Annotated in this window: 107 protein-coding genes, 1 tRNA gene and 6 pseudogenes (1 of these 114 running past the window's edge); 46 read left to right on the top strand and 68 right to left on the bottom strand. The window is 56.0% G+C overall.

Features of this window, described 5'->3' with window-relative positions; genetic code table 11:
- A protein-coding gene (locus tag CPH65_RS08920) for an SIMPL domain-containing protein (protein ID WP_096173158.1) crosses the window boundary here: on the top strand, window positions 1–483 show its 3' portion. 237 nt of this gene lie to the left of the window's left edge; the window shows 483 of its 720 coding nt (coding positions 238–720); its start codon lies off the left edge, out of view; its stop codon occupies window positions 481–483.
- Window positions 484–600: 117 nt separating this feature from the next.
- On the opposite strand, the gene CPH65_RS08915 is transcribed toward CPH65_RS08920, so the two are convergent.
- From CPH65_RS08915 to CPH65_RS24095, 5 genes are all read right to left on the bottom strand, one after another.
- On the bottom strand, window positions 601–2,685 hold the full coding sequence (locus CPH65_RS08915; RefSeq protein WP_172891420.1) for a hypothetical protein: 2,085 nt from the start codon (window positions 2,683–2,685) through the stop codon (window positions 601–603).
- Between the two features lie 170 nt (window positions 2,686–2,855).
- The gene (rpoD, locus tag CPH65_RS08905; RefSeq protein WP_096173155.1) at window positions 2,856–4,934 is read right to left on the bottom strand and encodes an RNA polymerase sigma factor RpoD; all 2,079 of its coding nucleotides are present in this window, start codon (window positions 4,932–4,934) and stop codon (window positions 2,856–2,858) included.
- Between the two features lie 484 nt (window positions 4,935–5,418).
- Window positions 5,419–7,425: a DNA primase gene (gene dnaG, locus CPH65_RS08900; RefSeq protein ID WP_096173154.1), complete on the bottom strand. Its 2,007-nt coding sequence runs from the start codon at window positions 7,423–7,425 to the stop codon at window positions 5,419–5,421.
- Window positions 7,426–7,625: 200 nt separating this feature from the next.
- Window positions 7,626–8,075 (bottom strand): GatB/YqeY domain-containing protein, encoded by a 450-nt coding sequence (locus CPH65_RS08895; protein ID WP_096173153.1) that lies wholly within the window; start codon window positions 8,073–8,075, stop codon window positions 7,626–7,628.
- Window positions 8,048–8,485, bottom strand: coding sequence for a hypothetical protein (locus CPH65_RS24095; RefSeq protein WP_096173152.1), 438 nt, complete (start codon window positions 8,483–8,485; stop codon window positions 8,048–8,050). The genes CPH65_RS08895 and CPH65_RS24095 overlap by 28 nt, the downstream gene beginning before the upstream one ends.
- A 93-nt stretch (window positions 8,486–8,578) precedes the next feature.
- On the opposite strand from CPH65_RS24095, the gene carA reads away from it, so the two are divergent.
- Window positions 8,579–9,799 (top strand): glutamine-hydrolyzing carbamoyl-phosphate synthase small subunit, encoded by a 1,221-nt coding sequence (carA, locus tag CPH65_RS08885; protein WP_096173151.1) that lies wholly within the window; start codon window positions 8,579–8,581, stop codon window positions 9,797–9,799.
- Window positions 9,800–10,031: 232 nt separating this feature from the next.
- On the opposite strand, the gene CPH65_RS08880 is transcribed toward carA, so the two are convergent.
- Window positions 10,032–10,304, bottom strand: a complete 273-nt coding sequence (locus CPH65_RS08880) for a Rho termination factor N-terminal domain-containing protein (RefSeq protein WP_096173150.1) — start codon at window positions 10,302–10,304, stop codon at window positions 10,032–10,034.
- Window positions 10,305–10,377: 73 nt separating this feature from the next.
- Complete coding sequence (locus CPH65_RS08875) at window positions 10,378–11,289, bottom strand: neutral zinc metallopeptidase (protein ID WP_096173149.1); 912 nt, start codon at window positions 11,287–11,289, stop codon at window positions 10,378–10,380.
- 578 nt (window positions 11,290–11,867) lie between these two features.
- Between CPH65_RS08875 and CPH65_RS08870 the strand changes: the two genes are divergently transcribed.
- The 3 genes from CPH65_RS08870 to greA all read left to right on the top strand — a co-directional run bounded on the left by CPH65_RS08870 (window position 11,868) and on the right by greA (window position 16,431).
- The gene (locus CPH65_RS08870) at window positions 11,868–12,146 is read left to right on the top strand and encodes a DNA-binding transcriptional regulator (protein WP_244574577.1); all 279 of its coding nucleotides are present in this window, start codon (window positions 11,868–11,870) and stop codon (window positions 12,144–12,146) included.
- A gap of 353 nt (window positions 12,147–12,499) precedes the next feature.
- Window positions 12,500–15,811, top strand: a complete 3,312-nt coding sequence (carB, locus tag CPH65_RS08865) for a carbamoyl-phosphate synthase large subunit (RefSeq protein ID WP_096173147.1) — start codon at window positions 12,500–12,502, stop codon at window positions 15,809–15,811.
- Window positions 15,812–15,957: 146 nt separating this feature from the next.
- Window positions 15,958–16,431, top strand: coding sequence for a transcription elongation factor GreA (greA, locus tag CPH65_RS08860; protein WP_096173146.1), 474 nt, complete (start codon window positions 15,958–15,960; stop codon window positions 16,429–16,431).
- Window positions 16,432–16,555: 124 nt separating this feature from the next.
- Here greA and CPH65_RS08855 read toward each other — a convergent pair whose 3' ends face one another.
- A complete protein-coding gene (locus CPH65_RS08855; protein WP_096173145.1) occupies window positions 16,556–17,032 on the bottom strand; it encodes an Lrp/AsnC family transcriptional regulator in 477 nt (158 codons plus the stop codon).
- A 202-nt stretch (window positions 17,033–17,234) separates the two neighbouring features.
- Between CPH65_RS08855 and CPH65_RS08850 the strand changes: the two genes are divergently transcribed.
- The 3 genes from CPH65_RS08850 (at window position 17,235) to CPH65_RS08840 (ending at window position 20,296) form a co-directional block, all read left to right on the top strand.
- Window positions 17,235–18,191, top strand: a complete 957-nt coding sequence (locus CPH65_RS08850; protein WP_244574576.1) for a mitochondrial fission ELM1 family protein — start codon at window positions 17,235–17,237, stop codon at window positions 18,189–18,191.
- 74 nt (window positions 18,192–18,265) lie between these two features.
- Window positions 18,266–19,210 carry a thioredoxin-disulfide reductase gene (gene trxB, locus CPH65_RS08845; protein ID WP_371359440.1) on the top strand — a complete coding sequence of 315 codons (945 nt, stop codon included), beginning with the start codon at window positions 18,266–18,268 and terminating at the stop codon, window positions 19,208–19,210.
- A gap of 195 nt (window positions 19,211–19,405) precedes the next feature.
- The gene (locus CPH65_RS08840; protein WP_096176324.1) at window positions 19,406–20,296 is read left to right on the top strand and encodes a LysR family transcriptional regulator; all 891 of its coding nucleotides are present in this window, start codon (window positions 19,406–19,408) and stop codon (window positions 20,294–20,296) included.
- 566 nt (window positions 20,297–20,862) lie between these two features.
- On the opposite strand, the gene msrP is transcribed toward CPH65_RS08840, so the two are convergent.
- Window positions 20,863–21,876, bottom strand: a complete 1,014-nt coding sequence (gene msrP, locus CPH65_RS08835; RefSeq protein ID WP_096173142.1) for a protein-methionine-sulfoxide reductase catalytic subunit MsrP — start codon at window positions 21,874–21,876, stop codon at window positions 20,863–20,865.
- A gap of 218 nt (window positions 21,877–22,094) precedes the next feature.
- Here msrP and CPH65_RS08830 point away from each other — a divergent pair, with 218 nt between their 5' ends.
- Entirely contained in the window at window positions 22,095–22,817 is a 723-nt protein-coding gene (locus CPH65_RS08830) for a CPBP family intramembrane glutamic endopeptidase (RefSeq protein WP_096173141.1), read from the top strand.
- A gap of 68 nt (window positions 22,818–22,885) precedes the next feature.
- On the opposite strand, the gene CPH65_RS08825 is transcribed toward CPH65_RS08830, so the two are convergent.
- Complete coding sequence (locus CPH65_RS08825; RefSeq protein ID WP_096173140.1) at window positions 22,886–24,943, bottom strand: elongation factor G; 2,058 nt, start codon at window positions 24,941–24,943, stop codon at window positions 22,886–22,888.
- A 433-nt stretch (window positions 24,944–25,376) separates the two neighbouring features.
- Complete coding sequence (locus tag CPH65_RS08820; protein WP_096176323.1) at window positions 25,377–26,579, bottom strand: pyridoxal phosphate-dependent aminotransferase; 1,203 nt, start codon at window positions 26,577–26,579, stop codon at window positions 25,377–25,379.
- A gap of 669 nt (window positions 26,580–27,248) precedes the next feature.
- Between CPH65_RS08820 and CPH65_RS08815 the strand changes: the two genes are divergently transcribed.
- Together CPH65_RS08815 and CPH65_RS08810 are read left to right on the top strand one after the other, a co-directional pair.
- Window positions 27,249–28,994 (top strand): tetrathionate reductase family octaheme c-type cytochrome, encoded by a 1,746-nt coding sequence (locus CPH65_RS08815; RefSeq protein ID WP_197703993.1) that lies wholly within the window; start codon window positions 27,249–27,251, stop codon window positions 28,992–28,994.
- Between the two features lie 11 nt (window positions 28,995–29,005).
- Window positions 29,006–29,764: a cytochrome b/b6 domain-containing protein gene (locus CPH65_RS08810; RefSeq protein WP_197703992.1), complete on the top strand. Its 759-nt coding sequence runs from the start codon at window positions 29,006–29,008 to the stop codon at window positions 29,762–29,764.
- A 119-nt stretch (window positions 29,765–29,883) separates the two neighbouring features.
- Here the strand turns inward: CPH65_RS08810 and CPH65_RS08805 are convergent, their stop codons facing one another.
- Window positions 29,884–30,084, bottom strand: coding sequence for a DUF2892 domain-containing protein (locus CPH65_RS08805; protein ID WP_096176320.1), 201 nt, complete (start codon window positions 30,082–30,084; stop codon window positions 29,884–29,886).
- Window positions 30,085–30,339: 255 nt separating this feature from the next.
- Here CPH65_RS08805 and CPH65_RS08800 point away from each other — a divergent pair, with 255 nt between their 5' ends.
- The 3 genes from CPH65_RS08800 (at window position 30,340) to CPH65_RS08790 (ending at window position 34,635) form a co-directional block, all read left to right on the top strand.
- The gene (locus CPH65_RS08800) at window positions 30,340–32,856 is read left to right on the top strand and encodes a marine proteobacterial sortase target protein (protein WP_096173139.1); all 2,517 of its coding nucleotides are present in this window, start codon (window positions 30,340–30,342) and stop codon (window positions 32,854–32,856) included.
- Between the two features lie 109 nt (window positions 32,857–32,965).
- The gene (locus CPH65_RS08795; protein WP_096173138.1) at window positions 32,966–33,589 is read left to right on the top strand and encodes a class GN sortase; all 624 of its coding nucleotides are present in this window, start codon (window positions 32,966–32,968) and stop codon (window positions 33,587–33,589) included.
- Between the two features lie 143 nt (window positions 33,590–33,732).
- Window positions 33,733–34,635 (top strand): DMT family transporter, encoded by a 903-nt coding sequence (locus CPH65_RS08790; protein WP_197703991.1) that lies wholly within the window; start codon window positions 33,733–33,735, stop codon window positions 34,633–34,635.
- A 96-nt stretch (window positions 34,636–34,731) separates the two neighbouring features.
- Here CPH65_RS08790 and CPH65_RS08785 read toward each other — a convergent pair whose 3' ends face one another.
- Window positions 34,732–36,003 (bottom strand): NAD(P)/FAD-dependent oxidoreductase, encoded by a 1,272-nt coding sequence (locus tag CPH65_RS08785; protein WP_096173137.1) that lies wholly within the window; start codon window positions 36,001–36,003, stop codon window positions 34,732–34,734.
- A gap of 271 nt (window positions 36,004–36,274) precedes the next feature.
- Between CPH65_RS08785 and uvrB the strand changes: the two genes are divergently transcribed.
- Together uvrB and CPH65_RS08775 are read left to right on the top strand one after the other, a co-directional pair.
- The gene (gene uvrB / locus CPH65_RS08780; RefSeq protein WP_096173136.1) at window positions 36,275–38,962 is read left to right on the top strand and encodes an excinuclease ABC subunit UvrB; all 2,688 of its coding nucleotides are present in this window, start codon (window positions 36,275–36,277) and stop codon (window positions 38,960–38,962) included.
- Window positions 38,963–39,263: 301 nt separating this feature from the next.
- Window positions 39,264–39,503: a hypothetical protein gene (locus CPH65_RS08775; RefSeq protein ID WP_197703990.1), complete on the top strand. Its 240-nt coding sequence runs from the start codon at window positions 39,264–39,266 to the stop codon at window positions 39,501–39,503.
- 66 nt (window positions 39,504–39,569) lie between these two features.
- Here the strand turns inward: CPH65_RS08775 and CPH65_RS24510 are convergent.
- A pseudogene (locus tag CPH65_RS24510) lies at window positions 39,570–40,151 on the bottom strand (anaerobic C4-dicarboxylate transporter family protein).
- Window positions 40,152–40,422: 271 nt separating this feature from the next.
- Here CPH65_RS24510 and CPH65_RS08765 point away from each other — a divergent pair.
- Window positions 40,423–41,466, top strand: a complete 1,044-nt coding sequence (locus CPH65_RS08765) for an endonuclease/exonuclease/phosphatase family protein (RefSeq protein WP_157747579.1) — start codon at window positions 40,423–40,425, stop codon at window positions 41,464–41,466.
- Between the two features lie 169 nt (window positions 41,467–41,635).
- A complete protein-coding gene (locus tag CPH65_RS08760) occupies window positions 41,636–42,001 on the top strand; it encodes a septal ring lytic transglycosylase RlpA family protein (RefSeq protein ID WP_371359439.1) in 366 nt (121 codons plus the stop codon).
- A gap of 12 nt (window positions 42,002–42,013) precedes the next feature.
- Here the strand turns inward: CPH65_RS08760 and CPH65_RS08755 are convergent, their stop codons facing one another.
- The 3 genes from CPH65_RS08755 to CPH65_RS08745 form a co-directional block, all read right to left on the bottom strand.
- Window positions 42,014–42,976 (bottom strand): DUF1402 family protein, encoded by a 963-nt coding sequence (locus tag CPH65_RS08755; protein WP_096176316.1) that lies wholly within the window; start codon window positions 42,974–42,976, stop codon window positions 42,014–42,016.
- A gap of 153 nt (window positions 42,977–43,129) precedes the next feature.
- A complete protein-coding gene (locus tag CPH65_RS08750; RefSeq protein WP_096173134.1) occupies window positions 43,130–43,381 on the bottom strand; it encodes a DUF2164 domain-containing protein in 252 nt (83 codons plus the stop codon).
- A gap of 42 nt (window positions 43,382–43,423) precedes the next feature.
- Window positions 43,424–44,059 (bottom strand): MBL fold metallo-hydrolase, encoded by a 636-nt coding sequence (locus CPH65_RS08745; protein ID WP_096176315.1) that lies wholly within the window; start codon window positions 44,057–44,059, stop codon window positions 43,424–43,426.
- A gap of 278 nt (window positions 44,060–44,337) precedes the next feature.
- Between CPH65_RS08745 and CPH65_RS08740 the strand changes: the two genes are divergently transcribed.
- The 8 genes from CPH65_RS08740 (at window position 44,338) to CPH65_RS08705 (ending at window position 51,497) form a co-directional block, all read left to right on the top strand.
- A complete protein-coding gene (locus tag CPH65_RS08740) occupies window positions 44,338–45,042 on the top strand; it encodes a hypothetical protein (protein WP_096173133.1) in 705 nt (234 codons plus the stop codon).
- Window positions 45,043–45,158: 116 nt separating this feature from the next.
- Window positions 45,159–46,040, top strand: a complete 882-nt coding sequence (locus CPH65_RS08735; RefSeq protein WP_244574575.1) for a 23S rRNA (adenine(2030)-N(6))-methyltransferase RlmJ — start codon at window positions 45,159–45,161, stop codon at window positions 46,038–46,040.
- Between the two features lie 221 nt (window positions 46,041–46,261).
- Window positions 46,262–46,672: a hypothetical protein gene (locus tag CPH65_RS08730; RefSeq protein ID WP_157747578.1), complete on the top strand. Its 411-nt coding sequence runs from the start codon at window positions 46,262–46,264 to the stop codon at window positions 46,670–46,672.
- A 251-nt stretch (window positions 46,673–46,923) separates the two neighbouring features.
- Entirely contained in the window at window positions 46,924–47,892 is a 969-nt protein-coding gene (locus CPH65_RS08725; protein ID WP_244574574.1) for a calcium/sodium antiporter, read from the top strand.
- 92 nt (window positions 47,893–47,984) lie between these two features.
- Complete coding sequence (gene uvrC, locus CPH65_RS08720; RefSeq protein WP_096173129.1) at window positions 47,985–49,919, top strand: excinuclease ABC subunit UvrC; 1,935 nt, start codon at window positions 47,985–47,987, stop codon at window positions 49,917–49,919.
- A 102-nt stretch (window positions 49,920–50,021) separates the two neighbouring features.
- A complete protein-coding gene (gene pgsA, locus CPH65_RS08715) occupies window positions 50,022–50,597 on the top strand; it encodes a CDP-diacylglycerol--glycerol-3-phosphate 3-phosphatidyltransferase (RefSeq protein ID WP_096176314.1) in 576 nt (191 codons plus the stop codon).
- A 143-nt stretch (window positions 50,598–50,740) separates the two neighbouring features.
- Entirely contained in the window at window positions 50,741–50,992 is a 252-nt protein-coding gene (gene moaD, locus CPH65_RS08710) for a molybdopterin converting factor subunit 1 (RefSeq protein ID WP_096173128.1), read from the top strand.
- Window positions 50,993–51,035: 43 nt separating this feature from the next.
- Entirely contained in the window at window positions 51,036–51,497 is a 462-nt protein-coding gene (locus CPH65_RS08705; RefSeq protein WP_096173127.1) for a molybdenum cofactor biosynthesis protein MoaE, read from the top strand.
- A gap of 63 nt (window positions 51,498–51,560) precedes the next feature.
- Here the strand turns inward: CPH65_RS08705 and CPH65_RS08700 are convergent, their stop codons facing one another.
- Window positions 51,561–52,451, bottom strand: a complete 891-nt coding sequence (locus CPH65_RS08700) for a branched-chain amino acid aminotransferase (protein ID WP_096173126.1) — start codon at window positions 52,449–52,451, stop codon at window positions 51,561–51,563.
- Window positions 52,452–52,823: 372 nt separating this feature from the next.
- Between CPH65_RS08700 and CPH65_RS08695 the strand changes: the two genes are divergently transcribed.
- Genes CPH65_RS08695 through CPH65_RS08685 form a run of 3 tightly spaced genes read left to right on the top strand, consistent with a single transcriptional unit; the run spans window position 52,824 to window position 55,589 of the window.
- The gene (locus tag CPH65_RS08695) at window positions 52,824–53,360 is read left to right on the top strand and encodes a MarR family winged helix-turn-helix transcriptional regulator (RefSeq protein WP_244574573.1); all 537 of its coding nucleotides are present in this window, start codon (window positions 52,824–52,826) and stop codon (window positions 53,358–53,360) included.
- A 27-nt stretch (window positions 53,361–53,387) separates the two neighbouring features.
- Window positions 53,388–54,089, top strand: coding sequence for a response regulator (locus CPH65_RS08690; RefSeq protein ID WP_096173125.1), 702 nt, complete (start codon window positions 53,388–53,390; stop codon window positions 54,087–54,089).
- 57 nt (window positions 54,090–54,146) lie between these two features.
- On the top strand, window positions 54,147–55,589 hold the full coding sequence (locus CPH65_RS08685; protein ID WP_244574572.1) for an ATP-binding protein: 1,443 nt from the start codon (window positions 54,147–54,149) through the stop codon (window positions 55,587–55,589).
- A gap of 12 nt (window positions 55,590–55,601) precedes the next feature.
- On the opposite strand, the gene CPH65_RS08680 is transcribed toward CPH65_RS08685, so the two are convergent.
- The 4 genes from CPH65_RS08680 to CPH65_RS08665 form a co-directional block, all read right to left on the bottom strand.
- Window positions 55,602–55,952 carry a tRNA-binding protein gene (locus CPH65_RS08680; RefSeq protein WP_096173124.1) on the bottom strand — a complete coding sequence of 117 codons (351 nt, stop codon included), beginning with the start codon at window positions 55,950–55,952 and terminating at the stop codon, window positions 55,602–55,604.
- 166 nt (window positions 55,953–56,118) lie between these two features.
- The gene (locus CPH65_RS08675) at window positions 56,119–56,826 is read right to left on the bottom strand and encodes a hypothetical protein (RefSeq protein WP_096173123.1); all 708 of its coding nucleotides are present in this window, start codon (window positions 56,824–56,826) and stop codon (window positions 56,119–56,121) included.
- Between the two features lie 144 nt (window positions 56,827–56,970).
- Window positions 56,971–57,792, bottom strand: a complete 822-nt coding sequence (gene proC / locus CPH65_RS08670; protein WP_096173122.1) for a pyrroline-5-carboxylate reductase — start codon at window positions 57,790–57,792, stop codon at window positions 56,971–56,973.
- A gap of 206 nt (window positions 57,793–57,998) precedes the next feature.
- A complete protein-coding gene (locus CPH65_RS08665; protein WP_096173121.1) occupies window positions 57,999–58,304 on the bottom strand; it encodes an accessory factor UbiK family protein in 306 nt (101 codons plus the stop codon).
- Window positions 58,305–58,498: 194 nt separating this feature from the next.
- Here CPH65_RS08665 and lgt point away from each other — a divergent pair, with 194 nt between their 5' ends.
- From lgt to CPH65_RS08630, 7 genes and pseudogenes are all read left to right on the top strand, one after another.
- The gene (gene lgt, locus CPH65_RS08660) at window positions 58,499–59,320 is read left to right on the top strand and encodes a prolipoprotein diacylglyceryl transferase (protein WP_096173120.1); all 822 of its coding nucleotides are present in this window, start codon (window positions 58,499–58,501) and stop codon (window positions 59,318–59,320) included.
- An 18-nt stretch (window positions 59,321–59,338) separates the two neighbouring features.
- Window positions 59,339–60,517, top strand: coding sequence for a class I SAM-dependent methyltransferase (locus CPH65_RS08655; protein ID WP_096173119.1), 1,179 nt, complete (start codon window positions 59,339–59,341; stop codon window positions 60,515–60,517).
- Window positions 60,518–60,678: 161 nt separating this feature from the next.
- Window positions 60,679–61,446, top strand: coding sequence for a peptidoglycan editing factor PgeF (gene pgeF, locus CPH65_RS08650; RefSeq protein ID WP_096173118.1), 768 nt, complete (start codon window positions 60,679–60,681; stop codon window positions 61,444–61,446).
- A gap of 68 nt (window positions 61,447–61,514) precedes the next feature.
- On the top strand, window positions 61,515–62,672 hold the full coding sequence (locus tag CPH65_RS08645; protein WP_096173117.1) for a Xaa-Pro peptidase family protein: 1,158 nt from the start codon (window positions 61,515–61,517) through the stop codon (window positions 62,670–62,672).
- Between the two features lie 199 nt (window positions 62,673–62,871).
- A complete protein-coding gene (locus tag CPH65_RS08640; RefSeq protein WP_096173116.1) occupies window positions 62,872–63,513 on the top strand; it encodes a hypothetical protein in 642 nt (213 codons plus the stop codon).
- A 244-nt stretch (window positions 63,514–63,757) separates the two neighbouring features.
- Window positions 63,758–64,690 (top strand): ribose-phosphate pyrophosphokinase, encoded by a 933-nt coding sequence (locus CPH65_RS08635; RefSeq protein WP_096176311.1) that lies wholly within the window; start codon window positions 63,758–63,760, stop codon window positions 64,688–64,690.
- Window positions 64,691–64,957: 267 nt separating this feature from the next.
- Window positions 64,958–66,383: pseudogene (locus CPH65_RS08630) on the top strand (transposase).
- Window positions 66,384–66,679: 296 nt separating this feature from the next.
- Here CPH65_RS08630 and CPH65_RS08625 read toward each other — a convergent pair.
- The 3 genes and pseudogenes from CPH65_RS08625 to CPH65_RS24260 form a co-directional block, all read right to left on the bottom strand.
- Window positions 66,680–67,510, bottom strand: a pseudogene (locus CPH65_RS08625) (cytochrome-c peroxidase); the annotation flags it as partial.
- Window positions 67,511–67,523: 13 nt separating this feature from the next.
- Window positions 67,524–68,590 (bottom strand): IS630 family transposase gene (locus tag CPH65_RS08620; RefSeq protein WP_096171592.1). Its coding sequence is split into 2 segments (ribosomal slippage): window positions 67,524–68,086 and window positions 68,086–68,590, totalling 1,068 coding nucleotides; the frame shifts between segments, so codons are not numbered across the junction.
- Window positions 68,591–68,650: 60 nt separating this feature from the next.
- A complete protein-coding gene (locus tag CPH65_RS24260) occupies window positions 68,651–68,896 on the bottom strand; it encodes a cytochrome c peroxidase (protein WP_197703986.1) in 246 nt (81 codons plus the stop codon).
- A gap of 473 nt (window positions 68,897–69,369) precedes the next feature.
- Here CPH65_RS24260 and CPH65_RS23820 point away from each other — a divergent pair, with 473 nt between their 5' ends.
- Window positions 69,370–69,537, top strand: a complete 168-nt coding sequence (locus tag CPH65_RS23820) for a hypothetical protein (RefSeq protein ID WP_157747577.1) — start codon at window positions 69,370–69,372, stop codon at window positions 69,535–69,537.
- A gap of 306 nt (window positions 69,538–69,843) precedes the next feature.
- Here CPH65_RS23820 and CPH65_RS08605 read toward each other — a convergent pair.
- The 5 genes and pseudogenes from CPH65_RS08605 to CPH65_RS24500 form a co-directional block, all read right to left on the bottom strand.
- A protein-coding gene (locus CPH65_RS08605) for an IS630 family transposase (protein WP_096171592.1) occupies window positions 69,844–70,910 on the bottom strand; the annotation gives its coding sequence in 2 pieces (ribosomal slippage) (window positions 69,844–70,406 and window positions 70,406–70,910; 1,068 coding nt in all).
- A gap of 506 nt (window positions 70,911–71,416) precedes the next feature.
- Window positions 71,417–71,899 (bottom strand): annotated as a pseudogene (locus tag CPH65_RS24995) (IS110 family transposase); the annotation flags it as partial.
- The gene (locus tag CPH65_RS24990; RefSeq protein WP_157747575.1) at window positions 71,833–72,237 is read right to left on the bottom strand and encodes a transposase; all 405 of its coding nucleotides are present in this window, start codon (window positions 72,235–72,237) and stop codon (window positions 71,833–71,835) included. The gene CPH65_RS24990 and the pseudogene CPH65_RS24995, both read right to left, overlap by 67 nt.
- 79 nt (window positions 72,238–72,316) lie before the next feature.
- A complete protein-coding gene (locus tag CPH65_RS08590) occupies window positions 72,317–73,528 on the bottom strand; it encodes an IS256 family transposase (protein WP_096173112.1) in 1,212 nt (403 codons plus the stop codon).
- Window positions 73,529–73,583: 55 nt separating this feature from the next.
- Window positions 73,584–73,748: pseudogene (locus CPH65_RS24500) on the bottom strand (IS110 family transposase); the annotation flags it as partial.
- Between the two features lie 325 nt (window positions 73,749–74,073).
- Between CPH65_RS24500 and CPH65_RS08580 the strand changes: the two are divergent.
- From CPH65_RS08580 to ychF, 3 genes are all read left to right on the top strand, one after another.
- Window positions 74,074–74,697 (top strand): 50S ribosomal protein L25/general stress protein Ctc, encoded by a 624-nt coding sequence (locus CPH65_RS08580; RefSeq protein WP_096173111.1) that lies wholly within the window; start codon window positions 74,074–74,076, stop codon window positions 74,695–74,697.
- A gap of 68 nt (window positions 74,698–74,765) precedes the next feature.
- Window positions 74,766–75,518, top strand: coding sequence for an aminoacyl-tRNA hydrolase (gene pth, locus CPH65_RS08575; RefSeq protein WP_096173110.1), 753 nt, complete (start codon window positions 74,766–74,768; stop codon window positions 75,516–75,518).
- A gap of 2 nt (window positions 75,519–75,520) precedes the next feature.
- Entirely contained in the window at window positions 75,521–76,621 is a 1,101-nt protein-coding gene (gene ychF, locus CPH65_RS08570; protein WP_096173109.1) for a redox-regulated ATPase YchF, read from the top strand.
- Between the two features lie 113 nt (window positions 76,622–76,734).
- Here ychF and CPH65_RS08565 read toward each other — a convergent pair whose 3' ends face one another.
- From CPH65_RS08565 to CPH65_RS08540, 6 genes are all read right to left on the bottom strand, one after another.
- Entirely contained in the window at window positions 76,735–77,277 is a 543-nt protein-coding gene (locus CPH65_RS08565) for an adenine phosphoribosyltransferase (protein WP_096173108.1), read from the bottom strand.
- A 12-nt stretch (window positions 77,278–77,289) separates the two neighbouring features.
- The gene (locus CPH65_RS08560; RefSeq protein WP_096173107.1) at window positions 77,290–78,159 is read right to left on the bottom strand and encodes an S-methyl-5'-thioadenosine phosphorylase; all 870 of its coding nucleotides are present in this window, start codon (window positions 78,157–78,159) and stop codon (window positions 77,290–77,292) included.
- 279 nt (window positions 78,160–78,438) lie between these two features.
- Window positions 78,439–79,317 carry a cytochrome c1 gene (locus tag CPH65_RS08555; protein WP_096173106.1) on the bottom strand — a complete coding sequence of 293 codons (879 nt, stop codon included), beginning with the start codon at window positions 79,315–79,317 and terminating at the stop codon, window positions 78,439–78,441.
- A gap of 21 nt (window positions 79,318–79,338) precedes the next feature.
- Window positions 79,339–80,592, bottom strand: coding sequence for a cytochrome b/b6 (locus CPH65_RS08550; RefSeq protein WP_096173105.1), 1,254 nt, complete (start codon window positions 80,590–80,592; stop codon window positions 79,339–79,341).
- Between the two features lie 30 nt (window positions 80,593–80,622).
- Window positions 80,623–81,147 (bottom strand): ubiquinol-cytochrome c reductase iron-sulfur subunit, encoded by a 525-nt coding sequence (petA, locus tag CPH65_RS08545; RefSeq protein ID WP_096173104.1) that lies wholly within the window; start codon window positions 81,145–81,147, stop codon window positions 80,623–80,625.
- 374 nt (window positions 81,148–81,521) lie between these two features.
- The gene (locus tag CPH65_RS08540; protein WP_096173103.1) at window positions 81,522–83,348 is read right to left on the bottom strand and encodes an ABC transporter ATP-binding protein; all 1,827 of its coding nucleotides are present in this window, start codon (window positions 83,346–83,348) and stop codon (window positions 81,522–81,524) included.
- A 330-nt stretch (window positions 83,349–83,678) separates the two neighbouring features.
- On the opposite strand from CPH65_RS08540, the gene CPH65_RS08535 reads away from it, so the two are divergent.
- Both CPH65_RS08535 and hemF read left to right on the top strand, forming a co-directional pair.
- Window positions 83,679–84,146 carry a tRNA (cytidine(34)-2'-O)-methyltransferase gene (locus CPH65_RS08535; protein ID WP_096173102.1) on the top strand — a complete coding sequence of 156 codons (468 nt, stop codon included), beginning with the start codon at window positions 83,679–83,681 and terminating at the stop codon, window positions 84,144–84,146.
- Entirely contained in the window at window positions 84,143–85,060 is a 918-nt protein-coding gene (gene hemF / locus CPH65_RS08530; RefSeq protein ID WP_096173101.1) for an oxygen-dependent coproporphyrinogen oxidase, read from the top strand. Before CPH65_RS08535 ends, hemF begins: the two co-directional genes overlap by 4 nt.
- Window positions 85,061–85,069: 9 nt before the next feature.
- Here hemF and CPH65_RS08525 read toward each other — a convergent pair whose 3' ends face one another.
- From CPH65_RS08525 to CPH65_RS08500, 6 genes are all read right to left on the bottom strand, one after another.
- On the bottom strand, window positions 85,070–86,317 hold the full coding sequence (locus tag CPH65_RS08525) for a CCA tRNA nucleotidyltransferase (RefSeq protein ID WP_096173100.1): 1,248 nt from the start codon (window positions 86,315–86,317) through the stop codon (window positions 85,070–85,072).
- The gene (locus CPH65_RS08520) at window positions 86,314–86,580 is read right to left on the bottom strand and encodes a DUF6111 family protein (protein WP_096173099.1); all 267 of its coding nucleotides are present in this window, start codon (window positions 86,578–86,580) and stop codon (window positions 86,314–86,316) included. Before CPH65_RS08520 ends, CPH65_RS08525 begins: the two co-directional genes overlap by 4 nt.
- Window positions 86,577–87,209 (bottom strand): CoA pyrophosphatase, encoded by a 633-nt coding sequence (locus tag CPH65_RS08515; protein WP_096173098.1) that lies wholly within the window; start codon window positions 87,207–87,209, stop codon window positions 86,577–86,579. The genes CPH65_RS08520 and CPH65_RS08515 overlap by 4 nt, the downstream gene beginning before the upstream one ends.
- A complete protein-coding gene (locus CPH65_RS08510; protein WP_096173097.1) occupies window positions 87,206–87,859 on the bottom strand; it encodes a DUF1285 domain-containing protein in 654 nt (217 codons plus the stop codon). The genes CPH65_RS08515 and CPH65_RS08510 overlap by 4 nt, the downstream gene beginning before the upstream one ends.
- A gap of 202 nt (window positions 87,860–88,061) precedes the next feature.
- Entirely contained in the window at window positions 88,062–88,562 is a 501-nt protein-coding gene (locus CPH65_RS08505) for a GNAT family N-acetyltransferase (protein ID WP_096176310.1), read from the bottom strand.
- A 330-nt stretch (window positions 88,563–88,892) separates the two neighbouring features.
- Entirely contained in the window at window positions 88,893–89,342 is a 450-nt protein-coding gene (locus tag CPH65_RS08500) for an NUDIX domain-containing protein (protein WP_256385221.1), read from the bottom strand.
- Between the two features lie 495 nt (window positions 89,343–89,837).
- Here CPH65_RS08500 and CPH65_RS08495 point away from each other — a divergent pair, with 495 nt between their 5' ends.
- Complete coding sequence (locus CPH65_RS08495; protein ID WP_096173095.1) at window positions 89,838–90,746, top strand: metallophosphoesterase; 909 nt, start codon at window positions 89,838–89,840, stop codon at window positions 90,744–90,746.
- Between the two features lie 33 nt (window positions 90,747–90,779).
- Here CPH65_RS08495 and CPH65_RS08490 read toward each other — a convergent pair whose 3' ends face one another.
- The 3 genes from CPH65_RS08490 to CPH65_RS08480 form a co-directional block, all read right to left on the bottom strand.
- Window positions 90,780–91,349: a hypothetical protein gene (locus tag CPH65_RS08490; RefSeq protein WP_197703985.1), complete on the bottom strand. Its 570-nt coding sequence runs from the start codon at window positions 91,347–91,349 to the stop codon at window positions 90,780–90,782.
- Between the two features lie 259 nt (window positions 91,350–91,608).
- Window positions 91,609–92,400, bottom strand: a complete 792-nt coding sequence (locus tag CPH65_RS08485) for an alpha/beta fold hydrolase (RefSeq protein ID WP_096173093.1) — start codon at window positions 92,398–92,400, stop codon at window positions 91,609–91,611.
- Between the two features lie 10 nt (window positions 92,401–92,410).
- Complete coding sequence (locus CPH65_RS08480; protein WP_096173092.1) at window positions 92,411–93,010, bottom strand: TetR/AcrR family transcriptional regulator; 600 nt, start codon at window positions 93,008–93,010, stop codon at window positions 92,411–92,413.
- A 466-nt stretch (window positions 93,011–93,476) separates the two neighbouring features.
- Here CPH65_RS08480 and CPH65_RS08475 point away from each other — a divergent pair.
- The 3 genes and pseudogenes from CPH65_RS08475 to CPH65_RS08470 all read left to right on the top strand — a co-directional run bounded on the left by CPH65_RS08475 (window position 93,477) and on the right by CPH65_RS08470 (window position 95,683).
- Window positions 93,477–93,553: transfer RNA gene (locus CPH65_RS08475), tRNA-Met, on the top strand.
- 357 nt (window positions 93,554–93,910) lie between these two features.
- A pseudogene (locus CPH65_RS24495) lies at window positions 93,911–94,088 on the top strand (IS6 family transposase); the annotation flags it as partial.
- A 422-nt stretch (window positions 94,089–94,510) separates the two neighbouring features.
- A complete protein-coding gene (locus tag CPH65_RS08470) occupies window positions 94,511–95,683 on the top strand; it encodes an autotransporter domain-containing protein (protein WP_096173091.1) in 1,173 nt (390 codons plus the stop codon).
- 230 nt (window positions 95,684–95,913) lie between these two features.
- On the opposite strand, the gene CPH65_RS08465 is transcribed toward CPH65_RS08470, so the two are convergent.
- The 23 genes from CPH65_RS08465 to CPH65_RS08360 all read right to left on the bottom strand — a co-directional run bounded on the left by CPH65_RS08465 (window position 95,914) and on the right by CPH65_RS08360 (window position 114,376).
- Window positions 95,914–96,699, bottom strand: coding sequence for a DNA adenine methylase (locus tag CPH65_RS08465; protein ID WP_096173090.1), 786 nt, complete (start codon window positions 96,697–96,699; stop codon window positions 95,914–95,916).
- Window positions 96,700–96,928: 229 nt separating this feature from the next.
- Entirely contained in the window at window positions 96,929–98,176 is a 1,248-nt protein-coding gene (locus CPH65_RS08460; protein ID WP_157747574.1) for a phage tail protein, read from the bottom strand.
- Between the two features lie 12 nt (window positions 98,177–98,188).
- Complete coding sequence (locus CPH65_RS08455) at window positions 98,189–98,614, bottom strand: hypothetical protein (RefSeq protein ID WP_096173088.1); 426 nt, start codon at window positions 98,612–98,614, stop codon at window positions 98,189–98,191.
- Window positions 98,615–98,618: 4 nt separating this feature from the next.
- The gene (locus CPH65_RS08450) at window positions 98,619–99,875 is read right to left on the bottom strand and encodes a phage tail protein (protein ID WP_096173087.1); all 1,257 of its coding nucleotides are present in this window, start codon (window positions 99,873–99,875) and stop codon (window positions 98,619–98,621) included.
- Entirely contained in the window at window positions 99,872–100,723 is an 852-nt protein-coding gene (locus CPH65_RS08445) for a phage tail protein (protein ID WP_096173086.1), read from the bottom strand. The genes CPH65_RS08450 and CPH65_RS08445 overlap by 4 nt, the downstream gene beginning before the upstream one ends.
- Entirely contained in the window at window positions 100,716–101,861 is a 1,146-nt protein-coding gene (locus CPH65_RS08440) for a baseplate J/gp47 family protein (protein WP_096173085.1), read from the bottom strand. Before CPH65_RS08440 ends, CPH65_RS08445 begins: the two co-directional genes overlap by 8 nt.
- Window positions 101,861–102,247, bottom strand: coding sequence for a GPW/gp25 family protein (locus CPH65_RS08435; protein WP_096173084.1), 387 nt, complete (start codon window positions 102,245–102,247; stop codon window positions 101,861–101,863). The genes CPH65_RS08440 and CPH65_RS08435 overlap by 1 nt, the downstream gene beginning before the upstream one ends.
- A 257-nt stretch (window positions 102,248–102,504) precedes the next feature.
- Window positions 102,505–103,038 (bottom strand): phage baseplate assembly protein V, encoded by a 534-nt coding sequence (locus CPH65_RS08430; protein ID WP_096173083.1) that lies wholly within the window; start codon window positions 103,036–103,038, stop codon window positions 102,505–102,507.
- 1 nt (window position 103,039) lies between these two features.
- A complete protein-coding gene (locus CPH65_RS08425) occupies window positions 103,040–104,035 on the bottom strand; it encodes a phage late control D family protein (RefSeq protein WP_096173082.1) in 996 nt (331 codons plus the stop codon).
- Window positions 104,036–104,040: 5 nt separating this feature from the next.
- A complete protein-coding gene (locus CPH65_RS08420; RefSeq protein WP_096173081.1) occupies window positions 104,041–104,514 on the bottom strand; it encodes an SGNH/GDSL hydrolase family protein in 474 nt (157 codons plus the stop codon).
- A gap of 4 nt (window positions 104,515–104,518) precedes the next feature.
- On the bottom strand, window positions 104,519–104,782 hold the full coding sequence (locus CPH65_RS08415) for a tail protein X (RefSeq protein WP_096173080.1): 264 nt from the start codon (window positions 104,780–104,782) through the stop codon (window positions 104,519–104,521).
- A 3-nt stretch (window positions 104,783–104,785) separates the two neighbouring features.
- Window positions 104,786–105,259, bottom strand: coding sequence for a phage tail protein (locus CPH65_RS08410; RefSeq protein ID WP_096173079.1), 474 nt, complete (start codon window positions 105,257–105,259; stop codon window positions 104,786–104,788).
- The gene (locus tag CPH65_RS08405) at window positions 105,259–107,670 is read right to left on the bottom strand and encodes a tape measure protein (RefSeq protein ID WP_096173078.1); all 2,412 of its coding nucleotides are present in this window, start codon (window positions 107,668–107,670) and stop codon (window positions 105,259–105,261) included. Before CPH65_RS08405 ends, CPH65_RS08410 begins: the two co-directional genes overlap by 1 nt.
- A gap of 185 nt (window positions 107,671–107,855) precedes the next feature.
- A complete protein-coding gene (locus CPH65_RS08400; protein ID WP_096173077.1) occupies window positions 107,856–108,215 on the bottom strand; it encodes a hypothetical protein in 360 nt (119 codons plus the stop codon).
- A gap of 81 nt (window positions 108,216–108,296) precedes the next feature.
- Window positions 108,297–108,812 carry a phage major tail tube protein gene (locus CPH65_RS08395; protein WP_096173076.1) on the bottom strand — a complete coding sequence of 172 codons (516 nt, stop codon included), beginning with the start codon at window positions 108,810–108,812 and terminating at the stop codon, window positions 108,297–108,299.
- A gap of 15 nt (window positions 108,813–108,827) precedes the next feature.
- Complete coding sequence (locus tag CPH65_RS08390) at window positions 108,828–110,144, bottom strand: phage tail protein (protein ID WP_172891486.1); 1,317 nt, start codon at window positions 110,142–110,144, stop codon at window positions 108,828–108,830.
- On the bottom strand, window positions 110,137–110,361 hold the full coding sequence (locus CPH65_RS23815) for a hypothetical protein (protein ID WP_157747573.1): 225 nt from the start codon (window positions 110,359–110,361) through the stop codon (window positions 110,137–110,139). Before CPH65_RS23815 ends, CPH65_RS08390 begins: the two co-directional genes overlap by 8 nt.
- Window positions 110,362–110,363: 2 nt before the next feature.
- Window positions 110,364–110,861, bottom strand: coding sequence for a Gp37 family protein (locus CPH65_RS08385; RefSeq protein ID WP_157747572.1), 498 nt, complete (start codon window positions 110,859–110,861; stop codon window positions 110,364–110,366).
- Window positions 110,854–111,336, bottom strand: coding sequence for a phage protein Gp36 family protein (locus CPH65_RS08380; protein ID WP_096173074.1), 483 nt, complete (start codon window positions 111,334–111,336; stop codon window positions 110,854–110,856). The genes CPH65_RS08385 and CPH65_RS08380 overlap by 8 nt, the downstream gene beginning before the upstream one ends.
- A 12-nt stretch (window positions 111,337–111,348) precedes the next feature.
- Entirely contained in the window at window positions 111,349–111,744 is a 396-nt protein-coding gene (locus CPH65_RS08375) for a hypothetical protein (protein WP_096173073.1), read from the bottom strand.
- A 73-nt stretch (window positions 111,745–111,817) separates the two neighbouring features.
- Window positions 111,818–112,756 (bottom strand): capsid protein, encoded by a 939-nt coding sequence (locus CPH65_RS08370; RefSeq protein ID WP_096173072.1) that lies wholly within the window; start codon window positions 112,754–112,756, stop codon window positions 111,818–111,820.
- Window positions 112,757–112,795: 39 nt separating this feature from the next.
- Entirely contained in the window at window positions 112,796–113,173 is a 378-nt protein-coding gene (locus tag CPH65_RS08365) for a DUF2190 family protein (RefSeq protein ID WP_096173071.1), read from the bottom strand.
- 36 nt (window positions 113,174–113,209) lie between these two features.
- Window positions 113,210–114,376 (bottom strand): hypothetical protein, encoded by a 1,167-nt coding sequence (locus CPH65_RS08360; protein WP_096173070.1) that lies wholly within the window; start codon window positions 114,374–114,376, stop codon window positions 113,210–113,212.
- Window positions 114,377–114,778 lie beyond the last annotated feature (402 nt).

The following is a 114,778-nucleotide window of genomic DNA, read 5'->3' as shown; positions in this document are numbered from 1 at the left end:
ATTGCCAAAAAGGACATCCAGACCAACAACTTCAACATCAATCCGCAGTTGGTTTACCCGCGCAACGATAACAATTCGGAACCCAAACCGCCCCGCATTGTCGGCTATCAGGTGAACAACCGCGTCACGGTTTCCATCAAGGCTCTGGACAGCGTCGGATCGGTGCTCACGGCCCTTGTCAACGCCGGGGCCAACAACATCTCGGGCCTGCGTTTTGATATCTCCAACAAGGATGGCATCGAGGATGAAGCCCGCAAGGCCGCCATCGCCGACGCCCGCGCCAAGGCCGAGCTGTATGCCGCCGAGCTTGGTGTCGGGATCAAAAGGCTCAAGAGCCTGAGCGAAGGCAGCGCCCCACAGGCTCCGCGCCCGATGATGATGCGCGCCATGGCCAATGAAGCGATGGTCTCCAAGGTTCCGGTCGCCGAAGGTAGCCTCGATTTTGACGTGACTGTCAGCACCACATGGGAACTCGACAACTGATCCCCCATCGCTTCACAAGCGACATGTGAAGCAGTTAAGCCCGATTATGAAGAGAAAAACAAAGCCCGGACAATCACATGTCCGGGCTTTGTGAGTCAGAATGGGAGAGCGGTTAAGTTAAGGATCAAGCGCTTCATCACCTGAGCCTTGTTGCTCATCCTCTCCTGTAGCAGTTGCATTTTCACTATCAACTTCACCGCTCACTTTTTTACTTGATCCATCTGTGTTTCGCTTCCAGCGCTTTTCATATTTCAGCCCAATATCGATATTGACGGAAATCTCTTTGAAACCATCCAGAACTCGAGAAAGTGGATCGATGTATTTTCTCAGTTTGGATAGGAGCTTCATGAGCTTCTCAGGCTGGCTAATAAATTCTTTGCCTTTCACCAAACCGGCCCGAACGGTGTTGCGTACCTTCTCGTAGGCGCGTGTTTGTAGCTGTTTAGCGAAGCGCGTCAACGCATTGTCGGTTGCCAAACGTGAAGCAGCGGACAAAAAATTTCTGGCGACCAGAGCAAAATCGCCGCGATTCTTTTGCTGAACGGCTTCTGGTGCCTGCTCATCAGAAAGAGCTTTCATTTGCGCCAAAGCCGCTTTTGCCTCGTCAGTGGCAACATCTTCGCTTTGCTCAATAGTAGCCTCGACTTTGTCAAGATTTCCTTTGACGTCCCGATATGCCTCAGGGGGCAGGTTACGTGTTAAATTCTCAGCATCCTGCCTTGTCAGCTGAGGATACAAACCTTGCAAATCTTGAACACCACTTGAAACATCAAGCAACCCAGCAAGCTGTCGATGCGACAATTCCATCTCTGCGTCGGGCCTTGAGAAAACAAACGCCAAATTTTCAATGGAACGTGCGCGTGCCCGCAGCAACTGCGGACGAAGATCACCTATTTTCTCTGGCAAAATCTGGATCAGACGATCAATTTTCTGTCTTATTTGTGGGTCTACATTGGCTCCCACTAACTGCTCCGAAAATGCCTCAGCCATTCCTCTTAATTCATCAAGACAATCCTGCGCCCCTTCAGGATCCGTCGAAACATCCGACGGAGGAGAAATATCGATCTTTCCGCCTCGAAGCTCGAACCGATAGGCAGCGGGCACTTGCGGCTCGATATTCTCGATTGCGGTCTCAATATCCGCTTCGAGCTCGGCTTCAAGCTCGGCTATTTCTTCAAGTCTGGAGGCTCTAGGTTGGTCAGCATGCAAAGGATGGACATAAACACCTCGTTTGAGCCTGACGATCTCTCCGCTGTAAGTCAGTTCGCTAAGGCGCCATCCTACAGTGCTTTGTTTTGGGGGAGGTGCAAACTCAAGAAGGTGAGAACGTATTTCTTCGAGGGTTGCAGGTTCGCCTTTTCCGCTCAAATAAGCAACGATTCGCTCTGACCATTCATTCTTGGCAGGCGCCCCCCGCGCAATCTCGCCAATCTCGCCAATCTCCCGCAAGATATGCTCGGCGCTGCGATCCTCAGTGATCGTCCAGAATTCATCGGGCTTCAGAGCGATTTCGATATCTGCCTTTTCGCGAAACGCGCTGCGCGGTTGAGTGGCGCGCCCCATGGGCACAAGGGCGCGATACCAATCAAGGATTAGCCGCCATTCGGGCTTTCGTCCTCCTTTAGGATATGCCGCGAACCGTTTGAGCGGTTGTTTCACCCAGTCAGGCATCCCTTCCGCATCCCCTTCCAGCCAGAGCGGCTGGTCGATCAATCGACCATCATCGCCATGCGCCTCCAGCCATTCACAGTCAGCCTCAACAGATCGCCACATAGCAGCGGAGTCGGAGGCGAAGAGGTCGGAGTTGGCAGAGGTAGCGGCGTAAGAGGCGGAGGCGGCGGCGGCGTAAGAGGCGGTGTCGGAGGCGGAGGAGGAGGAGGAGGAGGAGGAGGAGGAGGAGGAGGCGGCGGAGGCGGAGCGGGCGGCGGCGGAGGAGGAGGAGGAGGAGGCGGCGGAGGCGGAGCGGGCGGCGGCCTTCATATCGTGGGCTGGATAAGTGCCCGCAGCCCACGATATGAAATTGGCTCGAAAGACTTTCAGGGTCAAGCCCTGACTTCGTTCAAGAGACGCTCGTTCAGGGTCCCATAGCACCAGCGGAAAAACACGCAAGGCCACCCGGGAGGCGATGCTCTGCGCCCAATCGATCGGCTTATCCTGAAGCCATTCTTCAAGCTCTTCTTTGGATGTGATCTGAACCGCCATGACGCCCCGCCTCTCTTAAGTCCCTCCAAGATGCCCCGCGACACATCAGAGGCGCAACCTCAAATGGGCACCATCAACATGCCATTCCCCGTAAAGACGACATCCCCACGCGCCGCCCAATAAAAAACCCGGCGCGATGGCCGGGTTTTTGATAGGTCTTGTTGTCTCGCCTAGCTATCAAGGAAGCTGCGGAGCTTGCGGCTGCGGCTTGGGTGCTTGAGCTTGCGCAAGGCTTTGGCTTCGATCTGGCGGATACGTTCGCGGGTCACCGAGAACTGCTGACCAACCTCTTCCAAGGTGTGGTCGGTGTTCATGCCGATCCCGAAGCGCATACGAAGGACACGTTCCTCACGCGGCGTCAGCGACGCCAGAACGCGGGTCGTGGTCTCGCGCAAGTTGGCCTGAATGGCAGCATCGATGGGCAGGATCGCATTCTTGTCCTCGATGAAATCCCCAAGATGGCTGTCTTCCTCGTCCCCGATCGGTGTTTCGAGCGAGATCGGCTCCTTGGCGATCTTGAGCACCTTGCGCACCTTTTCCAGCGGCATTTGCAGCTTTTCAGACAGCTCTTCCGGGGTCGGCTCGCGGCCGATCTCATGCAGCATCTGACGGCTGGTGCGAACAATCTTGTTGATCGTCTCGATCATGTGCACCGGAATACGGATGGTGCGAGCCTGATCCGCAATCGAGCGGGTGATGGCCTGCCGGATCCACCATGTGGCATAGGTCGAGAATTTGTAACCACGGCGATATTCGAACTTGTCGACCGCCTTCATGAGGCCAATGTTGCCCTCCTGAATGAGATCGAGGAACTGCAAACCGCGGTTGGTGTATTTCTTGGCAATCGAGATCACGAGGCGAAGGTTGGCCTCGACCATTTCTTTCTTGGCCTGACGGGCTTCACGCTCGCCTTTCTGCACGGAGGAAACGATGCGGCGGAATTCGCCGATTTCAAGGCCGGTTTCCGTCGCCAGCATCTGGATGTCTTCGCGCAGCTCTTCAATCCGGTCTTCTTCGTGCTTGATGAAGTCCTTCCAGCCGCGCGAGGTCAGCGTCGCAACGCGGTTCGCCCAGCTCTGATCGAGCTCAGCGCCCTGATATTGCTTGAGGAATTCGGACCGGTTGACGCCATAGGCTTCGGCCAGACGCAACAGGCGACCTTCGCGTGCAACAAGCTGCTTGTTGATGTCATAAAGCTGGGAGACCAGCGCATCGATACGGTTCTGGTTCAGAGACAGGCTCTTCACCTCGACGATGATGTCTTCCTTGAGCTTGTGATGGCGGCGTTCCTGATTGGGCGACAGCGGCTTGTTGGCCATGCGGTTTTCGACCAGCTGATCCTGCACACGGCGCAGTTTTTTGTAGTCTTCCGCGATCTGGTCGAAAATGACGAGCACTTTCGGCTTCAGTTCAGCTTCCATCGCAGCAAGGGACATGTTGTTTTCGAGGTCGTCATCGTCCTCGTCGTCATCCTCGCCTTCAGTCTGCTCACCATCGGCAGCAGGGATGCCTTCATCGTCCGGCTTGGCCGGGGCAGCTGCAGCTTGAGCGACAGCAGGCCCCTCAGGAGCAGCAGCAGCGGCGCCATTGACTTCGGTGCTGGCAGTGGTTTCGCCTTCACCTTCGCCATCGGTCTCCTCGTCGCTGTCTTCTTCTTCCTCATTGCCCGGACCTGCATAGGTGGCCTCAAGGTCAATGATGTCGCGCAGGAGAATGTTGCCTTCCACCAGTTCGTCGCGCCAGATGATGATGGCCTGGAAAGTCAGAGGGCTTTCGCAAAGCCCGGCGATCATCGCCTCACGACCAGCTTCGATCCGCTTGGCGATAGCAATCTCGCCCTCGCGGGACAAAAGCTCGACCGAGCCCATCTCGCGCAGATACATGCGGACCGGATCATCTGTCCGGTCGGTGGGTTCCTTGGTGGTTGTCGTTTTGGCAACGGACGTGGATCCCTTGGCCTCGACAATCTCGGTGGAATTGTTTTGAGCCTCGGTGTCTTCCGCCTCTTCAGACTCGATGACATTGATCCCCATGTCGGACAACATGGACATCGTGTCCTCGATCTGTTCGGAGGAGACTTCTTCCGACGGCAAGACTTCATTCAGCTCATCATAGGTGACATATCCGCGCTTCTTGGCAGTCTTGATCATCTGCTTGACCGCAGATGCCGTCATGTCGAGAAGCGGCGCATCAGGATTTTCGCCTTCGCCGGTGGTCTTGTCGTCGTTCTGTGTTGCCTTACTTGCCATTCCTGTCTCCAAGGATGCCCCAGACGGATCATGGTCCGAGTGGTCATCCAATCTCGCGGACGCTTTTTTCATGTCTTTGCTCGCCTCGCCCGGACACAAAGACATGATCTTTCAGGATTTCTCCAATCCTTCTACCGAATGGAGCGTTAATTGCCCCTTAACCGAAACCCGCCACATGCTTCTGCTTTCCGTGCAAAAAAGCTTTCCACACACAACAAGGCCGGCCAGACCGCAAGGCCTCCAGCATCAGATCGTGTTGATTATTTAGCAGCAATCAATGGTTCCCTCGCCAGCTTGACATTTGGCGCTAGTGGCTGCCGATCAATGATATTTAGCGCAGCGATTCGATTCGGCAACCCCAACGGGCCGAAAAAGTTCGATTTATCCGAATTTTCGAATCATTTTCAGGGGGTTAAGAGCCGATTTCCGGCAATTTTGGACTGATTCGCATGCTTCGACAGGTCTTGAAGCAGGTGATTCGCCATCAGTCCGACCGGTTCTGCCCCAGTTCAGCCAGAACATCGATGAGGTTGGCCTGCACGCCAGCGGCTTTCATCTGATTGTAGAGCTCGCTCAGTTCATGTTCCTCGCGCAGGTTTTCCTCGCGGCGCCGATGCACTTCGTTGTTGAGAAACTGGATGCGGGCAAACATGTCCTCACTCACGGATCCCGACAATTGCGCCATTTCCCGATTGAGGTCCTGCTCGATTTCCCGGATTTCCAGAACATTGAGATAGGACTGGAACAATCGCTCCAGAAACAGACGAGACGGCCCGTAGGCGAGCTGATGCACCCGTTGGCGCCCCGCCAGCCGCCAGCCCCAAGGCTGCGAGATCTTGCCGGATGGATCACGCACTTCCATGCCGTGCATCTCGTCCAAAAGTCCCTTGAGATCCTGCGGACACTCGGCATAGATATCTGCATAAGTCCGCGCCTGCTTGTCAAAGATGAGATGCGACAGCACGTATTTGAAGGCTTCAAGGCTGCTTTTCTGAAAGGGAACAGCCAGAATCTGCTCGGCAAACTGCTCGAACAGATAGGGCATGTGAATGGACAGACCGATCAGACAGTTCTCATATTCTGTTGACTGCCCCTCCTCGGGCATCCGCGACACATTGCTTGAAGCCTGCAGCGCGGATGACGGCCCGGCCCCCTGCCCCGCCTTTGCGCCCCCGCCGGTAAAATAGCGATTGCGTGACTGGTCCCGCCGGTCGCGCTCCTGTTGCCAGAACAGGTTGGAGAGTGCCGACTTGAAGCTCATCTGATATTGCCGCTGGACCCGCTCATCCTTGATCAGTCGCAGCAGCTCCTCGATCCGCTGCTCAAGCGCGGCCTTGCGCTCGGGCGTATCAGCTGGCTGGGCTTCGCGTTCGCGCTCCCAGATCACATCGGACAGGGGCCGCGCCGACCTCAAAACCTCGCCAAAGGCCTCCGAGCCGCCCTGTTTGACCAGATCATCGGGATCCTGCCCGTTGGGCAGAAAGACGAACTGGAAGGAATAGCCGGCCTTCAGGCTGGGCAAGATGCGTTCGATGGCCCGATGTGCAGCCTGCCGTCCGGCCCGGTCGCCGTCAAAACAGATGTAGGGCTCATTCGAGAAACGCCACATGCGTGCAATCTGCTGCTCGGTAAAGGCTGTCCCGAGCGAGGCGACCACATGCCCGACGCCAACCTGATGCAGCGCAATGGCATCCATGTAGCCCTCGACCACGATCGCCGATCCGGCCTCGTAGGCCGCCTGCCGCGCCCGATGGGCGTTGAACAGCATCGTTCCCTTGAAAAACAGTTTCGTCTCGGGCGAGTTGAGATATTTCGGCTTGCCATCCGGATCGAGAATGCGGCCACCAAAGGCCACAACGCGGCCCTTCTCGTCCTCGATCGGAATCATCAACCGATTGCGAAAACGGTCATAGGTCGCCCGCCCGTCATCGGGCTTGATGATCAGGCCCGTGTCGAGCATGTCCTGCTCACTTACACCGCGCTCGAGAAGATAGCTCTTGAGATGATCCCGGCTGTTGACCGAATAGCCAACGCGGAAGGTCGAGAGCGTTTCGGGCCGCAAGCCTCGCTTCTGGGCATAGGCGCGCGCCTCGCGCCCATACTCCGAGTTGAACTGCAGCTGAAAATACCGCGCGGCCATTTCCATGACATCATAAAGGCTCGCCCGCTCCTTTTCCCGCCGTTGCATCTGCGGATCTGGCGCAGGTAAGGACACCCCGGCTTGGGCGGCCAACGCCTCAACCGCCTCGGGAAAGCTCAGCCCTTCCGTTTCCATCAGAAACCGAAAGATATCGCCATGTTTGCCCGATGAGAAGCAGTGATAGAACTGCTTTTGATCATTGACGAAAAAGCTCGGTGTCTTTTCCTTGTTGAAAGGCGAAAGCCCCGCATATTCGCGGCCCTGCCGACGCAGTTTCACCTTGCGTCCGACCACGTCGGACACGGCAATTCTCTCCCGGATCTGTTCCAAAAGACTTTGAGGATATTTCATCGACGCAACCGGGATCCACCCATTGACCTCACGCCTCCCGACAGACAGCAGTCTTGTTGATGGCGTTCAGGCACCATCTCGAGAGGACTGAACGGTCCAAGCTTCATGATCGTCATCATAGTATCAGATCTGGAAAAAGCACAATGGCCCCGATGTGGGGGCCACTGCTACTCAATTGGCATGCAGGATTGTCTTCGGGCTCAGCGCAGCAGGTCCTTGACGATGCAGCTTGCCTTGCCAAAATCCATCTGTCCGGGATATTGCGTCTTCAGGTGCGCCATGACCTTGCCCATGTCGCGCAAGCCGCCCGCATCGAGTTCCTCGACCGCTTTGGCACAGGTCGCATTGACTTCGGCCTCAGCCATTTGCTGAGGCAGGAATTCCATGATGATCGACCTTTCGTCCCGCTCCTGCTCGGCCATTTCAAGCCGGCCGGATTCTTCATAGGTGCGAATCGATTCATCGCGTTGTTTGACCATCTTGGCCAGAATCTGAAGCACTTCGTCGTCGGAAACCCTGTCGGCTCCCTGCGATCGTGCCTCTATATCGCGATCCTTGATGGCCGCATTCACCAGTCGCAAGGTCGCCATGCGGCGTTTATCCTGTTGCTTGATGGCTGCCGTCAGGCTTTCATTGATCTGCTCGCGCATAAAAGGCCTTTCATTGATTTCAATTCGGACTTGGACTCGCCTGCCCGGCGATGCAATGCCCAAGTACCGTGAATTGCCAGTTCCGTAGTAGATAGGATGTGGATCCGCATACCACAGATATCAGCGGTCTCAATCGTTTCTGAGGTCTCAATCTTCAAATCAAACACACAGCTCTTTATAGCGACTTGATGCGAGTGGCAAGTCAGCAATGACCCCGAGACCATCGCTGCAAATGGTCCTGACAAGAAAGGCTGGCCTTCAGTGGCGGCTCCCTTGTCGTTGGTCAATAACGTATCAAAATCGCACATCAGCTCCCATATGGGAACTATTTTTTGCTCCGCCCCCTTGCCAACATTGACCCCCGCCCGCTTTTGCCCTAGATGATCTGGTCTGAGAACAGACGCTTCCAACGATCATATCGCAAGACGTCAGTTGCCTTCAAAGCGGCAACTGGTGACGGAACGCGGCTACCGACGTACACTCTACTCAGGACGCATTTGGCTATGGCTCACTCCGCATCTAATCCGGCCTCCTCACCCGCCCCGTGGGAAGAGATCAAGCCGACCGCCCTTCTGGTGCTGGCTGACGGCACCGTCATCGAAGGTCAGGGCATTGGCACCACAGGGTCTGCGGTGGCTGAGGTCTGCTTCAACACAGCCATCACCGGTTATCAGGAAATCCTCACAGATCCGTCCTACGCCGGTCAGATTGTCACTTTCACCTTCCCCCATATCGGCAACATCGGCACCAATGACGAGGATGCCGAAACCATCGATATGGACAGCAACAGCGGTGTCCGCGGTGCTGTGGTCAAGACCGACATCACCGAGCCATCCAACTATCGCTCTTCGCGCCATTTCGACGCCTGGCTGAAAAGCCGCGGCATCATTGGCATTGCGGGCGTCGACACCCGTGCACTGACCGCCCACATCCGCGAAAAGGGCCTTGCCAACGCGGTGATTGCCCACGCGCCCGATGGCAACTTCGACATCGAGGCGCTGAAGCGCGAAGCTGCGGGCTGGAATGGCCTTGTCGGAGCCGATCTTGCCAAGGACGTCTCGACCCGCGAGACCTTTGAATGGACCCAAACCCCTTGGGTCTGGGACGAAGGCTTCGGCAATCAGACCGACCCGGCCTTTCATGTGGTGGCGATCGACTTCGGCATCAAGAGAAATATCCTGCGTCTGCTTGCCCGTCAGGGCTGCAAGCTCACGATCCTGCCCGCAACCGCGACAGGTGAAGACATTTTGGCGCTCAAGCCCGATGGGGTCTTCCTCTCCAACGGTCCGGGCGATCCGGCAGCCACAGGCGAATATGCCGTTGATGCCATCAAGGCGGTGATCGACGCAGGCGTTCCGATGTTCGGGATCTGCCTTGGCCATCAGATGCTGGCGCTGGCTCTTGGCGGCAAGACCGTGAAGATGCATCAGGGCCATCATGGCGCCAACCATCCGGTCCAGGACAAGACGACAGGCAAGGTGGAGATCACCTCCATGAACCATGGCTTTGCCGTGGATGGCGACAGCCTGCCCAAAGGGGTCAGCGAAACTCACGTCTCGCTGTTCGACGGATCCAACTGCGGCCTCAGCGTTGATGGCAAACCGATCTTCTCGGTGCAGTACCATCCCGAAGCTTCGCCCGGCCCGCAGGACAGCCACTATCTGTTCACGCGTTTTCTCAATCTTGTTCGCCAGAACAAGGGGATGGAAAAGCTGCCCGAATAGCTCAAAGACAGCTATCTCAGAACGTGAAAAAGCCATCTTCCCCGCCCAGACCCTGCCATGCTCTGCATGTCATTGATCGGGCGACGAGGAAGATGGCTTTTTCTTTGGCTGTTTTTGGAACTACGTTTTGGTGTGATTTTGTCGGCATTGTGTCGCAAGCAGACAGAACCTTTACCCAGAACCGTATCCCGCTATTCAGACCACTTGTGCCGTCATGGTCCGATAAGCTGGTCTAGTGATCGCGCAGTGCGTCGATCAGCTCATCCTTCTTCATATTGGACCGTCCGTCTATGTCGAGCTCCTTGGCGCGTTCATAAAGGTCGTCCCGGCTCCATTCCTCATAGGCAGGAGCCTTGCCCCCCTTCCGGGATGGATGCATGGTGCTGTTCGCCTGTGCATTGGCAATGCGCGCAGCCTTCTCTTTCGACGCCCCATCACGCCGCAAGGCCTTGTAGGTATCCTCATCCTTGATTGACGAACGATTGCTTTGCGCTGCGCTTGCCATGGGTGTTTCCTTTCCCTGTTTCGTTTAAAACGCAAGTAAAGGCCGATGGGTTCCCAAAAGTTTTCTCATCAGATCAGGGATTGGCCACCGAGAAGGTATCACAGGCGCTGATCTTGCCGTCCTCGAAGCCTTGGGTGAACCATTTCTTGCGCTGGGCCGACGTACCGTGATTGAAACTGTCCGGCACCACATAGCCCTGCATCCGCTTCTGCAACGCATCATCGCCGATCTGAGTGGCGGCGTTCAGCGCCTCACCAAGATCCCCATGTTCCAGAAGACCCTTCTGATTGGTGTAGTAGCCCCAGACGCCGGCATAGCAATCGGCCTGAAGCTCGACCCGAATGGACATCTGGTTGGCTTCCAGTTTGCTCATAGACCGACGCATTTCATTGAACTTGGGCAGGACCCCGGTGATGTTCTGGATATGGTGCCCGACCTCATGGGCGATCACATAGGCCTGAGCGAAATCGCCCGGCGCTTCAAAGCGTGTTTTGAGCTCATTATAGAAATCAAGGTCGATATAGACCTTTTCGTCACTCGGACAATAGAAGGGGCCGGTCGCTGCAGAGGCAGATCCGCAGGCAGACTGGACCCGCTCTGAGAACAACACCAGAGACGGCTCCGGATAGGTCTTGCCTGCCGATTGGAAAATCCGCCCCCAGACATCCTCCGTTTCGGCCAGCACGACCTTGACGAACGAGGCCATTTCCTCTTCGGCTGCGGATCTTTTCGGAGAACGTGCTTGGCTGGTCTGCGTCTGCTGCGACATGGACATATCGCCGCCCATCAGCATCGAAAGGATTGTGGTCGGGCTAACGCCCATCATCCATAGAACCCCGCCAATGACGACCAGCACGATCAGGCTCGGGGCCCCTTTACGGCGACCACCGAGCGGCAGCCGCATTCGGCGGTTCGAATAATTGCTTCGGGCCTCTCCCCGCCGATCTTCAATATTGCTGCTTTCTCTACGACCACGCCAACGCATATGTCCCCCGATTCTCCTGATGATGCTCTACACACCGGGCAGAATTCTGCCATCTCATCCCATTGTCAGCATGGAGCAGGTCGTGGTCTGAAGCAACTGAATTTGCACCCCACACCGGCACCAAGATGGCCTAGAGTGGCGGCGCGAAAAAGCACCGGACAAAAAAAGAGAAGGCCCGCGCCGTGCGAGCCTTCTGTCTTTAAGTGAGCATTTTTATTTGCTCCGGACTGAACGCCCGAAACCTATTGGATGTGCTATCCCGCCAGCTTGCGCCACAGACGCATGAAGCTTTGACGAACAATCGCATGTTTATGGACATCACACCGACGATTGACGCCCAAGGTTTCGCGGCTCAATACAAGATCAGCCAACATTGGGTTTCTCCAGTTGTTTTGGGATTTTCATTTCCCACCTAACATCACACTCAACGGCACAATAAATCTGATTGACCTCCACCCGTTCCTGGGCTTAATTGGGACCAAATCAACTGCACTTAGTGCGCTTACACACCCAATATGTGCACATTGTGCGTTTTTGTCAACGCCAAAGGCGCAATTTTTGCGCAAAAAGATTAAAACGTGTCTAAAGAACAAGATAAAGCAGACGCCGAAGCCATGCTTCCCGAGCAATTTCGGGCATGGCGTCGCAGCATGGGTCTGAAACAAAAAGACGCTGCCGACTTGCTCGGTTTGAAGAAACGCATGATCCAGTATTATGAAAAGGGCAAGCGTGAAGGTAAGTCCGTGACGATCCCGAAGTCGGTTCGTCTGGCCTGTTATGCTTTGTCAGTTGGTATCAGCGATTTTGACGGAGCCAACATCAGCAAGCTGGATTTGAGCAAAGTCGGCGACGACTGATCGCTCTCACTGCTCCTCAGTCCCGGTTTTTCATAAACCGGAGCAGGCATGCACCCAGGCTCATGCAAATAAACTATCGAAGTGAAATTGAAATTCAGATTTCAAATAAACCGGACACAACAGTCCAATTTCCTCAGCTCCAACCGGCATTGACCCGAAAACGCCCAAAGGCGAACGAAAATTTGCAGGTATGAGCCAAAAAATTTGCCTCTACCTATGGCAAAATGATCGATAGTTCGCTATAGCGATCCAAATCTCATCTGCACCCCCGACCAGCATCGGCCCTGGCCCTCGTAACAAGCCACAAAGGCGACAACCGAGGGGCCGGTGCCTTGACATGAGCGCGAGACAAGATGCCCAAGCGGAACGACATTCAATCCATCCTCATCATTGGCGCCGGCCCGATCATCATCGGTCAGGCCTGTGAATTCGACTATTCTGGCACGCAAGCGGTCAAAGCTCTTAAAGAGGAAGGGTATCGAGTCATCCTGGTCAACTCCAATCCGGCGACCATCATGACCGATCCGGAAATGGCCGATGCGACCTATATCGAGCCGATCACCCCGGAAATCGTTGCCAAGATCATCGAAAAAGAGCGCCCCGATGCGCTCCTGCCCACGATGGGCGGTCAGACAGCGCTCAACTGCGCCCTGTCCCTGCGCAAGATGGGCGTGCTGGAAAAATACAATGTCGAGATGATCGGTGCCACCGCCGAGGCCATCGACAAGGCCGAAGACCGCGAGCTGTTCCGTGAGGCCATGACCAAGATTGGCCTCGACACGCCCGTTTCGCGCCTCGCGCACAACATTCCCGAGGCCCTCGAGGCCCTCGAAGTGGTCGGCCTTCCGGCCATCATGCGACCCTCCTTCACCATGGGCGGCACCGGTGGCGGCGTAGCCTACAACCGGGAAGAATATCTCGAAATCATTGAACGCGGCCTTGATGCCTCACCAACCAAGGAAGTGCTTGTCGAAGAGAGCATCATCGGTTGGAAAGAATATGAGATGGAGGTCGTTCGCGACAAGAATGACAACTGCATCATCATCTGTTCCATCGAGAACCTCGACCCGATGGGGGTTCACACCGGCGATTCCATCACTGTCGCACCAGCCCTGACGCTGACCGACAAGGAATATCAGATCATGCGCGACGCCTCACTGGCGGTTCTACGCGAGATCGGGGTGGAAACCGGCGGCTCCAACGTTCAGTTCGCCGTCAATCCGGAAAACGGACGTCTCATTGTCATCGAGATGAACCCGCGCGTCTCCCGGTCCTCTGCCCTTGCGTCCAAGGCAACCGGATTCCCCATCGCCAAGGTCGCAGCCAAGCTGGCAGTCGGCTACACGCTGGACGAATTGGCAAATGACATCACCGGCGGCGCAACACCGGCCTCGTTCGAGCCGTCGATCGACTATGTTGTCACCAAGATCCCCCGCTTTGCCTTTGAGAAATTCCCCGGTGCCGAGCCTTCGCTCTCCACGGCCATGAAATCCGTCGGCGAAGTCATGGCCATTGGCCGCACCTTCCAGGAATCACTGCAAAAAGCCCTGCGCGGCCTTGAGACCGGCTTGACCGGCCTGAATGAAATCGAGATCGAGGGTCTTGGTCAGGGCGATGACAAGAACGCCATCCGCGCTGATCTTGCCAAAGCGACGCCGGATCGTCTGCTCAAGGTTGCTCAGGCCATGCGCCTTGGGGTCCCGCACGAGCAGATCCATGAAACCTGCAAGTTCGATCCATGGTTCCTTGAGCAGATCCAGAGCATCATCGACATGGAGCAGCGCGTGCGCGCTCATGGCCTGCCCACCGACGCGATCAATCTGCGCAAGCTCAAAAGCATGGGCTTTTCCGATGTGCGTCTGGCGGAGCTGGCCGGAACCACGGCCGCGAAGGTCCTGAAGCTGCGCCACGAGATGGATGTGCGCCCTGTCTATAAACGCATCGACACATGCGCTGCCGAATTCGCTTCGCCAACCGCCTACATGTATTCGACATACGAGCCACCCTTCAACGGGGTTTCCGTTTGCGAAGCCAACCCTTCGGATCGCAAGAAGGTCGCCATTCTGGGCGGTGGACCGAACCGTATCGGTCAGGGCATCGAGTTTGATTATTGCTGCTGTCACGCCTGCTTCGCCATGGACGAAGCAGGGTTCGAGACCATCATGATCAACTGCAACCCCGAAACCGTTTCCACCGACTATGACACCTCCGACCGGCTCTATTTCGAACCACTGACCGAAGAGGATGTCATCGAAGTCCTGCGCAAGGAGCAGGAGAACGGCACCCTCGAAGGCGTGATTGTGCAGTTTGGCGGCCAGACCCCGCTGAAGCTGGCACAGGCCCTGCAAGATGCGGACATTCAGATCCTTGGCACGTCCCCGGACGCCATCGATCTGGCCGAGGACCGCGACCGCTTCCAGAAGCTTCTGCACAAGCTCGACCTGATGCAGCCGCGCAACGGCATCGCCTACTCCATCGAACAGGCTCGCATCGTCGCAGACCAGATCGGCTTCCCCGTGGTCGTGCGCCCGTCCTACGTCTTGGGCGGCAGGGCGATGGAGATTGTCCGCACGCCGGACGCGTTCGAGAAATACATTCAGAAGACCCTGGCCGAACTCGTACCGCCGGACATCCGCCTCAAGTATCCAAACGACAAGACCGGTCAGATCAACGCCGTTCTGGCTCAGAATGCTCTGCTGTTCGACAGCTACCTGTCCGGGGCCATCGAAGTCGACGTGGATTGCCTGTGCGATGGCGAGGACGTGGTCGTCTGCGGCATCATGGAGCATATCGAGGAAGCTGGCATCCATTCAGGCGACTCCGCCTGCTCCCTGCCGCCATACTCCCTGTCCGAAGAGATTCAGGAAGAACTGGCTCGCCAGACCCGCGAAATGGCTCTTGCCCTTAACGTTGGCGGTCTGATGAACGTCCAGTTCGCGGTCAAGGATGGCGATATCTATGTCATCGAGGTCAACCCTCGGGCCTCGCGGACGGTACCTTTCGTTGCCAAGGCGATCGGCAAGCCCGTTGCCAAACTGGCATCCCGCGTGATGACTGGCGAAAAGCTGGCCGCGCTCGATCTGAAGCTCGAAAAGCTCGATCACATCGCAATCAAGGAAGCGGTCTTCCCGTTTGCCCGTTTCCCCGGTGTCGACACGCTTCTTGGTCCGGAAATGCGTTCAACCGGTGAAGTCATGGGGCTCGACACGGATTTCGCGATCGCCTTTGCCAAATCGCAGCTTGGCGGTGGCACCAAAGTGCCAAGCGAAGGAACGGCCTTCATTTCCGTCAAGAACGATGACAAGCCACGGATTCTTTCGGCAGTCCGGCGCCTGAAAAACGCAGGCTTCAGGATCATCGCAACAGGCGGCACCCAGCGCTATCTCTCAGAGAACGGTATCGAGTGCGAGAAGATCAACAAGATGCTCGAAGGTCGCCCACACATCGTTGACGCCCTCAAAAACGGCAAAGTGCATCTCGTCTTCAACACCACCGAAGGTGTAAAAGCACTTTCCGACAGTAGGGATTTGCGCAGAGCAGCACTTTTGCATAGAGTACCCTACTACACGACCGTTGCCGGTGCCTTGGCAGCGGCCCAGGGAATCGAAGCTTATAGAACAGGGAATATTGAAGTCCGGCCATTGCAGGACTATTTCTCCCACTAAGAGGGACGTGGCGCCCGATTAGCGCAACTTGAGCTCTAAATGCTGGAAAAATCGATGGCGTTCCGAAGGTGAGGAGCTTTCGGAGCGCTTAACTTTTGTATTCATTCGGGGCTTGGCCCCACCGATCAGGAGGCTTTCCGACGGCTATGGAAAAAATCCCAATGACGCCTGCAGGATATCAGGCTCTGGAAAAAGAATTGAAAACACGCAGCGGCGAAGAACGCCCGCGTATCATCGCGGCCATTTCCGAAGCACGCGCACACGGCGACCTTTCGGAAAACGCGGAATACCACGCAGCCAAGGAACAGCAGAGCCACAACGAAGGCCGCATCGCCGAGCTGGAAGACAAGCTCAGCCGCGCCGAAGTGATCGACGTTTCTAAAATGAGCGGCGACAAGGTGAAATTCGGCGCAACCGTCACACTGGTTGACGAAGACACCGAAGAGGAAAAGACCTACCAGATTGTTGGCGACATGGAAGCCGATCTGGCAAATGGCAAGATTTCCCTGTCCTCCCCGATCGCGCGTGCGTTGATCGGCAAAGAGGTAGAAGACTCGGTTGAAGTGACAGCTCCCGGTGGGTCAAAGTCCTACGAGATCCTCGCGGTCAAATATATCTGACCGGGCCTCGAAACCGGGATTCAAAAAAAGCGCGTTGGCAACCAACGCGCTTTTTCACTATATCGGCTTGAATGGATACGAGCGGTCACACCGCTCCGATCCATTTTTCGCAGCAAAAGGCAAGTCAATCCCCCAGATCAATGGGCACGGTCGGCTCGTTCTTGCTCTGGCGAATGGTCAGCGAGGTGCGCACGCTATCCACATTGGGCGCGGCGGTCAGCTCGTTGATGACGAAGGACTGAAAGGCCTGAAGATCCGGCGCGACACACTGCAGGACGAAATCGATATCGCCTGAAAGCATATAGCACTCGCGCACTTGCGACCAAGAGCGAACCCGCTCTTCAAAGGCGACGAGATCGGCCTCGGCCTGACTGTGCAAACCAACCATCGCAATGGCGGTCACGTCGAAACCAACCTGCTTTTCGTCCACAATCGCTCGATAGCCTTTTATGATGCCGGCTTCTTCGAGGGCACGAACCCGACGCAAGCATGGCGGCGCGGAAATACCCACACGGCGGGCCAGTTCTACGTTTGTGATGCGACCATCATCCTGCAGTTCTTTCAGGATTTTCCAGTCAATGGGATCTAATCTTGCTTTCAAGACAATAGCTCTCTACTTGGGGTGAGCTTATAAGGGGCAGAACGCCCGCCAACACTGAACAACACAATGTCCGCGCTCCGGCATAATAATCCCAAACGGTTACGAATGGAAACTTTTGACACATTTTTGTTCGCATTTCCGACACAGACTAACAATCCTGTGAATGATTCGAAAAATCCACACAAAAAGGGGCATTCTCGTTGTGACTGATAGGGACCGCACGATCTGGGTTTTGAGCGATGGCAAGGCTGGAGACGAGAATCAATGCCTGGGCGTTGCAGAAAGACTGGGTGGAACCATCGACGTGCGGCTTGTCGCACCCGGGCGTCCATGGGTCTGGGCAATGCCGTGGGGTCCGATCCCCCCACAAGACAGGCCGGACAAAGAGGGCTCGCCGCTCTCCCCTCCCTTTCCCGATGTGGCAATCGCGTCGGGCCGCCGCACAGTGGCCTACCTGCGCAAGCTCAAGGAAATCAGCCCGGAGACAACGACGGTCTTCCTGAAGGATCCGCGCACGAAATCGCTGAATGCCGATCTCATCTGGGTGCCGATCCACGACAAGCATCGCGGCTCCAATGTGCTTGCGACCCTGACAGCCCCCCATCGTCTGTCCCCTGCCCGCCTCAACGAAGCGCGCACGGGAGGCCCTTCTGAATTGCACCGCCTCGCCGCGCCGCGCGTCGCGCTCGTTCTGGGCGGCGACACGGCCAAATCGGCTTTCGGAACCAGAGCAGCCCATCGATTGGCCGATCATCTGGTCCGGCATTTGCCCGCCAACATGTCCATCATGGTCACCCCGTCCCGGCGCACCCCTGCCCATTTGATGAAGGCGGTGAAACAGGCCCTCTTGCCGCGCCCCCACTGGATCTGGGACGGCTCCGGCACCAACCCTTATGCCACGATGCTGGCCCTGGCCGACGCTATCATTGTGACAGCCGATTCTCACTCCATGCTGTCCGATGTGATGGCAACCAATGCCCCCATCTATATCTTCGAGCCAGATGGCTATCCGCCCAAGCTCAAAGGCACCATTGACCAACTTGTGACCCATCCGTACGTGCAGCGCCTTGAGGACACCCTTGAAACCGGCAGCAGAGCCCCCATAGATTCTACTGAACTGATTGCGGATGAAATCCGTGATCTGCTAAAAACAACCTAATCAATTCGGCTCCGCCCGATTCTCGATCTCCCAATTTCCGGATGATCGCACCCAATTCGAAGAAAGACACTTCAATGCACAGCAAAGTATTGATCATTGGCTCCGGGCCGGCGGGCTACACTGCTGCAATCTACGCCGCGCGCGCGATGCTAGAGCCGACCCTTGTTGCCGGTATGCAGGAGGGTGGCCAGCTCACCATCACCACCGAAATCGAAAACTATCCCGGATTCGCGGACGAAATTCAGGGACCGTGGCTGATGGAGCAGATGAAGGCGCAGGCCGCCAACGTCGGCACCAAACTGGTGTCAGACATCATCACCAACGTCGACCTGTCGTCTCACCCTTTCAAGGCGAAGGGTGACTCGGGAACCGAATACACCGCCGACAGCGTCATCATCTCAACCGGTGCACAGGCGCGCTGGCTGGGTCTTGAGAGCGAAGAGCAGTTCAAGGGGTTCGGCGTTTCGGCCTGCGCGACTTGCGATGGCTTTTTCTATCGCGGCAAGGAGGTTCTGGTCATCGGAGGCGGCAACACGGCCGTTGAAGAGGCGCTCTACCTCACCCATCATGCCGACAAGGTGACGGTCATCCATCGCCGCGACGAATTCCGCGCCGAGAAGATCCTGCAAAACCGTCTTGAGAAGAACCCGAAAATCCATGTTATCTGGGATACCGTGGTTGAAGACTTCGTTGGCAAACAAGGCTTCCCGCCGAGCGTCACAGGCGTGAAACTGCGCAATGTTAAGACCGGAGAGATCACGGATCTTGATGCGGATGGCATTTTCGTGGCCATCGGACACGCTCCTGCCGTAGAGCTGTTCAAGGATCAACTGAGGATGAATGACAACGGCTATCTCTGGACCGCACCCGATTCGACAGCGACCTCGATCCCCGGCGTCTATGCCGCTGGCGACGTGACCGATGACAAATATCGTCAGGCGGTGACAGCCGCAGGCATGGGCTGCATGGCCGCACTGGAAGCCGAACGATACCTCGCAGAACTCGAAGACTCTGAATAATAACGTATTTTACGTCGGAAAGAGTTGGATAAGTCGCTCAGAGCTTTGATTTGCATTGCAATGTTATTAGACTATAGGCTACGCCAGTTTATGCATGACTGGCGTAGCCTAAATGCATAGCAGGGTTTAGGAATCAAAGGACAGCAAACCTGAATGGCCCGGAGTCGATCTTGGGGCGATTCATTGGAGGGCGATATGGATTGGGACAAACTGCGCATCTTTCATGCGGCCGCTGATGCGGGCAGCTTCACACATGCCGGTGACAAGCTGCATATGAGCCAATCTGCCATTTCCCGACAGGTCAGCGCCCTTGAGGCCGATCTGGGCGTCACGCTCTTTCACCGCCACGCTCGAGGCCTGATCCTGACCGAACAGGGCGAGCTGCTCTATCGCACGGCGCATGACGTGTTGATGAAGCTCGAAACCGTTCGCACGCATCTGACCGACTCCAAGGAAAAACCCACCGGCGAATTGCGCCTGACCACCACGGTCGGGCTCGGGTCGGCCTGGGTCACCCAGCATATCCCTGACTTCCTCGAGCTCTATCCGGGCATTTCGCTCAATCTTCTGCTGGAGAACGAAGAGCTCGACCTTGGCATGCGCGAGGCTGACGTCGCGATCCGCCTGCACCAGCCCGTGCAACCCGATCTCATTCAGCGCAAGCTCTTCACCGTGCATTTCCACATGTATGCTTCGCCGGACTATCTCAAGAAGTTCAGCCAACCCAGATCCATGTCGGATCTGGAAGATCATCGCCTGATCAGCTTCGGGGAAAAACATCCGAACTATCTGCGCGACATGAACTGGCTCGAGACAGCAGGCATGCCTCCGGGACAGAAACGCACAATGGCGCTCAAGGTGAACAACATCCTCGGGATTCGCAGCTCGGTGATGCGTGGCGCAGGCATTGCAATTCTGCCTGACTATGTTGTCCACCCCCGCGACAACCTTGTTCAGCTGCTTCCAAGCGTCGAAATGCCCAGTTTCGAAACCTATTTCGTCTACGCTGCAGAACTTCGCAATTCAATGCGCATCAATGCTATTCGCGATTTTCTGCTCTCCAAAGCAGCCAGCTGGCATTATTAATCCGCTCTACGCCCTGTTTCACAGAGTTTATTCCGCTTCCGAAAGACGCGGGATCTCTCGGCGTGTGGCATTTTGTTGCCATGCTATATCTGCATAACTGTCATGCGGCTTCAGTCATTGAATATCGTCTAAATTATAGGCATATATAGCCTCAGCTGAAGGCAATTGTCGTTGCTACACTCCTCCCAGTAATGATGTTTGTAGCCAGCTGTTCCCCTCTGGAAGGTGATTGCTCCGTGGGTTTCCACGGAAAATACTTCAAAGCCGGACATTAGTCCGGCTTTTTTTTTGCCAAATGGTGAGAAGTCCAATCGCCCGATACAGGGCGACAGATGCCTAATTATTAGGCTTCGAAAAATCTGCCTATTAATCACCCATTCCTGAATCAAAAGATTATGCTGTTTGGCTTGCACCACATGCATGGATAGAGGCAGATGAGACCTCGGGGTGCAGCACGCCATCACCCGATCATGTGCGCCCACATACCAGGGTTGAGCGTGAAACCACATCGACACGCCAAAGCCACATAAAGAGACAAAGGTCAGCCCAGCGGCATCGAATGACAATCAACGGAACAGGATTTCGGTCTTGCCAAGCTCCTTGTAGAGATGAGCGACCTGCTCGCCGTACCCGTTGTAGAACTGGGTCGGAATTGTCTCGTCCGTGCCCAACACGCGCTCGGTCGCCTGGCTCCACCTTGGATGCCTGACTTCCGGGTTCACATTCGCCCAGAAGCCATATTCCTTCGGCGCCAACTGCTCCCAGAAACTCACGGGTCGCTTGTCGGTGAAAGTGAAACGCACGATCGACTTGATGGACTTGAAGCCATATTTCCATGGCAGGGCAAGACGCAAAGGCGCTCCGAACTGCTTGGCTGCAGGCTTGCCGTAGGCTCCCGTGACAAGGAATGCAAGGTCGTTGGTCGCCTCTTCCATGCTCACCCCTTCAAGATAGGGCCAAGGATACCATGTCTGCCGCTGACCGCTGGCCCACATGCTCTTGTGAAAGGTCTCCATCTGGATGTATTTGGCACCAGACAGGGGCTTGGCCTTCTTGACCAGATCAGCAAAGGCAAAACCGGTCCAGGGAATTGTCATCGACCAGGCTTCAACACAGCGGTGACGATAGAGCCGCTCTTCAAGCGCCATGGACCGGATGAGCTCATCAATATCGAGCTCCATCTCCTCTTCCACCATACCGTCGATGGTGATGGTCCACGGGCGGGTCTCCATCCGCTGGGCAGCCTTGGCGATGCGCTTGTGTGAGCCGAACTCATAAAAATTGTTGTAGGTCGAGCTGATCTCTTCCTTGGTGATCGGGCGTTTGATCGTATAGGCCTCATTGCGCTTTGCAGGATAGAGATCGAGGGTCAGATCCTTGAAATCCGATGTTCCAACGGACTGGCTGATATCGCTTGCAAAAGCCGCACCGGCATCCGCCCCCTGACCACTCAGCGTCAAGGCAGCCCCGCCAATCAGCAGAGAAGACCCGCGCATGAAATTTCTGCGATTAAGATAGACCTGTTCATCCGTTGCAGCGCTTTCGCGCAAGACCCAACTGGGCAGATTCCTGATCAGCATGCGATCCCTCTCCTCTCAAACTCCATGACATAAAGCGTAGCGGATGAGCCAACTCCCATTCAAGTCACCATCCCGTGTAGTGATTTTCGATGTTTTCCAGCGCCTTGATTTCAACCTCGACGCGCCTATCTCCTAGAAAGAAAGTCATCAACTTATACGATCATTCATACTTGTCGGACCCATCAGCCTCAAAGGCCCAGATTTTCAGAGCCACAGCCATGACACCTCCTAACAGCTTGCGGCAGCCTGCGGGCGAGACCGAATCCCAAAACCTGACGTCCCGCGCAAAAATTTGGCTCTGGGTGGAGTTTGCCGCGCTCTTTGTGATCGCTCCCCTCGTCATGGCAGCCTCTGTTTCATGGCATCTGGTGCCAACCGACCGCATCCCAGGCGCTTTCGTCCTGCTGTTCGCGATAGCAATCTTCCTGCTCTTCCGCACACCCGGCTTTCGCTGGCGTTCGTTGCTGGAGGGCCGCTGGATTCCAAGCTGGCCTCTGGCCATTGCCTTTGTGGCTCTGACCGGCGCCGTCAGCTATGCTCTGACCATGCTCGAAGCACCGCGAGCCCTTTTCTTGCTGCCCCAGAGCATGCCGCGCCTCTGGCTGATGATCACGATATTCTACCCGCTCTTCTCGGTCATTCCGCAAGGGCTAATCTACCGGGTGCTGTTCTTTGCCCGATACGCGCCCCTCTTCCCCAGCAACCGCATCGCGATTGCCACGAGCGCCATCACCTTCGGCCTTGCCCATCTGTTCTATCTCAACTGGGCCGCCGTCATCTTGACGATGCTGGGCGGGCTGGTCTTTTCATGGACCTATGCCGGAGCAGATGCTGATTGGCGCTCTTTCCGCTCCTCCGTCCTGCTCCATGCCATCGCAGGCTGGTTGCTCTTCACCATCGGCCTTGGCGGGGTCTATTTCTACCATGGCTCGATCGACTAAGAGCCATCTTCAATGCCAACAAAAACGGGGCCAGCGGCCCCGTCTTAATCTCGTTCCTGTCGTAAGGATCATTCCGCTGCGGCAGCGGCGGCTTCCATAACCATGTCGGCTTGTCGGCCGGTCAGCTCCTGCATATGATCGAACGTGGCCTCGTACGAGGCAACACCAGCAGAAATCGACCGCAGCTCAATGATCAGATCGACGATCTCCGATTGCGGCATGAGGCTCTCCACCACATCCCAGCCTTCCCAGCCGGGACGCGCATCATAGCCCATCAACTGTCCGCGACGCCCGGCAACGATGGTGTTGACCTTGGCGGTCACATCATTGGGCACAGCGATCTTCACATTCATGATCGGCTCCAGCAGAACCGGACTGCACTGCGGCAAGCCTTCCCGCATGGCAAGCGCGCCAGCGGCACGGAAGGCCTGATCCGAGCTGTCCACCGCATGGTAGGATCCGTCACTGAGATTGACCGTCACATCAACCACCTTGAACCCAAGCGGCCCCTTCACCAGAGCATCCTTGATGCCATTCTCCACCGAACCGAAATAGTTCTTGGGCACCACACCGCCGGTGATGGTCTCGGTGAACACAAAGCCCTCGCCGCGCCCAACTGGCTTGATGTCCAGCACCACATCGCCAAACTGGCCGTGCCCGCCAGATTGTTTCTTGTGCCGACCACGCACGGATGTGCCCTTGCGGATGGTTTCCTTGTAGGGAACCGTCGGGGCGTGATGCTCGATATTGATCGAATATTTGCCTTCAAGCCGTTCCAGTGCGACACGCAAATGCATCTCGCCCTGCCCCTTGAGGATGGTTTCGCCGCTATCCTGGTTCTGTTCGATGATCAGCGACGGATCTTCCTCAGCGAGCTTCTGCAAGGTGGCATGAAGCTTGACCTCATCCCGGTGCTCCTTGGGACTCACGGCCATGGCATAGACCGGGGCGGGTGGTTCGAACTGCTCCAAGGGCTCGATCCCGGCCTTGGCAGTTGTCAACGTCATGCCCGTGTGGGCATTATCGAGCTTGCCCAGCGCGATGACCTGTCCCTGAACGGCCTTATCATCCTTTATCGTCTTTTGCCCCTGCACATGGAACAGACCGGACACACGGCCGATCTCCTCTCCATCGGCGGTGAAAAAGACATCGCCATCCTTGACGCTGCCCTTGAGGACGCGAGAGATCGACAACTTGCCCCCGTGGGAGGTGTGAATGGTCTTCATGACCTGCACAACGGAAGCGCCGTCAACGTCCGGGCAACCGAGCCGCTCGACCGTGGCGGAAATGGCGAGCCCTTCGTGACGCAGGGCCTTCAGCAGCCGCAACACGCCATTTTCATGCTCGGCAGACCCGATCAGAACCGGCACCACAAGACTCTGGCGCATTTCCGCGACCAGATCATCAAACACCTGTTCCTTCGATGGCTCCATGTCTTCGAGCAGAATTTCCATCAGCTTCTCGTCGTGATCCGAGAGCGTCTCGAGCATGGAGTAGCGCGCCTCCCACTCGCGTTCCTGATCACCTTCGCTCATGTCGACGAGTTCACTGGGAGCGTGATCCTTGTAGCTAAACGCCCGCTCGAGAGCCAGATCGATGTATCCGATGGCCTGTTCGCCCCGCCAGATCGGGATCTGGCGCAGCAGCAGCGGCGGCGTGCTGGCCTGCTGCAAGGCTTCGACAACCTCGCGAACACGGCTGGCGCACTTGTCCATCTTGTTCAGGAAAAGAATGCGCGGAATGTTGCGCTCTTCAAGGGATTTGAGAATGACCTGCAAGGCAGGAATTTTCTTCTCGTCCGGCTCGCACACCACGATTGCAAGATCAGCGGCGGAGAGAGCCGGGTAGCTTTCAAACTGGAATTCGACTGACCCGGGACAGTCGATGAATGTATACTGGTCTCCCAGAAACTCCGTCTCGGCGATATTCGCCTCAACTGACATATGATGACTTCGCGCCTCATCCGAGGCATCCCCGATCGATCCTCCACCATCGACCGTTCCGAATTTGTTGATTGCGCCAGTTCGCGTCAGCAAGGCTTCAAGGAGAGTGGTTTTACCGCTTCCAAAGGGCCCAACGATCGCAACGCATCGCGGACCCTCTATTCTTCTGCCGGCTTTTCCCATGGCAGATCCTCCTTTCATACATTTTGATTTGATGCCCGGCACTTGATCTGATCAGTCCTCCTACAGCCTGATCAGCTCCTCCATCGAAATATCTGGCCCCTTCAAAAACTCCTCTTGTTCAAATATTCCACCAAACTGTCAACGTGTCGGACGGACATCCTAAAGCTTAGCTCAGATTGGACGCCCCCCCTTGATCAAACGCAAAATTATTTCGATTAGCAGGGTGAAACACCACTATTCGACGAATTGATTATATCGACACCCGTATTGAGCGCAGGCCCAATCCACCGTCTCATGCGCACCAAACTTCCCTCATTTGCGGCCCATGCAAAAAGCCCATGCATGAGTGCGCATGTGAAAAGCGCCGCCACAAAAAAGAGCAGCCCGTCCAAAGACGCGCTGCTCTCATATGCAGAATGATCTGTAAGCCCTGTTATTTCAGTGCAGCACAGAATTTCTTGATCCGCGCACACGCCTCGGTCAGCGCCTCGGTTGAGGTGGCATAGGAGACACGGAAATAGGGGTTGAGACCAAAGGCAGAGCCCTGAACCACAGCAACACCTTCGGTTTCGAGCAGTGCGGTGACGAAATCTTCGTCATTCTCGATCACCTTGCCCGAAGGCGCGGTTTTGCCAATGGTACCGGCACAGGACGGAAAGACATAAAAAGCCCCTTCCGGTGTCGGGCATTCTAGCCCTTCGCACTCGTTGAGCATGGCAACAACCATGTCGCGGCGTTCCTTGAACACGGCAGCGCGTTCGGGAATGAAATCCTGCGGGCCATTCAGAGCCTCGACCGATGCCCACTGCGATATGGAGGTCGGGTTCGAGGTGGACTGCGACTGGATCTTGCGCATCGCGGCGATGAGCTCCATCGGAGCGGCACAATAACCGATACGCCAGCCAGTCATGGCATAGGCCTTGGATACACCGTTCATCGTGAGGGTGCGATCCTTGAGGGACGGCTCAACCTGAACAGGGGTGACGAATTTGAAGTCGTCATAGACCAGATGCTCATACATGTCGTCAGTCAGGATCCAGACATGGGGATGCTTGACCAGCACATCGGTGAGCGCTTTGAGCTCATCATGCGTGTAGGCAGAGCCAGTCGGGTTGGACGGCGAGTTGAAGATGATCCATTTGGTCTTGTCCGTAATGGCCGCTTCGAGCTGCGCAGGCTGCAGCTTGAAATTGGTCTCAATGGTGGTCTCGACAGCAACCGGCGTACCGCCAGCCAGCAGCACGATGTCCGGATAGGACACCCAGTATGGCGCCGGAATGATCACTTCATCACCCGGGTTGATGGTGGCCATCATTGCGTTGTAAATGATCGGCTTGCCGCCCGGAGCCACATAGCATTGGCCCGGCTCGTAATCGAGGCCGTTCTCGCGTTTGAACTTCTCCGAGATAGCCTTCTTGAGCTCTGGGATGCCATCCACCGCAGTATATTTGGTTTCGCCCCGTGTGATCGCATCGATACCAGCCTGCTTGATGTTATCCGGTGTATCGAAGTCTGGTTCTCCGGCCCCCAGACCGATGACGTCACGACCAGCGGCCTTGAGTTCTCGCGCCTTGTTGGTGACTGCGATGGTCGCAGATGGTTTCACGCGCGAAAGCTGCTCGGCGATAAAGCTCATTGAGCCCTCCAAATATTCAGCTAGAAAAATGTCAAAACGGATACCCACGCCAACCACAAAGCCCGGCGCGACCGCCACGGCACCGTAGTGCAGCCCCCCTCATTATTCAAGCAGCGCTGCATAACAATTGGTCAGATTCCGCCGCAAGTGATGAAGAATCTTGCGCACAAATGTACCCAACCAACAGCCCTAAACCTACAATCGTTTCATTTCACCCGGGTTGGGCAGAACACGCGCACCCGGCCTATGCGATTATACCTAACCCATTTCGTAAAAAGTCAATTTCGTCGCCACGCACCGTCAGCCGCGACGTGCTGGGTATCCTTTCAGACCGAAAGTTCTGCATGCACTCCAATATGGGAAAGGAAAAACGCACCGAGCTTGCCGCCCAATTTGGAAGCATCCGTTCGCAGCCCGAAAAGTGAGGCCATATGAGCCCGAGGTCCTCTTTATGCTTTGGTCGTGTGACATTCGGTCCGACTGAATATATTTGATTTTCCAAAACAAGTATTTAAAATCCTTATTTAAATACGCTCGTCTGCAATGGCCAAACCTGCCGCGTCCTGTGCGGCATGGCCCAGAGCAGACAATGACAAAAGCAACTGACCACACCATCAGACAAACCGGGTCGGCGATCCGCACCCCAGCTGCAATCGTTCGGAGGACCACATGACGAACCTTGCAATGAAGAAAAGACCGCAATGGCCCGCGCCCCAAGGGCTATCAGGGCGCGTCAGCCTTTACCTCATGCTTCTCATTGGTCTGGCCCTTGGCACCACAAAAGCATTTGCTGCTTCAGAGGCGGATGCACCGCTGCCGCATTCGCCGATCAAGCCAGCCACTGTACAGCTTTCAGGCAAGGCACCCGGTGCAACCGCTGACCATTCCAAATTTGAAATCCTGCAACAGGATTTCAAATCCGGCCCGGAGGTCACCAAGGCATGCCTCAAATGCCACACCGAAGCCGCAGACCAGATCCACGACTCCATTCACTGGACGTGGGAATATCAAAACGAAAAGACAGGCCAGACTCTGGGCAAGCGCACGGTGATCAATGCCTTTTGCGGCAATGTTGCCTCGAATGAACCCCGCTGCACCTCATGTCATGCAGGCTATGGCTGGGATGACATGCGCAAGGCACCACCGAGCGCACCAGAGGCGGTGGATTGTCTGGTCTGTCACGCCGACACGGATCTCTATAGCAAATATCCTACCAAGGCCGGTCACCCGCTGTACAAAGCCATTACGGTGAATGGCAAGGTCATCGAGCCGCCGGACCTGACCAAGGCGGCCCAGTCGGTCCGAAACCCGCAACGACAGAATTGCGGCTCCTGCCATTATTATGGCGGTGGCGGCGATGGCGTGAAGCATGGCGATCTCGACAGCTCGCTCAATCATCCCGGCAAAGAGCTCGACGTCCACATGCGCGAAGATGGCCTCAACATGGCCTGCACCGCCTGTCACGCAGGCTCTGGCCACCGATGGCCCGGCTCGCGCTATCAGACCGAAGCCAAACCTTCGACCAAAACCCTGAGCGGCGGGGACACCAAGACAGCCAAGATTCGCAAACTCGATCAGTTGGCCGGTCTCATGACGCCAACCGCTTCCTGCGAGAGCTGTCATTCGAGCAAGCCGCACAAAGCCAACGATCTCATGGGCATCAAGCTCAACAACCACACCGACACGGTCGCCTGCCAGACCTGCCACATTCCCGAATTTGCCCGTGGCGGGGTTGCCACCAAGACCCTGTGGGATTGGTCAACAGCCGGCAAGCTCAAGGACGGCAAGCCCTACACGCTCATGGATGAGCACGGCCATCCCAGCTACATGTCAAAAAAGGGCGATTTCGAGTATCACGAAAATGTCCAGCCGCATTATGCATGGTTCAATGGCACAACGACCTGGACGCTTCTCGATGACACCATCGACCCGTCCGCCCCCGTGGAAATCAACGCTTTGAGCGGCACGGCAACGGATGGGCAATCCCGCATCTGGCCCTTCAAGCGCATGCATTCGCGCCAGCCCTATGACGCGGGCACAAACAAGTTTGTCTATAACCATGTCTTCGGACAGGACGACACGGCACTCTGGACCAATTTTGACTGGAGCAAATCGGTGCCTGCGGCCATGGATTACATCGGCAAGGATTTCTCAGGCGAACTCGGCTTTGTCGATACCTTCATGTACTGGCCGATCACCCACATGGTTGCCCCCAAATCACAAGCCGTCAAATGCACCGAATGTCATGCCAACCAAGGCCGTCTTGATGGGATCACCGGTGTCTACCTGCCCGGACGGGATTCCTTCCGGTGGCTTGATTTCATCGGATATGCAGTCTTTGGCCTCACGCTGCTTGGCGTCTTGATCCACACACTGCTGCGCATTCTCTTCCGCAACCGCGACAAAGAGGCATAAGGAGACGCCCCATGACTGACATCCCTTCTCCAACCTCTGGTGTGCCAATGCCCGATCCGGCCAGAAAATCCACTCCCGGCAAGCACTCTCCGAACAAGCGGCCCCCAAACAAACGTTCAGTGAAGATCTACACACGCTACGAACGTTTCTGGCACTGGTCGCAGGCGCTGCTGATCTTCATCCTCGCCCTGTCAGGCTTCAACCTGCACGGCACGCTCAGCTTTGTGCCCTTCCCGCTAGCAGTGATGATCCATACCTTCGCGGCCATCACGCTCATCGTGCTGTGGCTCTTCACCACTTTCTGGAATTTCACCACCGGTCAGTGGCGTCATTATCTGCCCCAGAACAAGGGCCTGTTCGCGGTGATCAAATTCTATGCGTGGGGCATCATCTCAGGCGCACCACACCCCTATGCCAAAACGCTCAAACGCAAGCAGAATGCACTTCAGTCGCTGGCCTATCTCACCTTCATGGTGATCATCGGCCCGGCGCTCTGGCTCACCGGCATCGCCTATCTTCTTTATAATCTGTGGGCGGAGTTTGACAGCAGCCGGCAGCTCTTCTCGGCCGTTGCCTTCCTGCACACAGCCGCCGCCTTTGCAATGATCACCTTCGTTGTAGTCCATGTCTATATGACCACCACTGGCAAGACAGTGTTTCACTATATCCGCACCATGATCACCGGCTATGAGCATATCGAGTTGACCAAGGCCGAAGAAGCCTATCTCGAAGAACAGGAACCCGAACTCCTACGACATCCCAAAGGGTGAGCCATCTCCCTTACAAAAGGAAAAGCCGCCCTGATCACTCGGGGCGGCTTTTGAATTTTTAAAAGGGAGAAAGAATGCTTCAGGGGCGAACGCCAGGTTGAATGAACCGGTCTACCAGATCAGAATGCAGATCCCGGCTTGACGCCAAACTTTTTCATGATCATGGCCGCCGGGCAGAACCCGGTGAAGGCCGACTGCAACAGGTTGGCACCGATAAACACGGTCAACCAGACAAACAGCGGATGCACGAACATCGTCAACACGACAGAGAGAAGAACCATAAAGCCCGCAAAGGCAAACACAGCACGATCAAGACACATGGTCGAAGACTCCATAATTAAGTACTTTCTAATATTCTTATATTAGTATTTAACAGTTGTAAAGGGCCTTCACCTCCGTTCATCCCGCTGCGACAATTTGTGACCTGCCTCACAGGCTCCAGTACCGGCAACTGATCCAGCCACAAAATGGTCACACGATGGCACCGGGGCCGCCCGAATTGCCCCAAAACCGCGCCTCAATCCCGTGACACTGTTTGATGACCATCAACACTCTTTTGCGGGAAGAAAAAAGAGATGCGACAGACCAAATCCAAAAGGAAAGCGGGAGAACGGGAGCGGCACTTCGTCGAACTCGGCCCCAAGAAATCCAATCACGAGCAATCCATTTCATCGGCATTCAAGATCTGGATCGGCGCTTATGCAGCAGCCGTATTGCTGGGCCTTCTCATCGTGCCTCATGTCGCCCATTCAGCTCCGATACCAAACGCAGAGCAGATCCGGGCGCAGGCGGGCCAAGCGCCATCGGCACCGCTGATCAGGCCCGATGACATGCAGTCTGGCGGGCTGCTCTTCAAGTCCAAGGAGGAAGGCCGCTATATCGAAGCCCCCAAGGTCGCCACCGACATCAAGCTCGATATCACCGGACCAGTGGCTCGAGCTGTCGTCACCCAGAAATTCGCCAACCCCAGCGACGCCTGGCTCGAGGGTGTGTACGTGTTCCCCTTGCCGGACAATGCCGCTGTCGACCGCATGAAAATGAAGATTGGCGAGCGCTTGATCGAAGGCATCATCAAGCCAAAGGAAGAAGCCCGCCAGATCTACGAAACCGCCAAACGCGAGGGCAAGAAGGCGAGCCTTCTCGAACAGCACCGCCCCAACCTCTTCACCAATGCGGTTGCCAACATTGGCCCCGGTGAATCCATCACCATCCAGATCGAATATCAGCAGACCATACCGCGCAAGAATGACGAGTTTTCGCTTCGGGTTCCTCTCGTCGTTGCCCCGCGCTACAATCCGACCAACCTGCCACTCAAACCGGTCATGGACCTTGAAGCCAATCAGTCAGAAAGCATGACAGGCTGGGGCAACACGGATCCTGTGCCGGATCGCAAGGCGATCACTGCCCCGGTTCTCGATCCCGAAAAACACCCCAAGACCAATCCGGTTACCCTCTCTGTCGATCTCAAGCCGGGGTTTCCAATCGAGAACGTCGTCAGCCACTATCATGACGTGACAATCACGCCCGGCGAGGATAACCGCGTCACACTGACACTCGGAAAAGACGCGGTTCCCGCCGACAAGGATTTCCAGCTCACATGGACCGGCAAGCCGGGCAAGACGCCCAATCTGGGCCTCTTTCACCAGACCCTGACGCCCGACACTTCCAAGACCCAATCAGAAACCGCCAACGACGAACCTGGCAATACCGTCACCGGTGAAGACTATCTGCTTGCCTACATCACGCCACCTTACAAACTGAGCCAAGAGCTCGCCGTTCCGCCACGCGAAGTGGTTTTTGTCATCGACCAGTCCGGCTCCATGGCAGGCCCTTCCATCAGACAAGCCAAGGCCAGCCTGATCGAAGCGCTCGGCCAGCTCAAGCCGCAAGACAAATTCCAGATCATTCGGTTCAACAACAAAATGGCCGAGCTTTTCGCGACCCCTCGTGAGGCCACCCCGGAAGCCATCGATCTGGCCCGCAGTTGGGTCAAAGCCATCAATGCGGACGGCGGAACCGAGATGCTGCCCGCCATGATGAGCGCGCTCAAGGATGGCAATCCCGATTCTGGCACCCTCAGGCAGGTGATTTTTCTCACCGACGGGGCCATCGGCAATGAACGCCAGCTTTTCGAAGCCGTCAAATCCCAAAAGGGACGCTCGCGCATCTTCACCGTTGGCATCGGCTCGGCACCCAACAGCTTTTTCATGTCCCGTGCCGCTGAAGTGGGCCGGGGCACCTTCACCCACATTGGTGACGTGACCGAAGTGAAGGACAAGATGGGCAAGCTCTTCACCCAGCTCACCAGCCCTGTTGCCACGGACCTGAAGATCGAGCTCGAAGGTGGCGAAGGCGTTGAAGCCTCGCCAAGCGCCCTGCCCGATCTTTATCGCGGTGAGCCGGTCATCATGGCCATCAAGGCTGCAAAGCTCGGCAAGACCCTCAAACTCACCGGCCGCTTCAACAACCAGCCGTGGTCCATGTCAGTCGACATCACCAAGGCCGCACCGTCCAAGGCCATCGACACACTCTGGGCCCGCGGCAAGATCCGCCAGCTGGAGAATGAGCGGTTGCTGTCCAATGACTATGCCTCGATCGACAAATCAATTGAAGCGCTCGGCCTCAAGCATCATCTGGTCACGCGCCTCACCAGCCTTGTCGCCGTCGACGTGACCCCGTCCCGTCCGGCAGAGGAAGAACTCGAGAGCAAGAAAGTGCCGCTCAACCTGCCCGATGGCTGGGAGTTCGACAAGGTCTTTGGAGAACAGGCTGAGGTCACCGCCGATACTGCCGCACCGATGCAGGATCCATCCGTTGCCCCCACGCCGGGGTCGGTCTCCCGCACACTGAAGCAGCGCTCGAATACGGCAGGGTTCCTCAAGGACACCAAGCAGCTTCTGGCAACGACAGCCGCCCCCGCCAAGCGGTCGGCACAGCTGGCCCTCGCACCAACCGGAACACAGCAGATCAGTCTTCCCAAGACGTCGACGGCATCGAACCTGATGATCCTTTTGGGAATTGCCATGCTGCTTATCGCAGGAAGCCTTCTGGCATGCCTGCAATGGCGACGGATCAAACCCAGCTCGAGTTGATAAGCATCACGAATATCAGCATCACGCGAAAGAGACCCCGTCTTTCGCGTGATGCACAAACACAAACCATCAGTGAAGAACGGCGCCCCGACGCGAAAGGCATCAAAGCTTGCGTAAACAGAAATCCAGCTCCTCCGGCCTAAACAGACCAATCTTCGCGACAAGCCTTCTTCTGGGCCTCATAGGGTGTGGCCTTGTGGCGTGGGGCCTCTGGATTCCGGCAAAGGCGGAGCTGGCGCAATATCTACTTGAGCGGGCCTGGCAGCAGGGTCGCGTCTCCGGCAAACCGGTCAAGGCATGGTCATGGGCTGACAGCTGGCCGGTCGCCCGCCTGACCATCCCATCGCTTGATTTCGAAGCCATCATCCTGAGCGAGGCCGGAGGCGAAAGCCTTGCATTCGGGCCCGTCCTGCTCAACCAATCCGCACCGATTGGCAGCAATGGCACCAGCATCATTTCGGCGCACAGGGATACCCACTTCAAGGCAATGGCGCAATTGAAACAGGGCGACTTCGTCACCGTTGAAACTCTTGATGGCAGCCGCGACACCTACCGGATCGAAAGCTTGCGCACCGCGCGCTGGGACCAGTCCGGCCTCAGCCCAAATGGCATGGAACCGCGCCTTGCCCTTACCTCCTGTTGGCCGTTCGACGCCATTACACCGGGTCCAATGCGGTTCATTGCCGAAGGATCTCTGGTCAAGAAAACCGCCCGGCTGACCGCATCGCAGTGACAGGTAACGGGCTGAACTCAGACATTCCGGAGCCCAGATCAAAAATAATTTGATTGCTCATAATGACAGATTGGCCTAAAACCGGGTCTCCGCGCCACACCTCCGCTGGCCGCTTTTCCACCCACTGAATGACAGGTGCTCAGATGTCCCGCTGGACCGCGAACCTATTGATGATACTGGCCGCCTCCATCTGGGGTGCAGCGTTCGTTGCCCAATCAACGGCCATGGACTCCATGGGCCCGCTCGGCTTCAACGGCGCTCGTTTTCTGCTCTCTGCCCTTGTCGTGGCTCCCTTTGCCTGGATGGAATTCAAGCGCAGCAAACAGCGTCTGACGCGCTCCGGCTACATCAAGGCTGTGCAGGTTGGCATTGTCTTTTTCATTGCCATCACCACCCAGCAATATGGCTTCTATACCACCTCGGTTACCAATGCAGGGTTCCTGACCGCACTCTATGTGGTGCTGACACCGATCATGGGTATCGTGATCTTCCGGACCATGCCAAGCCCCTTGATCTGGCCGATCGTTGCTCTGTCCATGACCGGAGCCTACTTGCTGACTGGCAGTCTTGAAGCCATGCGTGTCGGTGATTTGTTGATGGTTATCAGCGCCCTTTTCTGGGCCTTGCAGATCATCTTCATCGGTCGTCTTGTCACTGAGCAGGGCAATCCCGTGATGATCGCGACAGTCCAATTCTTGACGACAGGCATCATCGGTGCCGTTGCGGGTTTGTTTCTCGAACCGATGCAATTGTCCAACTTTAGCGGGGCCTGGATGGAGATTGCCTATACCGGCATCCTCTCCGGTGGCCTGTCCTTTACACTGCAGGCCATCGCTCAGCGCTACACGCCACCGTCCGATGCCGCGATCCTTCTGTCGAGCGAGAGCCTGTTTGCCGCTATATTCGGTGCGCTGCTGCTGGGTGAACGCCTGTTCCCCACGCAGATGCTCGGCTGCGCCCTGATCTTCTCCTGCATCCTGCTCGTTGAACTGCTGCCGCTTGTGCAAAGACGCTTTGGCCGCAAGCGTGCCAATCAAGCAGCCTGAACCGTCAAACGCCGCCACCCCCACAGGCACAACAAAAACCCTGCCCGGAATACCCGGACAGGGTCTTGATCATTCGGTCACGAAGGCAAGCCCTGATCAGGATTTGATCTTCGCAATGTCGAGGAACTTAAGCACCGCGCGTTCGTAATAGGGCTCGGTTTCTCCTTTGCGGATCTTGCGCAGGAAATACTTCTCAAACGCAATCTTGGCCAGATGCACCCATTTGCCCTGCCCCGAATAGTTGGTGTTGCGGGGCGGAATCTGAGGCATTGCCACAAAGGCCAGCCCGGAGTCGCCAAAGTCGGCCAGACAGATGGCGTTCCACGTCGCTTCGTGGGTCGGCTCTTTGCCTTTTTCGATCTCGGCCATGTTCTGCGCTGCAGCCGTGACCATGGATTCGATCATATAACCGGTCTTGGGAACGCCCACAGGCACAGGGGTCTTCTCGTAAGGCGGGATGGCAATGCACACGCCAATGCCAAAGATGTTGGGATATTTCGGATTGCGCTGATGCTTGTCAACAATCACGAAACCGCGCGGATTGACCAGCCCTTCGATGCCTTGCAAGGCAGGAATGCCCCGGAAAGCAGGCAGCATCATTGAATGCTTGAAAGGCAGCTCGTGCTTGGTCTTCGGCTCGCCATTCTCATCGCATTCGGTGACATGCATGACGCCTTCTTCGATCTTGTCCACCTTGGCGTTGGTGATCCATTTGACGGTGCGATCGCGGAACGCGGATTCCAGCATCCCCTTGGTATCGCCAACCCCGCCAAGCCCGAGATGACCCACATAGGGCTCTGAAGTCACAAAGGTCATCGGCACCTTGTCGCGGATCTTGCGCTTGCGAAGGTCGGTGTCAAAAATCATGGCCGTTTCATAGGCCGGGCCATAGCAGGATGCCCCCTGAACCGCACCAACCACGATCGGGCCGGGATCCTGACAGAAGGCCTCCCACTTCTCAAAACCCGCGGTCGCATGGTCCACATCGCAAACCGAGATCGTGTTGCCTTCCGGCCCCAGCCCTTCAATTTCGTCAAAGGCCAGCTCCGGTCCGGTCGCGATCACCAGATAATCATACGAGATGCTGCTGCCATCGCTAAGGCCAACCGAATTATTCGCCGGATCAAGGCTTTCAGCGGAGGCGCAGATGAACTCCACCTTGTTCTTGGGCAAAACAGTCGCCAGATCGAGTGTGATGTCTTTTTTGTCCCGCCAGCCGACAGCCACCCAGGGATTGGACGGGGTGAACTGGAAAAACGGCTTGTTCGAAACAACCGTCACCTTGTCGGTCTTTTTCATTTCCTGCCGGAATTCATAAGCAGCGGAAAGACCGCCAAGACCTCCACCCAGTACCACTACATGCGTCATTTCTTCCTCCTAAATCCGGCTCCTCCTATATGCTGGCTCTTAAAACAGGAGCCAGCCCCAGCCAGATAATTAATACATATTCTAATATTAGAATGTTTTAATACACTAAACTATTGATCATTGGGCGAATGAACGCGGGGCCTTTTCCGAGCGTCCAAACGCAAGAGTTTTCTTTTGCACCCCCTTCTTATTCCCTATTTGTTCCCTTATATTGAGGACTCACGCGAACAACCAATCCCCGGACGGGCATCAGGGCACAAGAGCGACAAGCATGGCGTCAGACAAGCGGAATAAACCGGACAAGCGCAATCAACCGGGACTGGGTGAAGCACCGCAGGCATCCTTTGATGCGGTCCCGATGCCGGACTCGATCGCCGATTGGGCCGAAGACATCACCAAAACCGCCGAAGCAACGGCCTCTGATACGGCAAAGCCGAAAAGCCCGACCACCAAAAGCAAAGCAGCGACAAAACCCAAGCGCAGCCCAAAGAAGGATGAGCCGAAAGCCAGCGCCCGGGATCGCGCCGCCGGTGGTCTCAATCCTGTTGCCGGCCTCGATATCTCGCTGGAGAAGGCCGAGGAACTGGAACGGGTCACCAAAGAGCGCAAGAAGGCCCAGAAGAAAAAGCGCAAGAGCGATGATCGCTCCGGCGTCACAGAAACGGTGCGCGCGCTGGAATCGCTCATTGAGCATGGCCGCCCGGAATTCATGGATGCCGAACCCTGGCGACCCCACCGCCCGGAACGCCCGGAAAAGTCCGAAGGTGGTTTCTCCTTTGAACTCAAGACCGACTTCTCACCTGCGGGCGACCAGCCGACCGCCATTGCCGATCTTGTTGAAGGCATCAACGACGGCGAAGCAACGCAGGTGCTCTTGGGGGTGACCGGCTCTGGCAAGACCTTCACCATGGCGCACATCATCGAGAAGACCCAGCGCCCTGCCCTGATCCTTGCGCCCAACAAGACCCTTGCCGCCCAGCTTTATGGCGAGTTCAAGAGTTTCTTTCCCAACAATGCGGTGGAATATTTCGTATCCTATTACGATTATTACCAGCCCGAAGCCTATGTGCCGCGCACGGACACCTTCATCGAGAAGGAAAGCACGATCAACGAACAGATCGACCGTATGCGCCACTCGGCAACCCGCTCCCTGCTTGAGCGCGACGACGTGATCATCATCGCCTCGGTCTCCTGCATTTACGGTATCGGCTCGGTCGAGACCTACACTGAGATGAGTTTCAAGATCGAGGTTGGCGACGAAATGGATCAGAGCCAGCTGATGGCCGATCTCGTCGCGCTGCAATACAAGCGCAACGATATGGCCTTCCAGCGCGGCACCTTCCGGGTCAGCGGCGACAGCGTCGAGATCTTCCCGGCCCACTATGAAGACCGCGCCTGGCGCATTTCCTTCTTTGGCGACGAGATTGAGGAAATCAAGGAATTCGACCCGCTCACCGGCCAGAAGATGGACGAGTTGGAGATGGTCAAGCTCTACGCCAACTCCCACTATGTCACCCCCCGCCCGACCCTCAATCAGGCCACCAAAAGCATCAAGAAAGAACTGGTCGAGCGCCTTGAAGAGCTGGAAGCCCATGGGCGCTTGCTCGAAGCACAGCGGCTCGAACAGCGCACCCGCTATGACCTCGAAATGCTCGAAGCGACCGGCGTCTGCCAGGGCATCGAGAACTATTCGCGCTATCTGACAGGGCGGCTGCCGGGCGAGCCGCCGCCGACCCTGTTCGAATATCTCCCCGACAATGCCCTGATTTTTGTCGACGAGAGTCACGTCACCATCGGTCAGCTCAACGCCATGTACCGGGGCGACTTTCGCCGAAAAGCCACGCTGGCGGAATATGGCTTCCGCCTGCCAAGCTGCATGGACAACCGCCCCTTGCGTTTTGAGGAGTGGGACGCCATGCGTCCGCAGACCGTCGCCGTGTCGGCAACCCCAAGCAACTGGGAAATGGAAGAGGCGGGCGGCGTGTTCGCCGAGCAGGTCATTCGCCCCACAGGCCTCACTGACCCGATCATCGAAATCCGCCCGGCCAAGACGCAGGTCGACGATCTACTCGGCGAAGTGAAGGAAAAGGCCAAGGCCGGCTTCCGCACGCTTGTCACCACCCTGACCAAGCGCATGGCAGAGGACCTTACCGAATATCTGCACGAGCAGGGCGTGCGGGTGCGCTACATGCACTCTGATGTCGATACCATCGAACGCATCGAGATCATCCGCGATCTGCGCCTTGGGGCCTTCGACGTGCTCGTTGGCATCAACCTCTTGCGCGAGGGTCTCGATATCCCCGAATGCGCGCTCGTGGCCATTCTCGACGCCGACAAGGAAGGCTTCCTGCGATCGGAAACATCGCTCATCCAGACCATCGGTCGCGCCGCCCGTAACGCCGAGGGCAAGGTCATCCTCTATGCCGACCGCATGACCGGCTCGATGGAACGCGCCATTGGTGAGACCAACCGCCGCCGCGAAAAGCAGCTCGCCTACAATGAAGAACACGGCATCACGCCAACGACGATCAAGAAGAACATCGGCGACATTCTCGGCTCGGTCTACGAAAGCGACCATGTCACCGTGGACAAGGGCCTCGCGGAAGATGTTCAGGCCGGGATCGGGCACAATCTCGAGGCCCATATCGAGGATATGGAAAACCGCATGAAGGAGGCCGCAGCCAACCTCGAATTCGAGGAAGCGGCAAGGCTCAGAGACGAGGTCAAGCGTCTACGCGAAACGGAACTGGCCATCGCCGACGACCCTCTCGCTCGCCAATCGAGCGTCGAGGACAAGGCGGGCAGTTATGGCGGGGCCAAGAAGTATGGCACATCGGCCAACCTGCCAAAGAACAGCCGCATCAAGCAGCCCGATCTCGACGACATGGGCCCCGGCACCGACCGGACCAGACCCAAGGGTGCCAGCACCGCCTCAAGACCAAAGCGCAGAAAGAGTTGATCGGCGGAACACAGAAAACTAGTTCGACAAGTATACCATTTATGGGAGAGTGGTTGGATAGTACGAAGGCCTAAAAGGCTATCGGTACAGTTAGGAACAGAGCAGAAACACTCCTAGCTGTATGCCCTTGGAGTCCTCATGCGAATCAGGCAAAGTAAAAGCCGGTACATCTGAACCATGTACCGGCTTAACTGTAACCGCAGTCAGCTAGGCTGCGTCGTGAATTCACCACGCTATTTTGATGGAATGCGTGGGAGACGTCAATGCTTCGCTGGCTCTTTTCAAAAGGAAAAGCCAGAGAATGGCAACTATACACCCTTTGACAGGGGTCAAACTGAATGAAGTTGAAATCGAACGCAAGGCTCTCAACTTCGAAGAAGCAGTAACAGCGCACTTGATGCGTATGACGGGCGAAAAATACAACATCATCGCCCAACACCTCGGCACCAACACCCATCGTTTGGGAGAGGTTTTCCGAGAAGAGGTACACCAGAGCGCTAAGCAAGTAGCCTCCCAACTGCTCACCACCGCTGCTGAATGAAACACTGCCCCGCCAGACCAATCTGGCGGGGCTTTTCAATTTGTAAGTTCAGCTCTCTCTGACACCCTACCCGATGACAATCTCGGCCAGCAGAAAGCCGACCACGGACCCGGTGATCACCGCCACAAGGCCAACCGCCATGAAGGAATGGTTGAAATACCATTTGCCGATCTTCGTGGTGCCCGATACATCGAAGTTGACCGTCGCAATGTCGGTCGGATAATTCGGAATGAAGAAATAGCCATAGACGGCTGGCATCAATCCGATCAGCAGCGCCGGTTCCAAGCCAAGCCCCAGACCAACCGGCAGCATCATGCGCGCCGTCACGGCCTGCGAGTTCACAACAACAGAAACGATGAACAGGGCCAAGGCAAAGGTCCATGGATATTACGTCACCATATCAACGATACCGGCCTGAAATTGCGGCATGGCATATTTGAAATAGGTGTCAGACATCCATGCAATCCCGAAAATTGCAATTGCGGCAACCATGCCCGACTTGAACACAACGCCATCAGGCACGGTGCGTGGTTGGGTCTTGGTTGCCAGCATGATGATACCGCCAAAGCACAGCATCATCATCTGGATCACAACAGACATGCTGATCGGCTTTTCGGCACCAGCCACGGTTCTCACCTCTGGCACCATTGCAATGAATACGCTGGATTCTGTCGCAATTCTGCAACAGCGCCATGTTGCGATCACACTCCCATCCATAGGACGGACACCAAGACCCCCTGCCCTCTTAAGTTTGCCACATCTGGTTTGCAATCTGTGATACACTCTACCAGGAGTGCATTCTTGCATAAGTTGAGATGATAAGGGGCAGGCCATGCAATATTACCATCTTCGTTATGATTTCAGAAACAAGCAAGACCGCGCGCGCGTCATTGAAAATCTCAAGCGCTTGAGAGAACAGATGACGAAATCTGTCCCCGCCAAGGACAGCGAGCGAACCCTGTTGTTGGCGACATGGAACCTCCGCGACTTCGACGCAAGCAAACGCTATGGCAATGGCCCTCGCCTCAAGGAGAGCCTCTATTACATCGCCGAGGTGATATCCCGCTTCGACTTTGTCGCCGTTCAGGAAGTCAACGAACTGGGCGAGTGGAAGCAAGTCATGCGCCTTCTGGGCGATCACTGGGATTATATCTGCACGGATGTGACTGACTATAAGTTGGGCGGCAATGGCGAGCGCCTACTCTATGCCTTTGACCGCCGCAAGGTTCAGTTCCGCAACATCGCAGGTGAAATCGTCCTACCCAACAACATGCTCGTCTCTTCGGTGACTACCGAGCTCGACGGCGCCAAGCTCTATTCGGGCAAACAATTCCGCCGCACGCCTTTCCTCGCCTCCTTCCAGTCCAACTGGTTCAAGTTCGACATCTGCACGGTGCACATCTATTACGGAGCCGGCAGCGGGGCAAAGCTTAAGCAGCGGATCGAGGAAATAGAGCGCATCGCCAAATATTTCGGACGCCGCGCCGACGCCGCCGAGAAAGACGGCAAAGCATTGATCCTGCTTGGGGATTTCAACATAGTCCACCCCGACCACAAAACCATGAAAGCACTGGAAGACCATGATTTCAAGATCCCCAGGGCACTTAATCGCCCGAGCAATCTTGATATGACCAAATATTACGACCAGATAGCCTTTCGCGCGCACCAGAAGGTTCTCGATTTCATCGACACACCGGATCCTGCCCAAGCAAACGCAAAAGCCGGCATTGTCGAGCTGTTCAGCGCCGTCTTCCGCGACGGGGACTTTGATCAGTACAAGGACAACGCCAGCAAGACCACCAGCGGCAAGAAGGTGCTGAATGGCACCTCCAACGATCACGAGACGCTGGAAAGCTACTATGAGGAATGGCGCACGTTCCAGTTTTCCGATCACAAACCCATGTGGGTGTGTATCGATTCTGACGATGCTGATGAGTATCTCGACTTGATCAGCTCTGAATGAAGACCTCACACCAACTGTTGCACAACAGCAACAGCGCAGAGGAATGGCACAATTTGGCACGATTACGCCATTCCGACCACATTCTGGCCGAACTGGATATCCATACGAACCCGGTTACCGATTACCAAGACCCAACCAAACCGGAGCGGCGGGAAGAAAGACGACCACAATGAAACGACTGACCACTGCCATGCTGATTTGCGCCAGCATGCTGTTCCTAACCGTTCTTAAAGACGTTGCCCATGCGGACGAGGATCGTCAATGCGGCAAGGCTTCCTGGTATCAGCTGACCACCAGAACCGCGTCGGGCGAATATGCCGACCCGGAGAAAATGACTGCGGCTCATCGCAAGCTCAAATTCGGGCACGTGATCGAGGTGGAGAATATGCGCAACGGCAAAAAAGTGATCGTTCGTGTCAATGATCGCGGCCCGTTCATCAAGGGCCGCATTCTTGACGTCAGCCGCATCGCGGCGCAAAAACTGGGCTTCATCCGGGCAGGAACCACGAAAGTCTGCTTTCGCATCCTCAAGTGAAGCCGCTGGGCATTAGTCCTTTTTCTTGGCGCTCTTGCCGCTGATCAAAGCTCTTAGGTCTTCAACCTTGTCATTGACCAGCCATCCATAATAATTTTCACGCGGCCAGATCCGCTTGCCTGACTGCTTTATTTTTCGGCGCAAGGCATGCGCCCGTTCCTGCGGACTTCCAACATTGTAGAGCGTCGCCGTGATGCCGGGATTTTTCGAGATATCCATCCCCGCGACATCGCGATACTCATCAATCGATTTGCGGATCAACGCTGCCATGAAGGCAAGCGAAATGTCCGGCTCCATGATGGCCTTGTACACCTCGGCGGCGTCATTTTCGTCGAGCTTGCGATAGCCGGATTTCTTGTGCACCAGATCGGAGAGCTTCAACGCGGTGAGCGGATTGATCTGTCCAAGTCCAAAGGTCTGGCCACTGTAAAAAGGCTGGAAGAAGACCTTGCTGAAGCGATCTTTCGGAAAAGCCTTTTCATCGACCGTCTTGCCCATGAATTCCTTTTTCCAGACGGCCTGTCGACAGCCCCAGAGATCATAGGATTCCTTGATATCCTTACAGTCTTCGAACTGTGGTCGCTCCAAAAACTCCTCGATGCTTTCCCCTTCATATTCGAAGCGGAAGCGGCTGCCGGTATACATCGCGGCCTTGGCATAATAGGTCTGAAGGTGGTCATAGACATCGATGTTGTAGGTGTGCTCCCCCACCAACGCCCCGACCATGTGGATCGGATCGATATCGTATTTCTTGGCAACCTTCTTGATTTTGGCCAAGAGCTTACGATCTGTCGCGAGCAATTCGCGCACCTTCTCGTATTTCTTCTCGAAGCTCGATTTGCTGGACCGGGTCCTAAGAAACGATGATCGGGGGATCTTGGGCTGTGTCTTGAAGCGGTTCCCCTCGGGAACGGTATAAACGCCTTTTGCTTCTGCCCGTTCCATCTCCAGAACGGGGGCTGCAACAAGCAACATCAATCCGAAAACAAGTCCAAACTTCACGACGTCCCCCCCACGGGCTTTCCAACTGGTCGAAATAAAGGAAACCAGAATAGTCATTATTAATCGCAATGGCGGAGCAAGTCTATTCTTGCTTTTTGCCAAACCGTTGCAGAAGTCCTGAATGCGTCACGCGCCGTCAAGCGGCATTTCCATGGCATAAAGCGCATCCGTGAACTCATCCATTTGTTTATCCAGCAAGGCACGCGCGTCCAGAAGGCCCTTGTTGTAGAACACCGGCCCCAGCGTCCTCGCCAGATGATCAAGCAGGAACTCTGCTTCAAAACGCCCAAGATCCTGATCGAGTTCCTTGCCGAAATACGCCTGAAGCATCTGCGATAGATGCGTCTTCTCATCGTGCGTGAACTCTATTCCAGCCATCTCATCCCCTATTCAATTTTTTGTGAAACAGACACGGCTGCCTCAGAGATCCTGAAGAAAGGGATTGTTCCGGCGCTCTTCGCCAATGGTGGAGTGATTCCCGTGCCCGCAAATGAAGGCGACATCATCCCCGAGCGGCAGGATCTTGTCCCGGATCGAGGCAAGCAGGGTCGCATGATCCCCACCTGGCAGATCGGTCCGTCCAACCGAGCCGTTAAACAGGACGTCCCCCATAATGGCAAACTGCGCATCGGCATTGTAGAAGACCACATGCCCCGGCGCATGACCCGGACAATGCAACACATCAAAGGTCATACCGGCAATGTCGACGGTGTCGCCCTCGACCAGCCAGCGGTCTGGCTCGACCGGCTTGGCAGCAGGCACCCCGAACTGGATCGCCTGATCGGCCACCCGCTCCATCAACATCCGATCCGCCTCGTGCGGGCCTTCGACCTCCACATCCAGCGCATCGCGCAATTCCGCCGCGCCGCCGACATGATCGATATGGCCATGGGTGATAAGGATCCGCTCAACATCGATTTTCTCATGGTCGAGCACTTTCAGAATCTGCTCGACATCTCCGCCCGGATCAACCACGACGCCCTTGCCGGTTTCCTCGTCCCAGATCAGCGTGCAATTCTGCTGAAAGGGTGTTACGGGGATGATTGCAACTTTCATTCTGATATCCTGCTCAAACTGGAATGGAACAACGCCGGTCACCAAGCAACTGTCGATCAGCGCACTCAGCTTTGCTTAACGCACTTCACTGCAAATGAAAACAATGGACAAGCCAGTTTCAGACGCGACAATCGGACTGTTGCCCTTATGCCGATTGTGGATCAATCTTCTAATTATCGACATCAGGCTCGTCCAAAATATCAAGTCGTGGAACTGTCCTTCCAACACCGAGTCAGCTATTCTCTTTTCACATATCGGAACATCCGGGAGTGTTGGCAATGCGCCGCCTATCAATTTCAAACTCTGACAAGGCAACTGCAATCGCTTCGAGCAACCACCTTGCGCGCAACACCGGCCTGACATTTGGCCTTTGGCTGCTTGCTGCTCTGGCTCTTTTCTTGAGTACACTCAGGGTGCAGGCGGTCGAAGTGCCGCAGCGCCTGATCGACAATCACCGCGCAACGATGGGCTGCTGGCTTGCCGACATCGATGATGATGAATTGAAAGACCGAGCTATCGTAATCTCACTGGGGGTTCAGACGCTCTACGGCTTCATCTGCTCCTCCAGCCTGTCCGGTGACAGCTTCCGGCTCTATCAGGTTGAGGATGGGCGCAACGAATGGGCCAACCTACTGTCCTTTCCCCAACTGGATACCAAACTTGGCTGGTACGCCACGAGCCTGCTGCAAAAGCCCACATGGGACGAGAAGAACAAGCTTCTGCGGTCAGAAGTTCCCAAGAAGGGCACCGCCAGCAGTTGCCGCCAGTTCAGCATCTTCGCTTGGGAGAAGGGCCGCTTTCACATTGCCCAGATCGGCCTCAGCGGTGATTGCGAGGAGAATATGGACGGCAAGGATCTGATCATCTACCCCATTGTCGAAGAGGTCGAGAAGGGTGAAGCGTCCGGACTTGTCGATGACGGGGATGAGACAGCAGAAGACGAGACGCCCAGCGAGAGCAAAAGCGACGACGCAAAGCAATAGGGACAATGCCAAAGCCCGGCTTCAAACGGCATCCTGATTGACAGATCGAACAGGCTCGGTCATACCGCGCCAAGCTTTCGCCTGCCCGTTTGACCCCATGCTGCCCGTTTCACCCCATGCTTCAAGGCTGTTTCGCTTCCATGAACTACCGCCATATCTATCACGCCGGAAATTTTGCCGACTGCCTCAAGCATATCGTCCTGACGCGCATCCTCATACATCTGGGCAAAAAGGATAAGCCCTTCTTCTGCCTCGACAGCCATGCGGGCACTGGTCTTTACGATATCTCGGGTGATCAAGCGCAAAAAACCGGAGAATGGCAGCAGGGCATAGCGCGCCTCATGGCTGAACGGGACAAGGGCCTCCCACCCGTCCTCAAAGAGATTTGCGACCCTTATTTCGATCTCATAGACCAGCTCAATCCAGATGGGCACATCACCACCTACCCCGGCTCGCCCAAACTGATCGCCATGATGAGCCGACCGCAGGACCGGGCTTTTTTCATCGAAAAACACCCCGATGACGCCGATGAGCTTGCCATCCATTGCGGCCGTGACCGGCGACTGCATGTCCGGCAGGATGATGGTTGGGTGGCCTTGCGGTCCGATCTGCCCCCCAAGGAACGCCGCGGTGTCGTGCTGATCGACCCGCCCTATGAGCAAGAGAACGAGTATGAACGGCTGATCGCGGAGTTCCTGAAGGGATACAAGCGCTGGTCAACAGGCATCTATTGTCTGTGGTATCCCATCAAGGCCCGGCGCACCGTCGACCGCGCGGCAGAGGCGTTGCAAGAGGCAGGCATCGCCAACAGCCTCAGAGCCGAGCTTGTCATTCAGAAGCTCGACACCGCCAAACGCCTCAATGGAACGGGACTGTTCATCATCAACCCGCCTTACACGCTGCATGACGAACTGGAACAATTATTGCCTTTCCTCGCCCGCACGTTGGGAGAGACCGCCCATCGGTCTTATCTCGAGTGGATTTGCCCGCCCGCCTGATCCATGCTTGCCAGGCCCGCCAGGCCCGAATGCATCCCCTTACCCTCGTTAGCAAATCCGTCCGGGATGATGCGGAAACGCACAGTCGGACAGACAGCAGTCACAATCGAACAGACACATTTAGCAACACACAGGTTTCTGCGCTTTGCCGCTTGACCCCGGCGCTGTGAAAGGTGAAGTTGCAAAGCATAACGTCTTTATATTCATTGGGGTGTGTCTGCATGAGATTACCACATTTTGTGGCTGTGAGCGCTGTACTGCTCTCCACCAGCCTGTTTTCAACCTTCGCCCAAGCCTCCGCTTTGCCCGATTGCGACAGCGCAGGCGTTCTGTCCCGTGTGAACCGGACGATCACGACCGCCGAATACAATGTGGTGAAATCCGGCGATCCGGTCAATCGCATCGAGCGTGTCCGCCAGTCCAAACTCAGCGAGCACGGACCGAGCCTTTACGCCAAGCGATATTGCCGCGCCACAGGCTACACCAAGCGCGGACACAGCAAGACCATTTACTATCTCATCGAAGCCAAAGCTGGCTTTGCTGGCTATGGCTTCAGCTATGCCGTCGAAGCCTGTGTTTCCGGCCGCGATCCGTGGAAGGTTCACGGCGCTTACTGCAGTTCCGTTCGCTAGCCAACCCAAAAAAACATTCGATCGCCCAGATGCCAAAGCGGCGCATGCATTTCCGATGCCGTGCGCCGTTCCCATTTGGGCATTCCCCGAGCACGCAGCATGCCAGTTTTGATAATATCCAACTTACTGACACCCCGAGGGTTTAAAAGACAATTCCGCCTGCCTATATCTCTTAGCAACGATCATCGAGTGCGTTCGACCCGCGCAATAACTCATAAAAAACCGTAACGGACCTCTGCCGATCTATGTTGATGTATTTGTACCTCAGTGGAGGTCTTGTCCTTCTGCTCGTGGCAGGAGACCTTCTCGTGCGCGGCTCCATCGCGCTCGCCACGCGTCTCGGGATTCCCCCTCTCATTATCGGTCTGACCATTGTTTCGTTCGGCACGTCCGCGCCGGAACTGATCATCTCGCTGGACGCTGCATTCAGCAATGCGCCGGGCATTTCGATCGGCAACATCGTCGGCTCCAACATCACCAATATTTTGCTGGTCCTGGGCCTTCCTGCGCTCATCCGGGTCACGCAATGCAACGAAAGCGGCGTACGATCCAGCACGGCCTTCATGCTTGCCGTCTCGGTCATCCTGGTGGCCTTGTCTTGGGATGGTTTGCTTGATTTCCGGGCTGGCATCATCTTTCTTGCGCTTCTTGGTTTCTTTCTCAGCTGGACGGTATGGACCTCGCGCCAGCAGAAGAATGAAGCCAATGACCTGCTCGACGAAGACATGCTGGAGGAAGCCCCCTCCAATCTCTGGCTCGCAGTCGCATTTACGGTTATCGGCATTATCGGCCTGCCCATTGGCGGCAATCTGGCCGTTGAAGGGGCGACACTCATCGCGCGCAACTGGGGTGTTTCAGACGCAGCCATCGGCCTGACGGTCGTCGCGCTGGGCACCTCCCTGCCCGAACTGGTCACCACCCTTGTTGCCGCCATTCGGAACCAGTCTGCGGTGGCGATCGGCAACGTGGTCGGCTCCAACATCTTCAATATACTTGCCATCATGGGTGTCACCGCGACCATCATTCCGATTGAGGTTCCCCAGCAGATCATTCACTTTGACTTCTGGATCATGCTGGCGGCGTCGGCTCTGATGCTCCCCATCGCGCTGTTGCGCATGCCAATCACGCGCATCCGCGGGGTTGGCATGTTGATCGCATATGGCTGCTACATCGCGTTTGTGTTCAAATACGGTACGCCCAAACCTCCGCATCTTTTCTAGAATCTGCCTTCGCCTTCAGGATCACATGAGTCTCAAGGCAAAGCCCGACAACAGGGCTTTGCGCGTCACGCTCCACCAGCTATTCTCGCGCCATGACAGAAGAATCAGATACCCCGTCAGACAATGACCAACCCTCCAAACCCCGGACGGGCTTTGATGTCATAGGCGATTTCGTGCGGCGGCTGCCGAATAGCCCCGGCGTCTATCGCATGTTCAATGCGAACGGTGACGTGCTCTATGTCGGCAAGGCGCGCAATCTGAAAAAGCGTGTCTCCAACTATGCCCGCCATGGCAATCAGACCAACCGCATCCTGCGGATGATCCAGCTGACGGCCAGCATGGAGTTCGTGACCACCAACACCGAGACCGAAGCCCTGTTGCTGGAAGCGAACCTCATCAAGAGGCTGCGCCCTCGCTTCAACGTGTTGCTGCGCGACGACAAGAGCTTTCCCTATATTCTCATCGGCGAGGACCATGAAGCGCCACAGATTGCCAAGCACCGGGGCGCACGCAAACGCAAAGGCAAATACTACGGCCCCTTCGCCTCGGCTGGCGCGGTGAACAACACCATCAACGCACTGCAAAAGGCTTTCCTTTTGCGCACGTGCACCGATTCCGTCTACGAAAGCCGCACCCGTCCCTGCCTTCTTCATCAAATCAAGCGCTGCGCGGCCCCCTGCACCGGCGAAATCTCGACCGAAGGCTACAGCCATCTCGTGCGCGAGGCGCATCAGTTTCTCACGGGCAAAAGCCAGACCGTGCGCAAAGAAATGTCCGAACACATGCAGAAGGCGTCCGAGGATCTCGATTTTGAAACCGCCGCCATCTACCGCGACCGGCTCGCCGCCCTTAGTCACATCCAGTCCCATCAGGGCATCAATCCGCAAAACACCGAAGAAGCGGATGTCTTTGCCTGCTATCAGGACGGTGGCCAGACCTGCATTCAGGTGTTCTTCTTTCGCACCGGCCAGAACTGGGGCAACCGCGCCTATTTTCCCAAGGCCGACAAGACCCAGACCGAAGAGGAGGTGCTCGGTGCCTTCCTCGCCCAGTTCTACGACAACAAGCCCTGCCCGCGCCTTGTGCTGCTCTCCCATAAGGTCGAGGAGCAGGACCTGGTCGCAGAAGCTCTCACCAGCAAGTCCGAACACAAGGTAACGGTCAGCCATCCAATGCGGGGCGAGAAAAAGGATCTCGTTGATCATGCCCACGCAAATGCCCGCGAGGCACTGGGGCGGCGATTGGCGGAAACCTCAAGCCAGACCCGTCTCCTCGAAGGCGTGGCCGAGGTCTTTGGGCTGCCATCAGCACCCGGTCGGGTCGAAGTCTATGACAACAGCCACATTCAGGGCACCAACGCCGTCGGCGGCATGATTGTCGCCGGTCCCGAAGGCTTCATGAAGAACCAGTACCGCAAATTCAACATCAAGTCAGAAGACATCACACCCGGCGATGATTATGGCATGATGCGCGAAGTACTCCAGCGTCGGTTCTCGCGCCTTTTGAAGGAAAACGGCCCGCGCCCCGAAACGGCACAATCAGGTGAAGACGAAGGTCATAAGGGGGACCCCGCCTGGCCGGATTTGTTGCTCATCGACGGCGGGCGCGGCCAGCTCAACGCCGTGCTGGAAATCCTCGCCGAACTTAGCGTCCACGATCTCCCGGTGGTTGGTGTGGCCAAGGGACCAGACCGCGACGCAGGCCGGGAAAACTTTTTCATGCCCGGACGCGATAATTTCATGTTACCCTTACGCGATCCCGTTCTTTATTTCATTCAGCGGCTCCGCGATGAAGCCCACCGGTTCGCCATTGGCACCCATCGCGCCCGGCGCTCCAAACAGATTGCCCAGACCGGCCTTGAGGATATCCCCGGCATCGGTCCGGCAAGAAAGCGCGCCCTGCTGCACCATTTTGGAACGGCCAAGGCTGTGCGCGGCGCTGCACTTGCCGACCTTCTAGCCGTCGAAGGCATATCCGAACACATGGCGCAAGCCATCCACGCTTATTTTCACGAAGATAACCACTGACACGCTTCAAAGTGTTATGCCGCATTGACGCCAACCAGCCAGTCATGCTTTGAAGAAGGCCGGGACCGAGAAACCGACCGCCCTCTGCAAGGAACCGAATTCATGAATGCTGCCAAAACATTCAGCCTGCCCAATCTGCTGACTTTTGCACGCATCCTTGCCGTACCCGGCGTGGTGTTCTTCATGCTCTGGCCCACGCTCGACTGGACGCGGTGGACGGCACTGGGCATCTTTGTGGTTGCGGCCATTACTGATTTTTTCGATGGCTATCTGGCTCGCCGCTGGGATCTTCAATCAGCCTTGGGGCGCATGCTTGATCCGATCGCGGACAAGTTGCTCGTCTCGGTCTGTATTCTCATGCTGGCGATGGATGGCACGCTCTACGGCTGGCACATCTGGTCTGGCGTGATCATCCTGTGTCGCGAGATCCTCGTCTCGGGCTTGCGCGAATTTCTTGCCGACCTTCAGGTCAGCGTACCGGTGACCCGGCTTGCCAAGTGGAAAACAACCGCCCAGTTGGTTGCCTTGGGCTTCCTGCTTGCCGGACCTGCCGGTGACAAGGTTCTACCTTACAACAGCGAGATCGGGCTGACGCTCCTGTGGCTTTCCGCCCTCCTCACGCTCTATACCGGATACGACTATTTCCGGGCCGGCATGCAATACTTGCTCGACGATTGATCCGGCGGCAATAGGGCCGCTCGTCCCCAAGATGAAAAGCCTGCCCTTGTGAGAGGGCCGATCAATCGCGCATACTACCGGTTCATGGGGCCTTCAGGTCCTTCTCGCAAGGATTTCACGAAAACAGCAATAAAGGGGCGAACATGAAACTCGTCTATTTCGCCTGGATCCGCGAACGGATCGGCAAAGAAGAAGAAACGATCACCCTGCCCGACTCCGTCACCAAGGTCCGTGACCTGCTCGTCTGGCAGCGCCAGCGCGGTGAGGAATATGAGGCCGCCTTTGAGGATCTGGAGACCGTCCGCGTGGCCCTTGATCAATTCCACGCCGAACCGGATGATGAGATTGGTCAGGCAGAGGAAATCGCCTTTTTCCCGCCCATGACCGGCGGCTGATCCTCACCGGCAACATCGAAACCAAGAATGAGAAGAGCCTAATATGACCGTTCGGCTGCAAACCGAGGATTTTGATATTGCCTCGGAGATTGATGCCCTGACCCTTGGCAACCATGCCATCGGCGCTGTCGTTACATTCACCGGTCTGGTCAGGGACATGCTCGGCGACGCCCGCATCACCGATATGACCCTTGAGCATTATCCCGCCATGGCACAGGCAGAACTCGAACGGATCGAACGGGAAGCAGCAACCCGCTGGCCTGCCCTTCAGGGCAGCTGCATCATTCACCGGCACGGAACGCTCCTGCCGGGGGATCGCATCGTTCTGGTGGTCACGGTATCATCCCACCGCCAAGTCGCGTTCGAGGCTGCCGAATTCATCATGGACTATCTCAAGACCCGCGCCCCCTTCTGGAAGAAGGAGAGCCTTGCCTCGGGTGATAGCGGCTGGGTGAGCGCAACCGATGCCGATGACGCCGCGCTCAACCGCTGGCAGGAAACCTGACCGCAAACGACAAACGGCGCCCATCAAGGCGCCGTTGCATGATCATGTAGATGCTCGCTTGCCTCATTCGGCGGCAATTGCCTGAGGGTTCACTTCACTTGTATAGTCATCCATCAACTGCGTGGTGATGGCACCGGGCGTGAAGCTGTTGCTGTCGATGCTCGCGACAGGGGTTACTTCGACAGCCGTGCCGGTCAGGAAGCATTCTTCGAAATCTCCCAGCTCTTCAGGACGGATTTTGCGCTCGATGACCTTGATACCGCGGCGCCGAGCAAGATCGACAACGGTCTGCCGCGTGATCCCGTCAAGGAAGCAATCCGGAATCGGTGTGTGCAGGACACCATCCTTGGAGAAGAAGATATTGGCACCGGTCGCCTCTGCGACATTGCCCTCATAGTCGAGCATCATCGCGTCATTGTAGCCTTCATTCTCCACCTTGTGCTTGGACAGAGTGCAGATCATGTAAAGACCGGCAGCCTTGGCATGGCAAGGAATGGTGCGCGGGTCCGGACGACGCCACTCGGCAGTCGCCAGACGCAAGCCCTTGAGGCGATCTTCCGGCTTGAAGTAGGACGGCCAATTCCACGCCGCAATGGCAACATTGATCCGGTTCGACTGGGCAGAGATGCCCATCATTTCGGAACCGCGCCAGATAACCGGGCGAAGATAGGCATCGATGAGGCCTTCCTTGGCGATGATATCCTTCTGCAGCTGTTTAATCTCGTCCTTGCTGTAGGGAACGGTCATGCCGAGCGTTTCTGCTGACCGGAACAGACGGTCGGTATGCTCTTGCAGCTTGAAGATTTCGCCGCCATAGGCACGAACCCCTTCAAACACCGTGGAGCCATAATGAAGGCCATGTGAGAGGACATGCAACTTGGCGTCTTTCCACTCTACATACTCACCATTGTACCAGATGAAGCCTTCGTGCTGGTCAAATGCGGGTCCCGCCATTGTTTCTCTCCTGTGTGTTCTTCATGATCCTGACCGCCTCCCCTTGCATCTCCCTTGCATCTACAGAGTGCTTTCGAGTACGGATGGATCACATCGTTTGTTCTTGCGAAAATTAGCAATCCGAATGCCTTGCGGCAATTTGGTTTGCATATATTTCGTATTTTCTGACCTAGTGGTAACAAACGACACAAAGTAAGTCAACATTACTGACTTACTTTGTGTGCGTCCGACCGAGAAAACCTAAGACGTGACAATTGCAATTGAACCGGCTATGTCAGTAAAAGCAGAAAAATCTTCCGCTTGATGCGGCAAAATGAAAAGTTTGATCGCTCAACACCGCGCAAGCAGGAATACCGGAGACGGCGAAAAAAAATGGAAAAACCCAAAGTGATTACCAGCCCGATGTCGGAGAAGGATGGCATTTCCTTTGAACTGATCGAGCTGCTCTTCTTTGCCTACCGGGATTTCGTCGCCGATCCGGACTCCATGCTGGCCGACATTGGCTATGGCCGCGCCCATCACCGGGTGTTGCATTTCGTCAATCGCACCCCCGGCATCCCTGTCACGGCGCTGCTTGAAATGCTCAAGATCACCAAGCAAAGCCTCTCAAGGGTTCTCAAACAACTGATAGAAGACGGCTATATCACGCAGCAACCCGGCGATACCGATCGCAGACAAAGGTTGCTCTATCCGTCTCAGAAAGGCCGCGAACTGGCCCTCAAACTGTCCAAGGTTCAGGCGCGGCGCATTGAGAGCGCCTTCCAGACACTGCCTGAGGATAGTCGCCAGCCAAGCAAGGCCTTTCTTTATGCCATGATTGAGCCACAAGACCGGCCCATGGTTCGCCAACTCAACGAGGGCCTTGAAGCGCTTGGCTCTCTGGAGCATCAGGAAAGCAAGCGGAAATAGCCGTCCGCAAGAAGAGTGAAGCCACCTATGTCCAGCGCAGACAAATCCTTGCCCGACAACGCACAGCATCTCCTCGTCATTGACGATGACAGCCGGATCCGCAATCTGCTGCAACGCTATCTCACGAACAACGGCTTTCGCGTGACGACGGCCCAGAACGCCACCGAAGCGCGCAACACGATGGATGGATTGTGCTTCGACCTGCTCATCCTCGATGTCATGATGCCCGGAGAAAGCGGAATGGAACTGGCAAAGGACTTACGGAAACGAGATCAGATTCCCATTCTCATGCTGACCGCTCGTGCCGAAAGCGAATCCCGTATTCAGGGGCTGGAAATCGGCGTGGATGACTATCTCTCAAAACCGTTCGAGCCCCGAGAGCTTTTGTTGCGCATCCGCAATATCCTCAGACGGCAGAGCGCCCAGAATGGCACCCCCATCGACGAGGTGACCTTCGGCCCCTTCCTCTTCAAGCTTGAACGACAGGAATTGATGTGCGGAGAGGATGTCATCCGGCTGACCGACAGAGAGAGGGAGCTGTTGTGTCTGTTTGCCTCCCAGCCCGGAGCGACGGTAACCCGCCTTGCCCTTGCCGGAGAGGACGGAACCGGCGAACGCACGGTGGATGTCCAGATCAACCGACTGCGACGCAAGATCGAACCCGATCCGTCCAATCCAATTTACTTGCAAACCATCCGCGGCATTGGCTACCGTCTCCTGACGGACTGACACCGTCGGGTCTTCACCAACAGCGTAAACAACCGGCCTTTCATAGCAAGAGAGACGATGGATCAGCCAAACAGGCAGGACCCCACAGATAAGGAAGCCGCACACGCCAGACGGCCCGAATGGCTTAAGGCCGTGCTGAGACCTCTGGCTCCGCTCAAAGTGCTTTACGATGGCTATCGTCGAGGAGCTCGGCAACTTGGGCGCCTCATGCCCAAGGGCCTTTACGCGCGTTCCCTCATCATCATCGTCGCCCCCATGGTGATCTTGCAATCCGTGATCGCCTTTGTCTTCATGGAGCGCCACTGGCAAACGGTGACCCACCGCCTGTCAACGGCTGTCACGCAAGACATCTCGGCTATCATTGCCGTGCTGGAAGTCTATCCGCAGGACGAGGATTACAGCAAGATTATCAATCTGGCTCAGGACAAGCTCAAACTGTCCATCGCCATCCTGCCGGACGGCCCTCTCCCACCTGCCGGACCGAAACCATTCTTCAGCCTGCTCGACCAGACCCTGTCACGACAGATCAATGAACTGATCGGCAAACCCTTCTGGATCGACACCGTGGGCCGCTCCAACATTGTCGAAATTCGCATCAAGCTCGACGACAAGGTGCTGCGCGTCTTTGCACGCCGATCCCAGACATATGCCTCCAACTCGCATATCTTTCTGGTCTGGATGGCTGGCACTTCACTTGTCCTGCTCGTGGTCGCCATTCTCTTTCTGCGCAATCAGATCCGTCCGATCCAGCGACTGGCGGACGCGGCAGAGCGCTTCGGCAAGGGGCAGGAAGCCCAGAATTTTCGCCCCTCCGGTGCGCGTGAAGTGCGCCGCGCCGCCCATGCCTTTCTTGAAATGAAGCGCCGCATCGAGCGGCAGATCGAACAGCGCACGACCATGCTGGCCGGCGTCAGCCATGACTTGAGAACCATCCTCACCCGCTTCAAGCTGCAACTGGCCATTCTGGGCGATGAGCCCGAGGTGGTGGACATGCAACGCGATGTCGACGAAATGCAGAATATGCTGGAAGACTATCTAGACTTCGCCCGTGGTACGACATCGGAAGTCGCAGAAGTCTTGGACATTCCTGCGTTTCTGAGCGAGCTTCAATATGATGTGGAACGCACCGGCCAAAACCTTAGCGTCACCCATCGGGGCGGCGACGCGGTGGAGGTAAAGCCGCAGACAATCAAACGCTGCCTTCACAACCTCATCAGCAATGCCATGCGGCACGCCGACACGGTCACACTCACCTCGGAGCGTTTGGGCAACTGGTGGGCGATCGATATCGAGGATAATGGTCCGGGCATCCCCGAAGAGGAACTGGAGGCAGTCTTCCGCCCCTTCTATCGCATGGACACTGCCCGCAATCAGAACAACCCCAGCACCGGGCTGGGACTGTCAATCGCCCGAGATATCGCTCGAGTTCACGGCGGGGAAATCAAGCTCGGACGCAGTGACATGGGTGGCCTCAAGGCGACCCTGAGGCTGCCAACCTGATCCCCTTGCGGCTCAGCAAAGACGCTTGCCGTTGGGAACCGGCTTGTCGAGGGACGCAAGCACGATGTCCCCGTTGTCATCCTCATAGCCAAGGGTCAACACCTCGGACATGAAGGGCCCGATCTGCCGTGGCGGGAAATTCACAACGGCCATCACCTGCCGTCCGACCAGATCATCCTGGCTGTAATGCACCGTGATCTGGGCCGAGCTTTTCTTGACCCCGATCTCTGTTCCGAAATCGATTTTCAGCTTGTAGGCAGGCTTGCGCGCCTGAGGGAAATCCTCCACCTCCAGCACCGTGCCTGCCCTGATATCCACTTTCATGAAATCATCAAACGCAATCTCTGCAGCTGCTTCTGCCATATAATCCCCGAACGCCTTGTGTTTTCGTGATGGGTCCGCCCAGCGAGGGCGGCAATGAAATGCAGATACAATTTGGGGCGTTTCACGCCTTTTTGCAAAGCGGGAAACGCCCCATTTGTCACAAACAGCAAGAGTGTTGCAGCTTTGCCCCTTGTCGGGGCAAAACTCAGGACGGCATGGGAGCCATGCCGCTGTCCTCGGTGTAGGTTGCCTCGGGTGCCCCGGATGTCTCAGAGGTGTCGCGGTCTCTGGACTTCCGTCTGGGCTTGCAGCGTTTGCGCAGCGCAGGGACAACCCGCGCCAATCGCTCGGCGCGGCGAAGCGCCTTTTCTCCCGACTTTAGGGTCTTGTCGAGACAGGCCATGGTCTTTGAAAGATCTTCGGTATCATCATCCAGCCAGACGCTGAAGGCACGCGCGTAGGCAACAAGAGCCCCCTTGCTGCGCACAAGGCCACCCAGCCCGGCAGGTGAGATGTGAGAGACATCCATGAACCAGTCGGCGGTCAGACGCGACAGAGCCATGAGATGCAGCGACAACATCGGATCACACCGTGCCGCTTTGGTCAGCGCCACGATCAGGTCCCGATGCGGCTGCATGGCTTCGAATCGGGCCATGATCACATCGAACAGACGCTCCCGCGCCGGTTCCTCACCGATTTCAATATCATAGGCATCGAGCATCGCATAATCGATGCGTTTGACGAGTTCGGTCACATAGGCATAGCGGTTGCTGAATTCAACAAACGCCATCTTGACCTCAACCCCGGCACCGGTCGCAATTTCGGCACAGGACAGATCCCGCCAACCGCTATCAAGAACGGTGCGCGAGAATTGGTCGAACAACTGATTTCTAAGCTCTGTGTTGGCATGCATGTCGATAACCCTCTTTTCCTGTCCTACGATTGAAATAAGACACCGGATCAGTCCAAACACATAACGACAACCAATCCCCTTACGTAGTCGTACAACAGGATTGCGACGAAAAAGTGGACACCTTTGGATAGCAGAGAAGCCCGATCAGGCAGACAACTCTATGGATCGATCCCGTGCAGCGCGTGCGGCTTCTTCCACGAGATCGGATAGCCCACCCTCTTCAGCCATCAGAACCGACAGCGCCGCCGCCGTGGTGCCCCCCGGAGAGGTCACATTCTGGCGAAGTGTCTCGGCCGAAAGCTCTGACTGGTGGAGCAGTTCACCAGCCCCAACGATGGTCTGGCGCGCCAGAATGGCAGCCGTCTCGGGATCAAGCCCAAGCGTTTCGCCTGCTTTGGCCATGGCTTCGACGAGATGGAAAACATAGGCCGGACCGGAGCCGGAAATCGCAGTGACGGAATCAATGAGATCTTCGCTTGGCACCCAGACGAACCGCCCCATCGAGGACAAGAGGGTTGCAACGACGTCGCGCATGTCCGAACTGATCTGCTCATCAGCATGGGCCGCTGTCATGCCGCGGCCAACCTGAGCGGGCGTGTTGGGCATGGCACGAACGATCAAGGTGCCCTGTCCCAGATGCTTGCGGAAATCGACGGCTTTCTTGCCCGCCGCCACCGACACGACAACAGTGTTGGCATCGACAACGGACGCCAGCGTCGGCAACACGGTGTCGATCATCTGAGGCTTGACCGCAACAACCATGACCTGAGGAGCAGCAACACCCTCAGGCGAGGCAACAAGAGAGAAACCCTTTTCTTTGGCAAAAGCTTGCAGCGCGTCGCTCTGGCCCGGATCAATCACCGTGACCTTGGCTGCATCGAGCCCCATGTCGAGCCAACCGGCCAGCATCGCGCTGCCCATCTTGCCTGCCCCGACCAGCACCAGTGAGAGATTTCCCAATTCCATGTTCCTGTTTCCCTGAAAAATGCGCTCCGGGATACGACCCGAACCTTGTTTGTCGATCTTGTATAGTGAGTGCCACAGTCTTTAGGAGAATTCAAACCACTGACGAAAAAAGAAACAAGGGGCGAAGAAACAAAAAAGCCCGCCACATTGAAGCGGCAGGCTTTTCATTTCTGAGGATTGGCAATCAAAAGAATTCCAGCGCCTGACTAGATCGCTGAAGTCGGCTCGTCTGTTGCGCCCTGTCCGTCTTCGCTGGCACTGGTAATACCGAGTTTTTCTTCCACCACGGCCAACCGGGCGGCCAGCGCCTCATTTTCGTCACGGGCTGCGACGGCCATTGCCTTCACGGCTTCGAACTCATCGCGCGTGACCAGATCCATGTCCCCCATCAAACGCTCGAGCTGGGCGCGAATGGCGGTCTCCGCCTCATCACGAACCCCTTGGGCAACGCCAGCGGCATCCGTCATCAGCTTTGCGAATTCATCGAAAAGTCGGTTGTTGGTCTGTGTCATTGCACTCGCTCCTCACTCGACATGCGTCAACTGGCCCGACTGGTCATTCCCGCATATCCGCCTAAGATCTTTTCCTCACACTGATATAATGTGCCTTGGGCATTACACAATTAAAAAATAGGCTGTCTCTTGACTTGTCCCATCGCACACAACTAACCCTCAGCAAGTCAAAGACATCATATTAGGGGCGCAGCGTGACCTTTCTGGCTATTCCATTCCCGACCATAGACCCGGTTCTCCTGTCCCTTGGGCCCATCCAGATACACTGGTATGCGATTGCCTACATCGTCGGCATCCTGCTTGCCTGGTCCTATACCCGGCGCATGGCGCGACAGGCTCACCTCTGGCCAAGCGAGCAAAGCCCGCTGACCGCAACGGATCTCGATGATTTTGTCATCTGGGCAACATTGGGCATCATTATCGGCGGTCGGCTGGGATATGTGCTGTTCTACAATCTCGACGCCTATCTGGCCAATCCGGCCCAGATCTTGGCGGTCTGGAATGGCGGCATGGCCTTCCACGGCGGTTTTCTGGGCGTCACGATCGCCATGATCCTGTTTGCCCGGGCGCGGTCGATCAACATCTTCTCGATGTTCGACCTCATCGCGCTCGCCGCCCCGTTCGGACTGTTTTTCGGCCGTGTTGCCAACTTCATCAATTCCGAACTCTGGGGGCGCACCACCGACCTGCCGTGGGGGGTGATCTTTCCCAATGCCGGTCCTGAGCCTCGCCACCCCAGCCAGCTTTATGAAGCCGCCCTTGAAGGGATTCTTCTCTTCCTCATCCTGCGCATTCTGAGCCATTCCACCAACGCGCTCAAACACCCCGGCACCGTGGCCGGTTGTTTTGCCATCCTTTACGGCATCTTTCGCAGCCTTGTTGAACTGGTGCGGCTTCCGGACAGCCAGATCGGCTACCTCAGCTTTGGCACCACCATGGGAATGTGGTTATCTGCCCCGATGATTCTGGCAGGAATGCTGCTCTTGGTTTATGCTCGCCTCAAGGCAAGACCATAACTCAGACCAAAGGCAGATATGAGCGATCCCACCGAGCCTCATCGATCCAATGCGCCTGATACGGCCAACCGCGCCCTCTTACCCGATCAGGAGACACCTCTGGAAACCCGTCTCAAACGCATGATTGCAACCGGCGGGCCGATCTCCGTTGCCGACTACATGACCCTGTGCCTGACCGACCCCGAACACGGTTATTACACCAACGCACAGCCCATAGGCCAAGAGGGCGACTTCATCACCGCACCCGAAATAAGCCAGATGTTCGGCGAGATCATCGGTATTTTCATGTTGTCAGTCTGGCAGCAGTCGGGCCGCCCCTCGCCGTTCCATCTGGTCGAGCTCGGCCCCGGTCGCGGCACCCTGATGCGCGACATGCTGCGGGCCATCACCACCGATGAAGCAGCCGCACGCGCCCTGCATATTCACCTTGTCGAGATCAGTCCGGATTTGAGACAGGAGCAGCAGACCTGCCTTGCCGACCTGCCGCTCCCGGCTGAATGGCATGGAAGCCTGAAAACCCTGCCCGATGCACCACTGTTCTTTGTGGCCAACGAATTCTTCGACTGCCTGCCCGTCCATCAGTGGATCGTAACCGGTGAAGCGGTTCATGAGCGTGTCGTAGGCCTCGACAAAGAGGGGGCCCTCGCCTTCGGCGTTGGTCCGATTCGCGCCTACCATGCACGCTCCGATCAGGCCGCCCCTGAAAAGGGTGCCATTCTGGAAAAGAGCCCGGCAAGCGAAGCCATCATGGCCGACATTGCAGGCCGTCTCGCGCTTCGTGGCGGTGCGGGTCTCTTCATCGACTATGGCTATGTCGACGCCGGGTTCGGCGACACGCTTCAGGCGCTCAAGGCCCATGGCCATGCCGACCCGCTGGCCTTGCCAGGCAAGCAGGACCTGACGGCGCATGTGAATTTTTCGGCCCTTGCCGACTGTGCCAGAGCCGAACTCGCAAAAGCCGAAGGATCGGCAAACCCACTCACCGTCCCGGATCCCGTCACACAAGGCACCTTTCTTCTGAACCTTGGCCTGCTGGAACGGGCGGGACAATTGGGCACAAGCAAAAGCCATAGGGAGCAGGAGGCCATTCAAAGCGCGGTTGAACGGCTGGCTGGCCCTGATCAAATGGGGAATCTGTTCAAAACCATGGCGATATTGCCTCAAGCGGTCACAATTCCGCCTTTCTCGGTTGGATAGCATTGACCATCTTCATTACCATACGGATCAATCGACCGGGGATGATTTCCGGTTGACTTGATCAAACGGACACTCAACACTTCTCTTGCTACGGCTGCGGCGCTCCGCGCCCACAGGACCACCCGACACCGCAACACACAGCAGGATTTCAGAAAGTCCCCATGCGCATCGAGCATCCAGCCCTTTCCGAACTGACCGGCATCCAGCACGGTTTCTTCACGCGCAACGGTGGCACCTCCAGTGAAAGCTATCAAAGCCTGAATTGTGGTTACGGATCGGATGATGATCATGAACAGGTCCGCAAGAACCGGGCCCGGGTGGCAGAGGCCATGACCGTGACGGAAGGAAATCTGGTCACCGCTCATCAGGTTCACTCCCCCGAAGCTCTCATCATCGATGCTCCCTTTGCAGGAACAACCGTTCCCAAGGTCGACGCACTGGTCACCGCGAAACGGGGCCTTGCCGTCGCCATTCTCACTGCCGATTGCGGCCCGCTTCTGTTTGCGGACCCCAATGCGGGTGTGGTCGCAGCCGCTCATGCGGGCTGGCGCGGCGCATTTGACGGCGTCATTGAATCGACCCTTGGTCGCATGGAAGAGCTGGGCGCGACAAAACGCGACATCACGGCAATTCTGGGGCCCACCATCTCCCGCCCGAACTATGAGGTGGATCTGGGGTTCAAGGACCGGTTCACCGCTCGGGAAGCCGCCTATGAACGCTTCTTCTCGGACGGCAAACGGGAGGGGCATGTCCAGTTCGACCTGCCCGCCTTCATTCTCTCAAAGCTGCAGGCAAGCGGCGTCGGCACGGCGATCAGCCTTGACCGCTGCACCTACGCGCTAGAGGATCAGTTTTTCAGCTATCGGCGCTCGACTCATCAAAGGGAGCCCGATTATGGACGACAGATATCGGCAATCACCGTGATCTGATACACTCGACGTCACGACCCGAAGAGACATCGTCAGTTCTAAAGGTTCGACAAGCAAGGAGCACATGAATGGCGCTACACTTTTCGCCGGATGAATATGAGGGCCGGAAGGCCTCTGTCCTGGCAAAGATGGCCGACCGTAAACTGGATGCACTGCTGCTCTTCTCTCAGGAGACCATGTACTGGTTGACCGGCTATGACACCACCGGCTTCAATCTCTTCCAGTGTCTGGTTCTGAGAAAGGGAGGCCAGACAGACTTGCTGACCCGTTCGGCAGACGTGCTTCAGGCCAAGCTGACATCCAACATCGACAACGTCCATATCTGGTCCGACCGGATCAAGAAGAAGGCCTCCCCGGCCATGCAGCTGCGCGGTCTGCTGGATGATCTGGACATGTTGGGCAGCAAGATCGGCATCGAGTATGACGCCCACGGGCTGACGGCCAAGGATGGCAGAACGCTGGATGAATCCCTGCGCTCCTTTGCCGATACCGAGGACGCATCCCGCATTATCCCGCCCTTGCGTGCCATCAAGTCGGGCGCCGAAATCGCCTTTGTCCGCAAAGCTGGCGAACTCACCGACTTGGCCTACAAGGAAACCTTGCCGCTCATTGCGGCCGGTGCGGACGAGAGCAAGATCCTCGCAACCCTGCAGGGCGTGATCCTTGAGAACGGGGGCGATTATCCCGCAAATGACTTTGTGGTCAGTTCGGGCGAGGAAGCCCTGCTCTGCCGCTACAACACCGGGCGACGACTGCTCGACGCGCAGGATCAGCTCACCCTCGAATGGTCCGGGGTCTATCGCCATTTCCATGCGCCAGCCTCCCGTACCATCATCATCGGACGCCCCCAGCCGCGCCATCGCGAGCTTTACAAGATAGCCATGCGAGCCCTGCAGGCCATGGAAAGCGCCATGACCCCTGGACACATGATCGGGGAGATCTTCGACACCCACGCACATGTTGTCGATGACATGGGTGCCAACAAACTTCGGCTCAACGCCTGCGGCTACAGCGTCGGCGCGTCCTTCGCTCCAAGCTGGATGGATTGGCCACTGATCTATCGCGGCAATGAGAATCTCGTCAGTCCGAACATGACCCTGTTCGCGCAGGTCAATCTGATGGACAGCAATGAAAACGTCGCCATGAGCCTCGGCCAGACTTATCTGACGACGGACGGCGCCCCCGAACCTCTGTCGGAGCTGCCGCTCGACCTTGCCACTCGCTAGGGTCATGCGGGCAGACATCGCACCAGAACCAATCAAAGGTGAAAACCCGTAAGCCCCCGGCGAGTAATTAGTAAAATATAACAAATGACAGGATCGCAGTCCCAAATCGAGGCCAGGGACTGCATCATGGTCAGCCGCCGTGATAGGTTTATCCGGCGGGGACACACTGCGAATCACAGATGCGGAGCAACAATCGAACATGCTAAGACTATGGAAGCGACCAATCGGCAAGGCAGGAACCAGCGCTCTTCTCATTCTTGCGCTGACTGGCTGCATAGGCACCGGTTCCCCCACACCACCGGGCAAGATCGGGACGGGGCCAGCCTCCATCGTGGAAAATCTGCCCCCTGCGGACGAGGCTCCGGACACCCCGGCCACGGCCCTCGCTGACTCCGAGGGAACAGACACGCTCCCGCCAGCCTCTTCCGTCCCCGCAACACAGACCCAGCTTGCGCCGCAGACATACAAGGCCCCTGCATCGGAAGCCGTACTGACTTTCGAACCGATGGTTGGCGCGCCCAAAACAGTCGCGCGTGAACTCTCAGCGGCCCTTGGCCTCAGGGTCGCCCAGCAGTCCCTACCCGTTGTTGCCCGCTCGGATTCCAAAGTGACCCATCGCATCAAGGGCTATTTCTCGGCCAGTGAATCCGGCGATGACTGCATCGTCTCCTATGTGTGGGACATCTTCAACGCCCAAGGCAAGCGCATCAATCGCATCACCGGCTCCAAGAAGACCCCGATGGTTGGCTCGGACCCGTGGGCGAGCGTCAAGGGGCCCGTGCTGGATGAGGTCGCCGTTGATACCGCAGCCAAGCTGAAAAGCTGGCATGCTAGCATCTAGAAACCCGAGCCTGACAGCTCCGGTCCAGCCATGACCCGTCGAGGCGCTAAAGTGCCTCGACCAATGCGCCATAGTGCATGAAAAGCCGAACGCGCTGAATATTGGCAAAATATTGACGCAACCCCGTCACTGAAACTTTACATTGCCCGGAATCCGTGGTTACAAGGCGCTGTCACAGGGTCGCATCGGAGCAGACCCCACCAATGGCTCCCCCAACTATGCGAAGCGACAGGGCACAAGGTTCATGAAACTTCTCGCCGCCAATTCCAATCCCACCCTCACCAAACGCATTGCGGAATATCTCGGTATCGAGCTCAGTGATGTTTCCGTAAGACGCTTTGCTGATCAGGAAATTTTCATCGAAGTCCACGAAAATGTCCGCGGTCAAGATGTCTTTGTGGTGCAGTCAACGTCCTATCCGGCAAATGACCATCTGATGGAGCTGTTGATCCTGATCGACGCCCTTCGCCGTGCATCTGCGCGCCGCATCACCGCCGTCATCCCCTATTTCGGCTACGCCCGTCAGGACCGCAAGCCCGGCCCCCGCACCCCGATCTCCGCCAAACTGGTAGCCAATCTCATCTCCCATGCCGGCGCTGACCGTGTTTTGACCCTTGATCTGCATGCCGCGCAGATTCAAGGGTTTTTTGATATTCCCACCGACAACCTCTATGCAGCACCGGTCCTCTCGCGGGACATTCTGGAGCGCAACGAAGTGGAAGACGTGATGGTGGTCTCGCCTGACGTCGGCGGCGTGGTTCGTGCCCGTGCCCTTGCCAAGCGCATTGGCGCACCGCTCGCCATTGTCGACAAACGCCGCGAACGCGCTGGCGAATCCGAAGTCATGAACATCATTGGTGACGTGTCGGGCCGAAACTGCATCCTCGTTGACGATATCATCGATTCTGGCGGAACCCTTTGCAACGCCGCCGAAGCGCTGATGAACAAGGGTGCCTCGTCGGTTACCGCCTACATCACCCATGGCGTCCTGTCTGGCGGCGCGGTGGCCCGCATCACCGCCTCCAAGCTGCGCGAACTGGTCATCACCGATTCCATCCAGCCCACCGAGGCCATCCTCAACGCCCACAACATCCGCGTTTTGAGCGTCGCCAACCTGCTCGGCGAAGCGATCTCACGCACCGCCAACGAACAGTCGGTTTCGTCTTTGTTTGACTAAGGCATTTGGCTTGGCCAAATGCCGACGGTAGCGCGGCAATCTCCGCACCATCAGCGGCAGGCGTCTTTGCAACGCAAAGCGCCGAGAGCTCGAAGAACACCATTGGAAACACAAAAGCCCGACCATCCGGCCGGGCTTTTTTATTGCCGTCTCGAAGCCTTTCCGAAAACGTAAGGCAGTTTCCCGCCCAATTTTGTTGAAAAACTAATGTTGCGATGCGGCAAGAATGCTGATTCAATCTTCCCATGGGATGGGGGATTGAAAGCGATGATGGGGCGTCGAGAGAATCAGCAAGCCGAGCTATTTTATGAGTTTTCACTTGAGAGGCACGTGCCTCAGGATCATCTTCTGCGGACTATTGATCGCTTCGTTGATCTGACATCTGTCCGTGACCATCTCCAACCATTCTATAGCCACACAGGCCGCCCCTCGGTCGATCCAGAACAGATGATCCGGATGCTGCTGGTCGGCTATATCAATGGTATCCGCTCCGAGCGGCGTCTTTGCGAAGAGGTTCATCTCAATTTGGCTTATCGATGGTTTTGTCGGCTGGATCTGACCGATCCCGTTCCAGACCATTCGACTTTCTCGAAGAACCGACATGGTCGTTTCCGTGAAAGCAATCTGCTACGGGTGGTATTCGAGGCAGTGGTTGCCCGTTGCATTGAAGAGGGTGTCGTTGGTGGTGAGCACTTTGCGAGGGATGCCAGTCTCATCGAGGCCGATGCCAACAAACAGAATTCTACTGCCAAGGAAGATTGGGATCCTGACAAGATCAATCCAGAGATTGCCTCTCGCGCGGTCAAGGACTATCTCTTTGCTCTGGATGATGAGGCTTTCGGCGCGGCGACAGATGTCGTTCCCAAATTCACTTCACACTCTGATCCATCAAGTCAATGGACAGCGGCCCGTCATGGACCAGCTTTCTTTGCCTATTCAAACAATTATCTTATCGATACGGATCACGCGATCATCGTTGATGTTCAGGCCAGCCGCTCAGTGCGAACTGGCGAGACCTATGCCACGCGGACCATGATTGAACGCACACATGAGAGGTTTGGTCTTTGGCCGGAGCGATTGATAGCTGATACTGCCGATGGGGCGGCAGAGATGCTGGCATGGGTGGTCTATGATTGGGGAATTGAACCGCATATTCCAGTGTTCCATTGCCTGGCAGGCAAGCGAAGCGCCGCCGAGAAGGGACAAATCGAAACGCGATGATGGAACATTCTCGCGGGAAGACTTTGTTTATGAGCGTGAGACGGATTCCTATATCTGTCCGGCAGGCAAGCAACTGCTCAGAAATCGCAGAAAGTTCCAGACCGTTCGTGCGGATCAAAGTGACCTTGATTTTGTCAAATATGGAGCAGCAAAAGCAGACTGCGAAGCCTGTGGCCTCAGGCAACAATGCTGTCCAAAGGGAGCTCCGCGCAGGCTTCTGCGTTCAAAATATGAAGGCGCTCGCCAGATGGCCCGCGACATAGCCAAAACCGAAGATTATGCCATCTCATGCAAGCTGTGAAAGAAGGTCGAGATGCTGTTCGCCCATCTCAAACGCATCTTGGGCCTCAGGCGGCTCAGGTTACGAGGTCCCAATGGAGCCAATGACGAATTCCTCCTAGCAGCAACCGCCCAGAACCTCAGAAAACTTGCAAAGCTCTTCCCAGGCGGACCAAAGCCGCAAACGGCGTGAGGCAATCTCATTCGTCTATTCTTGGAATACCTGAAACCCGACTAGAAAAGGTGAGTTTTTCAACGGGATTCGCCCATTTGAGACATTGAAAACTAAGGAACATTAGCAGACCTAGGGCGACTATTTTTTGGGCCAAAGTTGTCATTCACAGGCAAGTTAGCCGCAAAGCAGCCTCATCTTAAAGGAATGGTATGTTTCGCCTGAATGCCCAAAAGCCCCTTCCAGAGGTCCCTGGAAGGGGAAATGTGGTTTGGCTCCCCTTTGTTGGGGATCTCTCATTCTTGACGATATGCTGCCTATCGAGCGATCATGGGTTCCGGTTTCGGGGTTGTTTTGGTTTCAACCGGCAAGATCGGATAGGTAATCTTGGGCTGCTCGCCTGTCAGGGTCTTGAGGAAAGCTGTGATGGCCTTGATCTGTTCATCATTGAGTTCCTCACCCAATTGGCTAGTGCTCATGATAGCAACAGCCTGTTCCAAATCCCAGACCATGCCGGAATGGAAGTAGGGTGCTGTAAGCGCGATATTGCGCAGTGGACCGGCGCGGAAGACATACTCCTCATCGGCAGTTTTGGTAACGGCAAAACGGCCCTTGTCATTCTCTGGTAGAATGTCTGCTCCGGGCTTCTCTATCACACCAAACGGATAGTAGCCTTCACCACCAAGATTGACCCCAGCATGGCATGAGGCACATCCTGTATCGATGAAGAGGCGCAGACCTTCCTGTTCCAGATCATTCATCACTTTGGTGTTGCCTTCAAGGAACTGGTCAAAGCGGGAATGGGGAGTGATGAGGGTTGCTTCGAAGGCTTCGATGGCTTTTGCCATATTGTCGAAGCTAACCGGGTTTTCTTCCCCCGGGAACGCATCGGTAAAGCGTGTCACATATTCGGGCAGGCTTTTAAGAGTTTCTTCAACGCGTGCTGGCGTGCTGGCCATTTCAACCCCGGCTTGAACCGGTCCCTTGGCTTGGGCCTTGAGATCTTCAGCTCTGCCGTCCCAAAACTGAGCTAAGTTGAAGACCGCATTCAGGACCGTTGGTGCGTTGCGTGGACCCTTCTGCCAGCCGTGGCCGATGGAGGTTTCCAGATTGTCATCTCCACCCATGCCCAGATTGTGGCAGGTGTTATACCAACGGCATTTAATTCTGACCTTCTTGAGCCCATTTTCTCATACCTATTGAATGGATGATGGTTGGGTTGGCGGAGAGGCTCTTCCATGCTTGGCAACCAGCATCAAGAATGGCGGCATAGTCTTCGAAGACCCGATTGGACAGGAAGGTACCGCGCAGATACTGCCAAATATTCTCAACTGGGTTCAGTTCCGGTGATTTGGAAGGCAACAGGAGGATGGTGATATTCTTGGGCACGTTGAGTCTGCTTGTCGTATGCCATCCGGCACGATCCATCAGCACCACGGCATGAGCGCCGCGCGCCACTGTCCTTGAGACTTCTTCGAGGTGCATTTGCATGGCCTGTGTATTTGCAAAAGGCATCATCAATCCCGCGCCAACGCCACGCGCTGGACATATTGCACCGAACAGATAGGCATTTTTATATCGCTGATCGGCTGGCAGACGTGGTCTGGTTCCCTTTTTTGCCCATAGTCGGGCCAGTCCATTCTTCTGACCAAGCCTAGCCTCATCTTGCCACCAAATCTCGATGGGCTTGTTCTTTGGCAAATGGCCTACATGCGCTGCCAACGTTGCGGAGAAGTTTTTTTGAAAGCATCAATGACTTCAGGCTTTTGTTCTGGATGTTGAGGTCGACCAGATATGCGCACATACCCCATGCGGCGCAAAAGATCCCGTACTCCACGTTCCTTGTAGGAGACCCCAAACCGCTCTTGGATCACACGCACCAGATCCTGGCTACGCCAGACAGAGACGCCGTCCTTCTCAGGATCAGGACCGGTTTCAACGATAGCAACAAACTCTTCGAGCTGTTCTGGGCTCAAGCGCATGGGAGCGCCGGTTGCTTTGATGTCGACAAGACCATCGGTGCCTTGCTCATTGAAGCGAAGAACCCAATCTCGCAAAGTCTGGCGGTCCATACCGCCGACTTTGGCGGCATCAGCACGGTTCATGCCGTCATAGACAGCCGCAATGGCCAGTAGGCGGCGGCTCTGTTTGGCATTGCGGCATCCTTTGGCAAGACGGCGCAAACTATCGGCGTCAAAAGCATCGCTAAGAATCAAAGCGGCAGACATGGCAAAATCTCCTTTGCCATGTTGAATCACGCCAGTGCTAAAAATGGAATCCCTAAAGAGTCAGAACTTCACGCCCTTGGTATTACAGGAAATCAGCGCAGAGGAAGAAAGGCGCGGTTCGAAGAACAGCATTTTACCAAGTTCTATTTTCTCGCCGGTTACAGCATTGTCTTTGACTGCTGGAACAACAGACGGGATTGCTTTGAAATAATCACGGGCCTCTTCGAGAAGCTCGTTAGCGACGGCAATTTGCGGTGCAATAAGAAAAGCCGTACCTGCAAGCAGGGTAATTGAAAGTCGGGTCATTGGTCCTCCAGATAGGCGCTCAGGATTAGCCCCTTTAAACTTACATTTTGAAGTTGAGTTCTTGAGCGTGATGCAAGACAGCTGCAAACATCTATGTGAAATACGAACAGCTTGAATCAACTGCTTAGAACAATCCTAATCTACGGATTATGAAATTATGTCGCATTGCGGTGGTGCATCGCGCTGTGATAATTTCTATGTCATCAGGAGGAGGAGGGGTTTCTGTCTTTTTTGGGTGATGCATTGGTGCGCGCAGATTTCTGAAATTTATTGCGCGAACGATCGTGGTTTACCGAAATTCTGCTTTCTCGGTGCATTTCTGACGGACTGCCTGTGTATGCTGCTCTGTTTTTCAATATATTCGCTTATGTAAAAAGGTCCTGTGACATTTTGCCGAACCGTCCAGATCCACCTATAGCTCTGCCCAAACCAATCTGTCTTTTTTTACTGCTTAGCTGAGTTGCGAGCCTTCCATGATGAAACTAAAAATTAGTCAGACTTCTCCGTATGCCAGAGCCGCTAGAATTGCTGTTTCCTTGCTAAATCTGGAATCTCAAGATGAGATGCAAATCGTGAATAATCGTGGACATGATGAACAACTGCTCGCTTGGAAAGGCGCCAACGCTAATCTTGGAAAATGAACAGGTTCTTTTCGATCGCCGGGTCATCGTTGAATATCTTTACCCTCGCAAAGGTAAGGCGGTTTACCTTCTTCAAGAGTCCAAAAAAATTTCAAAGTCAAATCACACTGGCACTGGCTACAGGTCTTATGGATTGCACAATTGCGGCTGCGGTTGAAAAGCGGAATCACGAGCTGAGTAGCCAAAATCCAAAAATCGATCAATCGCCAGGAAGAGAAAATTGCGCGCACATTGGAGTATCTGGACAAAGCACTGAGTTCTTCTGAATTCACCCCACTTTCCACAGCTGACTAATACCAACGGCATTTAATTCTGACCTTCTTGAGCCCATTTTCTCATACCTATTGAATGGATGATGGTTGGGTTGGCGGAGAGGCTCTTCCATGCTTGGCAACCAGCATCAAGAATGGCGGCATAGTCTTCGAAGACCCGATTGGACAGGAAGGTACCGCGCAGATACTGCCAAATATTCTCAACTGGGTTCAGTTCCGGTGATTTGGAAGGCAACAGGAGGATGGTGATATTCTTGGGCACGTTGAGTCTGCTTGTCGTATGCCATCCGGCACGATCCATCAGCACCACGGCATGAGCGCCGCGCGCCACTGTCCTTGAGACTTCTTCGAGGTGCATTTGCATGGCCTGTGTATTTGCAAAAGGCATCATCAATCCCGCGCCAACGCCACGCGCTGGACATATTGCACCGAACAGATAGGCATTTTTATATCGCTGATCGGCTGGCAGACGTGGTCTGGTTCCCTTTTTTGCCCATAGTCGGGCCAGTCCATTCTTCTGACCAAGCCTAGCCTCATCTTGCCACCAAATCTCGATGGGCTTGTTCTTTGGCAAATGGCCTACATGCGCTGCCAACGTTGCGGAGAAGTTTTTTTGAAAGCATCAATGACTTCAGGCTTTTGTTCTGGATGTTGAGGTCGACCAGATATGCGCACATACCCCATGCGGCGCAAAAGATCCCGTACTCCACGTTCCTTGTAGGAGACCCCAAACCGCTCTTGGATCACACGCACCAGATCCTGGCTACGCCAGACAGAGACGCCGTCCTTCTCAGGATCAGGACCGGTTTCAACGATAGCAACAAACTCTTCGAGCTGTTCTGGGCTCAAGCGCATGGGAGCGCCGGTTGCTTTGATGTCGACAAGACCATCGGTGCCTTGCTCATTGAAGCGAAGAACCCAATCTCGCAAAGTCTGGCGGTCCATACCGCCGACTTTGGCGGCATCAGCACGGTTCATGCCGTCATAGACAGCCGCAATGGCCAGTAGGCGGCGGCTCTGTTTGGCATTGCGGCATCCTTTGGCAAGACGGCGCAAACTATCGGCGTCAAAAGCATCGCTAAGAATCAAAGCGGCAGACATGGCAAAATCTCCTTTGCCATGTTGAATCACGCCAGTGCTAAAAATGGAATCCCTAAAGAGTCAGAACTTCACGCCCTTGGTATAAATTTTCTTGGCAAGTGCGTTGGTATATCTTGATTTCATTGTCAATGAAAACTGGATAGGCTCATACCCCATTCTTGCGGAATGGCTTTTTTGAATTCTCTGAGTGCATTTCGTCTTATGAGTTAACTACCCACAAAGCTGATAGAGCACAGGCATACGATGCTCTATCAGCTTTGTCCTGTGTGGATGGCTCTCTATTTGCAAGTCCTATTTGGTGTTTTCCATTGTCAGAAGCAGTCTTGTGTCCGGCCTGTTGACGCGACACAGATGGCCGCTGGCCCTGATGGTTTCCACTAACCAAGTCCCATTCCGCACATCGAACAGCAAGCGTTCAGGACAAAGCACGGGGCGTCTTGGTTTTGGGGCTGACAAAGTTCCATCACTTCATTGGTCTTGCAAACTCATATTCTTGGGTTTTTAAGTCAAGCATTCCTCACTGTGTATGGTTCATTTCGGGTAAGGACAGCCCAGATCATTCGGGCCGTTTTGTTGGCCATAGCAATTGCGGCCAACCTGCTTGGCTTGCGTGACAGGATTTCCGCAAACCATGGATCAAACCTTTCAGGCTCCGACCTGATGGACCGAATACGAGACGTCGTGCCCAAGACCAACAAACGCCGTATGTATTGATCACCCATTTTCGAGATATGGCCCAGGCGTTCTTTTCCGCCACTTGATTTATTGAGCGGGGTCAGCCCTAACCAAGCGGCAAATTCTCTACCATTATTGAACTGTTCGCCATTGCCGATTGTTGCGACAATCGCTGAGGCAGTGATAGGACAGACCCCTGGTATTGTCCGTAGCAGTGCAACGCGTTCCTCACGTTTGGCAATCTGCGTCATATGCCGAGAAAGACGTAAGATCTTCGCATGTAGGAATAGCAATTGATCGCACAAATCGATAACAACCTCTGCAGCTCCTCTGGCAGGTTGGACGGTCCAACATTACCGCAGTCCCTGGCAAATTGTAGCGCATGATAGATACCTTGAGGTAAGACGATACCAAATTCTGCAAGCTGTGCCCGCAGCATATTGATGGTCTGAGTCCGTTGCCTAACGATGAGGTCGCGTGTTCGGTGAACAGCAAGTATCGCTTGTTGTTCCGGCGTCTTCACTTCAACAAATCGCATTGTTGGCCGTGTGACAGCCTCACAAATGGCCGCGGCATCGACAGCATCTGATTTACCACGCTTGACGTATGGCTTGACGTAAACAGGTGGGATCAGTTTGACGTGGTGGCCCAATTTACGAATTTCGCGCGCCCAGTGATGACTGGTTCCGCAGGCTTGGGACTATGCAGAATTTTGTGCCCTGGCGCTTTGATTACGCCATTTGGAAACGATCTTCGAACATTATTGCGAACTGGCTTTTCATTGAGTGCCATTCGCGCACGGAGCGTTTCCATTCCACAGAAGTAGCATTCAGGGCGAGATAAATCAATTTCGCAGCTGCCTCGTCACTGGGGAAATGCCCGCGGGAGCGAACGGCCCGGCGGATTTTCGAGTTCAGTGCTTCAATGGCGTTCGTGGTGTAGATCAGCCTGCGCACCTGGGGCGGATAGTCGAGGAACGGGATCACCTCGTTCCAGGCCCGGCGCCAACTCGGCGCGATTGCCGGGTATTTGGCGGCAAGGTCGCTGTTTTCGAACTCCGCCAGCGCAGTCGCGTCCACAGCGGTGTAGACAGCCTTAAGAACCGCTGCGACGGCCTTGCGATCCTTGTAGCTGGCAAAGCTCATGGAATGGCGCAGCAGATGCACGATACAGGTCTGGACCTGGGTCTGAGGAAAGGCTGCCTCGATGGCCTGGGGGAAGCCCTTCAGACCGTCCACGACGGCGATGAGAATGTCCTGAACGCCACGGTTGCGCAGATCGCTGAGAACTTTAGCCCAGAACTTGGCACCCTCATTGGCCTGGAACCAAAGCCCCAGAACGTCGCGGGTGCCGTCCGGGAGAACAGCCAGGGCCACAAAAACCGCCTTGTTCAGAACCACGCCGTCGGTGCGGATCTTGACCCGGATCGCGTCCATGAACACAATCGGATAACACGGTTCCAGCGGGCGGTTCTGCCAGGCGGTCACTTCCTCCATCACGGCATCGGTGATCGCCGAAATCAGGCTCGGGGACGCCTCTATACCATAGATATCCTCGATATGCCCCTGGATCTCGCGGGTCGTCATCCCGCGCGCGTACATGCTGATGATCTTGGTGTCGAACTCGGGAAAGCGGCGCTGATACTTGGCGATCAGCAGAGGATCAAAGCTGCCGTTGCGGTCACGGGGAATGTCGAGAATGACCTTCCCGCTGTCGGTGGTCACCGTCTTCTGGCTGCGGCCATTGCGACGATTTGGCGCCTGGTTCGCGCCTTCAGGCGGCGCATCGGCGCGTTCTTCGGTCAGATGCTCGTCCAGTTCGGCGCTCAGGGCTCGTTCGGCCAGCGCCTTGGTCAGTTCTTGCAGAATCCCGTCCTCTCCGAACAGATCGCCCGCTTTGCGGCCTTCCATCAGATGATCCAAAAGGGCTTTGTCGATGCTCATACGTGGGTCTCCTCATATTAGAGTTACCACGCCAGGGCACAAAATTCTCCATAGTCCCGCAGGCTTCAATTCCTGCCAAACATGGTGCAAGACCCGCAAAGAAAATGAGAGTTTGGGATCGACGTAAAGTTCGATTGAAGACAATCTCTCCGTTATCAGTGATACCGTGAACCTGAAAAACTTTCTTCGCCAAATCAAGGCCAATTGTTGCAACTTCCATTGGGGGCTCCTCTCACACAGTTTATGACAACTGCAGTATGACGCATTTAAACGCCGATAGTGCAGGAGCCATCCACACCATCCGCAAACCCACCCTCCTAGCCGCGCGCCAGATCACGCCAACGCAATAGCAGCACTCCGTCGCCCTCGTCCAAAGCTCAGCCCCCTTAATCATCGGCGAAAAAGCGCTCATTTCTGCGTCAAACCTGCTTGCCTTCCCCTGCCTGATGGCCTATAAGCCCTCGAAGCTGCCTCTACACCCTTGGAGGAGTTGCAGCAAATGGGCCGAACAATCGGCCTTTTTCTATTATTTAGGAGAATTCCAAATGGCTGACTTTGAATTCAAAGCAGAGCGCCGTGATCGGGTTGGTAAGGGGGCCGCTCGTGCATTGCGCCGCGAGGCCCGCGTTCCTGCCGTAATCTATGGCGACAAAAAAGAACCTGTCTCGATCTCTATTCCTTTTAAGGAAACACAGCTCCAGATCCAGAAGGGCGGCTTTCTGTCCCACGTCATCACCGTTGATGTCGAAGGCGAGAAAATGCGCGTGATCCCGCGTGATTATCAGCTCAATGTTGTGCGCGACTTCCCGATTCACGTCGACTTCCTGCGCGTTTCCCGCAGCACCATGATCACCGTCGGTATTACGGTTGATTTCATCAATGATGAAATCTGCCCGGGTCTGAAACGCGGTGGCGCCCTCAACATCGTTCGTCGCGAAGTTGAAGTGGAATGCCCGGCAACCGAGATCCCAGAATCCTTCGTCGTTGACCTCAAGGACGCTGACATCGGTGACTCGATCCACGTTTCTGCAGTGACCCTGCCCAAAGGCGTGGTTCCGACCATTACCGATCGTGACTTCACCATCGCCACCATCGCAGCACCTGCTGGCTTCAACGAGCCGGAAGAAGGTGAAGAGGGTGAAGAAGTCGAAGCTACCGAAGCTGAATAATCAGCTCTGAGGCCACGGATCCACTTAACGATGGATCGTAACAAGACAGGGGTTCGGGAGGACAATCCATGTATCTGCTCGTCGGACTTGGAAATCCCGGACCCAAATATGCCGCCAATCGCCACAATATCGGCTTCATGGCAATTGATGAGATCGCCCGTCAGCACAATTTCAGCCCATGGCGGCGCAAATTTCAGGGCGAGGTATGTGAAGGCCAGATCGGCCGCCACAAGGCCCTGCTGCTCAAGCCATCCACCTATATGAACGAATCCGGACGCGCCGTGGCCGAAGCCTGCCGCTTCTACAAGATTGCGCCAAAGGACGTCTTCGTCTATCACGACGAACTGGACCTAGCTCCGGGCAAAGTCAAAGCCAAGCTGGGTGGCGGCGTTGCCGGGCACAATGGCCTGCGCTCGACGAGCGCCCATATTGGCAACGAATTCTACCGGGTCCGTCTGGGCATCGGCCATCCAGGGCGCGAGCGTGTGACCCAGTGGGTACTCGGGGACTTTGCCAAGGTTGACCGCGAATGGCTAGAGCCTGAGATGGATGCCATTGCAAAGGCCGCCCCAAGCCTTCTGGAAGGCGACCTGGGACGGTTCATGAGCGACTATAGCCAGATCCTCTCGCCGCCCGCAAACGGCCACAAGAAGACAAAATCCGCCGACAAGCGCGACAGGCCCCCTGAGACGGGATCCGACGCAGCTGGCACCACGAAACAGACCAAGGCCCAACCCGGGCCGGCGGCGCAGGAGCCCGCTCCAAAGAACGCCATGGCCGAAGCGCTGTTGCGACTGGTCACATCGAAAAAGGACAAATAGCAATGGGTTTCAAATGCGGAATCGTCGGACTGCCCAACGTCGGCAAGTCGACCCTGTTCAACGCCCTGACCAAAACCGCGGCGGCACAGGCTGCAAACTATCCCTTCTGCACCATTGAGCCCAACACGGGCGATGTCGCCGTGCCCGATCCGCGCATGGAGGCCATCGCCAAGATTGCAGGCTCGAAGGAAATCATCCCCACGCGCCTGACTTTTGTCGACATCGCCGGCCTCGTCCGGGGTGCCTCCAAGGGCGAAGGTCTTGGCAACCAGTTCCTCGCCAACATTCGCGAAGTGGACGCCATCGTCCATGTCCTGCGCTGTTTCGAGGATGACGACATCACCCATGTCGAAGGCACGATTGATCCGGTAGCAGATGCCGCAACGGTCGAGACCGAGCTGATGATCTCCGACATGGAAAGCCTCGAGCGCCGGGTGGCTGCTCTGCGCAAAAGAGGCCAGACTGGTGACAAGGACGCCAAGGCACAGACCGAACTGATGGACAGTCTGCTGGCCCTGCTGCACGATGGCAAACCCGGCCGTATGCTCGAGATTACCGACGAAGAACACCGCAAGGCCGTCAAGGATCTCAACCTTCTGACAACCAAGCCGGTTCTCTATATCTGCAACGTCGATGAGGACAGCGCGGGCGAAGGCAACAAGTTCTCCGCTGAGGTCGAAAAAATGGCCATCGCGCAGGGCGCCGGAGCCGTGGTGATTTCAGCTGCCATCGAAGCGGAAATCTCCCAGCTCGACCTTGAAGAGCAGAAAGACTTCCTTGAGACCCTGAGCCTTGACGAACCCGGCCTTGATCGCATGATCCGCGCCGGTTACGAGCTGCTGCACCTGATTACCTATTTCACGGCTGGCCCCAAAGAAACCCGCGCCTGGACCGTGACCAAAGGCTCCCGCGCACCGCAGGCCGCAGGCGTCATCCACACCGATTTCGAACGCGGTTTCATCCGCGCCCAGACCATCGCCTACAACGACTATGTGACCCTTGGCGGTGAAACTGCTGCCAAGGAAGCAGGCAAGGCGCGCGACGAAGGCAAGGAATATATCGTTCAGGACGGCGACGTGATGCTCTTCAAGTTCAACACGTAAAGCAGAAACATCACCGTAAGGCACAAAAGAACCCGCCCATGATCAGAGGCGGGTTTTTCTTTGCTCAGGACGGACAGCTCATGAATCAGCCGGGCTTGCACTGAAAAGGCTCCCTAGAGCCCCTCAAACGCCATCAGGCAGTGCACTTTGACGCCCTTGTCGCGCAACAGATTTGCTCCGCCCAGATCCGGAAGGTCGATGACAAAGGCCGAAGCCACGATGTCGCCGCCAACCCGCTCCAAAAGCTCGATCGCGGCAACAGCAGTCCCGCCGGTTGCGATGAGATCGTCAATCAGCAGAACCTTCTCCCCCGGCGCGATGGCGTCCGCATGCAACTCGATGCGGTCCGTTCCATACTCGAGGGCATAATCCTGACCAACCACCTCGCCGGGCAACTTGCCCTGCTTGCGGATCGGCACGAACCCGACCCCGAGCAAGTCGGCGATGGCTCCCCCGAAAATGAAGCCGCGGGCCTCGATACCGGCAACTTTCGAGATCCCCATCTCTTGGAACGGCGCAGCGAGCTCCCGCACTGACTGCCGAAACCCCTCACCATGAGCAATCAGACTTGTAATATCGCGAAAGATGATCCCGGCCTTGGGATAGTCCGGAATGGACCGGATCAGGCTTTTAAGATCGAGAGTTTGACTGTCCATGACAGACCTCCTTTACAGAACGCGGCCAGCAACGGCATCTAGACGGGCGACCAGCTCCGGATCCCGCTTGTCCGGTGCGGTCATGATGGCAAAATCGAGCGCTCGGTCCGACCCGATCGGGCAGGTCACATGCTCAGAAGGCATGATCCGGGCAAGCGTGGAGACGAGACGCTGAGCCTTGTCCGTATTCCCCTTGAGCACCCGGATAACATCCTGAATATCGACACTGCCATGGTCCGGATGCCAGCAATCATAATCCGTCACCATGGCAACGGTGGAATAGCAAATCTCGGCCTCACGGGCCAGTTTCGCCTCGGGCATGTTGGTCATGCCAATGACATCGCAGCCCCAACTGCGATAAAGCTCACTCTCGGCAAGGGATGAAAACTGCGGCCCTTCCATGGCGAGATAGGTACCCCCCTTGTAGAAGGTGAGATCCTCGCGTGTCGCTGCATCCGCCACCATATCCATCAAGGCCGGGCTGACCGGATGCGAAAGCGAAACATGCGCCACGCAGCCGTGCGAGAAAAAGCTCTTGGGGCGGGCAAAGGTGCGATCAATAAACTGGTCCACCAACACAAAGCTGCCCGGCGCATAGTCTTCCCTAAGAGAGCCGCAAGCTGAAATGGAAACGAGATCCGTAACCCCGGCCCGTTTCATGACATCAATGTTGGCACGATAGTTGATATCGGACGGTGCATGGACATGACCGCGTCCATGGCGGGGCAGAAACACCACCTTGCGGCCATTGAGCTCACCAATACGCAGATCGTCGGACGGCTCGCCCCACGGGCTCTTGATCGAAACCCAGTCGCTGTCCTCAAAGCCCGGCAGATCGTAAAGCCCGGATCCGCCGATGATTCCCAAAACCGCCTTCGTCATGTCGTCGTCCTTACAGTCTCTAGACCTCACGTGCCCGCAGTCAGATATCTGCAGCGTGGTCACGCCCTGCCCCGGCCATTCCCTTGTTTCGCAGCGCCAGTGTGCCAAAGGCAAGGCCCGACGGGAAGCAAAATGCCCTTTGCGCACAGCTGAAACAAAAAGGGCACCGTTCAATCCAGCTCTTTCCTTCATCGCGCAATGATACCAACTTGAGGAAAGCGGTGGAGCAATAAAAAAGGGGCTCACGAAGAGCCCCTTTTTGTTGATTTTGACTAGCGATCAGTGATCGACATTCGACCACAGCTTGCGCTTGGTGAAGAACATCAGGCCAGCGAACACCACAAGGAAGATCAGCGCATTAATGCCGACATGCTTGCGCTCTTCCAGCTTGGGCTCTGCAGCCCACATCAGGAAGGCAGAGACATCCTTGGCATATTGCTCGGTGGTCATCTTGGTGCCATCGCTATACTCAACCAACTCATCAAAAAGCGGTGGGGCCATAGCCAGCTTGTTGCCGCTGATGAACGCCGGGTTGTAGTTGAGCGCTCCGATTTCTTCTTCAAGCTCGGCCGGGGTTTCTTCATACCCGGTCAGCAAGGCATAGATGTAATCGGGACCATATTCCTGATAGGTGGTGACCGTGTGCCACACCATGCGGATCATGTCGTTGAGCAGGGTAATCCCCGTATCAGGCCCTATATCGCCAGCGCGTGCTTTGGCAATCAGGCTGAGATCCGGCGGCAGCGCCCCGCCATTCGAAGCTTTTGCTGCTTCATCGTTGGGGAACGGACTCGGGATGCGGTCAAACGGTTTGCCGGGACGCATGAACATCTCGCCGTCGGAATCCGGACCGTCCTGAACTTCATATTCCGCAGCAAGCGCCTTGATCTCGTCTTCGGAGAAGCCCGGTCCACCCTCATCGCCAAGGTTACGGAAGGCGATATATTTGAGGGAATGGCAGCTGGAGCAGACTTCCTTGTAGACCTGAAAGCCGCGCTGAAGCTGTGCCTTGTCGAACTTGCCGAACGGGCCCGAGAAGGTCCAGTCCTGTTTAGTGTAATGGTGACCGCCCTCTGCAGCGAGGGCACCGGCGGATGAAACCGCCAGAGCACAGGCTGCCACGAGCGCGCGAACCGAATTTTTGGTCAACGTAATCATCGGTTTCCCTTTCCTCGCTCGTTAGGCTTTGGCGTCTGCAGGAGCAGACTTGCCATGCTTTGCCAATACGGCTTCGTTGATGGATGCGGGCAACGGCTTCGGCTTCTCGATCTTGCCCAGAAGTGGCAGGATGACAAGGAAGTAGGCGAAGTAATAGACCGTCAGGATCCGGCTTGCGAGGACATATCCGCCTTCTGCAGGCTTGGCACCAAGATAGCCAAGGCCAAGGCAGACGATCACGAAGATCCAGAAGAACTGTTTGCCCAGCGGACGATAGCTCATGGAGCGCACTTTGGAGGTGTCGAGCCATGGCAGCACGAAGAGCACTGCAATCGCACCGAACATCGCCAGAACACCACCGAGCTTGTCGGGAATGGCACGCAGGATCGCATAGAATGGCAGGAAGTACCATTCAGGCACGATGTGCGCCGGGGTTACGAGCGAATCTGCAGGGATATAGTTATCCGGATGCCCCATGAAGTTCGGCACCATGAACATCATCCATGCAAAAAAGATCAGGAACATCACGATCGCGAACAAGTCCTTGACCGTGTAGTACGGCGTGAACGGAACCATGTCCTGGCTATCTTTCGGCTCGATGCCGGTCGGGTTGTTGTTGCCCACGACGTGGAAGGCCCAGATGTGCAGACCAACAACGGCGGCGAGCATGAACGGCAGCAGATAGTGCAGCGAGAAGAAGCGGTTGAGCGTCGGGTTGTCTACCGAGAAGCCACCCCACAGCAACTGCACAATCGGGTCACCCACGACCGGGAAGGCCGAGAAAAGGTTGGTGATTACCGTTGCACCCCAGAATGACATCTGACCCCAGGGCAAAACATAGCCCATGAAGCCTGTTGCCATCATCAGAAGGAAGATAACAACGCCGAGGATCCAGACCACTTCGCGAGGTTCCTTGTAGGACCCGTAGTAAAGACCGCGGAAGATATGGATGTAGACGGCGATAAAGAACATCGAGGCGCCATTGGCATGCATATAGCGCATCAGCCAGCCCCAGTTCACGTCGCGCATGATGTGCTCGACGGACGCAAAGGCCATGGAGGTATGCGGCGTATAGTGCATGACCAGCACGATACCGGTGATGATCTGTATAACAAGACAGATCGCCAGTATGCCACCGAAGGTCCAAAAATAATTGAGGTTTTTCGGAACAGGATAAGTGCCGAACGAATTATACGACAGGCTGATAATTGGCAGCCGACGTTCCATCCATTTCACAAACCCGTTCTGCGGCTCGAAAGTCGAATGTCCGCTCATGACTGGTCTCCTTAAGACATTGGCCGGACGTTATCCGATTTTGATCTGAGTATCGGACAGGAATTCGTAAGGCGGCAACTCAAGATTGAGCGGCGCGGGACCTTGGCGAATCCGACCAGCGCTATCGTAGTGCGACCCGTGACACGGACAGAACCAACCGTCATAGTCACCCGACTCGCCCAGCGGCACACAACCCAAGTGGGTGCAGATACCGATCATGACCAACCACTGTTCCTTACCAGACTTGGTACGCTCTTCATCGGTTTGCGGATCCCTCAACGTGGAAATATCAACGGCCTTCGCTTCATCGATTTCCTGTTGAGTACGATACCGGATGAAAATCGGTTTACCGCGCCATTTAACGGTCATGCTCTGCCCTTCTTCCAGGGAAGAAATGTCTACCTCGGTAGACGCCAGAGCCAGTGCGCTGGCATCGGGATTCATCTGGTCAATAAATGGCCAAGTAAGCGCAGCTGCGCCCACGGCCCCAAACGCTCCAGTCGCGATGTAAAGAAAATCGCGGCGAGTGTGTTCTGCCTTATCGCTGGTAGCCAAGGCTAGGTCCTCTTCTAACCAGTGTCCAACTCAAGCTCGTCTGCCCCGATAATTGATCTTTTAGCGGATAGTCCAGTCCCCTGACAGCAGGCGAGCCAATTCACCTGCGGCATATATGTTGCAAAGCCGCAGCGCACTTCTTTTTGCATTGATCGGGGGGCTTGTCCAGTGTGAGAGAGACGTCAACGGCGCTTTGAAGCTAAATATGCATGACAAATTCGTCTTATTCCACTTGAATTTGGGACAAAATGCCTCAGATTTTTCCCGCACTGACCGAGTCAGGCGGGAAAAACACTGTCAAATATACTAAGGAATGCCGCGACAATTTGAACGATTATAAATTAGTTCAAGCGCGCCGCCGCGAAGGTCGGCTCTCAGTCAGGGATGAAACCGCCTGACTGTCGGCTCCACAAAGAGGCATAGAGACCACCCTGAGCCAGCAGTTCTTCGTGACTGCCCATCTCGACAATCCGACCCGCATCCATGACGATCAAACGATCCATCGATGCGATGGTTGACAGCCGATGCGCAATCGCCAGCACGGTCTTGCCTTCCATCAGCAGGTTGAGACTGCCTTGAATGGCCGCCTCGACCTCGGAATCCAGCGCTGACGTCGCCTCGTCGAGAACGAGGATCGGAGCGTTTTTCAAAAGCACCCGCGCAATGGCGATCCGCTGACGCTGACCACCGGAAAGCTTGACGCCGCGTTCGCCAACATGCGCATCGAGACCCACGTTGCCTTCGGTGTCGACCAGCCCCTCGATGAAGTCGAGAGCCTGCGCCTTGCGGGCCGCTTCGATTGCTTCCTCTTCGGTCGCGCCTTCCTTGCCGTAGACGATATTCTCGAAAACCGTCCGATGCAGAAGCGACGTGTCCTGCGTGACCACGCCGACTTGAGCCCTGAGGCTGTCCTGCTGAATATCGGCCACCCGCTGACCATCAATGCGGATTTCACCGGCATTGAGATCGTAGAATCGCAACAGAAGATTGATCATCGTCGACTTACCCGCACCGGACCGCCCGACAAGGCCGATCTTCTCGCCAGGCCTGATCGTCAGATCAAGACCATCGATGACGGGTTCTTCCTTGCCATAGTCAAAGCGCACCTTGTCGAACTCGATGCTCCCCTTGGTGACCTCAAGCGGCACAGCATTGGGCTTGTCCAGCACCACACGCGGTTGGGAAATCGTGGCAATCCCGTCCTGAACCGTGCCGATATTCTCGAACACACCACCGACTTCCCACAGAATCCACTCGGACATGCCTCTCAGGCGCATCACCAGACCGGTGGCAATTGCCACATCGCCGGGCGTCACCTGACCGTGGTACCAGTAAGAAATCGCCACAACGACTGTCGCGACCAGCAACACCTGGTTGATCGCCTTGAGCGCAATCTCAAGAACCGTAACAAGTCGCATCTGCCGATACACCGCCTGCATGAAGCCAACCATTGACGCCTTGGCATAGTCATCCTCGCGCGAAGCATGGGAGAATAGCTTGACCACGGAAATATTCGAATAGGCGTCGACCACCTTGCCCATCATGTCAGAGCGGGCATTGGCCTGTATTTTCGAAATCTTCCTCAGGCGCGGCACGAACACGAACATCACGCCGATATAAAGAACGATCCAGATGAACAGGGGCACAGCCATCTGCCATCGTGTCTGACCGATCATGTAGAGCGCCGAAACAAAGTAAACCAGCACAAATACCAGCACATCAGCGAGGCGTGTGATCACCTCTCGCACCGCAAGCGCGGTTTGCATCAGCTTTTGCGCGACGCGACCGGCGAACTCATCCTGATAGAAGGTCATCGACTGCCTGAGCAGATAGCGATGCACCCGCCACCGGATCGACATGGGATAGTTGCCCATGATGGTCTGATGGAAGATAAATTGCCACACGATCTCAAGCAACGGCATGATGATGAGCACAAGAATGCCCATCCACAAGAGCTCGCCCCCATGCTCGTCAAAGAAGACGGTCCTGTCCGTCGCCGAGAACCAGTTCACCAAATCTCCCACAAAGCCGTAAAGGGTCACTTCGATGACCGCAATCGTTCCGCTCAGAAGTGAAACAATGAGCATGTAGGGAGCAACAGGACGCGTGTAGTACCAGCAAAAGCCCCAGAAGCTCTTGGGCGGCTGGTCTAGATCGTATTTTGCGAAGGGATCAACGAGCTTTTCGAAAAAGGAAAACATCGCCTGGCTCCTTGAAGCATGGTCGAACGGAAAAACGGCATAGGGTTTGTGGGTGGTTTCGCAAAGCCAGCGAACGATAGACAGACGCTTCGCACACTTTGACGGAATGGATAGGGCGGCACCATATCACAAGCGGGCGCAAAAGGTGAACAAACTGCACAGAACTGTCCGGATCGAGCCACCTGTGACAAAAATCACACGAAACGGGGTGCCATCGTCGTTCTCTTGCCCCATACAACTGGCGGTAAATATCCAGACAACCGCCTTCTCATGAGGATTTGACGAAAAGGCCATTGCTTTGCTCGCGCGTTTACGACAAAGCTTGCGCCCATGTCGCACTTCAGTCTTGCTCTATACCAACCGGACATCCCCCAGAACACCGGCACCATCCTGCGCATGGCCGCCTGTATGGGCCTGCATGTCCACATCATCGAGCCTTGCGGCTTTGCCCTCAACGACCGGACCCTGCGCCGTGCCGGGATGGACTATCTCGAACGGGCAAGTTTTACCAAGCACCTGTCCTGGCGGCATTTTCTAGACCAAATCCGAGAAGATCGTCATCGTCTGCTTTTGGCGACCACCAAGGCAGAGCAGACCTTCTATGACATCCAGTATCAAGAGGGCGACATCCTGCTGTTCGGGCGGGAATCAGTCGGCGTCCCAGACGACGTTCACGACACCGCAGACGAGCGCATCACCATCCCCATGCAAGCGGGGGAACGCTCGCTCAATCTCGCCATCTCCACCGCCATGATCACAACCGAAGCCATGCGGCAACTGAGGGCCTTTCCCACATGACCGAGACCATCAACACGACCCTTCCCGAAGGCCTGCCGGACGATATCGAGGGTAAGAAGACCACTGCGACCCAATGGTTTGAATCCCTGCGCGACCAGATCTGCGCGTCCTTTGAATCCATTGAGGACGATATCCAAGGCCCCAACGCCGATCAGCCAGCCGGACGCTTCGAACGCACCCCGTGGGAGCGTACGGATCACACTGGCAACAAGGGCGGCGGCGGTGTCATGTCGATCATGAAGGGGCGGGTCTTTGAGAAGGTCGGGGTTCATGTCTCGAGCGTGCATGGGGAATTCGCCCCCCAGTTTCGCGACCAGATCCCCGGAGCCTCCGATGATCCGCGCTTCTGGGCATCGGGGATTTCGTTGATCGCCCATCTGCACAATCCCCACATTCCGGCGGTGCATATGAACACCCGCATGATCGTCACCACCCGGCAATGGTTCGGCGGCGGGGCCGACCTCACACCGGTGCTTGATGCTCGTCGCACCCAGACAGACCCGGACAGCATCGCCTTTCACGGAGCCATGAAAAAAGCCTGTGACGCCCATCAAGACGCAGACTATGAGGCCTATAAAGCATGGTGTGACCGCTACTTTTATTTGCCCCACCGCGACGAGCCGCGCGGCATTGGCGGCATCTTCTACGACCGCCACAACAGCGGCAACTGGGACGCGGACTTTGCCTTCACGAAAGACGTGGGCCTTGGCTTCCTGAATGTCTATCCGGACATCGTCCGGCGCAACATGGAAACCCCGTGGACCAAGGCGGAGCGGGAGGAACAGCTTATTCGCCGAGGTCGCTACGTGGAATTCAACCTGCTCTACGACAGAGGCACGATCTTTGGGCTCAAAACAGGAGGCAATGTCGCATCGATCCTGTCCTCGATGCCCCCCGAAGTAAAATGGCCTTAGGGAAGATCTTTAGGCGTTGATGATCTCATCTGAGAGCAAGTGAGACCGGGAAAGCGTGAACCCGCTTTCAATCCAGATCGCTTCCAGTTTTTGCAGTCTGGCACCAAGGTCCGGCCCGGGCTTCATGCCCCGGTCGATCAGATCACGCCCGCTCACAGGAAAGTCCGGAATGGCCCAGAGCGCCAGATCATGCAATTGCGTGGACAGCTCGGTCAGATCCGGATCAATGCGTCTTTGTACCAGCGCCAGCAAGATCAGGTTGACCGCAGTCTGCTTTCCGTACCGATAGGCAAGCGTGTGGATCACGTCTTCGGACGGGTCTGCAACAGCGCCGACCTCACGCACCAAACGCAGCATATTGTCGCGGAGCCGGTTTGACAGCCGTAGAGTCCGCGCCACCCGGTGGCATTCTTCTTCAGTCTCCGCAGACAGCACGGTCAACAGAAGATCAATATCCGGTTTGTGAGAGAGCTGCACGGCATAATCCATCAGACGCGAGAAACGCTGGAGCCGCGGCACGGCCCCGAGCACTTCACCCAACATGCCGCCCACATACATGGCTTTTAACGCAGCAAAGGCAAAAGGCCCCTCAACAAGCTTAACCACCTCGCTGCCGACCCGCTCGGCGGAGAGGGTTGAAAGGGTCCTCTGTGCGGCGATACAGGCGTGATAGTCCTCAGCGCGATACTGCTCACCATACTGGGCGTAGAAACGAAAGAACCTTAGAATACGCAGATAGTCCTCGGCAATGCGCCGATCCGCATCGCCAATGAAGCGAACAAAGCGGGCCTTGGCATCTGCGACACCGCAACCGGTGGGATCAAAAAGTTGTCCCTCCTGATCCACATACACAGCATTCATCGTGAAATCGCGACGCTGGGCATCAACAGCCCAATCCCGCCCAAAGGCCACCTCAGCATGGCGACCATCGGTTTCGATATCGGATCGCAAAGTGGTGACTTCGAATGGCGTCTCGTCAATGAGAAGCGTCACCGTGCCATGATCAAGGCCCGTGGGCAGCGCACGCACGCCGGCATCACGTGCCCAATTCATCACGAGGCTCGGTTCGGCCGTCGTGGCACAATCAAAATCCTTGACCGGGATCCCCATCAGGGAATTGCGCACAGCCCCGCCCACAATGCGGACGTCTTCACCATCCCGATTGAGCAGCGCGAACAGTGCCTGAACATCGGACCGCCTCAGCCAAGCAAACGCCGGATCTGTAGCAACGAGACAAGATCGCTCAGGCGCACTCATTCACTGCCCTTGACCTGCCCAGGAACCAGCACGCCGTTTTCATAATGCGTCGGGATATAGGTCCCGCCCACCGGATTGTTGTTGATTTGCGACAGCACGACAAACCCGCCAAGGGACAGAGCAATTCCCGCCATGATGAGCCAATAGCGCGGCGCATCAATGAAGGCCTGTTTGTTCATCTTGCGCGTCAGAAACAGGTATCCCCCGTAAAGCAGGAACGGCAACAGAAATAGGATGAGTTGAGTGACGAAGACTCTGATCATAAACGATAGACCGTTTCATAAAGATTGTGCAGAATTCCAGCGGTGACACCCCAGATATAATAATCATTGTAGGGCATTGCGATATAATGGCGTAATTTTCCTCGCCACTCCGCGCTTTCACGCCGATGATTGGCCGCATTCATCAGAAAACTGAGTGGAACTTCGAAAATCTCGTCCACTTCCTCCGGATTGGCCTGCAATTCGAAGCCCGGCTGAAGGGTCGAGAGTATGGGAAAGATACGATATCCGGTCGAGGATATATAGGGCCGCATTTCACCGAACACGCAGACATAGTCGGATCTGAGGCCAATCTCCTCCCATGCTTCACGCAGTGCTGCCGCCGTGCTCGATACATCCTCATCATCCAGCTTGCCGCCAGGAAAGGCGACCTGTCCGGCGTGGGAGGGAAGATGATGGGTGCGTTGTGTCAGGATCACACTGGCCTCGACATCCGGGCCACGGTCAACAATCGGAATCAGGACGGCGGCATCCCTGAGATCAACCACCTCACCCTCTCGCCATGCCAGATCCTTGATCGGCAGTTGCTGCGCTTCACCGGCAACCCCGCCCGCACTCTGCAAAGCAGCTTCGACGCGCTGCCGAAAAGCCTGAGCCGAAAATTCATTCATATCATGGCTCCAAACCGCTCCACATCTGCCATCGGGCAGATCGCAAAGAAGTCAGATCCGCTCGCAACGCCGAAATGACCCGCGTACTCGCCCTGCCCCTCGTCTGCCAGAGCAACCAGATCAAACATCAGCGCTCGGGTCAGCAGTGCCTCAAGACGCCCGCGCACCAGCACATAGGCCTTCAGCCCGCCAGACGAAGCCTCAACGGCAAACCGCAGCGGATGGTCAGCATCGACGGCCACCACGTCGCCGACATTGGTTCGAAAGGTGAGACCGCCCCTCGCGTCCGGATCACCATCAAACGCCATCTCGACCGCCTGAAACGGCGCGTCATCAACAGTGATGGCAATCTTCTCGACCGGTGTGACGAGATAGGTTTCTCCGTCCTCATCCTTGCGCAGCACCGATGCGAACAGGCGCACGAGTGCCTCGCGCCCTATAGGAGATCCCATATAGTGCCAGCTACCGTCAGCAGCGATCCGCATGTCCAGCGCACCGCAATGGTCCGGATTCCAACGCTCGACAGGGGGGCGGCTCTGGTTCTCTTGTGCCCTTGAGATCAGCGCGGACAGACTTGCCGGCATTCCTTCGAGCCCAGCCCCATCGCGGGAATGCGGATAGGCCTGCGGCGTGTCATTCTGATTGGTCATCACAACTCTACATCTTGAGAGCGGCTCTCTTGGAGCACCGCTCGGTACTGCAGAATTCAAACGCGGATACCGACAATGGAACGCAAGCAAACCGCTTCCGTTCCATATCGGCAGAATTCGAATCCACCGCGACTATAAGAGCGCAAGGGAGCGAAGCAAAGGGGGACAATGATCAAATGGGAACTGGCTCACCATGCCGGGCCTAGACACCTGGCTTGACGAAGCCTTTGCATTGGTCGACCTGATCGACCTTCAGCGGCAGAAGCAACAGCCGCAACGGATCGACCGGGCCCGGCATTTCAATCAAGCCATGCGGCACACGTTCAAACCCGAAACGGGCGTAATAGTCGAAATCCCCAACCAGCAGGATCGAACAATAATCGAGCTTGTGCGCTTCCTCGATGGCCTTTTCCATCAACAAATGCCCAGCGCCCTGATTCTTGAACTGCGGATGGACCGCCAGCGGCCCAAGCAGCAGCGCACGGCATTTGCCAATGGTAATCGGAGACAGGCGGACCGATCCCGCCAGATGCCCGGCACACACAGCCACATAACTAAGAGATCGTTCAGGATCGACAGATTCACGGACCCGGAAGGCTGTCCGGGCAAACCGCCCCGGGCCAAAGGCATCACGGTGCAATTGTTCGATGGCATCATTGTGGAGCGGCAATTCGCGCTCCAGATTGAAATCGGGCCGGCACATGGGAGCTTGTCCAGTTTTTCCACTTTGAGTGGTGACGCCTTCAAGATACATGTCGCAACTTTCAAGCAGGGGCCATTGTTTGAAAATGGCTGACTTATGAGAGGGATATTGCCGCATCAGATCGGGGGAGGCTGATGATACGGCTCCATCATCCTCATTCCCTAAAGTCGTCGCATGGTCTTGGTCCATCCAAGTGGTCTTTGAAACAGATTTTCAACCCACTAACACACCGCATTTTGCCTGTCTATATGAGATTAAATGATATAATCATAATTTTAACAGCATTTAATGCCGTAAATGGCAATTTAAAAAGAATAAACAGCAGAATAGTCACCAGAAGGGTGCGCTCTCCCGTCCCTGCCGCCACTCCTCCAGACGCGTCCGCGTGGCCCGCGTAATGTCCGGGGGCAGGGCTTCGAGACGAAAAAACCGACCCTCGATGATTTCTCCATCATCGGACGGGAAGGTGCTCGGCACGCCCTCATCATTGCCCCAGCGCCAGTCGCGCACCACATAGCAGGCGATATAGTCCGGCACCATGAGCTTGTCATTGAGAAACAGCCCCCAGAGTTCCGGATTGGAGGTGCACACAATCCCGGTTTCCTCTTCCATTTCCCGCTTTGCCGCCACAACAGGAAGCTCGCCACGCTCCACGCCACCGCCGGGCAGATACCACCCTGCCAAATAACTGTGCTTGACTAAAAAAACAGCATTTTCATCATCAAGGATAATAACCCGTGTTCCGACCGAAACACCCCGGAATCCGCACTGAAAAAGCATGGAGAAACTTATCAACCACCGCGGTATGTGAAAGGATATTTTAAAAAACGATAATTTGTTGAATATGTTCATGATTTAATCCATGCACAAAACGCATAGCTAATATGTTCGTATTTTTGCGTTTTGTCATTGGTTTCGTAACGCAAGAAGAGCACATTGGCGGCAATTGCTGATTTATTCAGCACCCTTTGGCTAAAATTTGAACACATGAAGAGGCCCATCATGAAGTTCCTCAAAAAAAGCAAAAAGGCTGCCCGCTACCAATGGCGCCCTGCAGTCGACATGTCAGATCGCCGCGTTGTCAACACCTTGATCAACCCGATCGGCTAACAATCCGTTCGCCGACACGATGCGCGGCCCGGATGGAATGAATATCAAAGCGGTGGCAGACCGGACCGGACTGCCGCCGCTTTTTATCGTCCTTAGTTCAAGTTTGTGCTCACAATACGCATTCCGCTCTGGACGTACGCGAAAAAAGCGACTATCCGCTGAACCATGTTTCGCTTGGCACACATCTCGGACCCACATCTGGGCCCCCTGCCCTCTCCTACGCTTGCCCAACTGGCGAGCAAACGGATCTTTGGCTACATCAACTGGCGCCGGAACCGCAAGGGCGTCCTGACCAACAGCACCCTCGATGCGCTCATTGACGACATGCGCAGGCAGGCCCCCGACCATCTGGCCGTAACAGGCGATCTGGTCAATCTGGCGCTGCCGGCCGAAATCACCAATGCGCGCAAGTGGCTCGAGACCCTTGGCCCGCCAGACTATGTCTCCGCCATTCCCGGCAACCATGATGCCTATGTGCCACGCGCCCGTATGAGCGCCGAAAAATCATGGACCAATTACATGCGTGGCGACCATCACGTCGAAGCGGACTACAGCCCGGCCTATCCCTATTTGCGTGTGCGCGGCAATGTCGCCCTGATCGGCGTCAATTCAGCAACGGCAACCTTGCCGCTGATGGCCACCGGCTATTTCCGCAAGGCGCAGGCTCGTCGGCTCTCCGCTTTGCTGGAAGATTGCGCAAGGCGCGAGTATTTCCGCGTCGTGATGATCCATCATCCGCCCTGCAAGAACGCCACCCAATGGTATAAGCGCCTTGTTGGCGGCTCCCTCTTCCGCAAGGTCATCAGCAAAGAGGGTGCCGAGTTGATCCTGCACGGGCACACGCATCTGGACACCAAAATGCAGATGCCCTCACCCGATGGACCTGTGCCGGTGATATGTGTGCCCAGCGCCTCTCAGGGCACCGGCACCAAGAAGCCACCCGCACGCTATAATCTTTTCGATATAGACGGAGAGCCCGGGTCCTGGCGCTGCAATTTGATTGAACGCGGCTTTGACCATTCCGGCACGCTAAAGGAAGTCAACCGTCAGTATCTCTCGATTCCCAACACCTGACGATTGCACCGCGCTGACAGCGAAGGTGCCTGATCAGAAATTGGTTGGCAAGAACCAGGCATAGAGCACGAGCCCGACAGCACCAGCGAGAATACCGAACAGGAACCACCAGAGCCAACTGGTTCCGCTGCGTGTCTTCTTCTGACGCTTGGTAGTCTCAACCACGGATGGATCAATGGCACTGTCGCTCATTTTCTTGAGCAGATAGTCCGACTCCAGAGCCTTCTCACGCTCAACGATGCGCTCGGCGATATAGTGGGTAACACGATCAGCGACATCATCAACATCGTGGCTTTCGATCAGCACCACACGCCCAAGGCGCGTGTCTTTGAGAAAGCGGTAGGTGCGCTTGTCCCGCGCCATTTCGACAAAGCTGGTGATATCAACCCAGAACCGTGGTTTGCGACCCGGAACGATCTGGAAGGTCAGCATCTCCATGTCCTCGGGCATTTCCTTGGACACATCTTCGAGCGCCTCATGCAGCAGTTCCAGACGCGCCCGCTCGGTGTCGCCCAGTTCCACAACGACATTGTTCTGTTCGGCATCCGCAATGCGAACATCCCGAATGGCGCGACCAAGGCTGCGACCCTGTTCTGTTTTCATCTGCTCATCCATTCTCGCCCACCATTTTGCTGACACCCTTTGTCTGTGACCGCTCACGCGACTTGAATGAGGGCTTCTGCCCTGAGTCCCGCGTTAAATGCAAGAGGGTCATCCCTTAGGCATTGCCAATCTCAAAGGGAAAAGACTCTTCCATTATAATCTGCACCCCTTCGTTAAGCAATTGGTAACCAGTCTATTCCCAACGAGTTCGAAAAACCGTAAGGGGATCAACACTTTCGGACAGTTCCAATCACCATCTTCATCGCGCAGACCGGATCGTCTGCCGAACGAGCGAAAGCACAGAACGTCCGGCCTCGAGGTGCGGCATATGCCCAACACCGGGGAAAACATGCACAGCCACCATCGGCGGTAAGCCGAACGCCTGCGAGACAGGCACCACGGCATCCTCCGCCCCCCAGATCACCCGGATCGGAATGGGAAGCGCCCCGATCCGGTCAAGTGGCAGAACCTTCTGCCCATCGCCATGCAGGATCGCGTCCGCCGTCGCCGCCAGCGCCTTTTGGGCGCCCGGACGCTGGCGCTGCGCAAGGTCATACTCTGCCATCTTGCGCGGCAGACGAAAATCAGGCCCAAAAAACCGCGACAGAGCCCCATGAAGGCTTTCGACATCAAAGGCCCCCGCAAACGCCCGCAGCAATGCCTGATCAATCTCGGGGCCAAACCCGCCCGGCGCGAGGAGCGTCATCGAGGCAACCATCTGCGGCCTCTTGAGCGCCAGCACCGCGGCAGCAGCCCCTCCCATGGAGTGCCCCACCAGATGCACCTTGGCCACTCCGAGCGCATCAAGATCCTGCCCGACAGCCTTTGCCGCCACTGCGGCATTGCAGGTCACCCCGTAGTTGACAGACCCGCCATGTCCGGGCAGATCAAAGGCCAGACTGCGATGGCTCGCAGACAAACCAACCTGAAAATTCGTCCACCCGGAGAGATCGCCTCCAAAGCCATGCAGGAACACCACGGTCCCGCTCGCTACTCCGCCAGCACCGCCACCTTCTGGTCCCATCGCCTTATAATTGAGCTTTGTTTCCATCACCCGAGCCTCAGACTGTCCCCTGTTTGACACCGCCCATGATCAGGGCCTGATAGTGCTTGACCAGTTCATCGATGGAGTAGTCCCCCTTGGGGTCGTACCACATGCACACGCCAGTCATCATCGCGATCAGGGCCTTTGCCGTTACCCGCATGTCAGCCTGTGACCAAGACCCGCGTTTGATTCCCTCATCAAGGATCGCTACAAGCCGCTTCTCATACTGATCGCGCAACAGGACGATCTGCCTGTAGTGCTCTCCGGTCAGACTGCGCAGCTCGAAATTGCCGATGAAGACCTGCTTCTTGCGAACCGCATAATAGGTGATATGGGAGCGGACAAAGGCCATCAAGGCCGCTTCAGGATCCGCCTTGTCATGCAAGGCATCATCCAGCGCTGCATTGTGCTCGAGCATGATATCAAGCGTCAGTTTGTAGAGGAGATCCTGCTTGGACGCGATGTGATTGTAGAGCGAGCCGGCCTGTATCCCAACGGCTCCCGCCAACTGCCTTAGGGACACCGCCTCATATCCGTTGAGATAGATGAGATCCGTCGCCGCTTCATAGATGGCCTTGAGCGTCTTCTCTCCACTGGAACCGGGAATGCGTGACATGACTTCTGACCTGGCTCCTGAAGAGGCGCGAAAGCGCCCCGCGTACGTTCCGGGCCGGTTAATCCCGCGGCCCCAGTCTCATTTATTGCTCGGCCCAGTCTCATTTGTCGCTCGACCTAGAGGAAATTATGCAAATTGTCAGCCCCGAAAGCCAGCCTAAACAGATAAGGCTCTCCATTTTCCCCGGCAACACGTCAACCAAGGCTGCAACCCTTGAGCAAAAACGCAAACTCCCAAAGCTGACTTGAAGCACCGCAATACGCGATAGAAGACGGGGAAACAGTGGCTGGGCCCGCGCAACTCTGCCACGTTTGCGCACTGCGCCGGGCAGCCGAGACGATTGGTGCCAAGCCGTTATTCACAATGGCTGATTTTCTGTCAGCTTGTGTCGATGCCAGCTTGACAGCCCAAGGCGCGATGCCTATAAGCCACTCACGCCTCGCCCCTTCGGGGCACATCTTGGTATGGCGGAGTAGCTCAGCCGGTTAGAGCAGCGGAATCATAATCCGCGTGTCGGGGGTTCAAGTCCCTCCTCCGCTACCAAAATTTCACAAGATTTCAGGTTTAGAGATGTGAAGTGCGCAGTATATCGAGTGCGTCTTTGGTTGTAGCGTTTCGCGCGTGTAGCGTTTCGCGCGGTTTTGTGTGGCGCGCCTTTTCGCTTTGCACAGGTCGACGTTTTTCTTTGCACAACCTCTACCGTAAGGTAGTCCGCATGAGTCAGTCTTTTTAGCCTAGTTCAACGCATGCCATTTAAGGGCATTTTTTCTCCCCTATAAAGACGCATTTAAAGAGTGAAAAGCAGCCATTCGAAATAGTCCGAACGATTGGCTGCACTGCGGACGAAGGGGACATTCGCTGCATCGCCGAAATTTAATGGTCACTGAGTGCATTTCTGGCAAAGCTGGCTGTTTCCAGTCATTCCATACAGCCCTTACAGCACAGCGGACTATTGCTGATTTTGAGGCTATGTTGTGTCTAAAGAAGGGCTTCGACTTCGCGAGGACAGTGGACCGTTCATGAACAGAATGATCTCATTGCTCCCCACTACCGGATTCAAAAAGTTAACGAAGTGTGAAAATAGCGTGTTCCGTTTCAGAAAAGAAGGCCACGATTTTCTTGTGAATGCCTCAACCTACTAAATCAATCACTATCGCCAACAAACCAATAAAGCTCAGAACGGACATTTTGTGTAAGTAATTTGACGTATAAATCTCTTGTAATTTCAACTACTTGTGAAAAAGAATGCACGATTGATTGGCTATTTGTTAGCGAAGCTCTAACGTCGATTGGAACGTCTAGTTTTGCAATAAAAAGCCAAAATCAATGAACCATCCAAAAAGACTTCTTTACGCTCCTTTGACTGCACTTGTCCTAGGACTCATCCTTTCCTGTGCTAGCGGTTCGGCTTGGGCTGTGATGGCTTATCAAGTCAGTTACAACTGCCCATCCGGCAGCTCAAAAACCACTGGTTGGATATATGGAGACGCCAGCAATCTCTTGAGCGAAATCTCCACCACTTGCGGCATCGCTGATAGCGATCTAGATGTAGCATATGGAGGGTCCACAGTTACGAGTGGAACAAGACTTTGGGACATTTTTGGCAACGAAGAATATCCCACCGTTCAGGTTAGCGGTGGCGATACGGGAGAGGACGAGAAGGGCTCAACCGAAACAATCATCGAAAACCAGGTGTCAGAAACCCTGAGCAAGCAAGCTCTTATCAATAACCGCTTCATGTCTCAGGCACGCAATCGGTTCACCAAGGATATAAACGGTGGAGTTCTGACTGGAACAAATAGTGTTGGGCCTCTCGCCTATCAAGGCTCTATCAATGGCACCCCTGCGGGGATTGCGGCCAAAGCTCTGGCAGTCCATGAAGATGAAGACAGTGACACACATGGACGTTTCGTCGTCTCCGGTGGGTTGACCTTTTCTCACGATGATAATGGCTCAAACAGCGTCATGGGATCGGGACGTCTAGCACGGGAACACCGCTTGGGTGAAGAAATGCTGCTTGGCTATTTCCTCGGTGTTGACCTGGGCAAAGCGGACGTTGAGGGCACCTTCTCCGGCGATCAAACAAGCATCGGTGGCAATATTGGCGCTTATGCCGTCAAACGCATCAATCAGGCCTTCTTTGCCGATATCTTCGTACAAGTTGGGTATCAGCATAACGATCTGGAACTCAGCGATGGCACCACGGATGTTGATGGCACCTATTGGGCAACAACCGCTTTGATGGGCAGCACTTTGTCCGGTGTTATCAATTATGATGGCTTCAATCTCATCCCCGAACTATCCGCCAGCCTGTCCCACGCATGGCTCTCCGGTGACAAATTCGATTCCACCGTCTCTGGCTCCACCAGCGATTTGGATCTGGATACAGACAATTTGACCGTTGCTCGTCTTCAGTTCACGCCACAAATTCAGATGCCTTTTGACGCTTTGTCATCGGATAGCCGAACGGCGACCATCTCCTTCGGGCCGACGGTCCTTTGTCAGCGCAAATGGGCGGGTGAGAATAGCTCGGATTGTGGTGGCGGCGGCAGCCTGAGCCTTGACACCATATCTCTGTCAAGTGGGTCCGCGATCCGTGCCAATGTCGATGTGGAGCGTCTGGGTGATACGACCACGCTCTACAGCTATCTGCGTTACAATCGCAACTTCTAATCGCAGATCGCTTTAAAAAAATATAAGGCAGCGCGATCCATCGCACTGCCTTTTCGATCTGCAATAGTCACATTTCACCGCCAATTGCGAAAGACAGCAAAGGGCCGCGATTTTCAGCCGCCCTTTGTTGCGGATGCGAACGTTCCTTCATTTTGAAGGTCGCGAAAGGGCTCTGAACCGACGTTCCTTGCGGTTGGCACGAACGTCAGCACAGAGCAGATGGGTTTTTCTCAATTCCCAATCACCAACTCCTTGGCCTTCTTCTGCCCTTTGTCGTTGGCTGTGTAGCTGAGCGAGACTTCCTCGATATCGAAGCCTTTGAAGATTTCGCGGATTTCAGGCACATCGTTGATGGAGAAGAGGAAGCGCCCTTTGATGGTTTCAAGCTGGTCGGCCAGCTTCTGGAAATCATCCGGACCGAAGACGCCCTTGCCGTAATAGTCCTCACACTGCCAGTAAGGCGGATCGAGATAGAAGAGTGTCTCTGGCCGGTCGTAGCGGCTGATGCAGTCGGCATAGGGCAGGCATTCGATGGTGACGCCGCTGAGGCGCTCATGAACATCTTCCAACAGAGGCACGATCTTGGTCAGGTCGAACCGCGCTCCGCGCAGTGCAACACCATAAGTCTGACCGTTCACCTTGCCCGCAAAGCTCGTGCGCTGGAGATAAAGGAACCGGGCGGCGCGTTCCAGATCGGTCAGCGTGTCCGGGTCTGTGGCCTTGAGCCGCTCGAACTCCGACCGGCTGGTGAGTTGGAATTTCAGGGTGTCAAGAAACTGCGGATAGTGGCGTTGTAGGATCCGGAACAGGGTGATGACATCCTTGGAGATGTCATTGATCACCTCGCACTTGGGGCGCTGGGAGCGGCGGAAGAAGATGCCACCCATACCAACAAAGGGCTCCACATAATTGGCGTGATCGATCCTGCTGATGCGGCCTGCAATATGCTTGGCCAATTGGCTTTTGCCGCCAATATAGGCGGCAACAGGTTTGACGGGTGTGACAGCCTCAAACATTTTTGTTCTCACTATGTTCTTTTGATCGAGAATCACCCATAGTGCGCCTCTATCGATAGAAGCGGCGGGAGTGATGATTGTGATTGCTGTCATCGATCGGGTCAGGACGCCAATCTCAGGCCCGGTATCTGGACTTGATGTCCAGGTCTCCCGCTCCTATAGCGCAAGAGAGCGATGCGGCGCGTCTGAACTGTTCCGCCCAGTTCCACACAAAGCGCCTCAATCATCATCACCGTCGCCAGAAGTCGATCTGGGCGTATAGCTCATTCTGCCCATGCCCCATGGCTCCACCAAAGCCGACCGATGTCACTTCGCCCTTCATGTCGATGCGATAGGTCTTGCCCGCCTTCAGTCTGGCCGAGAAGAAGCTGTGCGAAGTGCTGTGATAAGTCGGGTTGGAGTGGCCGCTGGAACCAACCGACACCAAAGAATTGTCCGAGACACAGAACACGCGTGAGGCCGTTTTGCCGGTATCATGAATGACAGCCCAGCCGTTGATGTAAACATCCTCCGAAGGAGTGAACTCACTATCGAACAAAGCAATCAGACCAACCGGATCATCTTCCACATTGAAGGGGCGTTTCTGCCACGATCCGGCATAGAGCGTGCCGCCATTGGCCCCGCTGGCTGCTTCGTGCCGAATGGTCGCCACCGGAGGACCGCCCAGTTGCGCTGGCGTCTTTCCATCGATTAGACCTCTGGCCAAATCGAACACACCGTGAATGCCCTTGATGTCGTCGATCAGATGATCATGGACCTTCGCCGCATAGATCTGGTCATGAAGATGATCGAGCAGCGCATAGCGATCATCGTGAGCGTGATTGGCGGCGGCATAGACCCCGTCATGATTGTGGTTGGCGAGCAACAGCCTCAAGGCTTGGTCCAAGGCCGTTAGGTCGTCGGGCAAGGCAAAGGAAAGCTGAGACAATGCATAAGCGAGCCGCTTGGGATCAATCAGTTTGGTCTCAACGCTGGCATCGACTGCCTCTTCTTCATCGGCCCACTGATACCGAGAGATAACCCAGTTCTGGGTCGCATAGCCATCAAGGGGATTGACCACCAACTGAATGCTGTCGGTGTTGGTCACCTGAAGCACAATCTGGATGGTCAGGGTCGAGGCCGTGCCGTCCGTCAGAATGGCCTTGTAGGTTGGCGGATATTTGGCGATGGCGAACATCGCCCCGTCCGCATCAAACAGCCCCGCCTCCCGGATCCACCAGCCGCCCACATCGGGCGGAATAATCGCTTCGACAATCAGCCAAGCCGGGTTCTGAGGATCAGGCGTGATAGAGGTGATATTGAGCCGGTGGGTTTCGTTCACCAGCGCGGTTTCCGAGCCGTCCGGCTCATAACTGGCCCCATTGGCATCCCCGACCGCCAGATGGGTCAGAGAGACCGAAGCCCCACCGGTGATGGCAGCGCTCAAGGCACTGGAGCCGATGTCAGTCAGGCGGGTATAGTAAGTTGCAGCAGTCATCATTCAGCTCCGCTAAAGTGCCATGGCTTCGCGCCACATCGTTTCCATGTCAGCTTCGCTGATACCTAGGGCGAGACGCATGGATGCGATCAGGGGATGGTCAGGTTCGAAAGAGGACGCATAGGTCCACTCGATTAGTGCTTCGTTGCGCTCGGTTTCATCAGGGATAGCTGCGATAGCCGGTTCAACTTGAGCGAGGTAGCCATGCCGATTGAGGACAAGGCGGATCTGTCTAGCTGACAGAGGACCGAGAGGCGGAAGAGATGTGATCGGCTTCGTGAAGCCTTCAGCCTCGTACCATGTACCTCCAATTTGCGCCTGTCCATCGGGATCATCCACGATGACCGTGGCTGCTTCCGCTTCCAGAGGGTCATCACCTGCAACGATGATATTAAGAATAGTTCCATCATCGGAGTTTACGATTGCTTTGATTGTCATGTGTTTATCCAAACTGATACAGAATGACTGCACCCTTACCAGCGTAGTGACTTTTGTTTGCACCTTTGCCGTAGTTTGTACCTTCGAGGTAGAAGTTGGTATTCACGATCCGCGACGTGCTCGACACCTTACCGTTGGTGCCGCTGCCTCCGCTTTCGTTTGAGTTACCCGAGAAGGCACCTGTACCACCCGTCAGGTTGACGCCAGCTACCTTTGTGGTACCGCCTGTCCCCGCCGTAGCCCAAGGACCTGTTGTACTGGACCCTGCCGCACCAATGGTCACGGAAAGTGTTCCATCGACTGCCAACCAGAAAGCCACCTTTCCACCGTCCCCACCTTTAATATCAAAGCCACCTCGCCGGTTGGTGCCCCCACCGCCTCCGAAGGCCATCACGAAGACGTGTTTAGTGCCTGCTGCCAATGTATGAGTCCCAGAGGAAGATAGAGTCTTCAGCCCTAGGTATTTACCGCCACCTATTTCGCTGGCGCGAAGCCCATTGAGCTTGTCAGAGTCAGCGGCTTTGCCTGAGGTGGTCAGATACTCCGAGTGGCTGTGTGATGTGTCTGACTTTCCAGATAGAAGATTGTCGACCTCATCCTCGGAGTAATACTGGCCGTCGTGATTGTGGTTGCTGTCCGCCTTGCCTTGCAAAGCCAGATCGACCGCATCTGACAAGGCTTGCAGCTCGTCTCGCGGGGCTGCATCAAGAAGGGCCAGAACATGAGCCAGTCGCTTTGGATCGACAACCTTGTGTTCGGTTGCCTCATCTGCGGCTTCAGCCTCAGTCGCCCAAGGATAGGCGGCTTCGATCAATGCCGGAGTGGCATAGCCTTCGCCCGCATCGACCGATAAGGTCAGGGCATTGGTGTCGCTGACTTGTAGAACAATCTGGATGGTCAAGTTCGATGCTGAACCATCGGCTGCCAGGGCCTTGTAGGTTGGCGGGAAATTGGCAATGGCAAACAGGTCGCCATTGTCATCAAAGACACCAACCTCGCGGATCCACCAGCCACCAACATCGGGCGGCAAAACCGCTTCCAGAACCAGCCAGTTCGCATTCGCAGGATGAGGAATAATCGAGGCCAGTGGTAGGCGGTGCTGTTCGTTGATAAGGGCGGCTTCGCTGCCGTCAGGCACATAGTCCGCGCCGTTGGCATCGCCAACCGCCAGCACCTCCAAAGCGACGGCGGTGTCGCCTGTGATTGCCTCATTGAGGGCAATTGCCCCGGCATTGGTCAGGCGCGTTGAATAGGTTGTCATGCATTCTCCTCGGGCAGGATGGTGACAATCGGATTGGCCGGACGGACCCCGAGAGCGAGATGATAGGGCGCTTGGCTTTCAAGGCCCGAAGCTACGGGAGGATAAAGACGGATCACTTCACCGACCGATGTCGAGCCACCAAAGGCCAGCGACATGGCGTCATGGATCGCGGTGATTTGCCTTGGCTTGATCCGGACCAATTCACCGGTCGAGGCGCAGCCCGCCATCACCATCTTCATGGTGCCGTTTAGTTCCGTCGCGATTGGCGGCAGAATTCTAAGTCGATTGAGATCCTGGGTGATGGCATGAGCGAACAGGTCCATGCGGGCACGGGTCCGCCAGACCAGATCGGTGTCCTGGCTCCAGCGTTTGGTCGCTTCAATGGTCTTCAGCGCAGATTGCTGCACTTCCGGTCCCAGAGGGTCGGTAGGAGGATCGTCACTGTCCCCCAGATTGAGGGTGATGGTGTGGGTGTCGTGATATCCAATCGGCTCCTTCTGCCACCAGTGCTCGATGGTGACCCCGATGCCAAGAAGGTTCTGCCCCAGCTTCACCCCGGCATCCGTGCCCTGCTGTTCATGAAGAGCCCACGCATCATCGATCAGCTTGCGGGCCAGATTGGCGGGCAAACCGTCCGGGCCGACAAACTCCGTTAGGGAGAAGTCATGGAGCGCACAGCTTAACGCCTTGTCCGGGATCTCATCCCCAGTGCGCATCAAGAGGCCGGTGAAGTCCAACTCCGAGGCCATGGCGTTAAAGGCCCCGACCAACGCACGGGTGCGGGCATCATTGATGCCCGGAGGGATGGCCTTGAGAGGAATGCCGCGTGTCACAGACCGATCACCCATCGACCACCTCCATCGTCAGATCGATATCGGTGACCACGCCAAACTGATGCGGCTCCAGTTGTCGGTCTTGAAGGCCGGAGACCACGAGGTCGATGTCCACGAGATTGGCGTTGTTGCGGGCAACCACTGTGAGGGCCGACAAGGCCAGATACGGCCCCAGCGCCCGCTGCCAGATGCCGGATGCATCCCCAAGGTCGCTTTCCAGCTCGCTCTTTGCCGTGGTGGCATTGCCGGTGATGAGAGCCGTGCCGCTGATGGTGAAGCTCACCGCCTCTGCCGGAAAGACAGAAACATCGTCCCCTTGCGGGCGTTTGCCTTCCGGATCGAGCCAGTCGGCAACACGGGCGCAATAATCCTCGGACGGCACTCCATCTTCCAGCAACACATAAATCCAGATATGCCCCGGTTCCGGGCGCACGACGGCCACCGCGATGATGGCCGAGCTATAGGCCAGAACCTGCTGGCGATAGCTTTCCTTCGGCCCCGCCTTGGAGATGCGATCATGGGCATAGGCGGCTCGCATGCGAATGCTGGCATCCCCCTCTTCATCGGCCCCGCCCTCGGTGTCGGTGACATTCACCACCGACACCCCTTCCTGAAACGACTGGAAGGCGTTGATCTGCCCAGTCATCAGGCCATTGGCGGCTTCGCCCGTCTCGGTCGCAGTTGCACCGACCCTGGCGGACAATGCCCCGGCTTCGATCAGAGCCTGCTCATCGGTCACGAAGCTGAATTTGCCACCGGTCACCAGCGTGCCCGCAGCCAAATAGAAATCTTCAACCAGCGCCGCGTCGAGGGTGATTTCCAGCTCGCAGGTAGCGGCGGCTGCCTTCAGGCGGTAGGTGGAATTGTTGGCCGCGACGACATCAAGATGCTTGCCCTCGGCGAACAGCAGCCAGCGCTGCTTTGAGGCATTTTGCCCTTCCTGCCCGAGCAGCGCGAAGCCATAGGACAGAAGGTCAATGAGGATCTGCTCATATTGAGCCGGATAGAGCTTGCGCTGAGGGCCGTCAGCGTCCGTCTCGAACCAGTTGACAAGCTTTTCTTTCCATTGGGAGGACGTGACCGTGAAACATTGCGGCGCACCACGGGCGATCAGCTCTTCAGCGCTATAGGCTTTGATGAGGCCGGAGGACATCACGCGGCCTCCTGCAACAGAACCTTGGTCCGCTGGATTTCCTTCAGGACGCCTTCAACCGGATGCCAACTGATGGTGATCGCATAATGCGCTAAATCCACCATCTCCGCTTCGATTCCGTCGAGAACAATACGCGGCTCCCAGAGCGTGATAGCATCCCAGACAGCACGTTTGATGGCGGGAATGGCAACGGCTGGTGGACGGTCTATATAGTCGAGGGCGTCGCAGAACTTCTCCGGCTCGGTCGGCACCGAGCGCTTTGGCGTCAACACAATGATGCGCACAGCCTGGTGCAGATCATCCAGCCCGACAGCAATCTCGCCCCAGGCGGCGTTCGCGCCCAGAGTGACCTTATGTTGCCAATGAAGATAATCGATTTGCACCATGCCGACAGATCCAAAATGAGGGATATCTGTCAGCAGGATAGGAAATGGTGGACTTAGAGGTTACGGAAGTGTTCCGGGGTCTGTATTTCTAAAATCGCATTGAACTGTATGAAGCGCGAGTTTCATTCGCTCTGTTTCCTCTTTGGATATCGCCAGTCGTTCTTCTGCTTTGACAATGACTGCCAGGTATCTGACATAGCTATTAGCGACAACAGTCACCCCTATTACAGTTGCTATGACAATAAAAAAATATCCCATCAATCCACCGCAAACACCTTTGAGGATCCTTCGACAATAGGCCATAGCCCTGCACTGGAACCGCTGCTGACCAGGACATGATCCCCGATACGGGCGACCGCCTTACCGCCATCTCCACCAAGATGGGTCTCGGCAGAAACAACGAGATCATTGCCTTCAACGCGAACGGATGCGGCATTCCGGATCGTGATATTCCCGCTCTTTCGATCTCGGATGATTTCAAGGCCGCTTTCATCGACAATATGCTCAACACCGGGATCATCGCTCGGAGCGCTGTCTTCCTTGTTCCAGCAAGAGCCAAGGACGCAGCCATCTTCGCCATCCCAGTCGATGAGGCAATTGACCTGTTCGCCGACATTGGGCATGGACCAGCTCTTGTTGGCTCCAGTGCCAGACTGATTGGCATTGAGCCAGAAGCTGTCGGTTTCGTCTTCATCGGAGAAGGTGACGCGGATCCGGCCCTCATTGATTTCCTTGACGGTGCCGCGCCGGTATGGCGAATTCTTCTCGTTGTTGCGGAAACGTTCGGTCATCTCAAATGCCTTTCAGGTCTAGTCTGGTGATATAGTTGCCGCGCTTGATGGAATGGACGGCCTTGTGAATGAGATAGTTGCCTGCATAGCGGCCAAAGGTCGGACCGAGGGCCACGACGAGGCCTGCGACCAGTGTGGGGTCTCCAACAAGTGAAAGGCTGGCGGTGCGCTTGTCCTCGTTTGCCTTGGCGAGCCGTCCTTTACAAAGTTTTTCAGCCTGTTCCTCATTTTCCACCCGCTCATCGATCTTCAGGACATCGCCGGATTTGGAGCTGGCATCCTCCGCTTCTGCCTTGATGATCTTTTTCGAGGTAGGGTCAAGATAGGAGACCTTTGCTTTCTTGTAAGTCTTTGAAGACTGGTCCTTGGCCCGCCAACGGGTGATTGGTGTCGGGTCACTCAGCTCGAACGTTTTGACGGGGCCTTGGCTTTCCAGATCCTTTCGCTTGAAAAAGACCAACTGGCGATGCTTGATCGCCACGAAATACCCGAAGTCCTCGGCGAGCCGTCTGATATAGGAGAGATCCCTCTCGCGCCGTTGGCGCTTGTAATCGAACTTCAGCTCCTCGATGTCGCCGGAGACCGTGTAGCCAAGATTGTTGGCGGTCTCGGTGATGATCTTCTTGAGATCGGTCTTTTCTGAGCCCTTGCTCTTCTGTGTGCGCTGATCTTTTTCCGGAAAGGCTGATGTCGCCCGGAAGCAGACGATGTCATTGCCACGGGAGCCGCTAGCGTCGGGAATATCGATCTGGTAGGCCCCGCAGGGCATCAGAAGACCGCCCTTGTAGCCGATGCTCGCGTCACACAGATCGCCCTCATCGGGTCGCCAGGCACCGCGCCACAGGCCGCTGTCATCCCGCAAGCGCACGGCAATCTCATCGGCCTTGCCGTGGAGATTGTCGGCCCAGGTGAAGTCAAGAAGGTAGGGCGCGAAATAAGACCCAACCTCAATGCCGTTGATGGTGAGCGAGACAGTCGGTTCGGCAAGCTGGCTCATGAGCTTTACAGCAATCCCTTGAGCGACTGAGCCACATCACGCGCCAAGCGTTTGTAGGATCTGGGGTGGACCTTGTCCTTGCCTGCCTTGAAAAAGATCACCAAATCCCCGTTCCGTTGGGCAATCTTGCGCACGATGGCAGATGCTCTTTTGTGACGCGGTTCGATCCAGATGACAGTCGCCGCGCCGCTTTTGTCCCGAATGGCTTTGAGGTTGGCCTCAAGCCGTTTGTTGTCTGGGTCGTTGGAGCCCGCCGAGACAATGAGCACATCGGCTGGTTCAGTGCGCTTGAGAACCGCGTTGGAGGATAGCCCAACCTTGGCGGAGGCTGGACAGGTTTTGAGATACCAGGACAGACCAACGCCGATGCTATCACCGACGAGAAAGCACGTTTTTGGTTTTGGTGCAGGGGAAAAATCACAACCACCGACGAACAGGAGCGCAGATAGAAGAAGAAAGAGAGGGGCGATTCTAGGCATGACATCAGTCCTTTTGGCGTCGCTTCCACGGCGGTAGCTGGCTGTCATCGAGCGTTGATTGTTCGATGACAGGGATGCGAAGTGAGAGACCTGGTGGGAGAAGGGCAGGAATGGGATCAAGAGTGGAAAGATAGAGATTCCGGTTCTCGTCGATGATCAGATTGTCCTTGCTGGCATCGCTGTAATAATCCCAGGCGAGTAAATCCCAGCGATCTCCAGCGACCGTTAAATGTTCGAGATAGTCTCCGGTTTTAACGACCTCAGTCATCGCTTAGCTTTTCCTGGTCAACGGGTTGATGATGGCTGAGGCCGCTGTTGCAACCGCAGAAACCGCAGAACGCAGAGACAAAGCAAAGGAGGGAACCTCCAGCAGCTCGATGCTGGCGGACAGACGAACAATGCGCCCGCCCGAAGTGGTTTTCTCGATGACCGGAGAGATGGAGGTGATCTGGTAATGGGTGCCGTCGTAGTCCCCATGTCCGGAGGTAAACGGCATCACCGAGCCGGAAGAGCGGGCAGCCTTGAGGCGGGCATATTCTGTTTGCGGATCGCAGAAGCTTTCATCAAAGAAGAATTCGAGCGTTCGCTTGTCCAGCTCCTCACCGGCATATTGCGGCACCGGCTTGCCTCGCACCACCTTGTGCTCATGGATGGTGTTGCCCCAAGTCTGACTATCGGATTTGGGGCCAGACATGGCATTGCTCTGTCCAAGCGTGAAGTCACCGAGATAGGCATACACCGTCATCAGAAATCGAGCCTTCCATCCTCGTCCATTTTGCGCTTGACCAAATCCACCAGCTCGTCTGCCTGCTCATTGAGTAGATCCATGATTTCTTCTCGGCTGATGGATGCGCCTTCACCCACCGTTACGGTCGGAGAAAACTGGATATGGAAGGTATGCCCGCTTTGCGCCGTAGACGCGCCGGAAGTGTTCCCGCTCGCATGCAGGGCCGAAACGCTGGGTGACGCGGCAACCGGAGCGGATGCCGCAATGGCTGGTGAGGCCGTGGCAACGGATGCGGCAAGAGCAGCCGTTGCTGTGCCCTGTCGGATCCGGTCTGACAGGGCCGCCATTTGCTGGAGTTGGTCATGATGGGCGATGAAGCCACTGCGGTTGGCATAGCTGAGCTCTGGCCCCTTCTCGCCCACCAGCAGTGGGCCACGGTTAAAGGCTCCACCGGAGGCTCGCTGCTGAACGGCCTCGGTCTTGCCGCCACCCAGCCAAGAGGGAAGTGTCGGCATCATGGAGGAGAGCTTGCTGCTGATACTGGAAACCATCTGGTCAACCAGAGACAACATGCCATCCCAAAGGCTCTTGAGGATCTTTACGCCCACGTGGAACAGGTTGATGTTCGAGAAGGTGTCTATGATGCGCTGGACGGCTTCAGGAAGGCCGGTTGAAAGGAGGCTTGCCCAGTCAACAGTGAAGGTTGATTTTATGGTTTCCCAGCCTGCTGACACTCGGACCTTTAGGTCGTCCCAGAAAGAGCCAACCCATTGAGTAATCTCAGACCAGTTGTTGATGATGAGACCAAGGGGAGACCAGTCGAATAGCGTTTTGACAGCCTGCCAGCCCATATCGGCGGTGTTTTTGAGCCGGTCCCAGAATGCTGAAAACCATGCGGAGATCTCGCCCCAATTGTTTGCAATCAGGGCAAGCGGATGCCAGGACATATTGGTTTTGAACCAGTCCCATGCCGCGCTGGCATAATCGACAATCCCGGTCCAGAGGCTGCTGAACCAGTCCACGATGCCGTCCCAATTGTCATAGATGAGATAGGCGGCTGACGCGACGGCCGCCACACCGGCAATGATCGCCATAACAGGCAAGGACAAGGCCGCAATGCCGGACCCGACCAGCATCAAGCCAGCAGCGAGTTGGGCAAAGCCGGTTATGATACCGGCAATGGTTCCGAGCAGAGGCAGAGCGATAAACACCCCAACGAGCCGGTTCCAACCACCAAGGGCATCGGCGGCGAATTTGAGCCATGAACCAACCTGCTTGATGATGTCGAAAAGCTGAAGGCCGAAGGTCCATGCTGCCTGCAGGGTCGCAATGATGTTGTCGCCGATCTCCTTGGCCCAGACCTTCAAGGAGCCATCCGCTTCCATCTTGTTGATGAGATCAAGCAGACCGCGCAGCTTTTCCTTGGCAAAGTCGAAGAGGCCGCTCTCGGCAATCATCAGACGGAATTTGAACCACATGTCCGAAAGGTTGGACAACATGCCTTCCCATGTCTGGGAGAGCTTCTCCATCGCACCGGAATATTTGGCATCGAAGATACCGGAGAGGGTCTTTTGAATGGCAGCCCGGTCAGAGGCCAGAGCCTTTGCGACCTTGGTCACGCCATTTTGGGTGTATTCGTAATAGAAGTATTTGCCCGCCTTACGGGCCTTGATGCCGAATTCCTTCAGCCGCTCATTCTCCCCGGTGACCGCATCGGCCATAGCCTCGACCGCCTGCATGATGGGCTTGCCCATGGCAGCGGAAGTATCGCCAAGGGTCTTGAGAAGGCCATTGGTTGGCTCAAGACCGTAATTGCGCAGCTGCACAAAGCTGCCCATGACATCCTGCAGCTCATAGGGAGTTCTAACGGCAAAGTCCGTCACCCATGCCATGGCTTCCTTAGCCTTGGCGGCGGAGCCGGTGGTGGTTTCCAGAATGGTCTGGTATTTCTCCATCTGGGCAGCCGGACCAATGACCGCATTGGCAGCCCCACCAGCAAGCGCGGTTGCGCCAAGGGCAAGCCCACCGGCCACCATGACCCCGCGTGCAATCTTGCCAGCCCCTGTCTTCATCATGTCCACGCCCTTGCTGACGCGGGAGAGTGCTGCCTTGAGACTGAAGATCCTGCGAATGGCGCGCGAGATAGTGCCGGTGAAGCGCAACATGGCAGCACTGGCCGCGCCGATGCCAGACGCCACTCCTGACGCCGTCGCCTTGAGCACCGACATCAACCGGCTGGATCGCTCTACCTGAGAAGCAAACTTTCCCTGGGCAGCAGTCTGCGCTTTCGTTTGAGCAGCCTGTTGCTTGGCCAGTTTGCCCTGTGCCTTGTTGGCCTTTTCCAGCTTCTTGTTGGCACGCAGCAGCTTTGCCATGCGTTTGGACGCACGGTCGGTAAAGTCTGCAACAATGCCAAGGCGCATGGTCATGGAAAAGTCCTATCTGTGCCCGGCAGTTTTCTCGACCGCCTTGCGCTCAGCTTCTGCCTTTGCCTCATCCATCGCCAATTGCTCGTCAAAGACGGTCAGAAACTCGTCCTCGCGCATGGCGTCGAGATCAGATGAGGACCAGCCGCGATTGACAAGATAGATGTGGCAGTCAAGGGAGGAGAGCCTTAGCCCTCCACCCCGTTTCCCTCATCATCCTCGTCTTCGTCATCAGATCCGAAGATCTCGGCGAGCAGCTCGTTGGCATCGGACATGGGGATATATTCCCGGAAGTCGGCTTCCGTCAGCTTCTCGCCATCAAACAGGCAGATGCGGCAGACATAGAGGATCTGGGCCTTGCCAAGCTTGTTTTTGGCGATGCGCAAGGCGCTGGCCCAGACGCCATGCTTGCGGAATTTGGGATAGCTGACCGTGACGCCGGTTTCGGGCAGTGTGAAGGTGGCATCGCCCTCATTGGAAGCGCGGTAGTTCTTCAGCTTGTCGATGACGCTGGATCGCTTGGTGGAGGCAGTTTCGGTGCCGGACATGGTAAGCTCCTCGGAATGGGTGCATGAAAAAAGCCCCGCGCATGCCGCACGAGGCTTTCGCTTACCATCAATGTGGGCCAATCAGCTCCAGAAAGCGCCGGAACTGTTCCCTGCCTTGTTGCCGAAGACATCAATCTCAAGCAAGGTCTTGTCGCTGTCATGAATGCGCTGGACGAGACGCGAGCAGGAAAAGTCGAGCGGGACCTCTTCATTCTCGCCAAGGCTGACTTCCTGATGCTCATAGCCCGTGAAGCGCATGGTCAGGATGGAAATCCGGGTGAAGGAGCGTTCCGCGTCATAGCCGTCTTCATTGCTGACATCGACATATTGATGGAATTGCAGTTTCTGCGACTTGGTCGGGTTGAAGAAATCCCCCATCAGCTCCGGCTCAAAGAAGCTCATGGTCAGCGAACCATTGAGGGCTTCCAGAACACGGGACGGCGGTTCATAGACCGCCACCTGGCCGAGGGTTTCGATGGTCACGGTTTTCCATTTGATGGCCGGAAGCTGGAAACCCTTGGCGATGCCAACAAGGCTGTTGTCTTCCAGATAGACCTCGGACTGAACCGATTGGCCGTAACGACGATAATCTGCCATTGTTGTTCTCCCTTATCAGGCTACAGCGGACGATGTGTCAGAGGTAGAAAGACCGAGCGGATCCCCGAGCATGTCGGTGTTGATCCAGTCATTGACCGTCAGCCATTCCATGACGCCGACGGGTGCCCATTCGAGCGTCCAGTAATAGTGGCCCTCGGCTACGGTGGCTGTGGTGGTCTTCTGGCGATCAAAGGCAAAGCGGAAGCCGGACAGAGCCGGATCCTTGCCCGTGGTCTTGCCAATCCCGTAGGCATTGATGCGGTCTTCGATCAGCTCAAGATTGGCTGGGCTGCCATTGCGGTCTTTCCATTGGTCCAGGAAATGCAGCACGGCCTCGTGCATGACATCCTCGATCAACTGCACATGCAGGAAGTTGCGCATATTGGTATCGGTCGGCCAGGCGAGCGACCGGTTGCCCGCTGTGTGCGGCCCCTTGCCGTGGCGCTCTTCGCACGTCACCACCCCATTGGCCCGCAGCTCCTGCACATCGGATGTGAAGTCGCCAGGAATATAGAGCACTTCCTGTGCCGGCTCTTCGCAGATGATGGACCGGTTGGAAGGGCTATGGTGATAGCCGACCTCAACGATATAGCGCAGCCAGATGGCCGCCAGCACCGGGCTATACCAGAGTGGCACCGCTTCGCCTGCCGTCAGGGACGTGCTGTCAAGATTGACGAACTTCATATAGGGCCAGCAGCCAACGGCACGCCGCGAGCTGATCTGCCAGTCAAACTCCCCTGTATCGCCACGGGCTTCAATCACCTGCTGAGAGGTGACACCGAGCGGTGCGTCAAGGAAGAAGCGGGCACGCACCTTGTTGGCGATGCTTTCCATCGCGGCTCGCACCCCGGTCTGGGTGGAGAAGCCTGGCGTAAGTAGCAATTTGGGGAACCAGCCGAAAGACTGATAACAGGCATAGGCATGTTGCAGCCCGGACGGGGCACCTGAGGCATCGAACGCGCCGATGATATCAAGGTTGGTGACCTGGCTCGGATCGGGATTGCTCTCTCCGTCCACATGAGTATCAGGGTCAAAGACATTGACCACGCAAATGGTGCCGATCCCTTGTGTGCCTTCCTGATCGAACATCTGATGCAGCGCCGTGGGGATCGTATAGCAATCGCGAACCGGACCGAAATAGCTTTCGATATCTGAACGACGCCGAATGAGGATCTTTTTGTTGATATAGGCTGCCCGAGCCTCGGGTGTGACATGAACTTCTTGAATAGGTGCCGTCCCGACAAGCAACGCCGTTGCGGCCTTCAGTTCGGTGACGGTGGTTCCGCCATCATCGACAGTGACGATCTCTGCGCCATACTTACGCTCACTCATGGTCAGCTCCTTCCTGTGCTGCACGCGTGACAAGCTTCATGGCCTTCCAGCCCTCGACAACCCGATGCCCTTCCAGAAGGCTGTAGGTGCACCCCGGATTGAGGATGTCATCAAGGAAAGTGACAAGCTCGCCATCGGCATTCTTGGTTTTAAGGCAGATCGACTGGACCGGCCCGGAATAGACATAGTCGTTAAAGACTGGCGCGATATCGGCCATGGTCAGACCTCCTGTCTTGCGCGATTGAGGGGATAACGAGGACTTGGGATATTGTGCTCGGCGGCAACAGCGGTGGTCTCGCAGGCGATGTCGATTTGCCAGTCCCAGCGCCCGGCCTGCTGACCGACCAATTGATCGGAGACCAGGTAAAAGGGCTTGCAGCCATCAAGCCGCACATTCTGCGCCGCCTTGCGGATCGTCTCGATAGCGCCATAGGCATGAAGCCGCTCGTCTTCGGCTCCACCACGCAACGCATAGATATAAAGCGCCAGCGTGAACTGCATCTCGCGCACCTGCCGGATCTGGTCAGACGGCTTGCTGTAGCGGGAACCGGAATAGTGGACGAGGCAAACCGCCTCCATCCGCGCCATATCGAAGTCTTCAGGCTTATCGGGGAATGGTGCGATGTAATAGGGCGACGGCAGAAAGGTCTTCAGCCGCTCAACAAGGCCAGCTTCCAGATTGCTCAGCTGGTCTGTTTTGATGATGAGATCAGTCAAAGCCATATCCTTTCAAAACATGGTCAGCCCGTCCCACCGGGAAGGCACTGAGGATCCCGGACCCATCCTCAGCGGATGCGTCATCAAGTCCGGGCAGATCGAGATCGGCGCGGCCCGCATGGATATCCTTGAGCCAGCTCACCACATCCCGATATCGGTCCCTCCATTCATCGGAGACACCGGACGTGTCATGGACCCGATCCCGCAGCCAATAGATGACAAGGGTCTCGGCTGCGCCCTTGAGGGCTTCGGGCATGTCCTCGGGTACCATGGCCTCAAGGGCCGGATAGCGGGATTTGACATATCCCGCGATCATGCTCTGGGCACGTTTGAGCTGCCAGCCAAGACGGGCCTCATCAATCTGCCGACCGGCAGCACCGTTCCAGCCACCTGTCCCGCAAAGAGCAAGCAAGTCCTTCTCGTCCTGCCGGGCAATCAGCTCATCGAGCGTTAGATAGGATCCCGTCTCAGCCATGACCTAACGCGCCTATTCGCTCTGAGGATCAACTTTGAGGGCAGCAGACTGCGCCTGGACGTCCGCCCAGATCGCCTTGACCTCATCGGCAGAGACATCAAAGCCGACCAGTTTTTCGATCACGCTCACCTTCGGCTCCCCGGCCTTGGTGAGATCCGTGTCAGATTTGAGCTGCGGGAGAACATTGATGATGACCCGTTTGCGCTCCTCATCAGAGAGGGATGGCTCGGAGCCAGTCGCTTCATCAGTATCCTCATGGGCCGGTTCACCGATCACCTTGAGCTTCAGGAGCTGGTTGGCTTCCTTCTCGGTGAGCGTGATGCTGTCATGCTCCGGATCGTCGGGTTTGTAGAGCGTGCCATTGTGGCGGACGGCAGAAAGAACGGGGTAAGTCTTCTTGTCAGTCATGGTTTGAGGCTTTCAAATGAGAGGGAAATGAGCGGTGGGTCAGTTATCCAGGCCGCTCACCGCGTCCTGGCGATCAGACGACTGCGTTTTGGATCAGGAAGCCTGCACGATTGGCAACGATGAACTCTTTGACGCTTTCACCGGAGCGAACCAGTTTGCCACCGCGCAAACCCATATTGGCAGGAAGGGTTCCGGCAATCTTCTTGCCGAGCTGGGCCGTGAAGCCGAAGGTCAAACCACCGGACGTGTCGGCGGTGCGATCAATGAACTGACCGGAAATGGTGTTGTCCCAGACGCGATGCAGTTCAGCATTCTCACCCGGTTTGTTGATGTTGACCCGGCTTTCGCCAACGAGGATCCGCTTGACTTCGAGCAGCTCAGTAATCTGGGCACGGGTGGCGCGGCCTTCATCACCGCTATTGCCATGAACGGCTTTCATAACCTTTGGATGCTTGCGGAAGGCACGCCAGGCACGAAAGCCAAAGGTGATCTGGTTGGGCTTGTGCCAACAGGTGGACATCAGATCCTCGACCAGAGAGATCGGATCGGACGCTTCATCCGTCAGCAGGTCCGTGCCGGACAGAGCCTCAACATGATCGGAATGATAATTGGCAGGATCGGTGATCAGTCTCGCAACACGCACTTCACGATCCAGCATGATAATGTTGGTTGCCCGCTCGGTTGCCCGGCTTTCCGGATTATACTTGTTACGCTTGGCTTCCGTGATGGTGGCATTGTCGAGAGGGATGTCGATCCCGAAGTCCTCGACCGAACCATCCTTCTCTTCGCCTTCCAGTTCAACCTGGTTCGGTGCAGAACGGCGACCGACCTTGGTGTCGGGAATGGTGAAGGCTTCCGCTTCGTTGTAGCTCTGCCATTTGAAATTGATGCCAGGCACGTCAACGCGCGGCAGAACATCATCGGCAATCAGTGCGTAATCGGGATTGCGGTAGGCAATAGCGACCGCAGTAAGTGTCGGGCTTTCGGTAAATTGGTCGGTAGCGGTCGACATAGCGAGACCTCTCCAAGTAGGGGTTAAGGATGAACGGCCTTAGCCGTGAAGGATGGCAGGCTGAATGAAGACATGCCCGATGGTGCCAACCTTGGCACCTTCCATGGCGCGTCCGATGATCGGAACCGAACTGCCTTCTGCCGGTTCCGCCTTGATGGCGCGGCCATTGGCATCAGAGGTGATCGGATCGCCATAGGCGACAACACCGCCAAATTCGACTTCGCGGATATTGTCGAGACAGACATCCACTCGGCTATTGGCGGCAGGGGCACCACGGATCGCGGTCGTGCCAAGCAGCACATCGCCGATGCCAGCCCTGGCAACATTGCCTTCTTCAGACCCGAAGGTGACCAGACGGCGCTTCTCAATAAGCCCCTCTGCCATGAAATTCTTGATCAGCCCTACATGCTGCTGCATTGTTCTCGTCTCCAGATTAGGGGGAATGGGTGCGGCTTAGTCTGTCAGGCCACGCTTCTGGCGGATGTGGGAAATGGCGTCGGACGTGGAGACCTCAATCCCCGCTTCACGCTGGGAGACCTGGAAGGCAACCGCCTCATTGGCGATGACCTCGGGATCAGGCTCCTTGCCGTCCGGTGCATCACCCAGATCCATCTCGCCAAACTGGATGATGGGAGGCTGGGTCTTGAGCACGTCTTTCAAGAGATCGACCAGATCGGCTTTCTTGGTCTCGTTGCCATCGGCAAATTCGATCTCGTCCGCATCAAGCTCAGAAGCGCCATCGAGCAGGGCCACCACCTTGGCCCGGTTGCCCGATGGCAGGCGGCCATCATCGACAAGGCCTTCGGCAAAGGCGACATGGGTCTCATGGCGCTGTTCGGCTTCCCGCTCGTCCAGCTCTGCCTGACGGGCGTTCAGCTCGGCCTCTCGCTCAGCAAAGGTAAGCTCAGCTTCGCTTGGTTGTGTAGTGGCGGTCTGGGCGGGTTTGGATTTGGCGGGCTTCAGGGCCATGGTGGGTTCCTCGTCTTCAGAAAATTCGGGGGAAGGAATGTCGGGAGGCAGGTCGCCAGCATCGTCGATCCAGCGGATCTGATAGTCGGGCAGCACATTGTCTGCGGTCTCCAGACCTTCGTTGGCGATCAGCCAGTCACGGAAACGGCGAAAGATGCTGGCAACATCCTTGAAGGCGGCATCGGCAAACTCGACGGCGATGACATCATCCGCCTCACCGGCAAATTCCACCGGCTTCAAACCGGGCACAGCAGGAGCCACAGCCCCAAGAAACCCGACATGTTTGGGATAGAGAGCATCGCCCGCAGGATTGGAGCTTGCACCTGGTTTATAAAAAGCCATGGAGACGCGCTTGTAGCGATGCTGCGCAACCGCATCGGCGAACTGTGGCTCCAGATCACCGATCTCGGCAAAGAGGCGATCCGCCTCATCATCATAGGAAAAGGCCTTCACCCAGCCATAGGCGGGATCGTCAGTCTTGGGATGGCCAACAACAACAGGCACAGGATATGCGTCAGGATCATAACGCTGAGCCAGACCAGCCAGGTCTTCAGCAGACGCACTGAACGCCATGCCGCCCATCGCCGTAAACGTGCCCGGACGGAACACCTCAATGCGCTTCGTTTTGTCTTTGTCATCAACCTTGGCCACGCCGCATCTCCTTGGGATCAAGTTGATGGCAACATGGCAGGTAAAATGATGGCGCTCGCCGGAACTGTTCCGGGCGGCATATGAAGTCAATTTTTGGGGGGAAGCTATCGCCCTTCTATCACCAACGGCAGATGAGAGGCAACCCAACCGCAACAATAGGCCCTCAATGGCTTTCTAACGCGCCTTTAACGCGGCTCGCGGAAATTTTGGGTATGGTGGGGGCTGGGAGGGGGTACAAAACGCGACAGAGACAAATTGTCGGAAAGCTTGATGATCGACGCCTGTGGGCGGATTGCGGACATTTCCCGCAGATGCAAAATCCTGATGGTAGCCAGCAGAAGCGGACATTCTCGGGAACTTTAAGCTCGCTTTGATAGCTGCGTCATGGTCGGGCGGGAGGCA

Origin of the sequence: Cohaesibacter sp. ES.047 (assembly GCF_900215505.1) — a bacterium.
Taxonomy (GTDB): Bacteria; Pseudomonadota; Alphaproteobacteria; order Rhizobiales; family Cohaesibacteraceae; genus Cohaesibacter.
The sequence above is the reverse complement of the archived record's forward strand: the minus strand, read 5'-3'. Positions and strand labels throughout refer to the sequence as shown.

What these genes read in the sequence shown, in the direction of transcription:
- CPH65_RS08495 (WP_096173095.1), top strand. Translation starts at nt 89,838, where the DNA reads ATGTTTCGCTTGGCACACATCTCGGACCCACATCTGGGCCCCCTGCCC.
- CPH65_RS08415 (WP_096173080.1), bottom strand. Translation starts at nt 104,782, where the DNA reads ATGACTGAGGTCGTTAAAACCGGAGACTATCTCGAACATTTAACGGTC.
- CPH65_RS08665 (WP_096173121.1), bottom strand. Translation starts at nt 58,304, where the DNA reads ATGACACAGACCAACAACCGACTTTTCGATGAATTCGCAAAGCTGATG.
- pth (WP_096173110.1), top strand. Translation starts at nt 74,766, where the DNA reads ATGTATCTGCTCGTCGGACTTGGAAATCCCGGACCCAAATATGCCGCC.
- CPH65_RS08535 (WP_096173102.1), top strand. Translation starts at nt 83,679, where the DNA reads ATGTCGCACTTCAGTCTTGCTCTATACCAACCGGACATCCCCCAGAAC.
- CPH65_RS08500 (WP_256385221.1), bottom strand. Translation starts at nt 89,342, where the DNA reads ATGCTTTTTCAGTGCGGATTCCGGGGTGTTTCGGTCGGAACACGGGTT.
- CPH65_RS08375 (WP_096173073.1), bottom strand. Translation starts at nt 111,744, where the DNA reads ATGACTGACAAGAAGACTTACCCCGTTCTTTCTGCCGTCCGCCACAAT.
- CPH65_RS08820 (WP_096176323.1), bottom strand. Translation starts at nt 26,579, where the DNA reads ATGAGCTTTATCGCCGAGCAGCTTTCGCGCGTGAAACCATCTGCGACC.
- CPH65_RS08760 (WP_371359439.1), top strand. Translation starts at nt 41,636, where the DNA reads ATGAAACGACTGACCACTGCCATGCTGATTTGCGCCAGCATGCTGTTC.
- CPH65_RS08765 (WP_157747579.1), top strand. Translation starts at nt 40,423, where the DNA reads ATGACGAAATCTGTCCCCGCCAAGGACAGCGAGCGAACCCTGTTGTTG.
- CPH65_RS08880 (WP_096173150.1), bottom strand. Translation starts at nt 10,304, where the DNA reads ATGGCAAGCGCAGCGCAAAGCAATCGTTCGTCAATCAAGGATGAGGAT.
- CPH65_RS08430 (WP_096173083.1), bottom strand. Translation starts at nt 103,038, where the DNA reads ATGACCGAACGTTTCCGCAACAACGAGAAGAATTCGCCATACCGGCGC.
- pgeF (WP_096173118.1), top strand. Translation starts at nt 60,679, where the DNA reads ATGCGCATCGAGCATCCAGCCCTTTCCGAACTGACCGGCATCCAGCAC.
- CPH65_RS08420 (WP_096173081.1), bottom strand. Translation starts at nt 104,514, where the DNA reads ATGCCTAGAATCGCCCCTCTCTTTCTTCTTCTATCTGCGCTCCTGTTC.
- CPH65_RS08445 (WP_096173086.1), bottom strand. Translation starts at nt 100,723, where the DNA reads ATGGGTGATCGGTCTGTGACACGCGGCATTCCTCTCAAGGCCATCCCT.
- CPH65_RS08410 (WP_096173079.1), bottom strand. Translation starts at nt 105,259, where the DNA reads ATGACGGTGTATGCCTATCTCGGTGACTTCACGCTTGGACAGAGCAAT.
- rpoD (WP_096173155.1), bottom strand. Translation starts at nt 4,934, where the DNA reads ATGGCAAGTAAGGCAACACAGAACGACGACAAGACCACCGGCGAAGGC.
- CPH65_RS08740 (WP_096173133.1), top strand. Translation starts at nt 44,338, where the DNA reads ATGCGCCGCCTATCAATTTCAAACTCTGACAAGGCAACTGCAATCGCT.
- CPH65_RS08565 (WP_096173108.1), bottom strand. Translation starts at nt 77,277, where the DNA reads ATGGACAGTCAAACTCTCGATCTTAAAAGCCTGATCCGGTCCATTCCG.
- hemF (WP_096173101.1), top strand. Translation starts at nt 84,143, where the DNA reads ATGACCGAGACCATCAACACGACCCTTCCCGAAGGCCTGCCGGACGAT.
- CPH65_RS08785 (WP_096173137.1), bottom strand. Translation starts at nt 36,003, where the DNA reads ATGACGCATGTAGTGGTACTGGGTGGAGGTCTTGGCGGTCTTTCCGCT.
- CPH65_RS08405 (WP_096173078.1), bottom strand. Translation starts at nt 107,670, where the DNA reads ATGACCATGCGCCTTGGCATTGTTGCAGACTTTACCGACCGTGCGTCC.
- dnaG (WP_096173154.1), bottom strand. Translation starts at nt 7,425, where the DNA reads ATGAAATATCCTCAAAGTCTTTTGGAACAGATCCGGGAGAGAATTGCC.
- CPH65_RS08515 (WP_096173098.1), bottom strand. Translation starts at nt 87,209, where the DNA reads ATGAATGAATTTTCGGCTCAGGCTTTTCGGCAGCGCGTCGAAGCTGCT.
- CPH65_RS08380 (WP_096173074.1), bottom strand. Translation starts at nt 111,336, where the DNA reads ATGGCTGAGACGGGATCCTATCTAACGCTCGATGAGCTGATTGCCCGG.
- CPH65_RS08560 (WP_096173107.1), bottom strand. Translation starts at nt 78,159, where the DNA reads ATGACGAAGGCGGTTTTGGGAATCATCGGCGGATCCGGGCTTTACGAT.
- CPH65_RS08830 (WP_096173141.1), top strand. Translation starts at nt 22,095, where the DNA reads ATGACACCTCCTAACAGCTTGCGGCAGCCTGCGGGCGAGACCGAATCC.
- CPH65_RS08550 (WP_096173105.1), bottom strand. Translation starts at nt 80,592, where the DNA reads ATGAGCGGACATTCGACTTTCGAGCCGCAGAACGGGTTTGTGAAATGG.
- CPH65_RS08840 (WP_096176324.1), top strand. Translation starts at nt 19,406, where the DNA reads ATGGATTGGGACAAACTGCGCATCTTTCATGCGGCCGCTGATGCGGGC.
- CPH65_RS08635 (WP_096176311.1), top strand. Translation starts at nt 63,758, where the DNA reads ATGAAACTTCTCGCCGCCAATTCCAATCCCACCCTCACCAAACGCATT.
- moaD (WP_096173128.1), top strand. Translation starts at nt 50,741, where the DNA reads ATGAAACTCGTCTATTTCGCCTGGATCCGCGAACGGATCGGCAAAGAA.
- msrP (WP_096173142.1), bottom strand. Translation starts at nt 21,876, where the DNA reads ATGCTGATCAGGAATCTGCCCAGTTGGGTCTTGCGCGAAAGCGCTGCA.
- carB (WP_096173147.1), top strand. Translation starts at nt 12,500, where the DNA reads ATGCCCAAGCGGAACGACATTCAATCCATCCTCATCATTGGCGCCGGC.
- CPH65_RS08800 (WP_096173139.1), top strand. Translation starts at nt 30,340, where the DNA reads ATGCGACAGACCAAATCCAAAAGGAAAGCGGGAGAACGGGAGCGGCAC.
- CPH65_RS08750 (WP_096173134.1), bottom strand. Translation starts at nt 43,381, where the DNA reads ATGGCTGGAATAGAGTTCACGCACGATGAGAAGACGCATCTATCGCAG.
- CPH65_RS08510 (WP_096173097.1), bottom strand. Translation starts at nt 87,859, where the DNA reads ATGACCAATCAGAATGACACGCCGCAGGCCTATCCGCATTCCCGCGAT.
- CPH65_RS08745 (WP_096176315.1), bottom strand. Translation starts at nt 44,059, where the DNA reads ATGAAAGTTGCAATCATCCCCGTAACACCCTTTCAGCAGAATTGCACG.
- CPH65_RS08825 (WP_096173140.1), bottom strand. Translation starts at nt 24,943, where the DNA reads ATGGGAAAAGCCGGCAGAAGAATAGAGGGTCCGCGATGCGTTGCGATC.
- CPH65_RS08435 (WP_096173084.1), bottom strand. Translation starts at nt 102,247, where the DNA reads ATGGTGCAAATCGATTATCTTCATTGGCAACATAAGGTCACTCTGGGC.
- CPH65_RS08555 (WP_096173106.1), bottom strand. Translation starts at nt 79,317, where the DNA reads ATGATTACGTTGACCAAAAATTCGGTTCGCGCGCTCGTGGCAGCCTGT.
- CPH65_RS08735 (WP_244574575.1), top strand. Translation starts at nt 45,159, where the DNA reads ATGCTTCAAGGCTGTTTCGCTTCCATGAACTACCGCCATATCTATCAC.
- CPH65_RS08640 (WP_096173116.1), top strand. Translation starts at nt 62,872, where the DNA reads ATGCTAAGACTATGGAAGCGACCAATCGGCAAGGCAGGAACCAGCGCT.
- CPH65_RS08365 (WP_096173071.1), bottom strand. Translation starts at nt 113,173, where the DNA reads ATGCAGCAGCATGTAGGGCTGATCAAGAATTTCATGGCAGAGGGGCTT.
- CPH65_RS08685 (WP_244574572.1), top strand. Translation starts at nt 54,147, where the DNA reads ATGGATCAGCCAAACAGGCAGGACCCCACAGATAAGGAAGCCGCACAC.
- CPH65_RS08730 (WP_157747578.1), top strand. Translation starts at nt 46,262, where the DNA reads ATGAGATTACCACATTTTGTGGCTGTGAGCGCTGTACTGCTCTCCACC.
- CPH65_RS08485 (WP_096173093.1), bottom strand. Translation starts at nt 92,400, where the DNA reads ATGGAAACAAAGCTCAATTATAAGGCGATGGGACCAGAAGGTGGCGGT.
- CPH65_RS08455 (WP_096173088.1), bottom strand. Translation starts at nt 98,614, where the DNA reads ATGACAATCAAAGCAATCGTAAACTCCGATGATGGAACTATTCTTAAT.
- CPH65_RS23815 (WP_157747573.1), bottom strand. Translation starts at nt 110,361, where the DNA reads ATGGCCGATATCGCGCCAGTCTTTAACGACTATGTCTATTCCGGGCCG.
- CPH65_RS08810 (WP_197703992.1), top strand. Translation starts at nt 29,006, where the DNA reads ATGACTGACATCCCTTCTCCAACCTCTGGTGTGCCAATGCCCGATCCG.
- CPH65_RS08440 (WP_096173085.1), bottom strand. Translation starts at nt 101,861, where the DNA reads ATGTCCTCCGGCCTCATCAAAGCCTATAGCGCTGAAGAGCTGATCGCC.
- CPH65_RS08895 (WP_096173153.1), bottom strand. Translation starts at nt 8,075, where the DNA reads ATGCGCGAGCAGATCAATGAAAGCCTGACGGCAGCCATCAAGCAACAG.
- CPH65_RS08915 (WP_172891420.1), bottom strand. Translation starts at nt 2,685, where the DNA reads ATGGCGGTTCAGATCACATCCAAAGAAGAGCTTGAAGAATGGCTTCAG.
- CPH65_RS08370 (WP_096173072.1), bottom strand. Translation starts at nt 112,756, where the DNA reads ATGTCGACCGCTACCGACCAATTTACCGAAAGCCCGACACTTACTGCG.
- CPH65_RS08790 (WP_197703991.1), top strand. Translation starts at nt 33,733, where the DNA reads ATGTCCCGCTGGACCGCGAACCTATTGATGATACTGGCCGCCTCCATC.
- CPH65_RS08425 (WP_096173082.1), bottom strand. Translation starts at nt 104,035, where the DNA reads ATGAGCCAGCTTGCCGAACCGACTGTCTCGCTCACCATCAACGGCATT.
- CPH65_RS08725 (WP_244574574.1), top strand. Translation starts at nt 46,924, where the DNA reads ATGTATTTGTACCTCAGTGGAGGTCTTGTCCTTCTGCTCGTGGCAGGA.
- CPH65_RS08815 (WP_197703993.1), top strand. Translation starts at nt 27,249, where the DNA reads ATGACGAACCTTGCAATGAAGAAAAGACCGCAATGGCCCGCGCCCCAA.
- ychF (WP_096173109.1), top strand. Translation starts at nt 75,521, where the DNA reads ATGGGTTTCAAATGCGGAATCGTCGGACTGCCCAACGTCGGCAAGTCG.
- CPH65_RS08520 (WP_096173099.1), bottom strand. Translation starts at nt 86,580, where the DNA reads ATGATCAGAGTCTTCGTCACTCAACTCATCCTATTTCTGTTGCCGTTC.
- CPH65_RS08590 (WP_096173112.1), bottom strand. Translation starts at nt 73,528, where the DNA reads ATGAGCATCGACAAAGCCCTTTTGGATCATCTGATGGAAGGCCGCAAA.
- pgsA (WP_096176314.1), top strand. Translation starts at nt 50,022, where the DNA reads ATGAATGCTGCCAAAACATTCAGCCTGCCCAATCTGCTGACTTTTGCA.
- CPH65_RS23820 (WP_157747577.1), top strand. Translation starts at nt 69,370, where the DNA reads ATGATGAAACTAAAAATTAGTCAGACTTCTCCGTATGCCAGAGCCGCT.
- CPH65_RS08460 (WP_157747574.1), bottom strand. Translation starts at nt 98,176, where the DNA reads ATGACTGCTGCAACTTACTATACCCGCCTGACTGACATCGGCTCCAGT.
- proC (WP_096173122.1), bottom strand. Translation starts at nt 57,792, where the DNA reads ATGGAATTGGGAAATCTCTCACTGGTGCTGGTCGGGGCAGGCAAGATG.
- greA (WP_096173146.1), top strand. Translation starts at nt 15,958, where the DNA reads ATGGAAAAAATCCCAATGACGCCTGCAGGATATCAGGCTCTGGAAAAA.
- CPH65_RS08525 (WP_096173100.1), bottom strand. Translation starts at nt 86,317, where the DNA reads ATGAGTGCGCCTGAGCGATCTTGTCTCGTTGCTACAGATCCGGCGTTT.
- CPH65_RS08655 (WP_096173119.1), top strand. Translation starts at nt 59,339, where the DNA reads ATGAGCGATCCCACCGAGCCTCATCGATCCAATGCGCCTGATACGGCC.
- CPH65_RS08580 (WP_096173111.1), top strand. Translation starts at nt 74,074, where the DNA reads ATGGCTGACTTTGAATTCAAAGCAGAGCGCCGTGATCGGGTTGGTAAG.
- CPH65_RS08875 (WP_096173149.1), bottom strand. Translation starts at nt 11,289, where the DNA reads ATGCGTTGGCGTGGTCGTAGAGAAAGCAGCAATATTGAAGATCGGCGG.
- trxB (WP_371359440.1), top strand. Translation starts at nt 18,266, where the DNA reads ATGCACAGCAAAGTATTGATCATTGGCTCCGGGCCGGCGGGCTACACT.
- CPH65_RS08480 (WP_096173092.1), bottom strand. Translation starts at nt 93,010, where the DNA reads ATGTCACGCATTCCCGGTTCCAGTGGAGAGAAGACGCTCAAGGCCATC.
- CPH65_RS24260 (WP_197703986.1), bottom strand. Translation starts at nt 68,896, where the DNA reads ATGACCCGACTTTCAATTACCCTGCTTGCAGGTACGGCTTTTCTTATT.
- CPH65_RS08675 (WP_096173123.1), bottom strand. Translation starts at nt 56,826, where the DNA reads ATGCATGCCAACACAGAGCTTAGAAATCAGTTGTTCGACCAATTCTCG.
- CPH65_RS08700 (WP_096173126.1), bottom strand. Translation starts at nt 52,451, where the DNA reads ATGGCGGGACCCGCATTTGACCAGCACGAAGGCTTCATCTGGTACAAT.
- CPH65_RS08705 (WP_096173127.1), top strand. Translation starts at nt 51,036, where the DNA reads ATGACCGTTCGGCTGCAAACCGAGGATTTTGATATTGCCTCGGAGATT.
- CPH65_RS08645 (WP_096173117.1), top strand. Translation starts at nt 61,515, where the DNA reads ATGGCGCTACACTTTTCGCCGGATGAATATGAGGGCCGGAAGGCCTCT.
- uvrB (WP_096173136.1), top strand. Translation starts at nt 36,275, where the DNA reads ATGGCGTCAGACAAGCGGAATAAACCGGACAAGCGCAATCAACCGGGA.
- CPH65_RS08695 (WP_244574573.1), top strand. Translation starts at nt 52,824, where the DNA reads ATGGAAAAACCCAAAGTGATTACCAGCCCGATGTCGGAGAAGGATGGC.
- carA (WP_096173151.1), top strand. Translation starts at nt 8,579, where the DNA reads ATGGCTCACTCCGCATCTAATCCGGCCTCCTCACCCGCCCCGTGGGAA.
- CPH65_RS08540 (WP_096173103.1), bottom strand. Translation starts at nt 83,348, where the DNA reads ATGTTTTCCTTTTTCGAAAAGCTCGTTGATCCCTTCGCAAAATACGAT.
- CPH65_RS08755 (WP_096176316.1), bottom strand. Translation starts at nt 42,976, where the DNA reads ATGTTGCTTGTTGCAGCCCCCGTTCTGGAGATGGAACGGGCAGAAGCA.
- uvrC (WP_096173129.1), top strand. Translation starts at nt 47,985, where the DNA reads ATGACAGAAGAATCAGATACCCCGTCAGACAATGACCAACCCTCCAAA.
- CPH65_RS08450 (WP_096173087.1), bottom strand. Translation starts at nt 99,875, where the DNA reads ATGACAACCTATTCAACGCGCCTGACCAATGCCGGGGCAATTGCCCTC.
- CPH65_RS08465 (WP_096173090.1), bottom strand. Translation starts at nt 96,699, where the DNA reads ATGTTTGAGGCTGTCACACCCGTCAAACCTGTTGCCGCCTATATTGGC.
- CPH65_RS08390 (WP_172891486.1), bottom strand. Translation starts at nt 110,144, where the DNA reads ATGAGTGAGCGTAAGTATGGCGCAGAGATCGTCACTGTCGATGATGGC.
- CPH65_RS08775 (WP_197703990.1), top strand. Translation starts at nt 39,264, where the DNA reads ATGGCAACTATACACCCTTTGACAGGGGTCAAACTGAATGAAGTTGAA.
- CPH65_RS08680 (WP_096173124.1), bottom strand. Translation starts at nt 55,952, where the DNA reads ATGGCAGAAGCAGCTGCAGAGATTGCGTTTGATGATTTCATGAAAGTG.
- CPH65_RS08490 (WP_197703985.1), bottom strand. Translation starts at nt 91,349, where the DNA reads ATGAAAACAGAACAGGGTCGCAGCCTTGGTCGCGCCATTCGGGATGTT.
- CPH65_RS08505 (WP_096176310.1), bottom strand. Translation starts at nt 88,562, where the DNA reads ATGTGCCGGCCCGATTTCAATCTGGAGCGCGAATTGCCGCTCCACAAT.
- CPH65_RS08395 (WP_096173076.1), bottom strand. Translation starts at nt 108,812, where the DNA reads ATGGCAGATTATCGTCGTTACGGCCAATCGGTTCAGTCCGAGGTCTAT.
- CPH65_RS08805 (WP_096176320.1), bottom strand. Translation starts at nt 30,084, where the DNA reads ATGTGTCTTGATCGTGCTGTGTTTGCCTTTGCGGGCTTTATGGTTCTT.
- CPH65_RS08690 (WP_096173125.1), top strand. Translation starts at nt 53,388, where the DNA reads ATGTCCAGCGCAGACAAATCCTTGCCCGACAACGCACAGCATCTCCTC.
- CPH65_RS08400 (WP_096173077.1), bottom strand. Translation starts at nt 108,215, where the DNA reads ATGTCCGGCACCGAAACTGCCTCCACCAAGCGATCCAGCGTCATCGAC.